The organism is Pedobacter frigiditerrae, from assembly GCF_032678705.1.
Lineage (GTDB): Bacteria > Bacteroidota > Bacteroidia > Sphingobacteriales > Sphingobacteriaceae > Pedobacter > Pedobacter frigiditerrae_A.
The window spans coordinates 922,746-1,038,088 of the sequence record NZ_JAVTSS010000002.1 but is presented as its reverse complement, the minus strand read 5'-3'; the positions used below and the strand labels follow the sequence as shown (position 1 = coordinate 1,038,088).

Genomic DNA, 115,343 nt, shown 5'->3' with positions numbered 1-115,343 from the left:
ATTAATCGCCAATAACCGTTCCTTCATTATTTCGGCCTTGCTTACACCGTGATTAATAGCTAAAGCCGGAAGCTGTCTATTTCTATTGGTTGGGTCAACTACATCACCATCAACAATAGTCATCTCTCCAATACCAGACCTACAAATAAATTCAGCGGCAAAAGACCCTACACCACCTAAACCTACAATTAAAACATGTTTACTTTGTAGTTTTTCTATTCCTTCATCCCCTAAAAGTAGCGCAGAGCGAGAAAGCCATTTAACATCAGACATATTAAGTTTTTTTAGATTCTTCGACAGGCTCAGAATGACAATTATACTAGTTTTAATTTTTTCCAGTTGGCAAAAATAAGTGCTTTAAGCTGATCAACCGAACATTTTTTTAGTTCCGCAACTGCGTGATAAATTTCTTCAATCGTTGTTTCCGAATCATCTGTTTCTAAATAGAAGTTATCAAGTTCTTCAATCAGCTTTGCTGCGCCAAAATTTTCTTTTAAGACTGCAGATCCAAAAGAAAGATGAAAACCTTTGACTACCAGTTGCTTTCCAAGTTCTTCGCTTTTATTAAAACCGTGGATAATCATTGGCACTTTAACTTTCAATCTGTCTTTGATAGCTATTAACTCATCAAAAGCTTTAACACAGTGCAAAATTATTGGCTTGTTTAATTCTTCTGCTACCTCAATCTGTCTTTCTAAAATTAGGATTTGATTTTCTATTCTTTCTCCATTCAGCTTGTCCAGCCCACATTCCCCAATTAGCTTAACATTCTCCTGCTTGGCTAAAACCGTTAAGTATTTCATCTGCAACTCCAATTTATCGATTGTTGCATACCAAGGGTGAAGCCCTATCGAAATGGGTTTTTTCTTCGGCATTGCCAAAAAAATATCGTTGGTTAACGATAGGCTTTGAATGCTAGTAATCCCCGTTTTTGTGGCCGTTTTATGGGTATGTATGTCTAAAAACTCAATCACCTTACAAAGATAAGCTTTTGTATATTTGTATAAGCTCTGTAAAGAATTAGTGAATAATCTATAAAAATAGTAGTCTTTATTATCTTTGCCCCTATAAATAAAAGAATATGAAAAAAGTCCTTTTTATTGTTGCTTTAGCCTTATTATCAACATCAGGTTTCGCACAAACCGCAGCTACAAAACCTGCTGTTACTATTTATAATCCAAAAGCAAATGCACAGGCAGACATAGATGCAGCTGTTGCAAAAGCTAAGAAGGAAAAGAAACACGTATTTATTCAAGTTGGTGGCAACTGGTGCATTTGGTGCATTCGTTTTCACGACTTAGTTGATGCGACACCTGCATTAAAAGAACTTCTTAATAAAAACTACGAGACTGTTTTGCTAAACTATAGCCCAGAAAACAAAAATGAAGCTGTACTTAAAAAATTAAGTTACCCTGGCCGTTTCGGCTTCCCTGTATTTCTTATTTTAGACGGAGATGGAAAATTAATTCACACGCAAAACTCAGCCTATTTAGAAGAAGGAAATGGTCACAGCGTGAAAAAGATTACTGAGTTTTTGAAAAACTGGAATTACGCAGCGTTGCAACCAGAGAACAATAAGTATTAGTCGAGAGTTGGGAGATTGGAGTTGGGAGTTAAAACAGCTCCACACTAAAAACTCCAATCTCCAAACTTCTTAAAGTCCATCTCCATATTTAAAAAATCCATTTACAGAAACCGGAAGTTTGCCTGTTGGGATTAATTGATTTTTAAAAACTGAGGCCGCCGATTTCTGCATAAACTCTTCTTTCTGATAGGCTACCAATAAAGCTTTTGCATTTTCTAATCCCGTTAATCCAGCTAAGTTATATGGATTTGCGAACAGGGCAAAAACAGCATCTTTTTTAGCCATATCAGCAATAAACATTTTTAAATCTGCACTTAATGGAATGTTATTTCCAGGACGAATACGAGTATCTACAATTGCGATAATCACTTGGTCATCAGGTTTAATTTCTGCTAAAACCTTTGCGATTGCATTGGCATTTGCATCCTTATTTAAATTGTAAACGATTGAATTTTTATAAGTTGTAGCTAATTCCTTTTGGAAAGTAGTAACATCGGGTGTTCCAAGATTTAAGATAACAGTTCTTTTATCCGGAGAAAGTGTTTTAATGTATTCTCTTCCCCTTAACAAAGTCATACTTGCATCTGCCAATTGCTGTAATAAAACCAAACTTTCTGGCCTATTCACATCAGCAGCAACATTACTTTCGTTAATAGTTTGAGGAATATTTAAGCCTGCCCAATACTTAGCAGTTAATATTTTCTTTACGCTTTCATCAATTCTCTCCATAGTTAAGCGCTCTTCTTTAATCGCCTTCCTCACCATTTTAACTGCTCTTTTACTATCCTCAGAAAGTTCTAAGATATCGTTTCCTGCAATTACGCCCATTACATCGGCCTCTCCATCTTTAAAGAATTTTACTACGCCTTTCATTCCCATGGCATCAGAAATAACAATTCCTTTAAAGCCAATTTGCTCTTTTAAGATCCCAGTAACAATTGGTTTTGATAAAGTTGAAGGCATATTTGGTGTTGCATCTAAAGCTGGAATATTCATGTGTGCAATCATAACCCCAGCTGCACCATTTTTTACCAATTCTTTAAAAGGATACATTTCTAAACTATCTAAACGCTCTTTTGTAAATTTAAGTTGAGGCAAATCATAGTGAGAATCTACATCTGTATCTCCGTGGCCAGGAAAATGTTTGATGCTAACCAGTAAGCCCCCATCTTGCATTCCTTTTAAATAAGCGGCACCTTTATCGGCAACATTATATTTGTTTTCGCCAAAAGAACGGTAGTTAATTACAGGATTTTTTGCGTTGTTATTTACATCAACATCTGGCGCCAAATTCATGTGCATACCAATTCGTTTGTAGTCTTTGGCAACTTCTAAACCCATTTGGTAAATCAATTCTTTATTCTGAATTGCACCTAAAGCCATTTGATAAGGATAAGCAATGGTACTATCCAATCGCATTCCTAAGCCCCATTCGCCATCAGAGGCAATTAATAATGGAACTCTTGCCAGTTTTTGGTATTGATTAGTTAAAGCAGCTTGTCTTCCAGGACCGCCCTGAAAGAACACCAAGCCCCCAATTTTTTCTTTTTTGATTACTTTACCAATAGAATCGGTAAAGGCCTTGCTTTTGTTTGTATACGCGGCCACAAAAAACATTTGAGCAATTTTTTGTTTCTTGTTTAGTTTTTTAAAAACCGAATCAACCCATTTAGGCTCTTGTTTTAAAAGGTCGATATAAGAAGTTTGTTGTGCTTTTATCGCAGTAGCGGAAATAGAAACTGCGATACTTAAACTATAAAAAAGGGATTTTTTCATTTTTTGAATTATAGGCAAGCCATAAAATTAGTAATTATTTATTTGTGTGAACGTAGGCAAATATCTAACCACGTTATCCAATTGTATTAAATTTAATACACTTTACATGGTATGTTTAGCATCCGCATTGCGAAAAGAATAAAAGTTTAAACAAGTATTAAATCGTTGTTTTTCAAGTCGTAAAGATAGTTTTTAATCATTCTCCATGTTTAGATTAAAATTCTTTGGCACATTTATTCCATAAGGGTAGAAAATCAATAATTGAAAACTCATGAAAAAAATAATTATCCTAGCAATTGGCTTGTTCATTACAGGCGTTGCAAATGCACAATCTACAGATCAAGCCATTAGATTTGGCGTAAAAGCAGGCGCAAACTACTCGAACATTATTAAAGATGATGGTAATAATGATTTTAAAACAGATTATTTATTTGGATACCACGCAGGTGTTACCTTAGATATTAAATTGTTAGAAAATCTAGCCTTTACTCCAGAGCTTTTATACTCTACTAAAGGCTATAAATTAGAAAGTGATTTCGGCAAGTTTACTCAAACTACTAAATTTATCGACTTACCAATTTTAGCAAGTATTAGAGTTGGTGGCGGATTAAACTTAGTTGCTGGTCCGCAGGTTTCATTCTTATTGTCTACTGATAATAAATTTGAAAATGGATTTGGTACTGCTCAACAAACAATTGTTGAAGACGAGTCTGACCGTTTTAAAAAGAGCTTAGTTGGTGGTGTTATTGGTTTTAGATATGATATCAATAGCCAATTCGGAATCAATGGTCGTTATGCTTTAGATTTCCAAAAAAATAACGAAAATGGAAGTACAACAACTCCAGAGTTTAAAAACCAGGTATTCCAATTAGGTTTAGGAATTAAATTCTAATCTACTAATTACTTAAAAAATTTTAAGACCGTCTTTATAAGATGGTCTTTTTTGTTTAGAGTGCGTCCCTTAGTCCTGATTTACTTCGGGAAATGGCCATGCTAACAAAATCTGTTAAAACAATATCCTCTTTCAAAAGGTTATAATAACATCGCTCTACATATTAATAACCTAAAACATATAGCTATGAAAGATGTAAGCACGCCAAAAAACAATCCAACTGTACAAGGAGGTTCAAAAGCCGATAGAGCTAACCATAACCCTAAATTGGATAAAAAGGAAAATGGTATAACTAATGGAGGAGGACAACGGTCGGACCAAACCTCAAATAAAGATAATCAACGAAAAAGAGGACAATAATCCTTAAAGACGTTCCGTCTCCCTGAATTCATTTCAGGGTCTTTACTGCAAGCCAGATGCTGAAATAAATTCAGCATGACGAAAATCGCATAGAACAACAGAGATAAAGCATCAGCAAAAAACTGATGCTTTTTATTTAACCTTCCTTAGCTAAGGCAATAATATCCTTCACCTCTAAAATCTTTCGTTGATTAACACCATTTGCGGTATTTATCATTGCCAAGCCCATTTCCTTTAAACTTACAAAGCTATTTGTGTTGATGGCCTTTAAAATTGGGAACAGCCACATGAATACTTTATAAAAACCATGGGTATATTTTAAACCTTTGGTTGGTTTTATTATTCCAGGACGAAAATTAAAAACTTGATTAAATGGCAGTTCCATTAAATCATTTTCAGTTTTACCTTTCACAATCGCCCAATTTATCCCTCCCTTTTCGCTACTATTTGTTCCCGCTCCAGATACATAACAAAACGTCATGTCGTTATTTAACTTGCTTAATGTTTCTGCAACATGCATAGTTAAAGTATAGGTCATTTTATAATATTCGTCTTTATCCTTGCCAACAGAAGTAACGCCCAAACAAAAATAACACGCATTATAATCTGTTAATTGATTTTCTATTGTAGAAAAGTCGAAAAAATCTTGATGAATAATTTCTTTTAATTTTGGATGACTATAACCACAGGGTTTTCTATTGATGACTAAAATAGCTTCAACTTTATCGCTGTTTAAACACTCATACAACACGCCTTCGCCAACCATACCAGTTACGCCAGTAATAATTGCTCTTATTTTCGATTCCATAATTTAAATTAGATTGATGCTAATTTAACCCTTAATATTTACTTTTGTTCCTTATGCCAGAATTACTATTGTTATGTGTGATGCTAATCCCTCAGACCGTTGCGGGCGTTTATGCACACAGCATGGGCAAAAGTTTTTGGTTTTGGTTTTTTATCTCCTTCTTAATACCAATTATTTCTCTAATCGTTTTGCTTTTTTTAGATAAGGATAAAAATGAAGAGAGAAAAGGTTATGAATTAGCAGACCATGTAAAGAAGAAAGACGACACGAAATAAAAAATCCCTACCATTTCTGATTGAGGATTTAATTTTATCTTTTCTTATTAATTTCTGGGTCTCTGTTGTGCACCACCCAATAAATAATCTTTTGGCGGCTCCATATTTAACAAATTCTGCACAAAATAGTCCCAACGTCTACGCATCATATAAGGTGAATAAGCACCAAAACCATGGGCGCTGTTAGGGAACACTAATAAATCGAAACTCTTATTTGCTTTAATTAATGCATCAACTACTAACATTGTATTTGATGGAGGTACGTTATTATCCATCATTCCATGCGCTAACATTAGCTTTCCTTTTAAGTTTTTCGCATAATTCTGATTGGCTTGTTTCTCATAATCAGAATTTTCTACTAAACCATTGTATCTTTCGCCCCAATCATCCTCGTAGTTACGGTTGTCATGGTTACCTGATTCTGCAATACCAACTTTAAAGAAATCTGGATAACGGAACATGGCAGCGGCTGTTGCAAAACCACCACCAGAATGACCCCAAATGCCTACTTTATTTGTATCAATTGGATAAGTCTTAGCTAAAGTTCTAATGGCTGCAATTTGATCTGGCAAAGTATTTTCGGCCATATTACCATAACTCATGTCATGAAATGCTTTTGAACGGAATGGATTACTTGTTCCTTCAATCATCACCACGATAAAACCTAATTCAGCTAAAGCTTGATGATCGCCTCTTGATGCAGAGAAAGACCAGCTTCCTACGCTCCCACCCTGCGGACCAGGATAAATATAATCGATAACAGGATATTTTTTATTTGGGTCCATTTTGGTTGGTGTAAATATCAAACCGTAAACATCGGTTTTACCATCGCCACCTTTTGTGCTAACAGCAATTGGTGCTTTCCAGCCTCTGGCAATTAGTCTCGAAACGTCTGTTTTTTCTAATGCTGTAACCAATTTGCCTTTAATATCTCTGTAAGCCATTGTTGCTGGCGTTTCTGGAGTAGAGTAAGTATCTAAAAAATAATTGCTCGTTGGCGATAAAGAAATGGTATGATTTCCAGCATCTGGCGTTAATAAAGTTAGCCCTTTACCATCAAATCCAATCTTATAGAAATAACCAAAATATGGATTACCTGGTTCACGACCACATCCCATAAAGTACAAAACACGGTTTTTCTCATCAACTTTTACTAATCTTGTTACCAACCAATCTCCTTTGGTAATTTGATTTTTTAATTTTCCCGTGGTTGCATCATACAGATACATATGGCCCCAATTATCTCGTTCAGAATACCAAAGAATTTCTTTAGTTGCTGGTAAATATCGCCAGTTAATCACTCCTCTACCAGATTCAAATTGTGTTTTCACTGTTTCCTCAAAAATTTCTCTAACAGCTCCTGTAGTTGCATCCGCAATGCGGAATTTTTCGTTTTTATGATCTCTTGAAGTTGATAGAAATGCCATTTCCGAACCATCAGCTTTCCAATCGATGTCATCGAAAGTTCCGCTGCTTGCAATATCATCACTCAAAGTTGCTCTGTGCGTATCTGGTGGAATATTTAAGCTGATTACTTTTGCATTTTCTACATCGATGATTACTCTTCTTATCGTCGCAATTACCTTATCACCTGGCAACGGGTATTTCCAAGCCTTTAAAACTGGAGCGCCAACATTTGTTGTTACTAAATACATGTCGCTTACGTTTCTTTGATCCTGCTGAAAAGTAGCAACCTTTTTTGAATCTGGCGACCAACGTACAATTGGACCATCACTCATTGTCCAACCAGCGTTATCAGTTGCATAACCGTAATCTTTTATCCCATCTGTAGTTAATTGGGTTTCCTTTTTGGTAGCAATATCACGTACCCATAAATTCCAATCTTTTATAAAAACTATTTTTTTGCCATCGGGCGATATAACTCCATTTGCACCACCTCCAAATCTCCTGCCTCCACCTTGCCCAGATGGAGTATCTTTATATTCGGTAGTTAAGGTTTTGGTTTTTTTGCTCGGATCTACCAAATAAGTTTCTGTACCATTTTGACTCCTAACAGTATACCAGAATTTATCTGTACCATCAATATAGTTTGGATTTATGCCTGAACGATCAATGTATTGTGCCGTATTATAAGCCATAAAGCCTTCTGCCCGCTCATAATCCTTAGCAGTAATAACGCCATGTTGGGCCTTTACAGCAAATGACAAAGCGGTAACTGTTACTGTAAGTAAATATTTATTCATATGCTTATTATTTAGTAGGGTATAAAAATAAATTATTTCAACTAATCGCCTTTAAAGTATTAGGAATAATACATTATTCAAATTGACTATACAAAAAATGCCCAAGCGTTAAGCAAGGGCACCTCATTATTATATTTGGTTAGATTTATTCTACAACAGTAACTTTAATCATATTCGTTTTGCCTTTGGCATGCAACGGAATTGAAGCCGAATTAATCACGATATCACCTTTTTTGATTAATTTATTTTTCTTCAAAACATCATTTACATCGGTAATAGTATCATCAGTAGTTTCAAATTTATCGTAGTAAAAACCTCTTACTCCCCAAATTAAACTCAATGTATTTAACATTCCTTCATTACTCGTAAAAATAAATATAGGCGCTTGTGGTCTGTGGCTCGAAAGCTCAAAAGCAGTATAACCGCTTGATGTCATTGAAACGATACCAACTGCATTGGTTTGTTTTGCCAAGAAACAGGCAGAATCGCAAACCGCATCGGCTAAAAAGCTTTTAGAATCCTTATTTAAATATTTCTCAACATGGAAAGAGTAATTATTATCTTCTATGTTAGAAATGATTTTCTGCATCGTTTCAATAACGATTAGCGGAAATTCTCCAACCGAAGTTTCTCCACTTAGCATTACTGCATCTGCACCATCTAGAACAGAGTTAGCTACGTCATTTACTTCTGCACGAGTTGGACGAGGAGTAGTAATCATACTCTCTAACATCTGCGTAGCAATAATAACTGGCTTAGAAGCTGCTCTACATTTTTTTACAATCATTTTTTGCAACAATGGCACTTCTTCCATTGGCATTTCAACTCCAAGGTCTCCACGTGCAACCATAATTGCATCAGATACTGCAATAATTTCATCGATATTTGCAATTGCCTCTGGCTTTTCAATTTTTGCAATTACTCTTGCTTTTTTACCACGAGCTTTAATAATATCTTTTAATTCGATGATGTCTTCTGCATTACGAACAAATGATAAACCGATCCATTCCACATCATTCTCAAGAACAAATTCTAGGTTTTTACGATCTTCAATAGTTAATGAAGGGATGGAAACCTTAGTATTTGGAAGGTTTACTCCTTTTCTCGAAGTTAAAATTCCTCCGTGAACTATTTCACAAACTACTTCATCCTTATAATTTGTTTCAATTACACGCATTTGTAATTTACCGTCATCTAAAAGGATAATTTCTCCTGCTTTCACATCTTGTGGAAAGTTTTCATAAGTGATGTAAATACGCTCCTCATTACCAACACATTCTTGAGTAGTAATAACTGTGCGTTTACCGTTAACTAAGTGAATACCACCGTCTTTTACCGTTCCAATTCTAATTTTTGGACCTTGTAAATCGGCAAGAATACCAACGTTATATTTATATTTTTTATTGATGCTACGAATGGTATCTAAAACTTCTTGGTGATCTGCTTGAGAACCATGTGAAAAATTTAAACGGCAAACATCTAATCCTGCATTAAACATGCTATACAAAACGTCTGGTTTAGCTGATGCTGGGCCTAAAGTGGCTACAATTTTTGTTCTTGAATGAAAAGGTTTCATTTATTTATTTCTATTAAATGATAAAACAAAAAGGCGTTATTGTAGAAATAAACGATGTTTTATCTAACTGTTTATGTTATATTTTGGTTTTATTTAGATTCAAATATAGTGTATTTAATACACTAACAATATAAAATTTACATTACCAAATTTTCTTTTGACTTTAATTTAAGTGGATTTATCTGTGCAGCCACCTGAATATCAGGCAGTTTGTTTAATCTAGTCAAAATAAAATTAAGATCTTCTTTATCTACATACTGTTGTATTATTATAAAAAAATCAACTTTGTTCATTTCAGGAATTAAAAACCCTTCTGGATTTCGATTGTTAACCAAATAATATTCAATTTCACCTTGTTCTACAAAATAATAAAACCTAGAAAATGAAAGTGGAGCTTCATCAATATTATAGTAAACTTCGTGATCCTCAGTCTTTTCGAACTCAAACTCTAGGCTTTTATTTATCTTATGGCAGAGGATATAATCTTTTACAGCTGCCGTTATGGCTATTAAAACAAAATCAAGGTCTAAAGACAGTTTTAAATAAGTTTTGTTCAAAACGTAATATTTTTTTAGAATTACGAAATTATAAAACTAATTTTACATTAAGTTTGAAATAAAAAGATTAAAATTGATTGAGAAATAAAAACATTTGAAAAGTGTTAGAATTTTATTTTTCTTTGCACAGAATTATTTAACCATTAAATTATAAAATTATGTCTGATATTGCTTCAAGAGTTAAGGCTATCATTGTAGAAAAACTAGGTGTTGATGAAAGCGAAGTTACGCCAGAAGCGTCTTTCACGAATGATCTAGGTGCAGATTCTTTGGATACTGTAGAATTGATTATGGAATTTGAAAAAGAATTCAATGTTGCAATTCCTGATGATCAGGCTGAAACTATCGGTACTGTAGGTCAAGCTGTTGCTTATTTAGAAAAAAACGTTAAGTAAAAATACGCTTTCCGTACAATACGTATAAATGGAATTAAAAAGAGTAGTAGTTACAGGTTTAGGTGCGCTCACTCCAATTGGCAATACTGTTCCAGAATTCTGGGATGGGTTGGTTAATGGTGTGAGCGGCGCTGGGCCAATTACAGGTTTTGATACAGAAAAGTTCAAAACAAAGTTTGCGTGCGAGTTAAAAAACTTCAATCCTGAAGATCATTTGGATAAAAAAGAAGCTCGCAAATTAGATCCATTTGTGCAATATGCCTTGGTATCTACAGCTGAAGCCGTAAAAGATGGTGGTTACGATTGGGAAAAAATCGACACCAACCGTGTAGGCGTTATCTGGGGATCGGGTATTGGCGGTTTTAAAACATTCCAAGAAGAGATGAAAACTTTCTTTTTGGGCGATGGTACTCCAAGGATCAATCCATTCTTTATTCCAAAAGTAATTATTGACATTGCTCCTGGTCACATTTCTATGAAATATGGCTTAAGAGGACCAAATTTCTCAACTGTTTCGGCTTGTGCATCTGCAACTAATGCCATGATTGATGCTTTCAACTACATCCGTTTGGATATTGCTGACATTATTATTAGTGGTGGTTCGGAAGCTATTATCAACGAAGCAGGAATTGGCGGTTTCAACGCGATGCATGCACTTTCTACTAGAAATGACGACCCTAAAACAGCCTCACGTCCTTTTGATAAGGATAGAGAAGGTTTTGTTGCTGGTGAAGGTGCCGGCACCATTATTTTAGAAGAATTAGAACATGCTAAAGCTCGTGGCGCTAAAATCTATGCAGAAATTGTAGGTGGTGGCATGAGTGCTGATGCAAATCACATTACAGCTCCACATCCACAAGGTTTAGGCGCTAAACTAGTAATGTCTAATGCTTTAAGAGATGCTAAATTGACAACCGCAGATATTGATTACATCAATGTCCATGGAACGTCTACTCCGCTTGGAGATGTTAGCGAAAGCAGAGCGATTGTAGATTTATTTGGAGAAGATGCTTATAATTTAAACATTAGCTCGACTAAATCTATGACAGGACACTTACTAGGTGCAGCAGGTGCTATTGAAGCAATTGCTACAATTCTAGCGGTTCAAAATGACATTGTTCCACCAACTATCAATCACTTTACTGATGATCCAGAGTTTGATCCAAAGTTAAATTTCACATTTAATAAGGCTCAAAAACGTACTATTCGTGCGGCTCAAAGTAATACTTTTGGATTTGGTGGTCATAATGCGTCTGTTATTTTCAAAAAATACGAAGGTTAACCTAATAAACTATCTTTGTTGATATTTGTATTGTATATTTATACATTACATAGCACCTTTTAATTTTTTGTTATAAGATTTAATGCCGTTTTTCAACTTATATAAACTTTACTTATCGCCCAACAAAGAGTTTGTAAAAAAACTTAAAAACATTTTAGGCTTTGTGCCTGGAAATGTGACTTTGTACAAAATGGCATTCAGACATCGCTCTGTGGCTAAAGTTTTAAAAAATGGTAGCAGAAGTAGCAACGAACGTTTAGAATTTTTAGGTGACGCTATTCTAGGTTCTGTTATTGCAGAATTACTCTTCAAAATCTATCCCTACAAAGAAGAAGGCTTTTTAACGGAGATGCGCTCCAAAATCGTTAATAGGGCAAATTTAAATCAACTTGCCCGTAAAATGGGTTTTGACCAATTAATCGTTTACGATCAAAAAACAGTTAGTGTTTCCAGCAAACATCATTCTATGTTAGGCGATGCTTTTGAGGCTTTAATTGGGGCGGTTTACCTAGATAAAGGTTATAACTTCACTAAAAATCTTTTACTTAAACGTATCGTTAAACCATATATTGATGTGCATACTTTAGAAATGACGGAAACTAATTTCAAGAGTAAACTAATTGAATGGTGCCAACGTCATAGCAAGGATATTTCTTTCGAAATGGTTGAAAATGGCGAGGGTGAAAGTGCTAAGTTATTTACCGTTCATGCTATAGTTGATGGAGAAAATCAAGGAATTGGAAGAGATTACAACAAGAAAAATGCAGAGAAATTAGCTGCAGAAAAAGCTTGTGAGTCTTTGGCGATTTAGTAAATGAGGCAACACATTCTTTATATACTCAAAGTTGCCCTTATTCTTTCATTATGCTTTTGTGTCTTTTTCCTGTTCATGGCTTTAGCAAGCGGGCATAAAGTTCCAATAAACACATATTTGTCTTTCTTTTTTTCTATTTTAATCATGGTCGGGTTATTAATCGCAATTAAAATTTATACCCGAAAGAGTCCTATTAATTAGGTTATCTACTTCTTCTTCAAAGTATCCGTATAATTCTTGAAAGAATCCTTAATCCACTTTGTGCTATCATAATAAGTCCAGTTTTTGGCTTTTTCGTAATCAGGACGATAATTAACCATAAAATCTTCTAGCTTTTTTCCTGTTAAGCCAGTTTCCTTATTAATGGTTGTTTTGTTGAAAAGCTGGTCTACGTGGCTATCTTGCAATTCAGAAACATACATTTTATTGAATCTCCTAGCGTTTTTGGGCGTGCGACCGAATAATTCGTAAATAGCAGTTAGCGGAGACAAAACGTATGAAAGTATTGGAGGCTTTCCTCCATAAAATGAGCCTTTATTTTTAAAATCTCTTTTTATGGCATCTAGCGTTTGTTTTTTTCCTTGACCATTAATCACAACTTCACTTAACATGGTTCCACCCCTATTTAATTGCAAAATAATATCCTTGGTAGAGCTAACTACAACTCTTATATCATTAAATCCTCTTTTTATAACAACTAGGGTATCGCCTATGGCAGATTTTATGGAAAACAAACCCATATCATTTGTGCCAACACTATAGCCATTACGTAAATTAGTAACCTCTGCTAAGGCAATACGGATTTTTGATCCATTTTCAAATACAACGCCACTTTGCATAAATTCTTGTTGTGCAAAAGCATTTATAAATGGGAAAGAAACTAAAAATAGAATGCCTAAAAAGAACAAACGGAAAGGCTTCATTGTGTCTTATTTATTTATTTTGTAAACTTAAGGATTGTTTGCGAACCCAATAAGTTAAAAAACGTTAATTAATGTCAAAAGTTTTATCAGGAATATATTTAATTTATGCAGGAATAATTTTTATTGCCTTGATGTTCATTGCATTACCTTTTGTATTATTGGCTTCGGCAATCTTATCAAAAACAAATGGCAAACGGATTATTCTATTTCTGTTAAGATGTTGGGCATGGGGATTTAGTGCCGCTTCCTTCTTTTGGATTAAAACAAAAAACACACATTTAATTAATCGAGATATTCCTCACATTTATGTGGGCAATCATGGTTCTTATTTAGATGCTATTGCCGTTTGTATTGGCATTCCTCAATATTTTAGTCCGCTTGGAAAAGTTGAAATGACTAAAATTCCAATTTTTGGTTTAATCTATAAAAGAATTGTTGTTTTAATTGACAGAAGTAGCAAGGAAAGTCGTGAAGAATCTGTTAACGCCTTAAAAGCAGACATCAACAACGGGCAGTCGATTCTCATTTTCCCAGAAGGAACGATGAATAAAACTGAAAAACCATTAAGCGAATTTTATGATGGCGCTTTTAGAATTGCGATTGAAACTCAAACACCATTGATGCCATTTGTAATGATAAATAATAGAGCATTATTGCCAAGGGTTAATCCGCTAAATGCTCGTCCTGGTTTGTTAACTACTGTTTTTATCACACCTGTGGATGTAAAAGGATTAACACAAGATGATATGCAAATGCTTAAACAGAAAGTTTACGACTTAATGGAAGAAGCTATTTTAAAGTATAGTTAGTTCTATTGTTAAAATGCTGGATTGCAAAATTGTTGCTTATTGCCTTACACCTTTAGCCTTTTAACCCTCTACCTTTTTTACTATCTTTGCACATGATAAAATCAATGACAGGCTTTGGCTTGGCAGCTACTGACATAGAAAATGTAAAGTTTGCTGTTGAGATAAAATCTCTGAACTCTAAGTTTTTGGAGTTAAATTTAAAATTACCAAGAGCATATTCAGATAAAGAGCTTTTATTGCGTAATACTTGCAGTAAAGATATTGAACGAGGAAAAGTTAATGTTTCTGTAAACATTGAACGTAGCGACGACAATCAGAAAGGAGCTACAATTAACACCACTCTACTAACTCGTTATTACAAACAACTAGAAGAAATTAATGCTTCTTTGGGTGCAAATTCAGCAAATCTATTGCAAACCGCCCTTAACTTTCCCGAAGTAATTACTTATACGGAAGAAGAGATTGGTGAAAATGATTGGGAAGTTTTACATCAAACATTTTTAAAAGCACTAGCCAATTTTAATCAGTTTAGAGAAGATGAAGGCAAAGTTTTAAGAGCAGATTTAGAACTTCGAATTCAAAACATTTTAGACTTTTTTGCTGAAATAGATAAGCTTGCTCCGTTAAGAGTTCCACAAGTAAAAGCCAGATTAACTCAATTTTTAGAAGAAACAGTTGGCAAGGTAAACATCGACCAAAATCGTTTAGAGCAAGAGTTGATTTACTATATTGATAAATTAGACATTACCGAAGAGAAAACCCGCTTAAAAAGCCACTGTGATTATTTCATGGCTACCCTAAAAGGTAAAGATGCCAATGGTAAAAAATTAGGGTTTATCTCTCAAGAAATCGGCAGAGAAATTAATACCATGGGTGCCAAAGCTAATGATGCGCATATACAGCAATTAGTTGTGGGAATGAAAGAAGAATTAGAAAAAATTAAAGAACAGTTATTGAACGTGTTATAAGAGCTAAAAGCTTAAAGCACAAAGTCTAAAGCTTTGGTCTTTTCGCTTTAGTCTTTAGGCTTATTAAAAATGAAACAAGGCAAACTCATTATATTTTCTGCACCATCAGGAGCTGGTAAAACAACCATTGTAAGACACTTACTAAAGAAATTTCCGCAATTAAGTTTCTCTATCTCTGCAACTACAAGAGAATCTCGTGGAACAGAAAAACATGAAAACGATTATTATTTCATCACTAAAGAAGATTTTTTGCATAAAGTTGCTCGTCAAGAATTTGTAGAATTTGAAGAGGTTTACAGCGGAACATTTTATGGCACCTTGCGTTCAGAAATTCAAAGGATTTGGGATTCTGGCAAACATGTAATTTTTGATATCGATGTTGAAGGTGGTTTACGCTTAAAAAGAAAATACGAAGATGATGCATTGGCTATTTTTGTTCAACCGCCATCTTTAGAAGTATTAAAAGAGCGTTTAACTGGAAGAGGAACTGATAGCCAAGAAAAACTTCAAGAACGTTTTATAAAAGCAGAAAAAGAACTTTTATACGCAGATAAGTTTGACATCATACTTAAGAACTACGATTTAGAGGTTGCTTGTGCTGAAGCGGAGAAAATAGTAGCTTCATTTCTAAAAAAATGATTTTTAGAAATCTAGCAAAAGCTTTATATTTACATTATGACTGATATTCAATTATATAGCCAAATATCTGCTTTGCCTTCTGATTTAAAGAAACAAGTGTCTGAGTTTGTTGCTTCATTGAAGAAAAAAACTAAATCAGGCAAACAAATTAAAGAAAGACAATTTGGATACGCCAAAGGCTTTTTTAAAATGGCTAATGATTTTGATGAGCCTTTAGAAGATTTTAAGGAATATATGTAATGTCTTATTTATTAGATACACATACATTTATTTGGTTTATAAATGGTGATTCTTCCTTACCCAAAAAGGTTATTGATGAAATCAAAGATTTAAATAATCAATGTTTTATAAGCATTGCAAGTATTTGGGAAATAGCAATAAAATCTAAATTAAATAAACTTTCACTTCTATCTGAATTTGATAAAATATTTGAATTTTTAGACCAGAATCAGATTGAAATTCTGCCCATAAGTTTCAATCATATTTTATCACTTAATCAATTAGAATTTCATCATCGCGACCCTTTTGATAGAATTTTAATTGCTCAGGCAATTACTGAAGAACTTGTTTTATTATCTAAAGACAAGAATTTTATTTTATATGATGTTAATGTTTTTTGGTAAAAGCTTTGTTAACCATGGATATCGAACCGAAAACTGAAAACCGAAAACTGCTCACGGGCCTTTTCTTCGGTTCATATAATCCCATCCATATCGGCCACTTAATTATTGCCAACTATATGGCAAGTTTTAGTGGTTTGAAAGAAGTTTGGTTAGTTGTTTCACCTCATAATCCACTAAAGCAAAAGAGCGGTTTGGCTAATATGTACGACCGTTTGGAAATGGCTAAATTGGCGACTGAAAATGCACCGCAAATTAAGGTAAGTGATATAGAATTTAAATTACCTCAGCCTTCCTATACGATAGATACACTTACCCATTTACAAGAGCGCTATCCAGAAAAAGAATTCGTTTTAATAATGGGAGCTGACAATTTGGTGTCCTTGAAAAAATGGAAGAATTACGAAATCTTGCTTAAAGATTATCATATCTATGTTTATCCACGCCCTGGTGCCGATGTAAGTGAATGGAAAAATCATCCCTCAATTACTTTTACGGATACGCCAGAAATGGAAATCTCCTCAACCTTTATTCGCAAAGCTTTAAAAGACAATAAAAACATTCAATTTTTTGTTCCAGATAATGTGCTAGAGTTTATCGAACAGAAAAGTATGTATAGATAGTTTTTCAATCCGTTGGCTGAAGCCAACGGCAGTGAATTAAGAAGCTTTATAAATCAAAAACACAGTTGGCTTTTTGTGCAAGTCTATTCTTTCGCTTTTCCAAGCACCAACTGTTAAGGTTTTAATGTATTCATCATCACCATTAATATTACAAGCTATGCAAAGCTGAGTACTGCCGCTACAGTTTTTCAGTACGTCTTCAAATAGATGGTTGTTCCTAAATGGAGTTTCCATGAACAATTGAGTTTGTTTGTTTTTTTGCGATAATGCTTCAAGCTCTTTTATGCGTTTAGCTCTCTCTACTTTATCAATTGGTAAATACCCATGAAAAGTAAAACTCTGTCCACTAAACCCAGATGACATTAAAGCTTGTATCATAGAATTTGGTCCAACCAAAGGCACAACCTTTATCCCACGTTTGTGTGCTTCTGCAACAATTTCTGCACCTGGGTCAGCAACACCTGGGCAACCAGCTTCGCTCATTAAACCAACATCGATACCCGACATTAATTGAGTAAAATAAGGCACTAAAGAGTTTCCACGTTTGTGTTTGCCAAAATCGTGAATAAGTAATTCACTTTGTGGAGTTTTTAAACCAGCTTCCTTTAAAAACTTACGAGCTGTTTTTTCATTTTCAACAATGTAGGTTTTAATTACATTAATTGTATCAATCAAAAATGGCGTGTAGGATTTATTTTGGGCATTTTCTGCCAATGGAACTGGGATTAAAAACAAGGTACCTCTTTGCATTGCTAAACTTTAAGCTACAAAAGTACAGTTTTAAGCCAATAACTAGCACTATTAAAATTTCTCAAAGGTTTGGCAAAACAGCTAACAGGCAATATTGTTTTGTTGAATTTTACAAAATGTAGCAAATTTAGTTCTGCCCGACTTATTTTTTACACATCCAAGGAGTTGCTTTTAGCCTACCTTAAAACACTTAATTGTAAAGAAAAGCGTTAAAATGAGACAATAACACAGTTTGTTAATGTTGGCTTAATCCTTTATTAAAAATGGTGTTCAAATTGATATACACAAAGCGTTAGGTTAATTATAAATTTTAAAACACACACAAAATGAAAAACATGATCAAATTACCAGCACTGCTGGTAGGTCTCATGCTCTTATTTGCTGGAACCACACAATCGGCAAAGGCTCAGCAAGAGGATGTTTCCTTACAATCGTTTTACGATGAACTTTCTCCTTATGGAACTTGGATTCAGGACCCGCAATACGGTTACGTTTGGCGTCCGGATGTAGACCAAGAAGATTTTAGGCCTTATTACAGTAATGGTCGTTGGGCAATGACCGAGTATGGAAATACTTGGGTAAGTAACTACGATTGGGGCTGGGCTCCGTTTCACTACGGACGTTGGATTTACAACCGTTACAACCAATGGGTTTGGTTACCAGATACAGTTTGGGGACCAGCTTGGGTAAGTTGGAGAAGTGGTGGCGGATATTATGGATGGGCTCCTTTAGGACCAAGCATTAGCATCGGTATAAATATTGGCAGGGGTGGATACAGAGTTCCAGATATGTGCTGGAACTTTATTCCTTACAACAATATTTACATCAACAGCTATCCTCGTTATAACTATGGTAGAAACAGGGTATACATTCAAAACACTGTAATTATCAACAATACTTATGTTCGCAATAACAGGACATATTATACTGGTCCTAGAGCTGAAGAAGTAAGACGTGCAACTAATCAAAATGTAACTGTTTATAATGTTAACAGAAGCAGCAGACCAGGTGCATCTAGAATTGATGATAGAAACGTAAATATTTACAGTCCACGTGCTAGCAGAGATAATGGAAACTCGGCTCCAAGAAATGCAGTTCAGGGTAGTATTAACCGCGGACCAGTTGGAAGAGAGAATAATGTAACCGCTAATCGTGGTGACAGGGGAAATAATAATGGCGGATTTGATAGAAACAATGGAAACGTAAATCAAGGTGCCGATAGGAATGCTGACAGGGGCTACAATGGTAGCACTTCAACTAGACCTTCTAGAAATGGAAATGAAGTAACTGCTCCTCAAGGAAGAGAAAACGGTAATCGAGGTAATGAGAATAATGGTGTTGCAAACCAAAGACCAAGTGTTTTTGACAGAAGAAGCGATGGTAACAATAACCAATCTCAACGAGTTGAACGTACTCAGCCTACACCACAATCTCAACCTCAAGAACAAAGGGTTGAACGTAGCCGAGAAATGCCACAGCAACAAAGAGTTGAGCGTCAGCAGCCCGTACAGCAGGCGCAACCTCAACAACAAAGAGTTGAGCGTAGTAGAGAAATGCCACAGCAACAAAGGATGGAGCGCCCTCAGCCTGTACAACAAGCGCAACCTCAGCAACAAAGAATGGAAAGACAACAATCACAACCTCAACGTGTAGAGCGTACACAATCAGCTCCACAACAAAGAAGTTCTGGCGGTGGTTCAGAAAGTCGTGGTGAGAGAGGTGGAGGCGGTGGCCGTCCAGGAAGAGGATAAAAATAATTTAGTATGAACAAGAAAGAGCCGGTTTTTTAATCGGCTTTTTTTATGTTAAATAATTTGAAAAGGTGCTGCCAACACTTTTTTGAAGGCTCAGCCCTGCTATCTATTGCAAGCCTCAATCGTTCCTCAATCGGGCTTTCCATTCCTATCAGGTTTAAGCAAATTGGTTTGTGCTACTATGTCTGGTTTCCCTGCACAAGCCACTGTTAAATAGCCCAGATTGAAGCGATATCCTTTTTAATGTCACCCTGAGCGTAGTCGAAGGGCAATTAAAAAGATTTAGCGTAAAGCTGGACTACCTTTAATCTTTGCCTTTAACCTTGCGCTTCATAAAATACCCTGTCTTTTTACTCGCAAATAACTACTTTATACTAGAAAGAAAATATTCTTACCTTTGCAGCGCAATGAAACAAGCCACAGCCATATTATTCCCCCTTCGCTTTTTATAAAGCCTTGCTGTATCTGCTATTTAATTAAGTTTCTGCCCACATTATCAATAAAAAATCCATGTTAAATCCTGAAATAGAAAAAAGAAAAACATTTGCAATTATTAGTCACCCCGATGCTGGTAAAACCACATTAACCGAAAAGTTCTTGCTTTTTGGTGGCGCAATTAATACTGCTGGTGCTGTAAAACGGAATAAAGCGAATCAAAGTAGCACATCCGATTTTATGGAAATTGAAAAGCAACGTGGTATTTCGGTAGCAACATCTGTAATGGGTTTCGAATATAATGGCAAGCGCATCAATATTTTAGATACACCTGGTCACAAGGATTTCGCTGAAGATACTTACCGTACTTTATCTGCAGTTGATAGTGTGATTTTGGTGGTAGATTGTGTGAAAGGTGTGGAAGAGCAGACCGAAAAATTAATGTCGGTTTGTAGAATGAGAAATACACCAGTAATCATTTTCGTTAACAAAATGGACCGTGAGGGTAAAGATGCCTTTGATTTATTAGATGAAATTGAAAACAAATTAAACATCAGTTTATGTCCGTTGAGTTGGCCAATTGGTCAAGGTCATACTTTTAAAGGAGTTTATAGCATTTACAACAACCACCTTAATTTATTTGAGCCAGACAAAAAGAAAATAAGCACTCCTGTTATTGAGGTGAACAGTTTAGATGACGAGAATTTAGCACAGTTTTTACCAGAAAAATCATTATCGACTTTAAAAGAAGAATTGGAATTAGTTGAAGGCGTTTATGGCGCAGTTGACAAAGAAATGTACCTAGAAGGTTTATTGGCCCCAGTATTTTTTGGCAGCGCTATTAATAACTTTGGGATTAAGGAATTATTGGACACGTTTGTAAACATTGCTCCTAGTCCGAAAAGTAGAGAAGCAGAAGAACGTACTGTTTTAGCAACTGAAAAGAATTTTAGTGGTTTTGTATTTAAAATACACGCCAACTTAGACCCGAACCATAGAGATAGAATTGCATTTTTAAGAATTTGCTCTGGTAAATTTGAGCGTAATAAGTTCTTCTATCATACCAGAAATAACAAGAAAATAAAATTCTCCAACCCGATGGATTTTATGGCCAACGAAAAAAGCATTGTTGAAGAAGCTTGGCCAGGTGATGTGGTGGGTTTATACGACAGTGGTACTTTTAAAATTGGCGATACTTTAACGGAAGGTGAGAAATTACAATTTAAAGGTATTCCGAGCTTCTCTCCGGAGATTTTCAAGGAAGTTGAGAATAGAGATCCATTAAAAACTAAACAGCTAGAAAAGGGCTTACAACAATTAACTGAAGAAGGTGTTGCACAATTATTTGTCATGCAGCCTGGTAATAGAAAAGTAATTGGTGCGGTTGGAGATTTACAGTTTGAGGTTATCGCTTTTAGATTGGAGCATGAGTATGGTGCAAAAGCGCATTTCAGGATGTTAAGTTATACTCGTTCTAACTGGGTAACATCAAAAGACCCTAAAAAATTAGAGGAGTTTTTAAAACGTAAACAACAGCATATTGGTGAAGATAAAGATGGTAATCCAGTTTATTTAGCGGATAATGAGTTCATGATTAACATGACGATGAGAGATTATCCAGATATTGAATTCCATAAAACGAGTGAGTTTAAGTAGTTCATTGGTTCAATTGTTCAGTAGGTTGAAGTTGGTCGAGATTTGTAATCTCGACTAACAAATTCATTGGTTCAATTGTTCATTGGGCATAGCAGGTTTTTCTTCATATTGTCTATTTGCATTTGCCAATCTTCGTTTTATTTTAGAGACTAATAACCTTGGTGCAAGCACTTTTACGCATTCGCCGAAGCCTAAAATTTCTCTTTCTAACTCATAATTTAAAACCACATCTATTCTAACAGTTGTGGTTTTTTCATTTTTAGTGAGTACGACTTGCGAATCATGCAGTGGTTTTGTAATGATATACGGCGCATGATAGTTTTCAAATTCCAATATTACCTTTTGGGCCCTATCTTTTTCACTTTTAGTTACGCCAATTACATCTTCGAAATATCTATCAAAATCAACTCCTTGATACGCTCTAAATTCTTCATTGGGTAACTCTTGAAACTCAACAATTCTGTCTAGAGCAAGTGTTAATAATTGTGGGCTTTTTTTCGATTTTGTAATCAGAAACCATCTATTTCTATATTCCTTTAGCAAATATGGATAATAAATTTGTTGTTGAGATTCTTTAGCCTTAAAAGATTTATACTCAATTAATAAGGGCACTTTATTTAATATAGCACGATATAAATCTGGAATACATTCCAAGCCTTTTACTAATTTGTTGCCCTCTAACTGAATATTATTTCCGGTTTGTTTGGTGCTTTTGTACAAGTTATTCTCTAAGCGAGCAATCATGTCGCTCATTTCATCGAAATAATTAAATGCATTAAATTGCTTTAACACGCCAACTATTTCTTTCATTTTATCTACATCAGCATTGTTTATTGGAGCTTTTGTAATGCTAAAATTAGAATCTTCATAGGCATAAAATCGTTTGTCTTGCACAACGATTGGCGCATTGTAACCTAACTTATCGCTTCGCATCAATTGTATATCTGCTTGAATAGTGCGTTTACTAACACCAGAGGTAATTCCTTCCATCTCGTAAAGAGTTTTTGCAACCTTCTCAATGATATCATTTAAAGTCCATTTACGGAAACGATTCCTTAAACAATCATCAATTGTTTTGTATCTAATGAGCGCTAATTTATTGATGGCCATACTTAAAGTTTTAATGCGTTTTTGCAAAAACCGTTAAAAATTAATTGATTAAATATAGCATTCTTCGATTTATCTACGCAACCTAACTGCGTAATTGAAACTTTATTTTCTAGATATTGTCTTATTTACAAAATTTTTATACTGATTATCAGATATTTAAATTATTTATTTAAAAAATTTTTTAGCTACGCAAATGTGCTGCGTAGTAGCTAAACAACTTTGTAATGTCGGAAGGATAACAAATATTTAAATCTGGCAAATGTTAAACAATAAAACTTAACTATTATGAAATTTAATTTTTTTAACACTAGAAAACAACTTGTTACAAACTTTGAAAGTGCAAAAGCATTTATCATGACACCAGAGTTGGAATTATATACTGCTGTAGTAACAACAGGATTAAATGATTCATTTTATGAGTCGGGCAGCTCTAGATTAAATAGAATTAAAGAGTTAATCGAAAAATGCAATCCAACATTCGTTGCAAAGCTTGCTATTTATGCACGTACTGAAATGAATTTAAGATCAATTCCAATAGTTTTGTCAGTAGAATTAGCTAATAAGATTTCTGGAGATTCAATTGTAAGTAAAACTGTAAATAAAATAGTTATTAGAGCAGATGAGATAACAGAATTACTTGCATATTATCAAATTGCTAACGGAAGAACTGAAACAAAAAAATTAAATAAGCTTTCTAAACAAATTCAAAAAGGCTTGGTTAATTCTTTCAATAGGTTTGATGAATATCAGTTTGCAAAATATAATAGAAACACTGATGTAAAACTGAAAGATGCTTTGTTCTTGGTTCACCCAAAGGCTAAAGATAATTTACAACAAGAAATTTTTAATAAGATTGCCTCAGATAATTTGGCTACTCCTTACACATGGGAAACTGAACTATCTGAATTAGGTAAAATCGATTTTGAAAATAGTAATGTAAAATCAATAGCATTTACCAAAAAATGGGAGGAACTAATCGAAAGCAAAAAAGTTGGCTATATGGCTTTGATGAGAAATCTTCGAAACATTTTAGAGGCAAATGTTTCTGCTAAACATATAGAAATGGTTTGTTCTTATTTGGCTAATGAAAAAGCAGTTTTAAACTCGAAACAACTTCCGTTTAGATTTCTTTCAGCTTACAGAGAGCTTAAATCAACCAAATCTAGTTTTACATCTATAATATTAGATGCATTGGAGAATGCTGTGATGTATAGCGCTAAGAATATAAAAGGTTTTGGATTTGACACTTCATTAGTAATTGCTTGTGACGTTTCAGGTTCAATGCAAAAAGCAGTTTCGGCAAGGAGTACTGTATTGCTATATGATATTGGTTTAATGTTAGCTATGTTATTACAATCGCAATGCAAAAATGTAACTACTGGAATGTTTGGTGATACCTATAAAGTAATTAATATGCCGAAACGAAATGTTTTAGCAAACGTTATGGAGTATTACAAACGTGAGGGAGAAGTTGGTTATGCCACAAATGGATATTTAGTAATTGATGACCTTATTAAACAAAGAAAAGTGGTAGATAAAGTAATGATATTTACTGATACTCAAATGTGGAATAATAATAATAATAACAGCAATTCATTTGCAGAATCATGGACTAATTACAAAAGAATGGCTCCAAATGCAAAGTTATATTTATTCGATTTGGCAGGCTACAATACGCAACCAATAGATGTTAAACAAAATGATGTTTATCTATTAGCTGGTTGGTCTGATAAAGTTTTCGATATGCTTTCAGGTATGGAAAATGCTGTTTCTGCACTCGAAAAAATTAGTAAAATTGAAATATAAACTCATCCCACAGCGAAATGGCTGTGGGATGTTATAAAACATTAATAAAATAAGCAAGTGTCGTAGAAAAGAGTTACTTCGCATTGATAACGCCCGTGTCGTAGGTTCGAATCCTACCTCTGTATTTAGAGTAGCTCAATGGTAGAGCAGGAACAGTCTTTTTTCGTTTTTAACCTTGCTTCAATAAAGAAAACATACAATATTAGATAAGTGCCGTAGAAAAGAGTTACTTCGCCTTCCACGCTACAGGTCGCAGGTTCGAGTCCTGCCTTCGTTTAAAATCGAAGTAGTTCAGTTGGTTAGAACAGTAAAAAGTCTCTTCTCGTTTTTTGCCTTATTTATTAAATAAACAGAATGCCGTAAGTAAGGGTTACTTCGACACCAATGAAGGGGAGGAATAGTGAAGTTGTAAAACCAGCAAGATTATCCGGTTCGATTCCGGCAAGACATGCCCCAAAACTCTTATTGCTTTTGCTTCTGTTAAAGAATTTAAGATGCCGTTGGCAAGTGTTACTTCGATTGGTTGAATATAGTGCAGGTTCGAATCCTGCAAGTAAATAAACCATTTGTCAGTTTTTGCTCTTAAAAAATGAGTGCCGTAGTTAAGTGTTACTTCGTCCAAAAAGTTTAGATACATTTTGCGTTTTTAGCCTCATTAATTAAAAATAAATTAAATTTAGATGCCCTCGGTCAGGTGAACGATGCCTGCCGAGGTTTAATTAGGAATAAAATGAAAACAGAAATAACAGGTAAAACCCTTAAAGCCTTGGGTTATACTGAAGGAAAAATATTAGGCTTGGCTTTAGAAATCTTGAGAGACAATTTTCAAGATATTGAAGTAAATGAAGTTCAAAAATTACTGAAGAAGGTAAAAAATTATCCAGAAAGTTTTTTGGATGATGAAGTAGTAGGTGTTTTGGCAACAGCAATTATAGAAGAAGCAAATCCTAAAGGCGATGGAACGATAGAGTTAATCGAAAATGCGAAAGCTTACACTGTATTTGGAGAAAACTATATCGAAGATGGTGCAAAAGACCAAATGAACATCGCTATGAAATTGCCAGTTACTCAAGCTGGTGCTTTAATGCCAGATGCGCACCAAGGTTATGGCTTGCCAATTGGCGGCGTTTTAGCTACTCGTAACGCCATAATTCCTTATGGTGTTGGAGTTGATATAGGTTGTAGAATGGCGTTGAGTATATTTGATATTCCTGAGAAATATTATTTTGGTAAGGATGCAATGTATAAGCGAGAATTGATAGCTCACACTAAATTTGGCGCTGGTCAGAATTTTAAAGGTGATGAGAGAGCAGACCATGAAGTTTTAGAAAATGAAGATTTCAACTCTACTCCTTTCTTAAAAAATTTACACGGCAAAGCTTGGGCTCAATTGGGTACTTCGGGTGGTGGAAATCACTTTGTGGAATGGGGAATTATAGATTTTGCAGAGCGAGATGAAGTTTTGAATATCGACAAAGGACGTTATGTAGCTTTATTAACCCACTCTGGCTCTCGTGGATTTGGAGCAACTATAGCTGGTCATTACACCAAGATAGCCAAGGAGATTTGCAAGTTGCCTAAAGAAGCCATTAACTTAGCTTATTTGGATATGAACAGTGCAGAAGGTCAAGAATATTGGATTGCAATGAATTTGGCTGGAGATTATGCTTCTGCGTGTCATGAGGTGATACATAAAAGATTAACCAAAGCCATTGGTGCTAAAGTTTTAGCGAAGGTAGAAAACCACCACAATTTTGCTTGGAAAGAGACCATAAATGGCGAAGAATTAATCGTTCACAGAAAAGGAGCTACTCCAGCTGGAAAAGGTGTGATGGGAATTATTCCAGGAAGTATGACAGCACCAGGATTTTTGGTTAGGGGAAAAGGCGAGACAAGCTCAATCAATTCTGCTTCTCATGGCGCAGGGCGATTAATGAGCCGTACAAAAGCGATACAATCTATTACAAAGTCTGATATGAAAGCAATTTTGAAAGACCACAACGTTACCTTAATTGGTGCGGGCTTAGATGAAGCGCCAATGGCTTATAAAGACATTAATAAGGTTATGGCAGCACAAACTGATTTAGTTGATGTGATTGCGAAGTTTGAACCAAAAATGGTGAGAATGGCTGATGATGGAAGTAGGGAGGATTAGTTGGGAGGCTGGGGTTTAAGATTATGATTTAATTTGAAATTAATGAAAGAGGAGTTAATTAAATTTGCTACAAAATGGCATAAGGGCCAAAAGCGTAAATATACATTTGAACCATACGTAAATCATTGTATAGAAGTGGCAGAAATGGCAGAAGCCCATAATATTCCTTTCGGTTACGAAATTGGTTTATTTCACGATTTACTTGAAGATACTTTATGCTCTATTGAATCTATACGCATTATTTTATTCCCAAAATACTCAGATAATGAAATTGATTTTATTATTAATGGAATCGTATCGCTAACTGACATTTATGTTCCTGTAAATTTCCCTCATTTAAATAGAGAAAAAAGAAAAGCTTTAGAAGCAGAAAGACTTGCGGACATATTACCAGCATATCAAAGCGTTAAATATTGTGATTTAATTAATAACACTAGTTCAATCGTTAATCATGACCCTAGGTTTGCAATGTATTATTTAGCTGAAAAGAAATATATGCTTAGTTTAATGAACAAAGGCAACACTAAGCTTTATAATGAAGCACTTAAAAATGTTGTTCTGTAAATCATTATAATCAATTCCGTGGTCTGTGGCACACAGAACACCGACATATAAATGTTCTGTGTGCCACAGACCACGGTTGAGGTTGCTGGAAACCAAAGAAATAGAATATTTTACTTTAAGCGATACTATACTCTATTTATAGTTTAAGATTGACTAAGTTTATCGCTAGTCAACCTTAAGCCACTAACCTTGACTAATATTTTCTTTAGTCAAGGTTTTATATTTTATTTCAACTTGCTTAATGCAGTCGCAATTCTAGGCAACATATCCTTAATGTCTTGTAAAGAACATCCACCTATTGAAGCTCTAAACCAAGGCATATTTTCATCATTACCAAAAGCAGAGAATGGAACGATTGCTGTTTGCGCCTCCTTAATTAAATAGAAATTTACGTCAGCACTGTTTTTTAATAAATCGCCACTTGGTGTGGTTTTCCCAATATAATCGATATTTAAAGTCAAGTAGATTGCACCCATCGGGATAACTGAATCAACAGCAAAACCTTCGTTTTTTAATTGTTGAAATCCATTGTGCAATTCATCTAGACTAGCTTGAACTTGTGCTTTGAAACTACTTAAAAATTCATCAACCAATGTTTTGTTTTTGAAATAATCTGCCACCGCAACTTGTTCTGCTTTAGGTGCCCAAGCACCAATGTGCCCTAACAAAGATTTCATTTTGCCAATCACATTTTCTGGTCCGAATGCCCAACCTACACGAACTCCAGTAGCGGCTAAACATTTAGAAATTCCATCAATATAAATTACATAATCTTTCAATTCTGGGCGTAAGCTCACTGGATTTACGTGTTCCTTATCAAAAGTTAACAACGAATAAATCTGGTCGTACATAATGTACAAAGGTTTTTCATCCGCTTTGCGTGATTTATTCTCTTCTATTACGATATCACAAATTTCTTCCAACTGTTGTTGCGTAAACATGGTACCAGTTGGATTTAAAGGCGAACATAAAGCCAGTAAAGTCGCTCCTTTTAGATGGGGCTTTAACTGGGCTGCAGTTGGCATAAAATTATTTTCCACTGTAGTTTCAATGGCAATACCTTTTGCTGCAGAAAGATGGCAATAATGATTATTATTCCAAGATGGCGCTGGATAAATCACCGTATCTCCTGGGTCTATCAGTGCCAAATAAGTAGCATAAATTAACGGTCGAGAACCACCAGCAATTAAGATTTCGTTTAAACCATAATCCAACTCATAACGGTCCTTTAAAATTTCAACAACCGTTTCACGTAAAGGTAAAATCCCATCTGCTGGCGGATAATTAGTATGGCCTTCGCGATAAGCTTTTACAATCGCCTCTTCCAATGGTTTTGGTATTGGGAAAATGGATGAATCAAAATCGCCAATAGTTAGGTTAGCAATTTGAGCACCCTTACGCTTCATGTCATTAACTTCGTTTCCAATTTTAATGATTTCTGAGCCAATAAGTGTGTTTGCTAATACTGATACATTCATTTTATGTGGGATTTGGTTTAAAAAACTTCGTCATTGCGAGGCACGAAGCAATCTCCTTTTTATATTTATAATTTCTTATCGTTTTTGAAAATGAAAGTCAGTGGCTTTTATCTGCTTCAGCCCTGCTATTCGTTTCAAGTTTTTGGACTTCGACTACGCTCAGCCTGACAAAAACTTTTCACTGCTATCAGGTTTAATTAACTTCTTTCAGTTTTTCAAACGGCGATTTCATTTCCATCGCTTTAGCAAAATAGCTTCTTACTTAACTAAACTGGCTATCGCTTTGTTTACTTTTTCAAATTTAAATTGAGCTAAGATTTCGTTCATCATTGCGGTAATTTCATTATTACAAAGATTTCCAATGCTTCCTTCGTGCGTATGCTTAACCGTTTTATTTGGAGCAAAAGTTCCATTCTCAATGGTTTCACCAACAATTTTATAGGCTTCTCTAAATGGAGTTCCACTTAAAGCCAATTCATTTACTACATCAACACTAAATAGATAATCATACTTTTTATCATCTAAAATATGGTCTTTAACGGTAATGTTTTGCAGCATAAAAGTGGTCATCTCTAAGCATTCATTTAAAGAAGTAATTGCTGGGAAAAGGTTCTCCTTTAGCAACTGCAAATCCCTATGGTAACCAGATGGCAAATTGGTAGTCATCATTGCAATTTCATTTGGCAAAGCCTGAATTTTATTACAACGGGAACGAATCAATTCAAAAACATCAGGATTTTTTTTGTGTGGCATAATGCTCGATCCAGTTGTTAGTTCATCTGGGAAAGTGATAAAACCAAAATTCTGATTAATGAACAAACAAACATCCATCGCCATTTTTGCTAAAGTAGCAGCCACAGAAGACATCGCCTGACCTAAAATTCTTTCTGTTTTTCCTCTGCCCATTTGTGCATAAACCACATTGTAGTTTAGCTTTTCGAAGCCTAACAATTCTGTCGTCATAGTCCTATTTAATGGAAAAGAAGAACCATATCCGGCAGCAGAACCAAGTGGATTTTTGTTGCAAACTTTGTAAGCAGCAAGCATCATCTCCATATCATCTGCCAAGCTTTCTGCGTAAGCACCAAACCATAATCCGAATGAAGATGGCATTGCAATTTGCAAGTGCGTATAACCAGGTAAAAGTTTGTCTTTATGTGTATTGCTCAACGAAATTAATTGATTAAACAAGGTTGATGTATTCTCCACCATTTCTTGTATGCAAGCTCTGAAATACAACTTCAAATCAACCAAAACTTGGTCGTTACGAGAGCGACCGCTGTGTATTTTTTTGCCTGCTTCGCCAATACGTTGCGTTAACAACCACTCTACTTGAGAATGTACATCTTCTACGCTGTCATCAATGGTAAATTTACCATCTTCAATTTCTTTGTAAATTAATTTAAGTGCAGTTTGAACTTCAGCCAATTCATCAGCTGTTAGCAAATTAATACTGGCCAACATTTCTACGTGAGCCAAAGAACCTAAAACATCAAAAGCTGCCATTTGTAAATCCAATTCTCTGTCTTTACCAACTGTAAATGTCTCAATGCCTTTGTTTACTTCAATATTTTTTTGCCAAATCTTCATTGTAATTTTTATGCGCTTAAAAATGCGTTACAAAAGTACGAATAAGTAGCAAGTATTTCGTATCAAGTATCTAAACGGATAATTTATTCCGCCTTGCTTTAAATTTATTTTAAAACACTATTTTCGTCTAAACAAACCCTTAATTATGAAGAATTTAAAATTTATTCTACTCGTTTTTGCAATATCCCTTGCAACAAACGGTTTTGCCCAACAACGACCGGCATTAACTTGGAAAGACATTTCAAAGTGGACTTACAACAGAGGAAATACGCTATCGCCTGACGGTCAGTGGATGGCCTGGGCAAGCGGACCAACAGAAGGAGATTTGAAATTAACTATTCGTAAAACATTCGACACGTTAAGTTACTCTTATCCAATTGGTGCAACTGCGAACGGAATGTTGTTTTCGAAAGATTCAAAGTTTGCCGCTTTTAGAGTTTCTGCAAAGGATGCGGATGTTAAAGCTGCCAGAAAAACAATGAAACCTTTGTATGATAAATTGACCATAGTTTCTCTGGCCGACAACAAACAAACCTCATTTGAAAGAGTAAGAAGTTTTAGCTTTTCTGGTGAAAATTCTTCGTGGATAGCAATTCAATTCTCTGCATTGGAAACTGCTCCTAAAGATAAAGATGCATCAAAAGGAACCGATGTTTTACTTTATAATTTGGTTACTAAAAAGAGTTTCAATATTGGTAATGTTTCAGAATTTGCATTTAATAAAGCTGGCGACCAGCTGGCTTATACTGTTGATGCAAATGGTCAAAACGGAAATGGTGTATTTTTAAGAGACGTGAAAACTGGTTTAACAACCGCATTGGACAACGACAAAGCTGTTTATAAAAGTATAAATTGGAATGAAGAGGGAACTGCTTTTGCTTTACTGAAATCTAACAAAAACGAAAAATATAAAGATGATATTTTTAGTGTGATTGGCATTAGTAAAATCAATGGTGATTTAACAAACAAAGTAATTTACACCAGTTTAGACGATGCAACTTTCCCGAAAGGAAAAGGTGTAAATACAAATGCAACACCATATTGGTCAGACGACCAGTCTACCTTGTTTTTCGGCATTAATACTTTAGAAAAAAAGGAAGACAAAAAAACAGATAGTGCAAAATCGAAAAAACCAGATGCAAAAGCTGATAGTTTAGCAAAACTGGTTAAACCTGAGCCTAAAAAGGAAGATATCGAAAAACCAGATATGATTATCTGGAACTGGCAAGATAAACGCCTTCAATCTGCGCAACAAACGCAAGAGATGAGAGACAAAAGTTTTAGTTATACAAGTTCTTATCGCATTGCGGATAAAAAATTCACGCAGTTAGCAGATAGCAATATGCGTTCAGTATTGGTTGCGCCAAAACAACTTTACGCTATTGGTTACGATAATTCTAACTACGAATTAGCAGGAAACTTAGACGGACAAAGTTATACTGACATCTATTTAATCGACCTTAAAACTGGCGCTAAAAAACGTTTATTCGAGAAAATGTATGCTTCAAATGGTGGTAGATTATCTGTTGCTCCAAACGGAAAAATTGCTAGTTATTATGTTGATGGTGTTTTCTATAGCATCAACTTAGAAACAGGCTCAACAGCTAACTTAACAGGAAATATAAAGTCTTCTTTCATTAATGAGTTAGATGACCATAATGTACTTAAACCGTCTACCCAAAATTTAGGTTGGTCTAGCGATTCTAAATATGCATTACTCATGGATAACTATGATTTATGGAAAATATCTGCAGATGGCAAAAGTGTAGTCTCACTTTCAGATAATTGGAAAAGCAAAAAAACTGAAGTAGCTGGCAGATACCGGATTTACGAAGATGAAAAAGGAACTGATTTAAGTAAAGACCAATATTTTGGTGTGTTCAATGTAAAAGATAAGAAATCAGGCATTGGAATTCTTCCTGTTGGTAAAAACAAAATCAACATCCTATTTATGGATGATAATTCTTACGGAGCTTTTGCAAAAGCAGAAAAAGGAAAAGTTTTTGCTTATTCGAAAAGTAACTATCAAGAATCTCCAACTTATTACGCCAGCGCAACTAGCGATTTAGCTGCTCCTAAAAAAGTAAATTCAAATACGCCAGACCAAGCTAAATATGCATGGACTTCTGGAGTGAAACTGATAGATTACGTAAGTGCCAATGGCGATAGTTTACAAGCTGCATTATACTTGCCAGCTAATTATATTGCGGGCAAATCTTACCCAACCATCACTTACATTTACGAGCGTTTAACTGATGGGTTAAACAACTATTCGATGCCAGGTTTTCCTGGTGGTGGATTTAACAAAGCTGTATATTTAAGCAATGGTTACGCCGTTTTAGAACCAGATATTAAATACAAGTTAAACGACCCAGGTATGTCAGCCGTTGCTTGCGTGGTACCTGCTGTTAAAGCTGCAATTGCTACAGGTGTTGTTGATGAAAAAAATGTTGCCATTCACGGTCACTCTTGGGGTGGTTATCAAACTTCGTTCTTAATTACACAAACCAATATTTTTAAAGCTGCAGCTGCTGGTGCTCCACTAACCAATATGATTAGCATGTACAGTTTAATTTATTGGAATAGTGGCGGTACAAATCAAGCCATTTTTGAAGCTAGTCAAGGTCGCCTAACGCCAGGTTATTGGGATAACTGGGATGCTTTTGCACGTAACTCTCCAGTTTATCACATCAAAAAAGTACAAACGCCGTTATTGCTTTTACACAACGATAAAGATGGTGCAGTAGATTTTACGCAAGGAATTGAATATTACAACGGTTTAAGAAGACTGAATAAACCAGTGGTGATGATTACTTATCGTGGAGAAAATCACGGTATAGCTAAATTACCAAATCGTAAAGATTATGCAGTCCGTATGATGGAATATTTCGATTATATGCTAAAAGGAAAACCTGCACCCGAATGGTGGAGTAAAGGAGTTAACCGTTTAGATATGGAAAAACATCTTGAAACTAGAGCTTTTGATGGAGGTGAAGGGAACTAAGCTCATTTTGTCATTCTGAGCATCGCGAAGAATCTATTACAATAAATTTTCATATAGATTCCTTCCCGAAAATTCGGGACAGGCTATTCCTCGGAATGACAAATATTTTTAGCCGCTGATTCGCAGATTTTGTCATCCTGAGCGAACCTGTTCCGACTTCTTCGGGAGTCGAAGGAAATCTGCGAATCAGCGGCTTTTTTATTAGTTTATTTTCCGTTAATAACTGGCTTTAGCATATTTACATAACCTGCAACACCTTCAGCAACTTCACGAACGTATAAAAATTCATCAGCCATGTGCGAGCGGCCAGAAAAACCTGGACCACATTTTACCGATGGGATATCCAATAAAGCTTGGTCTGATGTTGTTGGCGAACCGTAAGTTGTTCTTCCTAAATTTACACCAGCCAATACCACAGGATGATTTTTATCAATCGAAGATGGTTTTAAGCGAATTGAACGTGGCGTAACATCACAATCTACATTTGCTCTGATAATCTCTAAAACTTCTTCGTTGGTGTAAGAATCCGTTACACGAACATCAACTGTAAAAGTACAATTTGCAGGAACCACATTATGTTGCGAGCCAGCATTGATGATGGTAACCGTCATTTTCAGCGGACCAAAAACTTCAGAAACTTTCGGGAATTGGTAGTTTCTAAACCACTCAATATCTTTTAAAGCTTTGTAAATTGCATTTTCTCCTTCTTCTCTAGCCGCGTGACCAGCTTTTCCGTGAGAGGTGCAATCTAAAACCAACAAACCACGCTCAGCAATTGCCAAATTCATTTCGGTTGGCTCGCCCACAATACCGAATTCTAATTCGCCTAAATCTGGTAAAACCAATTCTAATCCGTTATTACCAGAAATCTCTTCTTCCGCCGTTGCGGCTAAACAAATGTTATATTTTAAATCTTCTTGAGGATAGAAATAAAGGAAAGTTCCAATCAACGAAACCAAACAACCGCCTGCATCATTACTACCCAAACCGAACAGTTTATCGCCTTCAATGGCAGCATCATAAGGATCGCGAGTGTAACCAGAATTTGGCTTAACTGTATCGTGATGAGAGTTTAAAAGTAATGTTGGTTTTGAAGCATCAAAGTGTTGATTGTATGCCCAAACATTATTCATTTTGCGGTAGGTTTTTACACCTCGTTCTTCTAAAAACTGTGCAATTAAATTCGCCGTTCTATCTTCTTCCTTACTAAAAGATTGGATGCGAATTAATTGTCGCAATAAATCCAGACTTTCCTTTTGTATGTTTTCTAACATCGTATTGAGTAATGCGTATTGAGTATTGAGCTTGGATTTTCACCTTCCGCCTTCTTACATTCAACCTTTTTTAACCTTCTTTTGTATATAAATTCCCTGCTTTTAAAGCCGAAAGTTTTATGCCTTTAATTAGCGACGAACTAAAGCCATTGTGCTCCATTTCGTTAAGGCCAGCAATGGTACAACCTTTTGGCGAAGTTACTTTATCTATTTCTGATTCCGGATGTGTTCCATGTAATAAAAGTAAATCTGCAGCGCCTTTTGCAGTCTGAACAGCCATTTTTAAAGCTTCATCTGCATGAAATCCAATCTCCACTCCACCTTGCGACGCCGCTCTAATTGCCCTTAAAAAGAACGCAATACCACAAGCGCAAAGCGCAGTCGCCGAGGTCATTAAGTCTTCATTAATCTTAACAACTGAACCAACCGTTTCAAACATTTTCGTAACGTCCATTAGGTTTTCTGCCGATGCATTATCACTTGCAATACAAGTCATCGATTGACCGATGGCGATAGCTGTGTTTGGCATTGCTCTAATCACTTCCACATCATTCCCCAATTTCTCTTTAACCGCAGCACAACTTACCCCAGAAATTACAGAAATTACCAAATGTTTAGCTGGGTCTATGGCAACAGCAATCTCATCTAAAACAGTATTTAATTGTTGAGGCAAAACTGCTAAAATTACCACATCAGCATTTGCAACTGTTGCTTTATTATCATTGCTAACGTTAAATCCTGCTACTGCAAAGGGTTTTAGATGGTCTAAACTTCTACGTGTTAAAGTAATTTGAGCAGCCGATGTATAATCAGCTTTTACTAATCCTTTTGCTAAAGAAATCCCGATATTTCCAGAACCTATAATTGCTATTTTTTTCATTTGATTTAATATTTATTAGAAAAGCAAGTTAGTATAACTATTAATGTTAGTCCTGCTATCCGCTACAAGTCCCGTTTTGTCTTCGCCTACCTGCCTACGGCAGGCAGGCGCTCAGACTGACAACGGGAGCTTTTCGCTGCTATCAGGTTTAGTTTGCAAGGGCAGTGGTTAATTGGTTCCTTTTTCCTGCAATGGTCAAGACCTTTCAACTTTCCTTCCCTCTACCCTAGCGCAACATTTTTGTTCCAAAGCTCCCACTCTCCAATTCTCCCAACTCATCCGCTTTGCCAATGTAAACAGCCGCAACGCCTTTGTTAATTGCTTCAAAAGCATTATGCAATTTGGGTATCATTCCGCCTGCAACCGTACCATCAGCTTTTAAACCTTCAAACTCACTCGATTTAATTTCCCGAACAACAGTTGCATCATCGTTAACATCTTTCAGCACCCCCTTTTTCTCGAAGCAATATACCAATCGTGTTTCATATAATGATGACATTGCAACCGCCACGGCTGATGCAATTGTATCGGCATTTGTATTTAGCAATTGTGTATCTCCATCATGTGTTATTGCACATAGTACTGGCGTCAATCCAGCTTTTAGCAAACTATCTATCGTGCTTGAGGAGATAGAGTTTTCATCTAAATCGCCAACAAAACCATAATCTATTTCTTTTACAGGACGTTTTTTAGCTTTGATGACATTTCCATCTGCACCAGTTAAACCAATTGCATTATTACCTTTTGCCTGCAACTGTGCTACCATATTTTTATTAATCAATCCGGCGTAAACCATCGTTACAATTCGTAAAGTTTCGATATCTGTAATCCGTCTCCCATCAACCATTTTAGCTTCAACACCTAAACTTTCGCCAAGTTCTGTAGCTATTTTCCCACCACCGTGCACCAAAATCTTATCGCCAGGCAAAGCCGTAAAATCTAATAGAAATTGATGTAGATTCTCAGAATTGTCAATTACGTTTCCGCCTATTTTTATGATGGTTAGTTGTTTCATAGCCTCTTGTTAACCACCACAGATAAACAGATTATTTTTAATATCTGTGTCAATCCTTTTTATCTGTGGTTAAATATTTTTATAACTCCTCCAACATTGCTTTTAGCACAGCCTGTGCCGACCAAAGTCTGTTACCAGCTTCGTGAATAACCAGTGAATTTGGTCCATCTAAAATCTCAGAAGATAATTCTAAATCGCGACGAACAGGTAAACAATGCATCACTTTCGCATCGTTTGTGAATTTCAATTTATCGTTATTCATCATCCAGCCATCTGGATAAGTTAAAACTTTACCATATTCTTTATAGCTGCTCCAGTTTTTAACATACACATAATCAGCACCGGCTAATGCTTCTTCTAAGTTATATTCAATTTTAGCACCAGGTGTAAAATCTTCAGCAAGTTCATATCCTTCTGGTTGTGCAATGGTAAAATCTATCATTCCTTCTGCCTGCGCCTTACACATCCATTCTGCAAATGAATTTGGAACTGCTTGTGGTAAAGCTTTTACGTGTGGGGCCCAAGCCAAAACAACTTTTGGTTTAGCATTAGCTCCAACTCTTAGTGGGTTCCAAGTCTCGTGAATGGTGATGATATCTGCAAAACTTTGTAAAGGGTGGCGAGTTGCACTTTCTAAACTTACAACCGGAACAGCACAATATTTCACAAATTTATTGAAGAAATCTTCACTATAATCTTCTTCACGGTTATTTAATTTTGGGAAAGAACGTAAGCCTAAAATATCGCAATATTGACCCATTACAGCCGCAGCCTCACGAATGTGTTCAACAGTAGAACCATTCATTACAACGCCATCTTGAGTTTCTAAAGCCCAGCCTTCTTTGTCCAAGTTCATCACCATTACGTTCATACCCAAGTTTAGCGCAGCTTTTTGAGTGCTTAAACGAGTACGCAAACTAGGGTTCATAAAAACTAAACCTAATGTTTTGTTTTTACCCAAATGTTGGTGCGCATAAGGATTTGCCTTCAATGCAAGTGCATCCTTTACAAATTGTTTGATGCTCGGAACATCGTGTACGGAAGTGAATAACTTCATATTTTTTATGCTTTTGTTTGTCATGCTGAGCCTGTCGAAGCATCTTATGTAGAGATCCTTCCTTCGTCAGGATGACAAATTGTTATTTAACTAGTTTGCTGAATGCCGCCAAAAATTCATCAGCGTGAGCTTTGGTTAAGTTTAAAGCTGGTAATAAACGAATTACGTTTGGTTTAGCTTCGCCAGTAAAAATGAAATGTTTAAACAACAAATCCTTTTTAACGTGAGCCAATTCTTCTGGTAATTCTATACCAATCATTAAACCACGACCTCTAACTTCTTTTACTTGCTCAAATTTATTCAATTCTTCAATTAAATAGCTTCCAATTTCTTCAGCATTTTGCATCAAGTTATCTTTTTCCATCACTTCTAAAACCGCTAATGCTGCCGCACAAGCTAAGTGATTGCCACCGAAGGTTGTTCCTAATTCTCCGTGCCAAGGTTTAAATTTTGGTGCTATTGAAATTCCCGCCACAGGAAATCCGTTACCCATTCCTTTAGCCATTGTATAAACATCAGCTTCTACACCAGCATAATCGTGCGAATAGAATAAACCTGTTCTTCCATAACCGCATTGAACTGAATCTGCAATGTAAACTGCGTTATATTCATCACAAAGTGAACGGATTTTTTGCAAGAAACTTTTTGAAGCTTCTTTAATTCCGCCAACACCTTGAATACCTTCTATAATTACAGCGCAAATTTCATCGCCCTGCGCTTTAAAAGTTTCTTCTAATGCAACTTCATTATTGTGAGGTAAAAAAATTACATTTTCAGTTTGGTTAACTGGTGCAACAATTTTCGGATTATCAGTAACCGCTACGGCCAAAGAAGTACGTCCGTGGAATGCGCCAGAAAAAGCAATTACCTTTTTTCTTCCATTGTAAAACGATGCCAATTTTAAAGCATTTTCATTTGCTTCGGCACCAGAGTTACATAAGAATAATTGGAAATCTTTTTTGCCAGAAACTTCGCCCAATTTCTCTGCCAATTGAACCTGCAAAGGAATTTTAACTGAGTTAGAATAAAAGCCAACTTTGTTTAACTGGTCTGTTAAACGAGTTACATAATGTGGGTTGGTATGCCCAATAGATATTACAGCGTGACCGCCATATAAATCTAAGTATTTTTGATTATTAGCATCCCAAACATTGCTGCCAGCTGCTTTTGTAATTTCTATATCGTTAAGTGGGTATACGTCGAATAAATTCATTTTTTTAAAGGTTAAAGACCAAAGACTAAAGACCAAAGCTCCTGTAATATTTTATATAGCAGGGCCCAAACCTATAGCGTTTAATCAATTCATAATTATGGTCGTAAATGTTTAATTAATCCTATCAACATAGCTTTAACTTCACCAGCCATTTTACATATTTCTAAATATTTGCTTTCATCGATATATTCTAAATCTTTCGCTAGCAAACAAGCGTATTCCATTTCTTGAACCGAACCTAAGGCATTATCCAAAAAATGAGCAAAATCCTTTTCAGTCCGCCGCCCTGCTCCCTCAACAATATTTAGTGGAACTGAATACGCAGCTCTTTTGACTTGACTATGCAAATCATACTTTTCGTGAGCCGGAAAACACGGTAAAACAGCCTTATAAATATGCAAAACCATCAAATGTGATTTCTTCCAAACATCTAGTTTCTGATAATCTCTCATTTTTTTAAAATTGTCTCTAATCGATTTTTTTTTGCAGTTCGCTACCTTCGCTTTGGTCTTTAGTCTTTCAGCTTTGGTCTTAAAAATAGGCTGCCTTCAACTTCAAACCACTATTTTCTTCCAAACCATACATTAAATTCATATTCTGAACTGCTTGTCCGCTTGCGCCTTTTAATAGGTTGTCGATTGCACTGATGATAAATAATTTATTGCCGTGTTTTTCGATATGAACCAACGCTTTATTGGTATTCACAACCTGTTTCAAATCTATGTTTTTCCGACTTACGTGTGTAAATGGATGTGCGCTATAATAATCTTCGTAAATAGCTTGAGCTTCTTCTAAAGTCAAATCGCTTTCTAAATATATCGAAGCTAAAATCCCTCTGGTAAATGCGCCACGTTGTGGGATGAAATTAATCCCCACCCCAGCCCTCCCCGAAGGAGGGGGAGCAGCAAGTGCACTATCTTGCAATCTGTTTAAACTTTCTCCAATTTCATTTAAATGTTGATGGTCAAAAGCTTTGTAGATAGAAAGATTGTTATTTCTCCAGCTAAAGTGCGAAGTGGTTGATAAGCTTTGTCCTGCACCAGTTGAGCCAGTTGTAGCGTTAATATGAACTTCATTTTTAATTAATCCTTTTGCAGCTAAAGGCAATAAACCCAATTGTATGCAAGTTGCAAAACAACCTGGATTTGCAATGTTTTTTGCATTCTTAATCGCATCACGATTTAGTTCAGGCAAACCGTAAATGAAGTCACGAGTTGAGAGTTGAGAGTTTTGAGATAACCTAAAATCCTGTGATAAATCGATGATTTTAATGTTTTCATTAATTGGATTTACTGCTAAAAATTTCTTTGCATCTCCATGTCCAACACATAAAAAAAGCACATCGATATCCTGAGGAATATCGCTTGTAAATTTCAAATCGGTATCACCAATTAAATCAGTGTGTACGTCAGAAATTAAATTTCCAGCATTGCTTGTGCTATTAACAAATGTGATTTCTACGTTAGGGTGATTAACCAAAATACGCAACATTTCGCCACCAGTATAACCTGCACCTCCAATAATTCCTGCTTTAATCTTATTCATTTTTTTAAATTACATTTATTCTATAAAGAAAAAACTCATTATCTGGTTCTTGTTTTTTGAAACCAATTGTTTCATACAGTCTTTGTGCTGTAAGATTGTCAATAGCTGTTTCCAATTGTAAAAATGTAGAACCTTGTCCTTTTGCGAAACTCATTGCAGTTTTAATAAGCTCTTCTCCAATGCCTTGTTTACGATAATCACTATCAACAAACAAATCATTTAATATCCAATTTTTAGAAAGCCTAGCCGACGAATAAGTAGGATAAAGCTGTGTAAATCCTACTGGTTTATCAGCATCCATCGCTACAAAAATAACAGATTCATTATTCTCCAATCGAGCATCTATAAACGCCTTGGCCATTCCCAAATCAGAGAACTTTCCGTAAAATATTCTGTATTGATTAAATAGGCCAACAACTAAATTAGCCTCAATCAAGTTAATACGTTTAATTTCTATTTTACTCACAGTCTGTTCTGTCATTTTGGGTTGATGGATAGGAGAAAAGTATAAATTCTAAATCTTGATTTGTTTCATTCGAAATTTTATGCTTGTCGCCCGCCTTTATTTGCAAGCCTGTATTTGCGTTGACTAAAACGGTTTCACCTTCAATTAAAAATGTTGCCTCTCCTTTTAATATGAAGAAAAATTGCTCTGCATAAGTATGAAAATGTAATTTCTCAGCAGTTTGAGCTGGCATTAATTCTAGTTTAATGGCTGCATCAGGTTTGCTTACAAAATTCCACCCATCACAATTATCTCCCCATTTGTAATGGTTTAAACAATTTTCTTTTGAAAGGATTTCTATCATATTTTACCTATTGTCCTTCGACAAGCTCAGGATGACAATGCGAAAAAAAGCTTTCTGCTTTAGTCTTTTAGCTTTCGGCTTCTTCGCTATTTACTTTATGCCAAATCATTACTTGGTTACCGAAAATCTTAGAGAAACCTTTAACATCATCTCCGCTCCAAGCATTATTCATTTCGCCGTAGCTACCAAATTTATTGCTCATTAAATCGTGGTTAGATTCTATCCCAATTATTTGGAAACGATAAGGTAATAATTCAACAAATACTTTACCGCTAACTACTTTTTGCGTGTCGGTTAAAAATGCTTCAATATTCCGCATGATTGGGTCGTGGAATTGACCTTCATGCAACCAGTTTCCGTAGAACGATGACAATTGTTCTTTCCAGCTTAATTGCCATTTAGTTAAAGTATGTTTTTCTAAAGTATGATGTGCCTTGATAATGATGATTGGTGCCGCAGCCTCAAAACCTACACGACCTTTAATTCCAATAATCGTATCACCAACGTGAATATCCCTACCAATTCCAAAAGGTTGAGCAATTGCTTGTAATTTTTGAATAGCTGCTACTGGATGTAATTTCTCTCCATCAATCGCAACCAATTCACCTTTTTCGAAAGTTAATTCAATTCTTTTAGCTTCGGTTTCTGAAACTTGAGTTGGCCAAGCGCTTTCAGGTAAAGTCTCGTTAGAAGTTAAAGTTTCCTTTCCTCCTACAGATGTTCCCCATAAACCTTTATTAATAGAATATCTAGCTTTTTCTGCGCTATACTCTACACCGTGTTTAGCTAAATATTCTATTTCCGCTTCGCGGGATAATTTTAAATCTCTAATTGGTGTGATGATTTCAACTTCAGGGATAAGAATGTTGAAAATCATGTCAAAACGTACTTGGTCGTTACCTGCTCCAGTACTTCCGTGAGCAACATAATCTGCACCAATTTTCTTTACATAATTTGCAATTGCAGTAGCCTGACTAACACGTTCAGCACTTACAGAAAGTGGGTAAGTAGCATTTTTTAATACATTACCAAAAATTAAATATTTAATGCAGCCATCATAATAGCTGTCAGTCTCATCTACCACAGCGTGAGATGCCACACCTAATGCATAAGCACGTTTTTCAATTTCTTGCAATTCTTCATCAGAAAATCCGCCAGTATTAACAATAACTGAATGAACCTCTAAATTACGGTCTTCTGCCAAATGAATGCAGCAAAATGAGGTATCTAATCCTCCACTAAACGCTAAAACAACTTTCTTCTTCATTATTTATTAAATAAAAGGGTAAACAATACTAAAATGGATTTTAATCCAGATTTTGGCTTAATAACCAATCTCGATTTAATACGCATAAAGCGTTCATATAATCCAGGTTTTTTCTGCAATTCTTCTGCAAAAAGTTTGGCTGCTTCATGTTTCTTTTCTGCAGGATCATAAAGCATAGCTGTACACATACAGTTTTTGCGATCCTTCATTTTTAGAATCTCGAAATTCACACAGCTTTGACAGCCTTTCCAAAAATCTTCATCTTGTGTTAACTCAGAATATGTAACAGGTTCGTAGCCTAAATCAGAATTGATTTTCATCACGGCTAATCCGGTAGTTAAACCAAATATTTTTGCTTTTGGATATAATGCTCTCGAAAGATTAAAGATTTCTTGTTTTATGGCGTGAGCCAAGCCGCCTTTTCTATACTTTGGGCTAACAATTAAACCAGAGTTTGCAACAAACTGACCGTGACTCCAAGTTTCTATGTAGCAAAAGCCAGCCCATGAGCCATCTTTATGAAAAGCAATCACCGACTTGCCTTCTTTCATTTTGCTAGCAATATATTCTGGCGAACGTTTTGCAATGCCTGTGCCTCTAGCTTTCGCAGATTCAGCCATTTCTGTTACAATCTCTTCAGCAAAAACATGATGTTCAGCGATAGCGACTTGTACTATAAATTCATTAATATTCATTCGTTTTCTAACGAAAAATTTAAGGTATTCTTGTTAATTGGGTTTTTAGAGAGGATCAATTCCTCGTTGGTATTAGTAAGATATACTAAATACGCGGCGTATAATTTTGCCGATTGGTCGTGATATAAAATACGGGGTGTAAGCGCTCAATAAACAAGCTTTTAGCCGCAATATTTTTTGCTTCTAAAATTGAAAGTTTATGGATAATATTCTTGCTCATTATTTTGTTTGCTAATCCGTATTAAATTAGTTGAGGCGCAAAGGTTTAAATAAAAAATGAGTTACGCAATAATATTCTGATTTTTTTACACTTTTAAGTTGATTTTAAATGATTCGAAATGAAACATTTTCTCATTTAACAAAGTTTAACATCATTTTGTTAAGATAAAACACAATATTTGTAGTAATTAAAATATCAGTATAAGATGATAAAAAACATCTTACCCCTATTTGATTTGATCATGACAAAAATTTTTACTTCTTTAACATTCAAGAATTCATTTCTAAATAAATTCTGCCTAGCCATTGCATTTAGTGCAGTTTTCCTTGGTTCTTGTAAAAAAGAGACTCCTGTGGAAACAGCTTTTACTGCGGTATCAGTATTTAATGCATCTCCTACATTTTCAACTTATGATGTTTATTTGAATGAATCAAAGGCAAATGCGGCTGCTTTACCATTTGGTGGAGGATTAAATTATACTAAAATTGCTCCAGGCTCATATAACATTAAATTTACTACTTCAGGCAGACCAGAAAGTCTTTTAACAAAAAGCATAACTTTACTTCAAAACACTTACTTTTCTTATTTTCTAATTAATAGATCAAGTGGTTTGGATGGATTATTATTAACAGACGATTTAAGCGCAACATCAACCACAAATGCATTTGTTCGTTTCATTAACTTATCTCCAGATGCTCCTGCACTTGATTTGGTAATTAATGGCGGTGCAACAGTTACTACTAATAAGCTTTTTAAAGAAGCCAGTACATATACTTCTCTAACAGCAGGAACTTTTACATTTGATGTTAAAGATAAAGCAACCGGAAACGTTATAGCTTCTCTGCCTGGCTCTGTGCTTGCGGCTGGCTTTCATTATACCATTATTGCTAGAGGATTAATTGCCCCTGCAAACTCAAACGAGCATCCAATTACTGCTCAATTGTATAAGCAACAATAGATTTTTTTAAAAGAATTTAAAAGGGCACCATGATTATGGTGCCTTTTTTTTTGCGTCCATAGCTCATTTGTTTCTTATTTAGAATTATTCAAAATAATTTGGATAGTTAATTTTTTCGTTGTTTATTTGCATCTCTTTAGAATTAATCCAAATAAGAATAACGATGAGAATACAGTTACGAAACGCGATCCTACTTTTTTTTACAACATTATCCATCTCGGCCTTTGGGCAACAAAATGCTACCATTAAAGGAAAGATTACCACTGCCGATGGTAAACCAGCACAATTTGTTAGCATCGGTTTAAAAAATAAAAACCAAGGTACAACTACCAATGATAATGGCGAATACACTTTACAAAGAGTTAAACCTGGAAGCTATACACTTAAAATTAGCTCTGTTGGTGTAAACGCACAAGAAAAAGAAATAACAGCAACTGCTGGACAAACATTGATTTTAGATTTCGTGCTAACAGAAAATAGCCAAGCATTAAACGAAGTAACAATAGCTGGAATAAAAAACAAATACAAGGTTAGCTTACCATCTGCTTCATTAAGGTTAAATGAACCCATTTTAGAAGCTCCACAGAATATTCAAACCATAAGTGATCAAGTTATAAAAGATCAGCAAATTATTAGCATGAGCGACGGCTTGATTAGAAATGTAAGTGGCGCAACACGTTTAGAACATTGGGGTGATATGTATACCAACATCACCATGCGTGGTTCTCAAATTCAGGCTATGCGTAATGGCTTCAACTTTGTTTCTTCTTATTGGGGTCCACTAACAGAAGACATGAGTATTGTTGACCATATCGAATTTGTAAAAGGCCCAGCTGGTTTTATGCTTGGAAATGGCGATCCAAGTGGAATGTATAATGTAGTTACCAAAAAACCTTCTGGTTTTAACAAGGGCGAAGTTTCTTTTACGCTGGGCAGCTATGATTTATACAGAACAACTGTTGATTTTGATAGAAGATTGACCACAGATGGAAAATTATTATTTAGGCTAAATGCGGCTATTCAAACCAAAGGTTCTTTTAGGCCTTTTGAAAAAAACGACAGGTATACATTTGCTCCATCATTGAGTTACCAAATAACAAACAACACCAAATTTACAGCAGAATATACATTGCAAAATGCAAAAATGACTGAAGTTGGTTCTTATTATATTTTTAAACCAGATGGAGGTTATGCTTCCTTGCCACGAGATTTTACGCTTACACAACCAGGCGTACAACCTACAAGAATTAACGACCATAGTGTTTTCTTAAATTTACAGCACAATTTTAGCACTGATTGGAAATTAACAGCTCAAGTTGCCTATTCAAAATATTTACAAAATGGAAGTAGCTCATGGCCATCGGTAATTAATGCAGACAATACTGTAATTAGAAATGTTGGTATTTGGGATGCAGAAAGTACAATGAAATTAGCTCAATTATTTATCAACGGACAAGCAAAAACAGGTGGCATAAACCACAGAATTATTGCAGGTTTTGATGGTGGCAAAAAAGATTATTTAGCAGACTGGGGCCAGTCTCATGATTTAGATTTACCATCTTCTCCTTTTGACCTAAACAATCCTAATTATGGTTTTCCGTCTAATGGTTATCCAAATTTTGACAGAGAAACTCCATTATTGCAAAGAGCGATTGCTGCAGGTGGTTTAATGGATCAGAAATATTTAAGTGGTTACGTACAAGATGAGCTTGGGTTTTTTAACAATAAAGCTCGTTTAACCTTAGCAGGAAGATATACTTATGTGAGTCAATCTGCTTGGGGTGGCGCATCTGATAAAGCAAAACATTTTACCCCTAGAATTGGCTTAAGTGTTTCTCTTGATAAAAACACAGCTGTATATGCTGTGTATGATGCAGCATTTATACCACAAACAGGAAATTTACGCAGCGGCGGAACACCTAACCCAATTACTGGAACAAACTATGAAGTAGGTTTTAAAAAAGATTGGTTTGACGGAAAATGGAATACTACACTTTCTGCCTATAGAATACTTAAACAAAATGAGCTTACTTCAGACCCAGACAATGATCTTATTAACCCATCTGATCCAAGTTCAGGAAGAGAGAATTTCAGTATTATTATTGGAGAAAAAAGAGCTCAAGGAATTGAATTTGATTTAAGAGGAGAAATTACTGCCGGATTAAGATTAATTGCCAACTATGCTTATACAGACGGCAAAGTAACTAAAGTTGCCGAAGGTGTAACAAGTATTGTAGTTGGAGAAATTGTCCCAGGCTTCTCAAAACATACTACCAACGCTTGGTTAACTTATACCTTACAAGGTGGTGTTTTAAAAGGAACTGGTATTTCTGGAGGATTTACTTACCTAGCTGGTAGAGCAACTGGAACTTACGATGGCTCTAACGCAAATAAAAACTTACCAAACTATTTCAAATTAGATGGTGGTTTGTTCTGGGAAAACAAAGCAGTAAAAGTTACCGCAAATGCATTTAACATTTTAGATAAGTATTTATTCTCTGGTGCCTATTATACCGATTATTGGAATGCTCCAGATTATACGCAACCTGCCTATTCATGGCAAGCAGAAGCTCCAAGAAATTATCGTTTAAGCATTGCTTATAAATTTTAATATCATTTATGCCAGTAAAGAAAAAGACCAACAGGTTTAAATATTGGACAGGCAAAATACACTTATGGCTCGGATTAACATCTGGGCTATTTGTATTTTTCTTAGGTATAACGGGTTGCATTTTGGCCTTTGAATTAGAGATTGAAAATGCGATACAATCCTATCGTTTTACAGAGGTTCAAAATAAGCCAATATTACCTCCAACTAAGTTAAAAAAAATTGCAGACAAGGCACTTCCTAATAAACATGCCCATAGTGTTAATTACCAACCAGGAAAAACCACACAGGTAGTTTATTACAACGCAGATCCCGAATATTATTTCATAGTTTTTGTAAATCAATACACCGGAGAAGTATTAAAGGTTAAAGACATGAGCGAGGATTTCTTCAGGATTGTAATTAACGGACATTATTATTTGTGGTTACAGCCCGAGATTGGTCAGCCAATTTTAACAACCGCCACAATGATTTTTGTTTTCCTTTTAATTTCTGGATTAATATTATGGTGGCCAAAAAGCAAGGCTGCCAGAAAGCAACGTTTCAGTGTAAAATTAAAATCAAAATGGCGTAGGTTAAATTACGATTTACATAACGTGTTAGGTTTCTATATGACTTTCATTGTCATTTTTATTGCCTTATCTGGAATGGTAATGGGCTTTCAATGGTTCGCAAAATCTGTTTATTGGATAAGTTCTGGTGGACAATCAATGACTGTTTTTGAAGAAACCTTTTCAGACACTACAAGAACAGCCAAATTAAATGTAAATGCAGCAGCGGCTGATGTACTTTGGGCAAAATTTGTAAAAGAAGACCCAACATTTAAGGGCAGCTATGATGTTCACATTCCAGAAAATGAAAAAGCATCTGTAGAAATCGCCAAAAACCCAGACCCAAGCACTTATTGGAAAGCAGATTACAGATACTTCGACCAACATACCTTAAAGGAAATTGAAGTAAAACACATGTATGGTAAATTTTCAAATACGAGCACAGCTGATAAAATTTCGAGGATGAATTATGATATCCATGTTGGATCAGTGTTAGGTTTACCTGGAAAAATAATGGCTTTTATAACTAGCCTTGTTGCAGCGAGTATGCCTGTAACCGGAGTAATTATTTGGCTAGGTAGAAAGAAGAAAAAAACAAAAACTCTTAAATCAATATAACATGAAAAAACTACACTTACTATTCGCTTTACTATTTCCATTGTTGAGCGTTAACGCACAAAACAAAATAGATCAAGATCGAGAAGCCATTAAATCTCTAGCAGGCTTTTATAAAGTAACATTTAATTATGCAGAAACATTTTCTCCTGAAGATGATTACAAATTCCACGAAAGACATCGTTCTTCTGCAAAAGAAATTGCTATTCTGGTAGAAGATTCGCCAAAGAAAATTGTTATCCAGCATTTATTGGTCATGAGAGGCGATAGTATGATCATTAAACACTGGAGAGAAGATTGGACTTACGAGGATCAAACCATTTTAGCTTACGATAAAGATAACGCTTGGAAAAAAGTTACCCTTTCTGCAAATGATGTAAAAGGAAAATGGACACAAAAAGTTTTTCAAGTTGATGATAGTCCACGTTACCAAGCTATAGGAACTTGGGTACACGTAGATGGCAAACACCAATGGCAAAGCAATACAGACTCTCCACTTCCACGTAGAGAAAGCACTGAACGTAATGATTATAATGTTTTAAATCGTGGCAACAACCTTTACTTAACGGCTAATGGTTGGATGTTCGAACAAGACAACAAAAAAATTGTTCGTGCCGATGGTAAAGACAAACTAATTGCAATGGAAAAAGGGATGGAAGAGTTTATTAAAACTGACACAAAATCTTTCGGTTATGCACAAACTTGGTGGAAACAACAAGAAGGTTTCTGGAAAGACGCTCGTGCTAGTTGGGATGCGGTATTTGCAGAAACAAACTACCTTAAATTAAACCTTAAAGTTGATAACAAGTTATTGTATGAGCAATTTTTTGCTTTGGGAGATCTGTCTGCAAAAGAAAAATGGTCGTCAGAAAAAAACAAGGAAAACATTAAAAAAGTTATCGAAGCTTATTTAGTAAAAGCTAGTTAGAAGAAGCTTACCATATTTTAAGCCACAGATTTACAGATTTTTCATTGGATAATCTGCGAATCTGTGGCTTTCTCATTTAGCATTTATTATATTGCTTCTCCAATCAATCTTTATGAGAAGAGCATTAATTATTTTAATCTTATTTACTAGTTTAACTGGGTTTGCCCAAGATTTAAAGTATGCCCAAAAAACTTTAAACACACTTACTTCGAAAGAGTTTTGGGGAAGAGGTTATACCAAAAATGGAATGAGCAAAGCAGCTGGTTTTATAGAAGCTCAGTTTAAATCTTTTGGCTTACAGCCGATGGTTGGAAAAGATTTTAAACAACCTTTTATGTTCTCTGTAAATACTTTTCCTGGGGAAATGGATTTAAATATCAATGGCAAAAAATTAATTCCTGGCAAAGATTTTATTGTTGGCCAAGCAAGTATTGGCATTGTGGCAAAATCAGAGCTGGAGCAAAAAGATAGTTTGACTTTTTTAGATGCGAAAAATAGAATAATACTTGTTCTACAGGATAAACTAACTTGGTCTGTTTCACAAAGAGTTAATGATTACACAGAAATTTTCATCAAAAAATCTTCGCTTAGCGAAACACCAAAATCTTTAGCTATTAATATTGAAAATCAATTTATTCCAGATTTTAGTGCATCAAATATTTGCGCTGTGGTTAAAGGGACAACAAAACCAGATTCTGTTATTCTAATTACTGCTCATTACGACCATTTAGGTGGAATGGGAAAAGACACTTATTTTCCTGGTGCAAACGACAATGGTAGCGGGGTTTCATTTTTATTAAGTTTAGCAAAATATTATGCAACCCACCCGCAGAAATACACCATTGCTTTTATCTGCTTTGCTGGAGAAGAAGCAGGAATTTTAGGCTCAAAGTATTTTACAGAACATCCAATTATCCCATTGGCTAAAATTAGGTTTCTAATTAACGTAGATATGGTTGGAACAGGCGAAACAGGAGCAACGGTTGTAAATGCAACTCAATATCCTAAAGAATTTGCAGCTTTAAATAAAGTTAATGATGAAGGTAAATTCTTAGTTAAAATTAATCCGAGAGGGAAAGCTGCAAATAGCGACCATTATTTTTTTACTGAAAAAGGAGTGCCTGCTTTTTTCCTTTACACACAAGGTGGAATTGCGGCTTACCACGATGTTTTCGACAAACCTGAAACACTTCCGTTTACCGTTTATGAAAATCTATTTAAGCTATTTGTTGGTTTTAACAAAACTTTGATGAACTAATAAGATGGAAACGAGAAGGCAACTCACTTTATTTGTAGAAAACGAAACCATCGAAGAAATAAGGGCTAAATTTAACCCGATACAACAAGCTTTAATTGCTGCTCATGTAACACTTTGTAGAGAAGATGAACTTAAAGACCTTGAAAAAGTTGTATCGAATATTCAAGCCCTAAAAATTGATAAGCCTATTGAAATTTCATTTAATAAAGTGATACGATTTGAAAACGGGAAGGGTGTATTAATCCCTGCGAAAGAAAATAACAATGATTTTCATAATTTAAGGAATGCCATTCTTATCTCTCCTAGAAAACATTTCCCACATATCACATTGATGCATCCTAGAAACTCAACTTGTACTGATTCCATTTTTGAAGAAATTAAATCTTATCAATTACCAACAACATTATTCTTTAACAGAATCAATCTAATAGAACAAATAGATGGTGGGAAATGGAAAGTTTTGGATGAGTTCACCATCTAATAAATTTAAATTTTAGGTAACCGGAGGCTATCTAAGCAACAATATAACCATTCATCAATCTACAATTTATTACTTGTCATTACATTGTTTGGATATTTAAACGATAGAAACAAATCCATTTCCTTGTTGTTAATTTGCCAAAAAAATTTAGAATATGTCGTTACTTTTCTCTCCTCTCAAAATAAAAAACATAGAAGTAAAAAATAGAATTGTGGTTTCGCCAATGTGCGAATATTCTGCAGTTGATGGTTTCCCTAACAATTGGCATTTGGTCCATTTAGGTAGTCGTGCTGTTGGCGGTGCTGGCTTAATTATTTTTGAGGCAACTGGCGTTTCTCCAGAAGCTAGAATCTCTGTTGGCGACCTAGGCATTTGGAAAGATGAACATATCGAAAAATTTAAAGAAATCGTAGGTTTCATCCATCAAAATGGTTCTATAGCTGGTATTCAATTAGCTCATGCTGGGCGAAAAGCAAGTTTTGATATCCCATGGGAAAACCCATTACAGTTGGACAAAGCAAACGGCGGTTGGGATACTTTATCTGCAAGTGCAGAGGTGTTTAATCCGACAGATAAAATACCAATTGCCTTAGATATTGAAGGCATTGAAAAAGTAAAGGCAGATTTTAAAGCCGCAACAGTTAGAGCAATTAAAGCAGGATTTAAAGTAATAGAAATTCACGCTGCCCATGGTTATTTGCAGCATCAATTTTTATCGCCAATTAGCAATAAAAGGACTGATAATTATGGCGGTAGTTTCGAGAATAGAATTCGTTTATTAATGGAAACCGTAGAAGCTGTACAAGAAGTTTGGCCAGTAGAAAATCCATTGTTCGTTCGTATTTCGGCTACAGACTGGGCAGAAGGTGGTTGGAGTTTGGAGGAATCAATTCGTTTATCGGCTCTGCTAAAAGAAAAAGGAGTTGATGTAATTGATACTTCTTCTGGCGGTTTAACGTTAGCACAACAAATACCTTTAAAACCTGGTTATCAAGTTGAGTTTGCAGCAGCTATTAAAAAGGAAACAGCTATAACGACAGGGGCAGTTGGTCTAATTACCAATGCTAAGCAAGCTGAAGAAATTTTACAAAATGGTCAAGCGGATTTAATATTTTTAGCTAGGGAATTTTTGAGAGACCCTTACTTCCCCTTACATGCTGCCTTTGAATTGGATGATGATGTAAAGTGGCCATCGCAATATGAAAGAGCAAAGCCGAGAAAATAAATTCTTATAGGTTGTAAATCCGTAAGTTGTAAAAGTTCGTATCTGCATTTAGATAAGAACTAAAAAATTAAAATCATGAAAAACTTTAACTTAAAACCATTACTAATCGGTAAATACTTGTTCGCCTTAATGTTTACCATTGCGATAATTTCTTGCAAAAAAGAAAAAACGATTATCACTTTACCTTTGGTAGGCCCAGATGTGGAGTTCTACGTACTTTCTAACAATACCATCAAATTATTTAATGGTAAAAGCGTAAAAACTCAAATCAGCTCAGTAGCTATTACTGGCTTAACAGGTACTGAAAAAATGTTAAGTGTAGACTTTAGGCCAGCTACAGGAGAATTATACGGTGTAAGTGATGCCAGCAAACTTTATGTAATTAATGTTACCACAGGAGCGGCAAGAGCAGTTTCTACCACAGCTTTTACACCAGCAATTGCAGGTACCGCGGTTAGTTTAAACTTCAACCCAACAGTAGATAGAATTAGATTGGTTTCTAATACGGGGCAGAACTTACGCTTAAATCCAGAAACAGGTTTAGTCGCTGCTACAGATGGTTCAATCAACGGTGCCGCTGGTGCAATTATTTCTGGCGTAGCTTATACCAATAGCGAAGCTGGCGCAACAAGCACGGTACTTTTTGATATAGATTTAACCACCAAAAAATTATACAAACAAGACCCACCTAACAATGGAACATTGGTTGAGGTTGGAAGCCTAATGGCAGAATTAGGAACTTCGGTAAGTTTTGATATTTCTCCAAAAAATACAAACGCAATTGCCACCGGATTAATCGGTGGGATTTATAAATTGTTCACTATTGATGTTAACACAGGCAAAGCAACCTTAGCCGGTGAATTTGCCAACGGCTTAACAATCCAAGGTATTGCAATTTCTAGCAATGCTGCAGCTTATGCTACTACTAGCGCAAATAACTTATTAATTTTTAATCCCAAAAATACAGAAGCCCCAATAGTTAAAGCAATTACTGGCTTACAAGCTGGAGAGACTATTGTTGGTATGGATTTTAGGCCTATAAATGGACAAATTTTTGCTTTAGGCAGTACGAGCCGTTTATATGCAGTTAATATCGGAACAGGTGCGTTTACACAAGTAGGCTCGGGCACACTTTCAACGCTGTTACTAGGTACTAGTTTTGGATTTGACTTTAACCCAACAGTAGATAAAATTCGTGTGGTTAGTAACACTGGTCAGAATTTAAGAATAAATACAGATGGTTCAGTATTTATGGTAGACGGGATTTTAGCACCAGGTACACCATCGGTTAGTGCAGCGGCATACACTAGCAATTTTTCTGGCGCAACAAGTACCAAACTCTATGTAATAGACCACAATACTGATAAACTTTATACTCAAGATGCAAATGTAGGCACTTTAACAGAAGTTGGCGCTTTAGGCATTAATGTAGAAAGTACCTCGGGCTTTGATATTGTAAGTTCTGGCGCAACAGATACAGCTTATGCTATTTTAACTGTTGGTACAGCTACTAAATTATATACCATCAACTTAACAACCGGTGCAGCAACTGCTGGAAGAGAGATTCCAAACGCTGTAACAAGTTTTACTTTAGGCCTTAGACTTTAAGATATTATCTCTATGTTTTGAAGCTGTATTCCAATGGGATGCAGCTTTTTTTGTTCCTAAGGATATTTTTAAAACAATTTTCTACTATTTTCGATTATAAATAAAAACAAAATAGCATGTTCGATAAATTAATGGCTGCCCAAAAGCAGGCAGAAGAAATTAAAAAAAGATTAGACACCGTTTCTGTATTTGGTGAAGTTGAAGGCGGTGCAATAAAAGTTACAGCAACTGCAAATAAAGCTATTACTGCCATAGAGATTGAAGAAGGCTTTTTCGCAGCTGCAGATAGAGAAGAATTAGAAGAACTTTTATTAACTGCCGTAAACAAAGCCTTGGCACAGGCCGAACAAGTTAGCGCAACCGAAATGCAAGCCGCAACTCAAAGTATGCTTGGTGGTTTAGGCGGAATGTTTGGCTCTTAAAGGTTGAAGGCGGAGGGTAGAAGGCTGAAGGTTTTCATGCATTCTTCAATATTCATTTCTATAAAACTGGTTCAAGGCTAACAAAACTTGTCTCATATCGCACATCTCAATGCTCAAATCTCAAAAAGAATGAAATACACATATTACGGTCAATCTAGTTTTTTAATAGAAACTGAGACTACAAAATTATTATTTGACCCATTTATTAGTCAAAACCCATTGGCTAAAGATATTGATATTAGCAAAATTGAAGCAGATTATATTCTGGTAAGCCACGGTCATGGCGATCATGTTGGCGATTTAATTGAACTAGCTAAACAAACCAAAGCTCAAGTTATTGCTATGCCAGAAGTTATTGGCTGGGTAATGAAACAAGGTGTAGAAAATGTACATCCAATGAATTACGGAAAATATACTTTCGATTTTGGAACCGTAAGAATGGTTTGGGCAACACACTCTGCAGGTTTACCCGATGGCAGCTATGGAGGTAATCCAGCTGGCTTTGTTTTAGAGCTAGAAGGAAAACAAATTTATTTTGCTGGCGATACCGGCTTAACTGTTGAAATGAAATTGTTAGCCGAGCTTTATAAATTAAACTATGCCATTTTACCTATCGGTGGTAATTATACAATGGATACTGATGATGCTGTCATCGCTTCAAATTATGTGAATTGCGATAAAGTAATAGGCGTACATTATGATACCTTTCCGGTAATTGAAATAGATAGTAAAGTTGCTATAGAAAGTTTTAAAAGAGCGCAAAAGACACTATTGTTACCAGCCATAGGCGAAACTATAATTTTATAAAAAAAGCCTTTCAGAAATTTTCTGAAAGGCTTTTACTTAACAACTAGTTATGACTTAGTTTTTCTTTGCTGCTTTATTTACTTTATAGCGCATATCGGCAGTACCGTCCTTTTTCTTAGGACCAGCCACTACAACTTTTGTTTCTTTGTTAACTTTGTAACGCATGTCTGCTGTGCCATCTTTTTTAGTCGGCGTAGTAACCGTTACTTTTTTCACTACTTTATTTGCCACAACAGGCACTGTAGGCTTTACGGCAACTACCTTTTTAACTGTTACTGGTGTTTTGGCAGTAACTTTTACCTGAGCAGGTGTTTGTTTTACTGTTGCAGAAACAGAGGTTTGAGCGAAAGTAGTACTAATCCCTAGTACTGCAATGGCGAGAATGCTTAATAATTTTTTCATGGTTGGTTTTAATTTTGATGTAAACTTCATTAATACTAATGAAGATTAAATGAAGTTAATCTTTATCTCAAAGAAAACCTAATTGGAATCGTATACCTAATTTTTACAGGCTCACCTAATTCTTTTGCGGGTAACCAATTCATCGAAGTTCTAAAAACACGTAATGCTTCACTACTTAAATCAGCATCAGGACTTTCTTTTACCTTAACATCTTCCAATTTACCATCTTTCATTACTGTAAATTCTAGTTTTACAGTTCCTTCAATTTTATTTTTTTGAGCATTTGCTGGATACCTGATTTCTCTACCCAAAAACTGATAAAACGCCTGCATTCCGCCTGGATAACTTGGTAATTCGAACAAAATGTTTCTTTTTACACTATTACCCTCTTGGTCAAAATAAATCCCATCAACTACCTTCCCTTTTTCATCATACTCTTCGTTGGCCGCCAGCTTTTTGCCTTTGTAAAACATTTTCCAATTTCCAGTTTTAGTACCCATTACATAATCGCCTTCTTTTTTTAAATCGCCATTATCCCAATAGGCCTTAAAATCTCCATTATATTTATCGTAAGTATAGTTTACGTTTTCAAACAATTGCTGATTTGGATAATAGTAATGCCATTCGCCGTTTTTATATCCTTTTTCATAATTACCTTCTTCTTTTATTACTCCATTTTCATAGAAAGTATAAGGTCCTTTTCTCACTTCCAATTTTTTATCAGCAAAGCTGATTTTTTCTCTCAGAACTCCCTTTTTATCTGTTAAGCTTAATACCCAAAACTCTCCCTTTTGCTCAACATTACTAATCCATTTTGAGCGCATTGGATCTTTGTTATAACCTGGATTTGCGTATACGGTTGTGGTATCTTGTCTTGCTTGTGCAAAAGCAAGAGATGAAGTAAAAATTGAAACAATAAGCAGGATATATCTTTTCATTTTATGATAAATTAATGTGCCGCTAACCAATTATTACCTTCGCCAATTTCAATTTCTATTGGCACTTCTGTTTTTATAGCGGTCTTCATTCTATGCGTAATAATAGCTTTCATTTGCTCGACTTCCGTTTTTAGAACGTCGAAAACAAGCTCATCATGCACCTGCATAGTCATTTTTGATTCCAGCTTTTGCTCTTGCATGTCTTTATGGATATTAATCATCGCAATCTTGATTAAATCTGCCGCTGAACCTTGTATTGGCGCATTAATCGCATTTCGCTCTGCGTAACCTCTTACAGTCATATTTGCAGAATTAATGTCCCTTAAATATCTTCTCCTGCCCATTATCGTTTCTACAAATCCATTCTCACGAGCAAAATTCATCGTATCGCTCATGTATCTTTTTATACCTGGATATTGTGTAAAATATTGCTCTATAATTTCTGCCGCTTCTTTCCGAGGAATATTTAAATTCTGAGATAAACCGAACGCCGACTGACCATAAATAATACCGAAGTTAACCGCTTTTGCATTTCTACGTTGATTTGAATCTACTTCTTCAATACTAATTCCATAAACTTTTGCAGCTGTTGCTGTATGAATGTCAATGCCCTTACTAAAAGCATCTAACATATTCTCTTCTTTACTAATCTCTGCAATTATGCGCAATTCAATTTGTGAATAATCGGCAGATAACAAAACGTGGTCTTCGTCTCTTGGAATAAATGCCTTACGAACCTCTCTACCTCTTTCTGTTCTAATCGGTATATTTTGTAAGTTTGGGTTGTTAGAACTTAATCTTCCCGTTGCGGCAACTGCCTGATTAAAACTGGTGTGAACTCTACCTGTTTTTGGGTTTACCAATAATGGCAAAGCATCAACATAGGTTGACTTTAGTTTTTGTAACTGGCGGAAATCTAAAATATCTTGTACGATATCACTTTTTGAAGCTAATAAAGTCAACACATCTTCTCCAGTTTGATATTGACCTGTTTTTGTTTTTTTAGCCTTCGGGTCTAACTTTAAATGGTCAAATAAAACTTCACCCAGTTGTTTTGGAGAAGCCAAATTAAACTTCAGCCCTGCTTTTTCATATACACTTTGCTCTGCTTTTGTAATTTCTGTTTGCAGTTCAATTGAGTAAGCATTTAAAGTCTCGATATCTATTTTAACGCCTTCTTTTTCAATATCGGCCAAAACATAAATCAGCGGATTTTCTATTTCCTCGGCCAATTTAATGGCATTTTTCTCTTTAAGCAAAGGCTCGAAAACATTTGCCAATTGTAAGGTTACATCAGCATCTTCCGCAGCATAATCTACTACATTTTCTACTGGCACATCACGCATTGTTCCTTGCGCTTTACCTTTTGCACCAATTAAAGTGGTGATAGAAATTGGGGTATAGCCTAAATAATTTTCAGACAAAACATCCATGTTATGTCGAGTATCTGGGTCGATTAAATAGTGAGCCAACATGGTATCAAAAAGCTTTCCTTTTACTTGAACATCATACCATTTAAACACCAACATATCATACTTAATATTTTGGCCAATCTTGGCGATATTTTCATTTTCGAGGACAACCCTAAATTCATCAACAATGCTTTGCGCTCCCGCCCTGTCTTGTGGAACTGGAATATAATATCCTTCGCCAGGCTTAATAGAGAATGATAATCCCACCAAATCGGCCAAATTAGCATCAGTTCCAGTGGTTTCAGTATCAAAAGAAACACTTGGTTGAGTTAACAACAAATCGATTAATTCTTTTCTTTTTTCTGGGGTATCAATTAAAAAATATTCGTGTGGTGTATTGCTGATGTTTTTTGCATCAATTGGCGTATCAAATAAGGATGGTTGTTCCGAGAAATCTTTCCTTTTTACTTCAACATTGTTGCCAAATAAATCTTGTTGTTGTGTACCACTTTTTGCATCATTTACACTGAATTCTTCTCCAAAAACTCTCTTCCCGATGGTACGGAATTCTAGTTCTGCGAATAGTGGTTCTAATAATTCCCTACTTGGTTCTTCCAATATTAATTTGGTTTCATCAAATTCAACAGGAACATTTAAAATTATTGTTGCTAGTTTTTTAGAGATTAATCCTTGCTCTGCAAAATTCTCTACATTTTCTCTTTGTTTTCCTTTTAATTCGTGGCTATTGGCGATGATGTTTTCCATACTGCCATATTGTTTGATTAACAATTTCGCCGTTTTTTCTCCAATACCAGGGATTCCAGGAATATTATCTACCGCATCACCCCATAGCCCTAAAATATCTATTACTTGCAATACGTTTTCTATTTCCCATTTAGCTAGAATTTCAGGCACACCTAAAATTTCCATTTCATTACCCATACGAGCAGGTTTGTAAATGAAAATATTTTCTGAAACCAACTGAGCAAAATCCTTATCAGGAGTCATACAATAGACTTGAAATCCCTGACGCTCTCCTTCTTTTGCCAAGGTGCCGATGATATCATCTGCCTCAAAACCATCTTTAGTTATTACAGGGATTTTAAAGCCTTCTATTAGCTTAAAAATGTATGGCAATGCTTTTGATAAATCTTCAGGCATTGCTTCTCGATGTGCTTTATAAGCAACGAAATCTGTGTGTCTTTCTGTTGGAGCTTCAGTATCAAAAACAACAGCGATATGACTTGGTTTTTCTTTCTTCAAGACTTCCAAAAGTGTATTTGCAAAACCCATAACTGCCGATGTATTAACGCCAGTAGAAGTAAAACGAGGATTTTTACTCAATGCAAAATGCGCTCTATAAATTAGCGCCATCCCATCTAAAAGAAAAAGTTTTTTATTGCTCATGTGATTATAAAATCGTGAACTTGTAAAGTTATTATTTATTTTTAATTCACCTTATCTTTAATCTTTGTTCCTTATTCTTTATTCACCTATGTACAACTAGACCAAATATTTCCGTTATTTGTTATGATGAAAGCATTTAAAATTCTATCTGTATTTTTTCTTTTAAGCGCCAAGCTTTTTGCTCAAGACGCGGTATTAATTAGTGAAGGAAATTTTGTACGTGGTGTAATTAAAGGCACCAATTTTAGTTCGGTTGCCATCATGGAAGATGACCAAACGATTAAGGAATTTCAGGCCAAGGACATCCAATCTTTTATTTGGAATGGTGAAACTTATGCGAGCAAGCCTATTGTGGTGAAGAAGAAAATGGAATATCGGTTTTTTAAATTGATAGAATCAGGCACGGTTAACTTATATTCTTATGGTGATAAAGCAGAAACGCCACAAGCACCACAGCCAAGAGTAAAAGTTAGGCCACAAGTAGGAATTGGTATGGGAACAGGAGGATTTGGAGGGGGATTAGGTGGTGGAGTAAGCATTGACCTTGGTGGTAGAAGAAGAAATGAGGAACAGACTAGCGGCGGTCAGAAAGCAAAGATTTCTTACTTTATAGAAAAACCTGGAACCGGACCAATGCAAGAAGTGTCCATTGAAAATACAAATGCTGTAAAAACTATTTTGTTGGCAAAACTAAATAATGATGAAGATTTAGCTGAAAGTATAAAAGCTACCGAAAGTTTCGATGCAAAAAACTTAGCCGCTTACGTAAAGGCTTATAATTCATCGGGAAAGAAATAGCCTAGCATTGAGCGATAATCGTTTGTCGTTCTTCGTCGACCGTTTTTAAAACGAACAACGCTCAACGAACAACCAAAATTACCTAGCAACACAACCAATCACATGGTCGTTAACCATTCCTGTTGCTTGCATAAATGCATAACAGATAGTTGTGCCAAAAAACTTAAATCCACGCTTTTTCATATCCTTTGCAATGGCATCTGAAATTTCAGTTCTTGCTGGGATGCCTCCATTTTTAAAGTCATTAACTAGAGGTCTTTTATTTGGTAGATAGGCCCAAATAAAATCAGCAAATGAGCCAAACTCTTTTTGAATTTCTATAAAAAGTTTAGCGTTATTGATAGCAGAATTAATTTTTAATCGATTACGAATGATGGTTTCGTCTTGCATCAAACGTTCTACAGCTTTTTCTGAAAAAGCCGCAACTTTATGAACATCAAAACCTGCAAAAGCTTTTCTGTAACCTTCTCTTCTCCGCAAGATGGTAATCCAACTTAAACCTGCTTGTGCACCTTCCAACACTAAAAACTCAAATAAAATTTTATCATCATAAACAGGTTTACCCCATTCTTTATCATGATATTTAATGTATAATGGATCATTTCCGCACCAGTGGCAACGTTTTGAGTTTGGAGTTGGGAGCTGGGAGTTGGGAGTTGGGAGTTTGCATAATGCCAGAATATCTAGTTAAAAAGTTATGAACTAGCCTTAATTAAGAACTTTTCAGAATTATTCATCATATAAACCAAAAGTTTGGCAACCTCTTCAGCACAATCATTTAATATTTTATGCTCATCATATGTAATATATTCACATGATAAGGCAAAATCTAACCAAGTTTGGGTCTCACCATTTTCCATATCAGCATCTGATAGTTTACTGATAAAATGATTTGGATATCTTCTCTTTCTATATGCCTCTGCCATATTTGCACAAACACTTCTAGACGACCTTCTGATTTGGTCTGTTAAACTATATCTCTCTTCTGAAGGAAATCTTTTTGAAACTTTAAAAATTTCCATTGCCAAGCTAAAACCTTTTTGATAAGCAAGTAAGTCTTTTATTGTACCCATTCTTAAATATATATTCTTCAGAACGATTTACGAAATCCGTTGACAAACTCCAAACTCTATTCTCCCAACTCAGAACTATTTAACTCATCCCAAAACTCAACAGCTCTTCTATAGTGAGGAATAACAATTGAACCGCCAACTAAATTAGCAATCATAAATACTTCATTAATTTCAGCATTATTTACGCCTTCGTTGAAGCATTTTTCCAAGTGATATTTAATGCAATCATCGCAACGTAAAACCATTGAAGCTACCAAGCCAAGCATCTCTTTAGTTTTTACATTTAAAGCACCATCTGCATAAGTAGTGGTATCTAAGGCAAAAAATCTTTTGATGTTGGTATTGGATGTTTCCATTATTCTATCGTTCATTTTAGTACGATAGCTATTAAATTCTTCTACTAATTTTCCCATAATTTTATGCTGAATTGTTAACTGTAAATTGAGAACTAATTATAGCTCTTCTAAAGGATTCCAGAACACCTTTTTAAAATCTTTTACTTTATCATTTTCAACCTTTATTCCTTCTTGCTCCAACAATTGTTGCATTAATTCTGGTGGCGAGAAATGAAACTTTCCAGTAAGTAATCCACTGCTATTTACTATTCTATGAGCAGGTACTTTGGGATGTGCAATGCCAGCATTACTCATGGCATAACCAACCATTCGGGCAGAACCGCCAGCACCCAAAGCTTTTGCAATTGCACCATAAGAAGTTACCCTTCCTTTTGGAACTAGTCTTGCCACTTCAAAAACCTGCTCGTAGAATGAATTTTCCATTAGCTAAATGAAAATTGAATATAATTGATGTTTTTATCGTGTTTCAAATAGATTCTCTCGTAATGAGTTTTGATGGATAAAACTTCATCAGCAAATTCCGATTGATATAAATGATTAGTGTTTTTATGGGTAATTAGGTTTAACTCTTCTACCTTTTCTACTGTATAATTGTACAACCCATCATTGTCGGTTTTTAAATTCATCCTTCCTCCTGCTTTCAGCAGAATTCTGTACTTTTCTAAAAATCCAGGAAAAGTTAAACGTTTCTTTTCTCTACTCTCTTGTGGTTGTGGGTCGGCAAAGGTAATCCAGATTTCATCAATCTCTCCTGGAGCAAAATATTCTAAAATATCTTCGATTTGTATTCTTAAAAAAGCTAAGTTTTGTATGCCTTCATCAACCCCTGTTCTTGCGCCTCTCCAAATTCGATTTCCTTTTAAATCAACCCCAACAAAGTTTTTTTCTGGAAAAAGCTTGGCTAAATTAACAGCATATTCACCCTTACCACATGCTAACTCTAAAACTACTGGATTGTTGTTTTTAAAATGCGCTTCTGCCCATTTTCCCTTCATCACTTTACCCAAATGCAATTGATAGACGTTTGGAAAAGTATCTATCTCTGCAAACTTTCTTAATTTATCTTTACCCACTTTAAAATTTTTAAAGCACAAAAGTAAGATTTAATTGCCATCTAATAATGATAAGCTGTTCTGAAAATTAGGGAGTAACTTTGTTTTCTCAAAAATATTTGATGACCTAGATACTGCATAAACAATTTTATCTGCCGAGATTTGGTAACCAACAGAAACAACATACACAAGCTTTTCTAAGATTATGCCTGTCTTATTGTCGACTAAGTAAGTTCCATTACTATTGCTATTGATTAATTTACCGATGCTTGAGCTTGTAAATTTTAAAACAATATTAGTTTCATTTATATTTTCAATCCAAAATTTTGTGGTGATTTTTTCATTAGCAGTAGTTGATACATCAGTCCAGTTATGTCCTTTCAATAAGTTTTTGGTGTAAGTAATGTCTGCAACAAGATCAAATAATTTTCCTTTTTGAAAAACCTCTGGTTGTATTCCTGCAAAAGCAAGTAATGTATCCGTTGCAAACTCAACCTGTTCATTATCAAACGACTCTATAATTCCATATTTGTTTACCTTTAAATCAACAGACTTATTAACCATATAATCTAAAGCACTTTTTATAGTAGATCCATCTAAACCCGAAGCAGAATTATAATGCAATTTTTTACCCATTCCATCAATTAGGTTATCCATACCTTTAATTTTTATATTAAAAGTATAACCCTTATCGCCTATAGCGATAACTTTTGAAGTTTTAGAAACATTTGAAGTTGAGTTTATATGAAGAACTTGCTTACCTCTTTGTATTATGGACCTAGAGTTTACAGTTATATCCGTTTGGTATTCTGCATTAGTCTTAAAACTAAAAGTTCGATGTCCATCTTGTGCAAATGAAACAAAAGGGAGTAACATAAATGCAAAAAAGAAATAGATCTTCAAGTTTTTACCTTTTTTATTGTATAACATTTCTTATGCGTTAGAGATTATAAAATCTTAAATTTTTGCGGAAATTTAATATAGAGCAAGCCTCACTTGGGGGTTGGGTGGAATGGAAGCCAATGGAGGTAGTTTTATGGTTTTAGGATAATTAGATTTTGTGACCTCACCCTGCAAAGATTGAAGCATATTAGATTCAGGAGCTCTTGGCATTAATGGAGCTGAAGGAATTTGAGGTAAATAACTTGCTGTTATTAAACTAGGCGTTATGACTGCTGGTACATTAATAGGGGGCATTGCGGGCACAACCATATTAAAACCAAAATCTGGATTTAATGGCGGCGCTACAACTGGCAGTGGAACTTTAAAATCAGAGTTATTATTTCTCCCATTTTGAGCCATTGCATCGTTGAAACCTATTAAAGTAAACGAGAGTAAGAAAATAAAAATTAGCTTTTTCATAGTTTTTATTTGTTTTTTGATAAAGAGAATGGGTATCCAATGGTTCCTATCATCGAGACCCTATCACCAGAATTTTTAGTGAGATTATAAACTCCTAAACCAATTATTAGTGGAGATTTTTTTAATGGTTGAACGCCTGTTGAAAACCCAAGGTTTAAACCAGACCATTCTGCATTGATATTTACATTTTTCAAAACTTCATAAGATATATTTGCAAAAACTCCAGTTCCATATTTACCTTTCCCCGAAGCAATATCCCAAGGACTTTTATACAAAAACCTTCCATTGCCAATACCAATTGTATAAATTAATCCTGAATAACCCGCTTCAATTGATCTTACAGTTTGTACTGCATGACTAAATGAAATGTAATAAGTTCCATCTGGGGCGTCTGAAACTTTTGGGTTTGCAAAAAGCTGAATACCGCCTATTGCAATGCTGCTAGCTTTAAATATCTTTCGGCTTAATATAATATTTCCAGAAAAGTCCTTTAATTCTGTTACCCTGGTTATATTAACACTTGCAGAAACACTAAAATATTTATCAGAATTTCCAAATGCGATACCAAAGGCACCTATTAAGTCGCCTTTAGTTTTCACATATTCTGCAGGAAAAACACCACCTAATATTGCAAAGATATATGTAGAATTGCCAACCCATCCAGTAGGCGTCATTATACTATGAGTACTGTTATTGGGCAATAAGGTTACATCTGCAATAGAAAATATTGCCCTTTCTGAAATCAATGAATCTACCTTTAATTTCAAGCTATGCTCAAAAGCATCTTGAGCCTTTGAAATTTTAAAAAGGAGAATAGAAAACAAAACAGTCATTATTACAATGCTGAGTATAATGTTCTTTTTCATAAATATGTGGATAATTCCTTATCCAAAGTTTGAGGTCGTTAACTTATTGATATATAAAGTTATAACTTTTTATTAATTAGCCAACATTTGAAGAAATTTAATCTATCTGGACAGTTATAAGGTCGATGAAATACGGAAAATAAAGGTCGAATCAAACTATAAGATTTTTTCGACCTCAATTTCCTTTGAATTCAGCATATTGAAATTAGATTAATCATAGTTAAAATTTATATATTTATAAGTATTAATAAATTTTAACTATATGACACTAGTTCAACTGGAATATATTGTGGCAGTAGACACTTATAGAAGCTTTGTAAGTGCAGCAGATAAATGCTTTGTAACGCAGCCAACATTAAGTATGCAAGTTCAAAAGCTAGAAGAGTTTTTAAATGTTAAAATATTCGATAGAAGCAAACAACCAATCGTTCCAACTGAGATTGGGGCACAAATTATAGCTCAAGCCCGCATAGTTTTACAAGAGAATAAAAAAATAAAGGAAATCATTAGCAGTCAACAACAAGATGTTATTGGTGAATTAAAAATTGGAATCATACCTACAATTGCTCCCTATTTATTACCCAAGGTTATTGCATCTATGTTAGAAAAGTACCCAGATTTAAAATTATTGATATGGGAATACACAACCGAAGATATTATTCACCATTTAAAAACTGGTGTAATTGATTGTGGGATTTTAGCTACCCCATTATTGGACGCAAACATTTCTGAAACCCCAATGTATTACGAAAACTTTGTAAGTTATATCAGTAAAAACAGTAAGCTCTTTAAAAAGAAAGCCATTGATGCTGATGATTTAGAAGACGAAAACATTTGGTTGTTAAACGAAGGGCATTGTATGAGGTCTCAAGTATTAAACATTTGTAGATCTACAAAAAACAACCGTCTACAATCGTTAACTTACAACACTGGAAGCGTGGAAACTTTAATAAGAATGGTGGATGTAAACGATGGAGCAACCTTATTACCTGAATTAGCATTGGCTGATTTAAATGCCAAACAGCTTAATAAAGTGCGATATTTTAAATCTCCTGAGCCAGTAAGAGAGATTAGCTTGGTAACACACAAAAACTTCATTAAAAAAAGGATGCTAAATGCACTAAAAGAAGAAATTTTGGCCATTATCCCTAAGACAATGAAGAATAGGAAAAAGAAAGACGTAATTGGGATTTAGTTATTCCCTACAGATTTTAATCCTTCGATACCAACCACTTTTTCTTCCTCTTCACCTTTTTTAAGTTTTTTCTTTTTCTTATTAGGATCTACGCCGCTTAATCGCTCTTCGGTAAGTTTATTATACTCTATTACTTGATCGGGTTTCAAAAGACTTTTGATATTGTTATTCGTTTCATTGTTTAATTTAAAGAAATTGGTTTCGTCTTCTGGCTTAAAAGTACCTGCCTGTTGTTTTTTATAAAGAGCTAATTGCTGTTTAGACAAATCAAAAATATAATTATAGATTACACCTCTTTGAGTTGGCGTTAGCTTTAATCTTTTATCAATCTCCTCTATGTTCTTCTTTGCAAGCTCTTCTGCTGTAGGAATTTTCTGTGCCCAACTAGAAAAAAACCCACCCAACATCAACATCGTAATTAAAATCAATCTTCTCATGACACAAATTTAAAGAAATTATTTCAAAAAATAAGGCTTGTGAATTTGTGTTCACAAGCCTTAAAATATTAGCATTTTGTGTATTATAATGCTTTTTTGTAACGTTCGGCTACAGCATCCCAATTCACGACATTCCAAATTGCTGCTAAGTAAGCTGGACGTTGGTTTTGATATTTTAAGTAATAAGCGTGTTCCCAAACATCAACACCAAAAATTGGAGTACCTTTTACTTCTGCAACGTCCATTAACGGATTATCTTGGTTTGGAGTTGATGAGATAACTAATTTTTTATCTGCACCTACAGAAAGCCAAGCCCAACCAGAACCAAAGCGAGTTGCTCCAGCATCTTGGATTTTAGTTTTGAAGTCTGCAAATGAACCAAAAGCTTCATTAATTGCTTTTGCTAAATCGCCAGTTGGCTCGCCACCTTTGTTTGGGCCTAAAACTGTCCAAAATAAAGAGTGATTGAAATGACCACCGCCATTATTACGAACAGCAGCAGGAAATTTTGAAATATTCTTAATGATGTCTTCGATGCTTGAACTTGCCTCAGGTTTACCTTCTAAAGCTTTATTTAAGTTGGTAACGTAAGCTTGGTGGTGTTTGCCATGGTGAATTTCCATAGTCAATTTATCGATATGTGGTTCTAATGCGTCTGTTGCGTAAGCTAACGCAGGTAATTCAAAAGCCATAATGTTTATTATTTAAGTTTTTAAAATGTTAATGTACAAATATAATCTTCAAAGGTTAAGTTTTACACCTTTATTTGTCAAATTTCTTTACGTTTATTGTGAAAAAATGTAGTCATCAACCTACCGCATTCTTCAGCCAAAACGCCACCTTTTAAAACCGTTTTTGGGTGCAAAAGGTTTTGATTTATTCTAGTAAATCCTCGTTTATCTTCATTCGCCCCATAAACAATTCTAGATATTTGTGTCCAAAAACTAGCGCCAGCACACATTACACAAGGCTCTATGGTTACATATAAAGTACAATCTTTAAGGTATTTACCACCCAATGTTTGTGCCGCAGCTGTAAAAGCTTGCATCTCTGCATGGGCCGTTACATCGTTTAATTGTTCTGTTAAGTTATAACCACGACCAATAATTTTGCCCTGACAAACGACAATAGCACCTATCGGAATTTCATCGTTATCAAATGCTTTTTTTGCCTCGTTTAAAGCGAGTTTCATAAAATGCTCATCAGCACCTGCTGGATTTTCTTTCTCTTCGAAATTGTAGAAACTCATAGCCTAATTATTGTTGAATTGATTCATTGCTATATTGTTGTATTTTCATAGAGGAGATCAGTCAAATTAACTTACTTCCATTTGGCACTCTTTTATCAACGGATGTTAAAACGATATCGCCGTTTTCATCTGTTAAACCTGTAACTAAAAACTCACTCATGAACTTGCCAATTTGCTTTTTAGGGAAGTTGACTACCCCAATGATTTGTTTTCCTATTAATTCTTCCTTGGTGTAATGTTTAGTGATTTGTGCGCTGCTCATTTTTATTCCAAACTCACCAAAATCAACTTTTACCTTATACGCTGGCTTTCTGGCCTCAGGGAAATCGAAAGCTTCGAGTATTGTTCCTGCTCTTAGTTCTACCTTTTCAAAATCATTCCAAGTAATTTCTTCCATTCGGTAAAATTACAAAAGTATTGAGTATTGCGATGTGAGATTTGAGATTGGTTTCAAAAACCTTCCACTCTCAACCCTCGAGCCCTCAACCTTATTTTTATTACCTTTGCACTATGGTAGAGATTAAGTTAAAAAAAGGAAAAGAAAAAGCAGTTTTGCAACGTCATCCTTGGGTGTTTTCTGGTGCGCTTGAAAAAATAAAAGGTTCTCCAGAAAATGGAGATGTTGTTAAAGTTTGCAGTGCGAATAATGATTTTTTAGCTTATGGGTATTTTAATGCTCAATCTCGTGTTGCTGTTCGTTTATTAGAATGGGATGAAAATCAAATGATTGATGAAGCTTGGTATGCTCAAAAAATCAATCAAGCCATTGCTTCAAGATCTCATTTATTAAAAAATAAAAACACTAATACCTATCGTTTAATCTTTAGCGAAGCTGATTTTTTACCTGGTTTAATTGTAGATAAATATGATGACTTTTTATCTGTTCAAATTTTAAGTTCGGGCATTGAAAAGGCAAAACCTATCATTATCGATTTATTAGTTAAAGCCTTACAGCCAAAAGGGATTTTTGATAGAAGTGATGCTACTGCTCGTACACATGAAGGAATTACTGCAGAAAACGGCCTGCTTTGGGGAGAAGCTCCTGCTACTTTCATCGCTGTTAAGGAAAATGGAATTACTTACCATATTAATATTGCCGAAGGACAGAAATCCGGTTTTTACTGCGACCAACGTGATAACCGTAAGCTTTTAGCTGATTATGCAGAAGGTAAAACCGTATTAGATTGCTTTAGCTACAGTGGTGGCTTTAGTTTAAATGCTTTTAAAAATGGAGCAAATGCTGTAACAAGTGTTGATAGTTCTGCCTTAGCAATTGAAACCTTGAAGCAAAATATAGAACTGAACAAATTCGATTCAAAAAACCATATCGCTATCCAATCTGATGTAAATAAGCAGTTAAGAGCTTTTAAAGAAGAAGGAAAAAAGTTCGATATCGTTGTGTTAGACCCACCAAAATATGCACCATCTCGCTCTGCTTTAGATAGAGCTGCTCGTGCTTACAAAGATTTAAATAGATTAGGATTATTGTTACTAGAAAGTGGTGGTCTGTTGGCTACTTTTTCTTGTTCTGGCGCAGTAGATATTGAAACCTTTAAACAAATTATTGCTTGGGCTGCTTTAGATGCTGGCAAAGAAGTTCAGGTAATTAGACAATTTTCTCAGCCTGAAGACCATCCTGTACGTTTGTCTTTCCCAGAAGGAGAATATTTAAAAGGATTATTAGTTCGAGTTTTATAAAAGATAATTATGCTAATTGTACAAAATATTAGGCTGAGTAGAGTATTAATTGATACTTGGAAAGTTGATGTAATTATGATTATTTCTTGTACAGCTGCATATTTTGTAAGAGAATATTTAATTGCACATCACTTTCAAATTTCTACCATTATCCCTACGGTATTGGGTACTGCAATTGCATTTTTTATTGGTTTTAATAACAACCAGGCTTACGATAGATGGTGGGAAGCTCGTAAAATTTGGGGAGCAATAGTTAATGACTCAAGGAGTTTAACTAGAAATTTAATCAACTTTGTTGAGGATGAAGAAACTGCCCATAGAATGGTTTGCAGACATATTTCTTTTATTTACGCTTTAAAAGCTAATCTTCGCAACACAGTAGATGAAATTTATACAAAATACTTAACTGAATTTGATAAGTTAGAAGTAGAAAGGCATACCAATAAGCATAATGCAATCTTAAACATTCAGGCAATGGAATTGCAAAAGCTATATAAAGAGAATAAAATTGATGGGTTTAAGTTTATGGAAATCAACGAAATGTTGGTAAAATTAACTGATAGTATGGGCGGATGTGAGCGTATAAAAAACACCATATTTCCAACTACATATAGCTATTTAACTAAAGTTTTTATATGGTTATTTGTAGTAACTTTTACTTTGGTAATTAGTCAGGATATGGGTTATTGGAGTATTTTTATGGGCTGGTTAATAGGTTTTGTTTTTGTATCTACTCAAATAAATGGGATGAGATTAGTTAATCCGTTCGACAACAAATCATCTGGTTTACCGCTTAATCATATCTCTAGAACTATAGAAATTAATTTACTACAAATGATGGGTGGGCAAGACATTCCAGAGCCAATCAAACCAATTAATGATGAGTACATCTTATAGGTAATTGTACGTCTAATATTTTCAATTTACCTAATAACACAAAAGGAAGCTCTCTTGAGAAAGCTTCCTTTTGTGTTATAGCAATTATGTTAATTATATCTCCTCAGAGCTCTCTGGCAATTTTTCATATTCACCTGCTAAGGCATATTTACCAAAAATCACTAAGCCAATTGCTATCGGAATAAAGATGAGCAAGATAATTCCCCATTGCAAGGCAGTATTAGTCTGCTCTACACCTGCGTTAGCTTTGCTAATTTTATCCCAGGCTTGCCATGACATAAAAACCATTGCTGCTGGACCAAGAATAATCCATACTAATCCTAATATTTTTTTTATTGATTTCATGTTTTCTAAGTTTTGTCATCCAGAGCAAAGCGAAGGATCTATTTTACTTACAGATTTCTCCTAACGTCGAAATGACGAGTTTATTAATCGTTAACGTTTTCGTCTTTTTTATTTGATAAATATACAGCTCCAATAATGAAACTTAGTGCGGCAATCCCGATAGGATACCATAAACCAGAAAGTGGTGTTGAACCTGCAAAACTTGCAATCAGCGTTGCCACAAAAGGCACCAATCCTCCAAAAACACCATTACCCACATGGTAAGGTAATGACATTGAAGTATATCTGATTTTTGTTGGGAAAAGTTCCACTAAAAATGCTGCAATTGGTCCATAAACCATTGTCACTAACAAAATCTGGAAGAAAACCAATCCTACAAAAATCCAAAATGTTGATGTTTCTAGTATTTTATCTTTATAAATTGCTGCGGAATGACCAATTGTTTTGCTCGCATCTGCATAAACTGTATCAACCAAAACTTTGTTATATGAAGCACCACTTAACAAACTTATTTTAGTACTAGTGGTTATTAAGCTATCTCCTTTATCATGTAAAGGAACTCTTGTAATTACAGGCGCTGCAGTAGACGCAATTGCCGATACTTCAGTTTTACTTACATCACTCTTATCTAAAAACATCTGATAAATTGGGCGATAGAAAATAATTCCCAGCAACATTCCCGTTAGCATAATCCACTTTCGACCAACCTTATCACTCCACGCTCCAAAGACCACAAAGAAAGGTGTCGCAAAAGCGATACCCCAAAGCAGAATATATCGTGAATCATTAAAATCTATCTTACAAGTATTTTCTATAAATGATTGGGCGTAAAACTGACCAGTATACCAAATTACACCTTGCCCCATTGTTGCACCAAACAAGGCTAACAATACCATTTTGAAGTTTCCTTTTTTACTAAAACTTTCTTTCAAAGGGTTTTTAGAGATATTGCCTTCTGTTTTTAGTTTAGTAAACATTGGCGATTCATGCATTTTTAAGCGGATGTAAATAGAAACACCTACTAATAAAATAGAAAGCAAGAATGGAATTCTCCAACCCCAATCTGCAAATGCTTCAGCGCCAATAATATTTTTCGAAAGTACGATTATCCCTAGTGAAAGGAATAGACCCAAGGTTGCTGTAGTTTGAATCCAACTTGTAAAAAAACCTCTTTTGCCTTTTGGAGCATGTTCTGCAACGTAAGTAGCTGCACCACCATATTCTCCCCCTAAAGCTAAACCTTGTACTAGACGCAAGATTAACACTAAAATTGGGGCAAAATAACCAATGCTAGAATAAGAAGGGATTAGGCCAATTAGAAACGTAGAGCCTCCCATTAAAACCAAGGTTAAAAGGAAGGTATATTTTCTTCCAATTAAATCTCCTAACCGACCAAAAACCAAGGCCCCAAAAGGCCTAACAATAAAACCTGCTGCAAAAATTGCCAAGGTATTAATTAGTGCAGAAGCTCCTGCATCTGCAGGAAATAGCTGTGCGCCAATAATAGTGGCCAAACTGCCGAAGATGTAAAAATCATACCATTCGATAAGGGTTCCGAGGGAGGATGCACCAATTACTTTAAAGATGCTATTTGGTTTAGTTTCGTGGTTCATAATTTTTAAAACTAATGGTTTAAAAATTAAAATACAACTACTTCAATGAAAAGCTGTTAACAAAACCGTTGAATTAACGTTTATATTTCAAATAAAGCGTTTAAACATTAAAGAATTAGGAAAATCGCTACCCTAATCCTTTAATGTTTATTTTAAACAAAGCCCAAAACTGCTTTATTTTAAACAATGGTTATATGAATTGACCACCAGAAACTTCTAGCCTTTGGGCATTTACCCAACGTCCTTCTTCCGAACATAAAAAAGCAACCACTCCCCCGATATCATCTGGCAAACCCACTCTACCAAGCGCAGTATTTGAAGCGATTACTGCGTTTAGCTGTTCGTTATCGCGAACTACACCACCACCAAAATCAGTTTCAATGGCTCCTGGCGCAACAACATTTGCAGCAATTCCCCTTGGACCTAGTTCTTTTGCCAAATATTTTGTGAAAACTTCAATTGCTCCCTTCATTGAAGCATAAGCACTGTAACCAGGCAAGGCAAAACGAGTTAAACCAGTTGCTAAGTTTATTATTCTTCCTCCATCGGCGATGATTGGCATTGATTTTTGAGTTAAAAAATAAACTCCCTTGAATTGAATGTTATTTAATAAATCGAAATCTTCTTCTGTTGTATCTGCAAAGTTTTTATGAATTCCTATACCCGCATTGTTGATTAGGAAATCGAAACTAACTCTATTCCAATTTTCGTTTAAGGCATTTTTTACTTGAGCAATAAAACCATCAAACGATTTTACATTACCTGCATCAAATTGAAGTGCAACTGCATTTTGACCTAAACTTTCTATTGAAGAAACAACTTCATCAGCCTCTACTTGTTTGCTGTTATAGGTTAGAATTACATCGATTCCTTTTTTGGCCAAGGCTAAAGCCATATTTTTTCCTAGTCCGCGGCTACCGCCTGTTACTAGTGCTATTTTTTGTATTTGCATATTCTTTTTCGTTTAAATTATATACAAATATCTGCCTAAATAGTGTTTATAAAATGGTGCTAGTTTCCGAATTAATGGTGTTAATTTCCGATTCTATAATTTTGTTTCGGTATTGTTTAGGTGTCATTCCTTCAAACGACTTAAAAAACTTAGTGAAATTTGTTGGTTCATTAAAAGTAAGTTTGTAACTAATTTCTGCGATTGACATTGGAGTTTCGCTCAGCATTTTACGAGCTTCATCCATTGTTCTTTCCTCTGCAAAATGACAGGGAGAATGACCTGTTGTTAATTTAATGGTATTGCTAAAGTGTGTTGGGTGGATAAATAATAATGCGGCAAAATCTTTAATGTGATACATTTTATCGACCTTACCAGCCATGATTTCTGCGATATGCTTTTCTAATAGCTCAAAAAACTTGGCTGTTATTTCATCTTTACGAGTAAGAATTTTAATAGGGATGGCCATTTAGCTAAAATACTAAAGTAAAAGCTATTGTTAAATTGTTTGATTGTCAAATTGTTATTAGACCATCTCAAAAAACAATAAAACAATTCAGCAATGAAGCAATTTTCTTATTGTTCGTCTCTAAAATACACTTTGTAATAATTCATAGAGCGGTCATCATCAAAACCTTTTTCTATTAAATCTTTATTGCCATGGATATAGATATGGAAGTTCTTGTCTAACTTTAAGATGTTTTTGTAATTCTTCGCCTGTTTTTTAACTGCGGCATCAGAAATATCAAAGTTATCTGCAATCGGACTATCAAATTCTTCTTCGTAGTTCTTTTTGTAACTTTTAAAAGATTCTATTCCTTCTTTGTTGGCAATCACTTCATTTGCAAACTCATCCATATCAAAGGTTTCTTTTTCCTTAAAATACTTCATTGATTTATTCAGCAAATCGATTTTATCAGTTCTAGATATCTCAAAATCTTCATCAAGTCTTTCGGTGACAAAGCTTTTGTAAACACCTAAAACATTTTGGGTTTGACTGTAATTATCGTTACGAACCTTCAGCTTTAAAAATTCATCTTTCCAATAAACGGCTTCCGCACTACGATTGGTTTGGTCTATTACTGCAACCTTGTAGCCTTCCATAACATCGGTATTAAAGATGAGGCAACCTTTATCTAACTTGTTAATGTTAATAGCTTCCTGCTCATATTTTAAGCCAAAGCCACCTTGCTCAGGATAAACCGTTAAGTAACTTTCTTTAGTTTCAGATTTGAAAATACCAATAGCATCATGCAAATCGCCTTCAATCTGTACGTTCTCAAAGTAGGCAACATACAATTCACCAGACTTAATTTTTGGGTGATTAGAAATCTCAAATAAATAGGTAGCCAGCTTTTTAGTGTTGTCATGGAAAGTTGCTCCATCAGCAAAGATTTCTGCAGCAAAATGGTAAACCTCATTTAAATTAAGGTCGTTATTTGGATGCATGAAACGATAAATTTCATTTACTTTTTCATAAGGCGATAAGAAATATTGCAACAACAATTGTTTCAACATTTCATCTTCTAAATGCATAGATTGGTCTGAAAGGACGTAAAATTCATCTTGAAGTTTATTGCCTATTCTATGTATAGAAAGTTCGGCTAGTGTTGCTTGAGAAAAAGTAATCATATTTTAAAAATGTGACCGCAAAGAAACGAAGATTTTATGGAACACTAGTAAAAAGAAAAACTTCTATTAAAACTCATCATTTACCAATTCCTTATTTAACATAGCGCCTACCATATTCCCTCCTGCTACTGAATCTGAAACAGATCTCATCATAGTAGTGCAATCTCCTGCTGCATAAACACCATGTACATTTGTTTGTCTAAAGCTATTTACATCAACATAGCCTTGTTCATTTAATTGAATATTTAAATCTGTTATGATTTTTGTATTGTGCTCCATTCCAACTCTAGCATAAATAGCTTCAAGGATTTGAGTGCTTCCGTCTTTAAATTTTATATGCTTTACAAGCCCATTTTCATGAACTATTTCTTCTATTTCTTTTTCAACAATGTTGATGTTTTTAGCGAGTAATTTAGCTTGATTGCTTTGATCAATATCAGCTATTCCATTTGTAAATAGCGTAAGATTTTTTGTCCAGTTGCTGATTAATTTCGAGAATTCGAATCCAATTTCTCCATTCGCAATTACACCAGTAGTTTTACCTTTAACCTCGTAACCATGGCAATAAGGACAGTGTAAAACAGAAATACCCCAACATTCTGCAAAGCCTTTTATAGCCGGAAAAACATCTTTAACTCCTGCAGCAATAACCAACTTCTTAGCAGAAAATGTTTGTTTGTCTGATGTTGATACCGTAAACCCATTTTCAGTTTTTGATGCAGTTTCTGCAAAACCCTCTAAAAATTTTACTGTTGGATAAGCCAAGACCTGAGCCTTTGCAATTGCTGCTAAAGTTGCTGGAGTTTCTCCGTCTCGAGTTAAGAAATTATGTGAATGTGGTGTTTGTCGATTACATGGTTTACCACCGTCTATAATTAAAACGTTTCGTAAAGAACGACCTAAAGCCATACCAGCAGCCAAACCTGCGTAACTACCTCCAATAATAATTACATCGAATAGTTCTTCTTTTTTCATAATCCTGTTTTGTGGCTAAAATAGCTGATAAGTTATAAATGCAGTAATTTAGGCGTAACGGTTTTGTCAAAAGAACTACTGCCTTTATAATATAAACCCTGCCTGTCCGGCAGGCAGGCTTATTGAAGTGAGCACGGAGCGCAGCGCAGTAAAATGAAAAGAAGGGCTACCGTTTCCGACGCCCTTCTTCCATTGTTTTTCTAAAAACCTTATTTTTTTTCCTTTTCGTGAGGTGTATTCCTTAAAGAAATAGGCTTTTTATTATTCTTTTTCATTTTAAGATTTAGCATCTCTACCAAAACAGAAAATGCCATTGCAAAATAAACGTATCCTTTTGGTATGTGCTGGTCTAGTCCCTCAGCTAATAACGAAACCCCAATTAGCAATAAAAACGATAATGCCAACATTTTAACTGTTGGATGTTTGTTTACGAAATTACTAATGGCACTTGCCGAGAACATCATAACGATAACAGCAATAACGACCGCAGCTATCATAATTTCTATGTGTTCTGCCATACCTACAGCGGTAATAACCGAATCTAAAGAGAAAACGATGTCTAAAATCAATATCTGAACGATAGTTCCCGCAAAAGAATGAACCTTGGCTTTAACGCCATCTTCTTCATCACCTTCTAATTTATTGTGTATTTCATGGGTGCTTTTGTAGATTAAAAACAAACCTCCAGATAATAGGATTAAATCTCTACCAGAAATGGCTAATTTGTCTAACCACTCTTTATTTGTAATGCCAATCCAATCGCCAATGTTAAACAATGATGCAGTTAAACCCATTACCCAACTTAATGAAAGCAATAGCAAAACACGAGTAATCATTGCTAATCCCAATCCTAATTGGCGAGCTTTTTTCTGTTGGTTTTGTGGCAGTTTACCAGACAAGATTGAGATGAATACAATATTATCTATTCCTAAAACAATTTCTAATACTGTTAGGGTTAAAAGAGAAATCCAGGCTTCTGGCGTGGCTAAAAATTCCATAGTTTAAATATATGAGGCGAATATAAAAAAAGCCTGTCGATTTACATCAACAGGCTTGGCTATTATTTGTTTGGTTTTATTTATTTGAAAGTAACACTATTATACTGAGCCTTTACAATCACTCTAACGCTACCTCCTTTGCCTATTTGCCCATTATAATTTTTGTCTTGACTATAACTTCTATCGTCGCCACCTTCTCTTTTAGCAGTTACGTTGCTACCATATTTAAACCCTGCATAACTTGTTTTTACATCAAAATTAGCGTTATAATTTGTTGCAAAACCTAAATTTACGGAAGCATATTGCGCATCTACATCTACATCTTTACCTGCTTCAATTCCATCAATATTAACACTTCCATATTGAGCTCTGCTTGTTAAGTTTCCATTTAGAGAACCCACCTTAACACTGGTGTATTGCGTGTTCACATTCATTGCGCCACTAACACTGCCAATTTTTATTCCACCACCATACTGATGCTTAATACTTGCCGCTCCTTTTACACTTGTAATGTTAACTGCTGAGTATTGAACATCGATATCTAATGTTCCAACTGTACCTATGGTAACTCCAGAACCATATTGGTGCTTAATTTTTAATGAGTTGGCTTCCTTAATATTTGCGGCACCATATTGAACATTAACGTAATTATTTCCATTATTTAAATCGCCTGCAACAAAATTACCGTATTGAACTTTTATAGAGGTTGGCCCAGAAAAATCGCCCATAGTGATATTGCCATATTGCTGCGATGCAGATAATGAATTATTAGCTGGCATATAAACCGTGTAATGAACCTTTACCTCTCTACGCCAAATTGTTTTTCCATTCTTAATACTGCTTCCCCAGTTACCATTGCGGCTGCCCATTTCAGTTTTATAGCTCACTAAATCTCCGCTTTTAGTGGCTTCTATCGAAACGTCGTCCAACAGTTTTTGTGCTTCCTCCTCGGTTTTTGCATAAGATTTAATATCTGCATCAACCTTTATTTCATTTTTATCCCAAGTTTTAATAACGATACTACCGAACTGGTTAGACAAATTGATTTTATCGTTTTTATCGATACTGAAAGATTTTGTAAAAGTTTTTGCCTTCATCGGGCTATCGTCTTGCACATCCTGGCTATCAGCGTTGCTGTTGTATTTTACATTTACATTGTTTTTTACGTCATTTACTGTGTAAGAATAAGTTGATGAAGTAGAAACTGTGGTGTTAACTTTCGGATTAACATTTACAGAAATACTGGGCTGTTGTTGGGCATTTACCTGCGTTGCGAGTAACAGCACACTCGACAAGCTTAAGATTGTTAATTTCATATTGAATTCTCCTTTTTATTATATTGATTGACTTGATTGATTATCATTAACTGCTGTTTTAGAACTTGAAGTTGCATTTCGCGGTTTTTTACCATTTCCTTAACCACAAAAATTTGATTCGGACTTTCTGGCAATTCTGCTTTTAACCTATCATATTCTGCATCAAGATTTTTTAAATCTTCAGTAAACCTTTTATATAAATCTGGGTTTTCTGATGCGTAAATAGCTAAACTGTCTTTTTTCTCCTCAATTTGGCTTACAAAGCTTACTTCTCTTTTGCCAAATTCCGGGTTAATATCTGCCACATCGATGTTTTTAGCTTGGTTATAGTTATAGGTAAAATATAAACCTAAACTCACCACCAATGTTGCGGCAATACTCATCCACTGGTACATTTTAATCGACTTTTTTGGCTGTTTTTTTTTATCTAATTCTGCCTCAATTTTTGCCCACAATTGGTCTGATGGACCTTTTACTTCAAACTCTCTTTTGTTGTCTTTTACAAACCCCTCTAATTTATCGTTCATCTTGCTACCCCTTTCATTTCTAATAAACTATTCAACTTTCTTTTTGCTCGCAAATACTGCGAACGCGATGTATTTTCTGTTATTTTTAATATATGTGCTATCTCTTCGTGGTCATAACCTTCAAATAAATAAAGGGTTAAAACTACTCTGTAACCATCTGGCAACTCATTCATTGCTGCTTTTATAGCTTCTACTTTTAAGGTAGTTTCTTCGTAATCTGTCGCCGGTTCATCTGCTACTTCAACTTCATCTAAGCTTACTAGCTCTAACTTTCTTTTTCGCAAGTAATTAATTGCCCTGTTAATTACAATTTGTTTTAACCACAAACCGAACGTTGTTTCTTGTCTAAAATCTGCAATTCGATTGAAGGCATCTAAAAAAGCTTCCTGCAAAACATCTTCCGCCTCGGCATCGTCGTTTACAATTCTTAGCGCAACATTGTACATCGCATTAGCATACAATTTGTATAATTCAAATTGTGCTTTACGGCTACCAGCTCGGCAATCATTTACCAGCTCTACGTGCTTATCTATGTATACTGTTTCCAAATTCAAAAGCGTTCTGATTAAAAGACAGGTTATTTTTTAAAACGTTGCATCAAGGTAGAAATATTTTTTAGGTAGAAGAGATTGTTGCATTGCGCAATTGCTAAATTGTTAGCTATACTGGGCTAAATTAAGATGTTTTGAAAAGCAGAGACAGAAGATTTTATTAATGAAAGCCCCGCTATACTTTCTGCCATAAAAAATGGCATTCATCCTATCGGGTTTAGAAAACGAAGGTTTGTGCAAGAAAGAAAAGACCATGAAGCACAGAATAAAGATGATTATTAGCTCGGTTGTCAGGTTTTTCTAATCAACAAAAAATCTCAATACACAATACTCTTATCTAAACTTTAAAACAAAATCGGTATTTTTGCGGCTCAAAATTTAATTTAAAGATGTTAAGAACAACAACTTGCGGTGCTTTAACACTGCAAAATTTAGGCGAAAATGTAACACTCTGCGGTTGGATGCAGAATTCTAGAGATTTAGGCGGGATGACTTTTATAGATATCCGCGACCGTTACGGCATCACTCAGTTGGTTTTTAACATGAATGATAATGCAGATTTATGCGCTGGCGCTCGTAGCCTTGGTCGTGAGTTTGTAATTAAAGTTAGCGGAACCGTTGTAGAACGTTCAAATAAAAACAAAGAAATTCCAACTGGCGAGGTTGAAATTAAAGTAACCGAATTAGAGATTTTAAATGCGGCAAAATTACCTCCATTTTTAATTGAAGATAAAACCGATGGCGGTGATGATTTACGAATGAAATATCGTTACCTAGATTTACGTCGTAATCCGATTAGAAATAATATGATTTTACGTCATAGAATGGCTCAATCTGTTCGTCGTTATTTAGATGCCTTGGATTTTATTGAAGTAGAAACGCCAGTTTTAATTAAATCTACGCCAGAAGGTGCAAGAGATTTCGTAGTGCCAAGCCGCATGAATGGCGGCGAGTTTTATGCTTTACCACAATCGCCACAAACATTTAAACAGTTATTAATGGTTTCTGGTTTCGACCGTTATTTTCAGATTGTAAAATGCTTTAGGGACGAAGATTTACGTGCAGATAGACAACCAGAATTTACACAGATAGACTGTGAAATGTCTTTCATCGAGCAAGAAGATATTCTAAATACTTTTGAAGGTTTAATCAGAACTTTATTTAAAGAAGTTCGTAATTACGACTTGCCAGAAGTGCCTCGAATGCAATACGCAGATGCGATGAAGTTCTATGGCTCTGATAAACCAGATACTCGTTTTGATATGAAATTTATTGAAATGAATGATATTGTTAAAGGACAAGGCTTCCCTGTTTTTGATAATGCAGAATTGGTTATCGCCATTAATGCTAAAGGTTGTGCATATTATACACGTAAACAATTAGACGAATTAACAGACTTTATTAAACGTCCGCAAATTGGTGCTACAGGTTTAATTTACCTTCGTCATAATGAAGATGGTTCGTTAAAATCATCTGTTGATAAATTCTATAACGAAGAAGAATTGGCAAAATGGTCGGCAGCTTGCCAAACCGAGGCTGGTGATTTAGTTTTAGTAATGGCAGGCGGAACTGATAAAGTTCGCAAGCAACTAAGCGAATTGCGTTTAGAAATGGGTAACCGTTTGGGCTTACGTGATAAAGATAAGTTCTCAGCGCTTTGGGTGTTAGATTTCCCCCTTTTAGAATGGGATGAAGAGACTGAGCGTTACCACGCTATGCACCATCCATTTACTTCTCCAAAACCAGAAGATATTGCCATGTTAGATACCGACCCTAAAAACGTTCGTGCTAACGCTTATGATATGGTAGTAAACGGAACTGAAATTGGTGGGGGTTCTATTCGTATTCACGATAGAGCATTGCAATCGCTAATGTTTAAACATTTAGGTTTTAGCCCAGAAGAAGCTCAAAAACAATTTGGTTTCTTATTAGATGCGTTTGAGTTTGGCGCACCTCCACACGGTGGTATCGCCTTCGGATTTGATAGGTTATGTTCAATTTTCGCTGGTTTAGACTCAATTAGAGACGTTATCGCATTCCCTAAAAACAATTCAGGTAGAGATGTGATGATTGATAGTCCAAGTACAATAGACGATAAACAATTAAAAGAATTGAAGATTAAGACGGATTTGTAGTTCACTAGCTCATTGGTTCATTAGTATCATTGGGCAAATAGCATAAGCATACTCCGTCATGCTGAATTTATTTCAGCATCTGTCTTGCAGGAAAGACCCTGAAATAAATTCAGGGTGACGAATAAGCAAAAAAGGTCTTGGAAAATTTCCAAGACCTTTTTTTACGCTTAGTAGTTCGTTTCGCAAACCAATGAACTAATGACACCAATGAACCGATGATTAATAAGTTTCACTATCCGGCGGAATGCCATAATCTACAAAGGCAGTGTCTTTCTTTTTACCTTTTTTGCTAAAAAAAGATTTAACCATATTAAAAATTCCAGATAAGTTTTCTGCGTCTAAAGATTTACCAACTTTACCCGAAACCAAAGCTCCTAAAGCCTTTGTAATTACACCAGAGCCTCTAAAAATAGTGCTGTTTAATATCATCGGCAAAGCAATAGACATTATTTTACTGCTGATGTTAGTTTTCTCATCAAACTTTAAAAAGCCACTTGGTGTTGCAAATTTTTTGATCAAATTGCCAATTGAAAACTGACTGATATATGCTTTAGAATCTTCTTTTAACATTACACCACGATGTTTGTAATCGGCTTTTAATCGCTGTACTTCGTTGTGTAAATCATCTAAAGAATTAATGTTGTTATAATTTCTCTTCATCGTCATCGTCTTTATCGGCCACCTTATCAAAGTATTTTCTGATGAATAAATTCACCAATACTTTTTCAATGTATTTATCCTTGGTTAAATAAACAATAACAGATAACAGCAAGTAAATGCCAGCAACACAACCAAAACCTCTTGCGTAGCTTCCTAAAACATCAGAAAGATACAGGGCCAAGGTAAACGATGCGAATAAAAACGCCAGCACGAATGAAATTACTACGGCACCACTTGTAATTAAATCTGCAAAAATCTTCGAGCCTTTTTCTACAGCCGAAAGTTTCGTATATTCTATACGAGTATCGATGTATTCTTTTGCATCTAAAAAAATATCTTCCAAATCTTTTTCTTTCTTTTCTTCCATTATCTGTTAAGATTAAATAGCTCAGATATTTTCTACTTCAGTTGAATATTCATCTTCAACATCACGTAATTTACTTTTGATAGAGCTTACCACTTTATCTTTTAAGCTGCTAAGGTTATTAATTTCATCTGCTGCTTTATCTTTAATTGAATCACCCAAATCTTTTAAAGATTGACTTAGTTTATCTCTTGTATCACTTCCTTTTTCTGGGGCAAATAATAAACCTAATGCTGCTCCTGCAGCTAAACCAGCTAATAATGCTACTAGTACTTTCGAATTATCGTTCATAATAATTAATTTTTATTGTTAAACATAAGTTATTTCAAATATAGCAATGCTGATGTTATGCTACTGTTAATCTTAAATTATAACTCTTCTTGTTCATGATTTGTTTTAATTCTTTCTAATCTTTCTGTTGCCATGGCACTCGTTTCATAAATTTTGATCAGCAAAAAGAAGTAAGATAATAACAATGGTCCAAACACCAGCCCCAATATACCAAATAAAGGAATACCAATAACTACGCCAATTACAGTAATTATTGGATGAATATTGCCAATTTTTTTTGCAATCATGAATCTCAACACATTATCGATATTAATGATGACCACAAAACCGAAAATTAACATGGCCCAACCAGCAAAATTATTTCCCTCAGCCAGTTGTAATAATGCACCAGGCACAAAGATTACTGGCGGTCCTAATATGGGAACCAACGAAATAAATGCTGTAATAACCCCCCAAAAAAGTGGGTCGTTATACCCTAATACATAAAATGCTAAACTTACCAATGAACCTTGAACAATGGCAATAAAGCCTTGTCCAACAACATTTGCATAAGTTGTGTTTCGCATTTCTTCAGCAAAGCGATGTGCATTTTGTTCTCTAAATGGTGCATATTTAATTAGGGCATTTTCAAATGTTCCCCTTTCTACCAACATAAAATAGAGTAAAAAATACATTAGCAACAAGCCAAGCACTACATTAAATACTCCAGAAATTAAAGATGGAAATAAACCTGTTGCCCAGCTTCCTGCACTTTTCAATCCATCCTCTATTATTTTACCAATGTTTCCATTAACAGGTAAAAGATGCTGAATTTTATAGAGCAAGTTTTTAAAATAAATTTGATCGTTATTTAGCTCAGTAATTTTCTCAATTACCATACTGCTAAGTGCATAAAATGGAAGCACCAGTACTATAATGGAGATAAACAAAAGTAACACTGCAGTAAAACGCCTATTCCAATTTTTTACTTCTGTTAAATGAATGTATCCTGGGCGCAAAATGGTGTACAGTACGAGTGTACTTAACAAAGAGCCAAAAATTCCCATTAGAGAATAAGCAATTAAACAACCTAATGCTATAATAATAACAAGGTTGATATAGTTACGCTGTTTGTAAGTAAAAATAGACATAGGGAGCTTTAGATGTACATCTCATTAAATAACAAAAGCCTCCAAATTGTTTTAGAGGCTTCCATTTTTTTAATAAATTTTTAATTATCTAAATCGATAGCTTTCATTTTATTATAAAGTGTCTTTCTATCGATATTTAAAATTTTAGCAGCTTTTGTTTTATTAAAGTTTACCTCTTTAAGCACATTTAATATCGCTTCATATTCTGCTTCTAAGGCTGCGTTTTTTAAATCACGTGGTTTATTGGTAAGGGCAGAACGGACAATAGAATTTTCAACTGCGTTTTCAATTGCCGTTGCTTTTGCGTAAGTTGAAATTTCTAATGGCAACGCCTTTAATTGAATCTCCTCTCCCTCGGTTAATAATGTTGCTCTCCTTACAACATTTTTAAGTTCGCGAACATTTCCAGGCCAATTATAGGTTAAGAAACATTCTTCAACTTCTTCAGAAAAACCCTGAACATTCCGGCTCAACTCTTCATTTGCAATTCCCAAAAAAGTGTTTGCAAAAACCATGATATCCCTTCCTCTTTGGCTTATTGGTGGCAAGTGAATAGAGAACTCATTAAACCTATGGAATAAATCTTCTCTAAATCTTCCCTTTTGAATTGAATCTCCAAGGTTCTCATTGGTTGCCACGATAATTCTTACGTCTAAGTCCAGCTCCTTTGTGCTACCGATACGCTTTATCTTTCTCTCTTGTACTGTTCGCAACAAAGCAGCCTGAATTTCGTAAGATAAATTCCCAACCTCATCCAAAAACAATGTTCCTCCATTTGCCATCTCGAAGTGACCAATTTTGGTATACAGGGCCCCTGTAAAAGAGCCCTTTTCATGGCCAAAAAATTCACTTCCTGCTAATTCTTTTGTTAAAGAACCGCAGTCCATCGCCACAAAAGGTTTATCTTTCCTTGGACTGTTTAAGTGGATTGTTTTAGCAACAGATTCTTTCCCGGTTCCACTTTCGCCAGTTAAAATAACGCTATAGGATGTAGGGGCAACAAGCATTATTTGTTTCATCAAATCCCTTGACGCAATACTTTGTCCAACAACAAATTCGCCAGTATCTGCTTCAACTTTCTTGTTTAATTTTTCTTTCTTAGTTGCAGATGTGGCTATTTCATCGACCGAGTTAAGGGCAATCTGCGTTTCAATTGCTTTATTAATCGTATTTAAAATTTCGTCAGGATAAAGAGGTTTAGTAATATAATCGTAAGCCCCTAGTTTTATCAATTCAACAGCGAGTTTTATATCAGAATAACCCGTGATGATAATTACACCGGTACTAGGATAATTATCTTTGATTTTAATTAACATTTCCTTACCGTCTGTATCTTCCAAACGGTAATCACATAGCACCAAATCAAACTTCTGCTTAGACATATGATCCATAGCAGAATTACCATTTGTAGCCGTTTCTACACTAAAGGAATTTCTCGTTAAAAATTTTGATAACAAGAGCCCGATATTTATTTCATCATCAACGATTAATATTTTCTTCATATAAATAACTAAATAATAGCTAAATATAAATAAATATTTAGTTTGGGAAATATTTTCTACACTAAATTTGTTGAAAAAACACATAAAAAAAGCACCTGTTAAAAAACAGATGCTTTTAAATTAAATTATTTTCTTATTGGTTAAAACGTAAAGCCTAATCTTAATCCCATAAATCCTGCGCCGTCTAATCCTTCATATCTCACGCCAACATCAAAGCCTCCAAACTTAGCACCTACACCGGGCGCATAAGTAAAACTTGTACTACTTACCGAGGTAACATTTCCGCCAGCAGCAGAGGGTAAATAAGTTTTAGCAATAGTTACACCTGCTTCTGCCATACCGTAAAAGTTTTCGGAGAACATGTAACGACCACCTGCTTTGATTGGGATCCAGATTGCAGCTTTAGTATCAAGGTTTGCGTTTGCCAAATCTTTAGGAATAAATGCAATTGCACCTGTAGTTAAGGTTGCGTCAAAATTTTCTGCAATACCTTGACTAAATCTTAAGGTTAAACCGGCGCCAACATCATAAGAGGCTTTTAAACCACTTAGGGGTAAAGCGCCTTCAAGCCCAATACCAAATTTGAAACCATTAACGCCTGCATTTTGTGCTTTTAGATTTGAACCAGCCAACAACATTGCGCCAGCTAATAAAGTAAATACTAGTTTTTTCATGTTTGATCGAGTTAATTTGATTAATTTTTATTTATCAAATATTGGAACAAACCCTGGTAAAACATATACCCATAAATAGGTATATTATAATACCCAATAACACGTACAAATAGTTAAACCTGCTGATTTTCAATTGAATAAATAAGTTTTCCTTAGCCCAAAAAAACACTATCTACCTTTAAAAATCGCCTTACGTTTCTCTATGAAGGCGGTAACACCTTCTTTAAAATCTTCCGTTTGAAAACAGTTAGCAAATTCTTCTATTTCAACCTCAAATCCGTTTATATTTTCTTTTAGAGAAGCATTAACGGCTTTTATAGCATTGGCAATTGCCAAAGGCGCTCTGGTTTTAATTTTATTCAAAATTTCTTCCGCCTTTGCGATTAATTCTACCTGTGGCACAACTTCGTTTACCAATCCAGTTCTATAGGCTTTTTCAGCAGTAATCATATCGGCAGTTGTAATCATTTCAATAGCTCTACCTTTTCCAACTAATTGCGTTAATCTTTGCGTACCGCCATAACCAGGTATTAAACCTAATGTAACTTCTGGCAAACCCAGTTTTGCATTATCACTTGCTACTCGTATATGGCAAGCCATGGCTAATTCTAACCCTCCGCCAAGGGCGAAACCATTTATTGCAGCTACAACTGGTTTCGGACAATTTTCAATAGCGTCGAAAACATTTTGGTGACCGCTTCTTGCCAGCTCTTTTCCTTCAGCCAATGAATAATTTTGAAACTCAGAAATATCTGCCCCTGCAACAAATGCTTTTTCACCGGCTCCTGTAATTAAAACTCCTCTCACTTCTTCACTTTTTGAAGCAAACGCAATTGCATCAGCCAGTTCAGTTAGCACTTCCTTATTTAAGGCATTCAGTTTTTGCTCTCTATTTATGGTGATGTAAAAAATCTGGTCTTTTACTTCAGCTATGATTTGTTGATATGCCATACCTTAAAAATTTCTGTTCTTAACAACCCAATTCTCTATATAAGTTACTATGCTTGCCATCGGTGTTCCTGGAGGAAAAAGTTCTCCAACACCAATTTCCTGAAGCTTTTTCATATCTCTTTCGGGAATAATTCCTCCGCCAGTTAATAAAACATCAGTTAATTGCTTTTCTTTCATGACGGCTACAATTTTTGGAAAAACCGTCATGTGCGCACCTGAAAGAATGGAAATGCCGATGGCATCAACGTCTTCTTGCAAAGCTGCATTTACAACCATTTCTGGTGTTTGACGCAAGCCTGTATAAATAACCTCCATACCAGCATCTCTCAAGGATGTTGCGATCACTTTTGCACCGCGATCATGTCCATCTAAGCCCACTTTTGCTACTAAAACCCGAATAGGTCTGTTCAATGTTTTGTTCATATTTGATACTGAGTAGAGTGTAAATGTAAATAAATTAGCTGTTTTATTAATCAATGCGTTAAAAACAGCCTTAATTTACCCTAATCTTGTTAACTTTGAGGTCTATAATCTATAATTTTTATGAGTGAAGAAAAATCATTGAACTTTATTGAAGAGCTAATAGAGAATGATTTAAGTAGTGGAAAAACGAAAACCTTGGTAACTCGTTTTCCGCCAGAGCCTAACGGATACTTACACATTGGACATGCTAAAGCAATTTGCCTTAATTTTGGTTTAACCCAAAAATATGGTGGTTACACTAATCTACGTTTTGACGACACTAATCCAGTAACTGAAAAAACAGAATACGTAGACAGCCAACAGGCAGACATTCAATGGTTAGGCTTTCAATGGAAAAATGAATTATATGCCTCAGATTATTTTGATCAGCTACATTCTTTCGCCGTAAAACTGATTGAAGATGGCTTAGCTTATGTAGACCATAGCACAGCTGAAGAAATTGCAACTCAAAAAGGAACACCAACAGAACCAGGTACGCCAAGTGCTTACAGAGAACGTACTGTCGATGAAAACCTAGCTTTGTTTGCCAGCATGAAGAATGGCGAATTTGCTGATGGAACTTGTACATTAAGAGCTAAAATTGATTTGTCTAGTTCGAATATGTTGATGCGAGATCCGATTATATATCGTATTAAACACGCTCATCATCACCGTACTGGAGATGCTTGGTGCATTTATCCAATGTATGATTTTGCACATGGACAAAGTGATAGCATCGAAAACATCACACACTCTATTTGTACTTTAGAATATGTTTCTCACAGAGAATTGTACGATTGGTTTATTGAGAAATTAGGAATTTTTCCGTCTAAACAATATGAATTTGCTCGTTTAAATCTTACTTATACAGTAATGAGCAAACGTAAGTTAATGCAATTGGTTAACGAAAACATGGTTAGCGGTTGGGATGATCCACGAATGCCAACTATTAGTGGTTTGCGCAGAAGAGGTTATACACCAGAAAGCATTAAAGAGTTTTGTGAGCGCATAGGCATTGCCAAAAGAGAAAATCTAATTGAGTTAAGCTTATTAGAGTTTTGCATTCGCGAAGATTTAAATAAAAGAGCTACTCGTGTAATGGCTGTTTTAGATCCTATCAAATTAATCATTACCAATTATACCAAAGGTGAAGAAATTTTAATAGGAGAAAACAATCCAGAAGCTGAAGATAAAGGTGGAACTCGTGAAATTCCTTTCAGCAATGAACTTTGGATAGAGCGTGAAGATTTCATGGAAGAGCCAGCAAAAAAATGGTTCAGATTGGCGCCAGGTGCAACAGTAAGATTAAAACATGCTTACATTGTTAAATGTGAAGATTTCAAAAAAGATCAAAACGGGAACATAACAGAAATTCATTGTACTTATATTCCAGAATCTAAAAGTGGTGAAGATACAAGTGGCATAAATGTAAAAGGAACCATCCATTGGGTTAGTGCCAAACACGCAGAAACTGCGGAGGTTCGTTTATACGACCGATTATTCACCGTAGAATCTCCAGATAGTGAAGAAGGCGACTTTAAGGAATATTTAAATCCAGATAGTATGCAAGTGATTAAACAAGCATATATTGAACCTTATTTGGCTAATGCAGAACAAGGTATAGGTTATCAATTTATACGCAAAGGATACTTTAGCGTAGATAAAGATTCTAAGCCTGGAAACATTATTTTCAACAGGACTGTTGGTTTAAAAGAAGCTTGGAAACCGAAAGCTTAATGTAAAAGGGAAAATGTAAGATGGAAAATGGTCTCATTACATCTTACATTTCCGTCTTACGTTTTACATATATTTCTTGTATAAATTATACAGAATCAACTTATCTGGGTCTGTTAAGGTTGGCGTTAAATCATTACCCACAAAATGACGTTTGAAAGCTGTAACGGCTGCACCTAAATTTTTTACATCGTAACCAATAATGCGCAAGGCGGAAGTGGTATCAAAATCTGCAGGTGGCATTTGCAAAACATCATCAAACCACAATCCAAATCCTTTTTTAGCCAAAGTTTTCCAAGGGAAATTATTTGGGTCGGGTTTGCGTGTTGGGGCAAAATCAGCATGGCCAATAAAGTTAGCAGTTGGAATGCTGTATTTCTTTTTCAAGGTAGCCAATAAAGCGCAAAGGCTATTGATCTGTGCATCAGTCCAAACATCGGTTGTACCATTATTATCCATTTCTATACCAATAGAGCAAGAATTCATATCGGTAACACTTCCCCATTTACCAGCTCCGGCATGTTGCGCCCTTAAATAATCATTTACCATTTGCACCACTTTTCCATCTCTACTCACCACATAATGAGAACTAACTGCCGTTCTTGCAATAGTAAATGTTTTTATAGTTTGAGCTAAAGAATCTTGTGCGGTGTGATGGATGATTACAAAATTAGGTTTCCTAATTCCCATATTAACCGTACCCACAAAATACTGTTGGTTGTTAAGAGAATCTATGGTTTGTCCTTCTGGTGGAGTTGCTCTAATGGTTTTAGAGAAACCCTTCGCCATATTTTTATAAATTTTATCTGTTGCGGCATATTTATTGGTGCTACAGTTGGTTAAAAATAAACCGAATCCTAATAAAATGGCACTACTTAAAATTGACTTTTTTAACGGCATGGCTTTTGTTTAGTAATGATAATCAATAAAAATTTGCTTGTATTTTTTGCTAATTTAGTGCATTGAAATAAAATAAAATCAATTTCGTAACCAAATGAAGAATAATAACAAAACTGTTGCTTTACTTGTAGGCCTTTCTATAACGGCTAGCCTATTTTCTTGCAATAACGCAGAGCAAAAAACAGCTAATAACGACAAGAAAGATAAAGACAGTTTAATAGAATATGTTGCCCAACGATTACCAATTTACGAAAGGGTTCGGTTAAGTACAGATTTAAATGCACTTACCGTAAGCGAAAGAAAAGTGCTTCCTTTGTTAATTGAGGCTGCCAAAATAATGGACGAATTATTCTGGAAACAAGCCTATCCACAACGTGATAGCCTTTTAAGCACCATTAAGGACGAAAAAACGAAACAGTTTGTAATGATTAATTACGGTCCTTGGGATAGGTTAAATGGCGACAAACCCTTTGTAACTGGAATCGGTCCAAAACCTGAAAATGGAACTTTTTATCCTGCTGGGATGAAAAAAGAAGACCTTGAAAAGTCTGATGTAAAAGATAAATTTGGTTTGTATTCTGTGATTAGAACCGAGCAAGGCAAATTAATTTCAGTTCCTTATCACGTTATTTACGCTACTGAATTACAAAAAGCTAGCAGTTTGTTAAAACAAGCAGCATTAGTTGCTGACGATGCTGGTCTAAAAAAATACCTAAATCTTCGTGCCGATGCTTTGGTAAGCGATAACTATACCGCTAGTGATTATGCTTGGCTTGACATGAAAAACAATGGACTTGACATTATCATTGGTCCGATTGAAAACTACGACGATAAGTTATTCAATGCCCGTGCATCGTTTGAATCTTACGTTTTAGTTAAGGATAAAGTATGGAGCAAACGTTTGGCAAAATATGTTGCCATGCTACCTGAATTACAAAAAGGCTTACCAGTTGATGCGAAATATAAAAAAGAAACGCCTGGCACCGACTCTGAATTAAATGCTTACGATGTTGTTTATTATGCTGGAGATTGCAATGCTGGCTCGAAAACAATAGCGGTTAACTTACCTAACGATGAAGTTATTCAGCAGAAAAAAGGTACTCGCCGTTCGCAATTGAAAAATGCAATGCAAGCTAAGTTTGATAAAATCTTAGTGCCAATTGCAAATGAGTTAATTGATAAAGACCAAATTAAATACATCAAGTTTGATGCGTTCTTTGCCAATGTGATGTTCCACGAAGTAGCCCATGGTTTAGGCATTAAAAACACCATTACAGGAAAAGGAACTGTTCGCTCTGCGTTGAAGGAACAATACTCTTGGTTAGAAGAAGGCAAGGCCGATATTTTAGGTTTGTATATGGTAACTGGCTTGCTTAAAAAAGGCGAACTTACAGGCGACATTAAAGACTATTACACCACATTTATGGCTGGCTTGTTACGTTCGGTACGTTTTGGTGCAGCAGAATCTCATGGTAAAGCAAACATGCAATGCTTTAATTTCTTTAAAGAAAAAGGTGCATTTCAAAGGTCTGCTAATGGAACTTACAAAGTTGATTTCGACAAATTTGCAGTAGCAATGAATGAGCTAACCAACTTTATCATTACGCTTCAGGGCAATGGTGATAAAATCGCTGTAGAAAAAGCACAAAAAACCAATGGAATTATTGCAGCAGAATTGCAGGGCGACTTAGATAGGCTATCCAAAAAAGGTATCCCAGTTGATATTGTTTTTGACCAAGGTGTTGATGTTTTGGGAATGAAATAGATTAAAGAGGGAATAGTTAAGGGGCAATATGGAATAGACTATTACCTTAAAAATAAACAAAAGCCTGTATAAATTATACAGGCTTTTCATTTTAATAAATTATAAAATTTCTCTTAAACACTATTTTTAATTAACCACTAGTGTAATTGGCTTATCCCCACCAGATCTATCAGTTCTTAACAATACATCATTAACCCAAACCTTTCCATTTGTTGAGTTTACTCCAGCTTTTAAAAGCTCAACCTCTACTTTAAATGTACCCTTATTTTTAATGGTTAGGTAAGATGTAGCCTTTAAAGTAGTTTGATCAGCAGTAATATTTGGCTCGAAATTAACAGTTTTTCCATCAAAAATATTTGGATTATAATAATTGCTTATGCTTACTGGAACATAAGGTTCATCTAACTGGATACGAGGATCTATTGACGGAACCAGTCTTTTACCATCAATTAAATATTCTAAAATCAAATCTTCGGTTAGAACAGGGTTTAATGGACCATTAATCAAATCTACCCCATTGTTATTCACCAATTTAAAGTTAATAACCTCTCGTGGGGTGCTATTTATTTCTACTTCTTTCTTTTTACAACTAATTATACCAATTGAACAAAGAATAATTATTAATAATTTTTTCATGACTGTAATTTTAATGTACTACAATCTAGAATATTAAAATCCAAAAAAACAATTTAATTACAGAATTAAACCTTTAGTTAAAGAAATTAATTTTAAACATAAAACATTAACAATAAGTCAATTACAAAAAATTATAACATCGATTTTTAATTAACTTATTTAGGGAGTCCCGATTAAACTATTCAAGAATTGAACCCGAAAACTTGTATGTTATCAGCTATTTATAAATTTTTTCTTATACTAATAATCCCCTTCTTCAAAAAAAGATAAAAAACCTTGTAACCTTTTCTTGATTATGCTCGTCTATAAGACACAAACTATTGAAGAGGTGAGCAACCTTTTAAACTAAACTTAAATTTTAGGAAATGAAAAAAATTTGCGTGCAAGCGTAGTGGAATTTTTATGCCCTATTTTTAAACCTAAAACAAATAAAATGAGACCTATTTACTTTTTATTATTAGCACTATTACTTGGAAACATTGCATCAGCCAATGAACAAGCCAAACAAGGAACCGTAAATGGAACCATATTAGATGAACAAAACAAACCTGTAGATTTTGTGACCGTTGGACTATTTAAATCAACAGATTCATCTTTGGTAAAAACTGCCTTGACTACGGCAGATGGAAAGTTTGAATTTGCCAACATTAACACTGGCTCCTATTATATCAAAGCCAATAATATGGGCTACGAAAATTATAAAGGAAAAGCTTTTGTTTTAAACGAGCAGAATTTAACTCTTGCTTTAGGTGAGATTAAACTTAAACCTACCAGCAAAACCTTAAATACGGTAAGTGTTACAGCGATTAAACCTTTAATTGAACGCAAAACAGATAAGGTGGTTATGAATGTAGAAAACAGCAGCATCGCAATTGGTTCTACAGCGTTAGAGGTTTTGCAAAAGGCACCAGGTGTAACTGTAGACCAAAACGACAATATCTCTATGCAAGGCAAACAAGGTGTAATGGTCATGATAGATGGCAAACAAACTTACATGAGCAATGCTGATGTTGCCAACTTATTGCGAAACATGCAAAGCTCGCAGTTAGAAACAATAGAATTAATTACCAATCCATCTTCTAAATATCCTGCCGCTGGGAATGCAGGAATCATCAACATCAAGACAAAAAAGAGCAAAAGTGCGGGTACAAATGGTAGCGTTAATGCATCAGCTGGTTATGGTAAAAATTTCAGGGGAAGTGCAGGAATCAATCTAAACCATAGAACAGCAAAGGTGAATATTTTTGGAAATTACAACTATAACAATATCGAGCGAGACAACTTTATTGCTATTGATAGAATCTCAAACGGTACTCCAAACACTTATTTTTCTCAAGCTGGAGACATGAACAGAAAGATGAATAACAATAATTACAAAGCTGGTCTGGACTTCTTTATTGATAAGAAAAATACAATTGGTGTTTTGGTAAATGGTTATTCGAACAGTGGAACCGAACACTCTTTAACTAACACAAAAATTGGCCCGAGCTTTTCTGTTATAGACTCTTCTTTAGTTGCTAATAACTTACAAACCAATAAGTACAATAACATGGCCTACAACATTAACTATAAATCTGTGTTAGATACCGCTGGTTCAGAAATATCGGTCGATTTAGATTATTCTAAGTACAAAGGAAATGATGGTACTGCCTTTGAAAACGCTTTTTTACTAGCTAACGGCATTATAAAAAAGCCAACAGAATATACACGTAATGGTACGCCTTCGGAAATTAATATCAAGGCTTTTAAAGTTGACTATAATGTGTCTTTAAGTAAAACTTTGAAGTTAGAAGCTGGGCTAAAAAGTAGTTGGGTTAAAACAGATAACAACTTAAGGGCAGAACAACTTCTTGCTACTGTTTGGCAAAACGATGCACGCCGCAGCAATCAATTTGTTTACGACGAGAATGTAAATGCAGCCTATACAAATCTTAACAAACAGTTTAAAAATACAAGTATACAACTAGGCTTAAGGGTTGAGCAGACTTCGTCGAAAGGAAACTTAATTACCACTAAAAACGTTGTAGAAAGAAATTACTGGGACTTTTTCCCTACTTTCTTTGTGCAGCAAACCTTGTCTAAAAATAATCAGGTTGGCTTTTCTTACAGCCGAAGGATTGATAGACCAGGCTACGATGCCTTAAATCCTTTTCTTTATTACTTAGACCAATATACTTATAGCAAGGGAAATCCTTTCTTAAATCCGCAGTATACCAACAGCTTTGAAGTAAGCTATACGCTATTGCAGAAATACAATTTATCCGTAAACTATAGTAGAACAAATGATGCGATTACGGAAGTTATATTACCTGATGCAGCACAAAAAGCTTTATATCAAACCAATGCAAACCTTGCTAAAAACACATCTTATGGTGCAAATTTAAACATCCCTGTTAAAATTGGTAAATGGTGGGATATTAATAATAATTTAAACGTTTTCCACTTGAGTTTTGAATCCCCGAACTTAGCTGGACAGGCATTAAACACTGGAAAAACCGCCTACCAATTTAGAATGCAAAACACCTTTTTAATCGCTAAAGGTTTAACAGCCGAGCTAAGTGGAAGTTACGAATCGCCATTAGATTATGGTACACTTAGCCTTAGGTCGCGTTATTCAGTAGATGCAGGGATAAGCAAGTCTTTATTTAACAAAAAAGCAAGTTTAAAATTGGCGCTGAGCGATGTGTTTAACACCAATGACAGCGAGTTGACAAGTGCCTATCCAGGGTTGAAATACGATTTGTACCAGAAAAACGAAACTCAGATTGGTAGAATTAGTTTCTCTTATCGTTTTGGTAAAAATGAAATCAAACCTGCTCGTCGTCGTTCTACCGGAACAGAATCTGAGCAAGGAAGAATGAAAAATTAAAATTAAAAGCGGGAATAATATTAGAAAAGGCAAACCTGTGTTTCATTTCAATGTTAGTCCCGCTTTTACTTCAAGTCCTCTCCCGATGAAGAAATCGGGATGTGGGCTTTTCGTGCAATCGGGTTTAGTACACTTGATCTGCTGCTATTAGGCACGGTTTCCCTGCACTGGTTTAAGTTAAATAGCCCAGATTGAAGCGTAATCCTTTTTGTCATCCTGAGCTTGTCGAAGGACAAAAAGATTGAGCGGAAAGCTGGACTAACTTTAATCATTGCATCTCAACTTGCGCTTCAAAAGAAATTATTTCTCTATGTGTGCGCTTACAATTTCTTCCAAGGCGTGTATGTCAAAAGGCTTCGCTAAAAAGCTATCAGCGCCTGCTTTTTTTGCTAGTGTACTTACATCGTTATTAGCCGAAAAATAAATAACAGGAATGTTTTTTAAATCTGGATGAGATTTTAGCTCTTGCGTAGCTTCAATGCCACCAACATCGGGTAACCAGTTATCCATAAAGATTAAATCTGGCATGTAGGCCGATACTTGGTCTACGATATTGTTTGAGGTTGCAGAAGTTTTAATTTCGTAACCAGCATCTTCTAAAATCAGCGTACAAAGTTCTAGAATATCATTATTATCATCAAAAATAAATACTTTTTTAGGCATTTCTTGAGCGTTTAATTTAGTTTGTTTATATAATCTGCCATTTGTTCTATGTCTAATATTTCATCAACATTAACCCTTAAAATTGCTTGATTTGGCATATAATCTACTTGGGCTGTTTTTGGGTTTTGCACGGCTACTTCTCCACCGAATTCTTTAACCATAGTTAATCCATTTACACCATCGGCATTAGAGCCAGACAATAGTAAACAAACTAGTTTATCTTTATATACTTCTGCCGCAGACTGAAAGGTTACATCTATAGATGGTCTAGAATAATTAACTTTCTCTGAATAGTCTAGGGAAAAGGTAAAATCTTTTTCGAATAGAAGGTGATAATCTGAAGGGACAATGTATATCGTTTTAGCAAGTATATTCTCTTTTTCTTCTGCTTCTTTAACTTTTAATTTTGTTTTTGTAGACAATAAATCTGAAAGCAAAGAATCGGTTCCTTTTTTACGATGAAGCACAATTATGATTGGGAATTTAATATCCAAATTGATGCTAGGAAGCACTTTTATTAATACATCCAAGCTTCCTGCAGAACCTCCAATTACTAATGCTTCACAATTTTTCATTTACTGTTTTCCTCCAAATTTTCTCCATTTCCAATCTTTTATACCTTTTACTGATTGGTGAAAAATCTGTTGTTTCTTTAGTACCCAAAGCCAAGAAACCCAAGTTTTCTAAACTATTATCAAACAATTGTAACACTTTAAACTGCAAGTCCCTGTCGAAATAAATAAGTACGTTTCTGCATAAAATTAGCTGAAATTCATTAAAAGAGTGATCTGAGACTAAGTTATGAGTTGAAAAAATCATTTTTTCTTTTAGGTCTACATCAAATTTTGCCAATGAATAGTTTGCGCTATAATACGATGAAAAATCTGCTTTTCCGCCAGATGCGATATAATTCTCAGAGTATTGTTTCATTTGGCTTAGTGGAAACATGCCTAGGGCAGCTTTTTCTAAAACAGTTGGGTTAATGTCTGTGGCATAAATTAGCGATTTATGCAGCAAATTAAGCTCTTTTAAAACAATTGCCATAGAATAAGCCTCCTCGCCAGTTGAGCAACCTGCCAACCAAATTCTGATGAAAGGATAAGTTGCCAAAGTTGGCAAAACGCGCTCCCTTAAAGCTTTGTAGAAATTAGGGTCGCGAAACATTTCTGTAACATTAACTGTAATTTGTTCTACAAAACGTTTAAAATAAAGATTGTCACTTCCTATTTTATACCTAAACTCAGCAAAACTTACTTGCTTATCCAAACTATATAACCTACTTAGCCTTCGTTTTAATGATGCTCTAGAGTAACCAGTAAAATCATAGCCATATTGCTCTAAAACATCATCAATCAATGTTTCTACCTGTTCGTCATTTATAGGAGGTAAATTAGACACTAGCAATATTTATTTAAAAGCAATACCAACTCATCTACATTTACAGGTTTTGAAATATAACCAACTGCACCAGCATTTAAGCAACGTTCTTTATCGCCTAGCATTGCTTGAGCAGTTACCGCAATAACAGGAATATCCTTCATTAACGGTTCTGTTTTCATTTTTTTCATTGCTTGGTAACCGTCCATATCGGGCATCATCATATCCATTAACACCACGCTAACATCTTTATCTTGCTGTAAAATATCAAACCCTTCTTTTGCACTTTGAGCTGATAGGCAATTATATTTTTTTGCTTTTAAAACCGCAGTTAAAGCAAATATATTTCTGCTATCGTCGTCTATTATTAATATTTTCTTTGTTTTAACTTCCATAAATCTTTAAAACAACTGGTGTTAAACTCTATCATATAACCAAACCCTTAACAGCGAAACCAACTGGTCTATATCTACAGGTTTTGAGATATAATCTGAAGCACCCGCGGAGATGCATTTTTCTCTATCTCCCATCATGGCCTTAGCAGTAACAGCTAAAATTGGCAAATGTTTGTAGGCTGGCATTTCTCTTATTAGGGTTGTAGTTTGGTAACCATCCAGCTCTGGCATCATCATGTCCATTAACACGACATCTACTTTCGGGTTCTCTTCTAAAACCTTCAAGGCCTCCTTACCATCAACAGCTGGCAAAATTTTCATTTGATGTTGCTCTAAGGCTTTAGTAAGCGAGAAAATGTTACGAACATCATCATCTGCTATTAATACAACTTTATCCTTTAAAACCTCATTCAATCCACCCAAATTATTTCTTAATAAAGGTTTGGTTTGTTTGTCTTTTTCCTCTACCAAATGTAAGAACAAGCCCGCCTCGTCTAAAATACGTTGATAAGAATGAGCTGTTTTTACCACAATGGAATCTGCATATTGCTTAATCCTAGTTTCTTCTCCTTTAGAAATGCTTTTGCCTGTAAAGATAATGATAGGCAAATTCTCTAATCCATCACTTTTTTTAATGGTTTCTAGGGTTTCATAAGCATTCTTGTCAGGTATTCCCATATCTAGGATAACACATTCAACTTCTTTCTTTTTCAGGGCCTCAATACTTTGGCTAACGTTCTCTACAACCAAAGTTTGAATGTTAGAACTGCTTAAGAAGTAACTTAGCGCCTTTGCATGTTGTTGGTTCTCTTCTACGATGAGCACCTTTTTCGGATGCCTGCTTAATGCGTCTTCAAGCTTCTCAAAAATTTGCTTCATGTGGTCTAGCGCCACAGGTTTATCAATAAAATCCACTGCACCTTTTAACAAACTCTCTCTTTTAACTGAAAGCGATGACATGATATGAACCGGAATTGGTCTTGTTTTAGGATTAGATTTTAGTTCTTCCATCACTTGCCAACCGTCTTTAATTGGCAATTGAATGTCTAACAAAATTGCAAGGGGATTATATTGATTGGCCATTTCTATACCCACATCTCCTCTAACGGCAACAATGCCTTTGTAATTTCTTTTACGAGTAAAACCGAGCAATGTTTTTGCAAACATCGTGTCGTCTTCTATAATTAAAATAACCTTATCATTAGGGTTAATGTCATTCCTATCATCTTCAATGTCTCCAGGAATGTGGTCAACAGTATAGCGCTCTATTTGTTCTGTTACAAAGTCAATTTGGTTTTTTATTTCTTCCTCTTTATTACTTGCCTGTTCCTCTAAAAAAGCCTCATTGTCAGAAAAGTTGGTCGGTAACGTAAGCGTAAACTCACTTCCAACATTTTCTTCACTTACCAACTGTATTTCTCCTCCAAGTAATTTCGCTAGTTCCCTGCTAATAGATAGACCCAAACCAGTACCACCAAACCTGCGTCGGGTAGAGCCATCTGCTTGTTGAAAGGCTTCAAAAATCACATTTTGTTTATCCTTTGCTATTCCTATCCCAGTATCTTTAACTTTGAATATTAATGTTTTATAATGTAAGTCTGTATTTAATGAAAGTAAAACCTTGCCTTGTGCGGTAAATTTAAAAGCATTAGACAACAGGTTCTTTAAAATCTGCTCCAGCCTCATTTTATCAGTGTTCATCAGTTTTGGAACATCGCTATTTACAAAAACCTCCAAATCCAATTTTTTATCTTTTGCTATTGGATTAAATAAGGATTGCATATCCGTAACAACTTCTTCTATGGCTACGTCTGCAACTTCCAAACTCATCTTTCCAGCTTCAATCTTAGATAAATCTAAAATCTCGTCTATTAAACTCAACAAGCCTTGACCCGAACTCTGAATTACAGCGGCATACTCTGTATATTCTTGCTCCAAATCCTCGTTATCTGCCATTAATTTAGACAATAATAAAATTGAATTTAAAGGTGTTCTTAGCTCGTGAGACATATTAGCCAAAAACTCAGATTTATACTTCGTGCTCTGCTCCAGCTGTTCTGCTTTTTGTTGAATTTCTAGATTCCGTTCTTGAATTAATTGGTTCTTTTCTTCTAGCAAACCTGTGCGTTCTTCTAATTCTTGATTGCTCTGCAAAAGCTCTTCTTGCTGTACTCGTAACTCTTCCTCTGATGCTTGTATTTTTTGAGATTGGGCTTCCAATTCTGAGTTTAAACCTTCCAATTCACTGTGTTGAGCTTGTAGCTCTTCAGCTTGCGCTTGCGTTTCTTCTAAAAAGTCTTGAAGTCTCTTCCGGTTTTGTGCCACGTGTATAGCAATACCGATGTTTCCAGAAATAGAATTTAAAAAGTCGAGCTTTCTCGGTGTATATTCATTTAATGACGCCAGTTCTATAACACCGATAACAAATCCATCCCTATGTAATGGAAAAGCTATAACGTTTTTTGGCTGTGTTTGTCCGGTAGCATAGCTGATGGTTATTTCACCAGCAGGAATATCTTGCAATAAAATTAACTTTTGCGATTGCAAACATTGCCCAATTAAGCCTTGTCCTGAGGCAATTTTATCTTTTACGCTGTCTGAATTAAGCGCATAGGAGCCAGTTAGGTAGAGATTTTTATCATCATCTAAAATGTAAAGCGCCGCAACATGGCTTTTGGTATGCACTACAATTTCAGTTAACATATCATTGGCTAAAGTTTTTAAATCTTTTTCGCCAACCATCTGGTCGTTAAGCTTGGCAATGCCAGATTGCAACCACTCTTTATCTTCTAGCAAACCAAAAGAATATTGTAGTGATTCGGCCATTGCATTTAAAGAGCCAGATAAACTTCCTAAACCATCTTTGGTATCATCGTCTAACCTAACTTTATAATCTCCACTAGATATTTGACGAGCAATACCTTGTATTACGTTTATTCTCTTTTCAGTTTCTCTATTAAGAACTTCTAACTCCTGTTGCAGTTTAACTCTTACATCAAAATCTGAAGCCACCTTTCTATAAAAGAAAATGGTAATTAATAATGATAAGATTGCTGCGAGAACAATTAATAAAGGCGTATAATTAGATAGCTTGGTTAAATCGGCATTACGTATGGCCAGCAATCTATTTTCTTCCTGCTGCATATTATTAATGATGCTCCTCGCCTCATCCATATACACTTTTCCAGCCAACAAACTTGCTTCGGAGACGGTACCTTTATTCTGCTTAAAAATTATGGTTTCATCAATAACTTCAAATCTGTTATCGATTATCTTTTTTAATTCTCCAATTTTCTTTTGTTGATAAGGATTATCAAGTGTTGCAGATTTAACATTATCAAAGGTTGAAATAATTTTTTCTTTTGCGCCATTATATGGTTCTAAAAAAACTTTATTGCCAGTAAGTAAATATCCTCTTTGGCCAGTTTCTGCATCCTTTAAAAAAGAAATAATTTGATTTACGTTATTGAGAACACCATTTGTATGTGAAACAAGCTCAGCGTTTTTGATTAAATTTTTAATGCTAACATAAGAAGCTAGTGAGCTAATGATCAATAAGAGCAAAGATAAACCTAAGCCAAGGCGAAGGTTACTTTTGAAAGATAGTTTCATTTTATATAGTAAATTTTAATCATTAAAATCGCTATTTGAATTTGTAGGCATTAGGAAGTAAAACTCCGATCCTTTACCATAGGTGCTATTTACACCAACCTGACCACCGTGCCTTTTTATAATTTCTGAGGAAATATATAATCCGATTCCTAAACCTTGAAAACGCTGAGAAGTTTCCTCAACTCGGTAAAATTTATCAAATACATGGGCTAACTGTTCTGGCAACATTCCGATACCATAATCTTTAACTGCCACATATAATTGTTCGTCTTTGACATTTATGGTGAGTTCAATTTCAGATGTTCCAGGAGAATATTTTATGGCATTGGTTAAAAAGTTAACAATAACTTGTTCAACACGCATTTCATCTCCAAAAATTTCGCAATTTGCAATCCCTTTTTTATGAATTTTAAACTCTGGATTAGATTGATGCATTACTTCGATTACATTATCTAATAACTGATCAATAGAAAAGTTTTGTTTATTAAATTTAAGCTTTCCACTTTCAATTTTAGAAATATCTAACAAATCGGCAATTAAACTGTTTAATTTTTCTAACTGGATCTGCGCTTTAGCCAAATGCTTTTTAACAGTTTCCGTATCGCCCTTGTTTACACTTCTTTCTAACAACTGAACATATCCTTTAACGCTAGTTAATGGCGTTTTTAGTTCATGGCTAGCAATGCTGATGAATTCGTCTTTTTTACGTTCAGCTTCTTTTCGGAATTCAATTTCTTCTATCAGTGTTTTCTGCATTTCATTAAGCTTTCTATTTTGCTCATAAATGCGATAAAAAGTTTTCACTTTTAGTAGAAGAATATTTATATCAACTGGTTTTGTGATATAATCTAAACCACCAGACGAATAGCCTTTAGCAATAAATTTAAATTCGGTATTGGCAGCTGATAAGAAAATGATAGCTGTTTCTTTGGCTTTACTGTATCCAGAAATTGCTTCTGCAACTTCAAAGCCATCCATTCCTGGCATTTGAACATCAAGAATAATTAAGACGTAAGAGTTCCTTAAAACCTTCTTTAAAGCCTCTTCACCAGAGGATGCCGTATCTACCTCAAAATTATTTTTTTCGAGAACTTTTTTTAATGAAATTAAATTCTCTGGTGTATCATCTACGATTAGAATCATTTAAAACTTGGCGCTATTTTATCATTCTTTAATTTGGTAATTCTAGGTAGAGAACCAATATAAGAATACAAAACAAATGTTTTAATGAATTGTTTTGAAAAACTTTAAAAATATTTTAAAGGAAAGCCACAGATTCCTAGATTAATAACCAGATTAATAATAAATCAATCTGCGGCTGAAAAATTTTATGCTACAATCGTGACGCATTAAAAGTATCGCCTTGTTTAATATCGCCGCTTTCAAAACCTTTTTTAAACCAGTACATTCTTTGTGCAGAAGTACCGTGAGTAAAAGCATCGGGAACAACTTCGCCTTGCGACTGTTTTTGCAATTTGTCATCGCCTATGGCATTGGCTGCATTTAAGGCTTCGTCTATATCTCCAGCATCAAGCCTGAAATCTTTTAAGTTTTGAGCGTGATGCGCCCAAAGACCTGCATAAAAATCTGCTTGTAATTCTAATTTAACAGATAGTTTGTTGTATTCTACTTCGCTTAATCTACCTCTAGCTTCTTCCATTTTAGCAGATGTGCCTAACAAATTCTGTACATGGTGACCAACCTCATGTGCTATCACATACGCTTGTGCAAAATCTCCAGCAGCACCGAAACGATTTTTTAATTCGTCATAAAACGATAAATCTATATATACTTTATGGTCGCCTGGACAGTAAAAAGGACCAACAGCAGAACTTGCGCTACCACAAGCAGATTGAACTCCGTCTCTAAACAGTCTTAAAACAGGTTCTTCGTAGGTCCCGCCCAAAGCCTGAAACTGTTCTTGCCAAACCTGTTCGGTTGATTCTAGAATTCCTGCAACAAACTTACCTTGTTCATCTTGAGGCGTTCCTTTTTTTACTTCCCCCTGCTCGGTTGCTGGTATTTGACTTACCAGGCCTGTAAAGTCTTGACCAAATATTAGACCCAAAATGACAACAATAACACCAACTCCACCACCTAAGGCTATTTTTCCGCCACTACTACTTCTGCCGTCTTCTACATTGCTACTTCCTTTTCCGAACCATTGCATAATTTTATGATTTAATTTGGAAATTGATTGACAATTTTAATACCAATATTTAGTTAAAGGCAGCAATTCCTTTTTCTATTCTGCTTTCTGTTTCAGCTTTGCCTAAAAGTTTTGCGATATCAAAAACACCTGGCCCGAATTTTCCGCCAACAAGCATGATGCGTAGCGGTAACATTAATTCTCCTGGTTTAAATCCTTTGGCCTCTGCTAATGCTTTAAATTCTAACTCCGATTCTTGAGCTGTAGCCGTTTCATTTATATTCTGACCAAATTCTTTAAAAAATGCAGCTTTTTCTGGACTCCATTTTGGTTTAACCGCAGCCGAATCATATTCAGTTGGAGCGGTAAAAAAGTAGACACTTTGAGCAACAAAATCGCCCAATAAATTACAACGGTCCTTAACTGTATCAATTACTTTTAATAAAAATTCCTCATCATTAGCTTTAATTCCATTTTCAGTTAAAGCATTTTTTACTGGCAACTGTAAACTGTTCGCTGAAGACTGCTTAATCCACTCATGATTATACCATTTCGCTTTTTCGAAATCGAATTTGGCTCCTGCTTTGCTAATGCGTTCAATTGAGAATAATTCTATCAACTCTGCTAAAGTGAAAATTTCTTTATCAGTTCCATCGTTCCAACCTAACATAGCCAAAAGATTAACAAAAGCTTCAGGCATAAAACCTAATTCTTTAAATCCTTTGGTTACATCGCCAGTTTTTGGGTCGTTCCAATTCATTGCATAAACTGGGAAACCTAATCTATCACCATCACGTTTACTTAATTTCCCATTGCCATCAGGTTTTAAAATCAATGGTAAATGTGCCCATTTTGGCATCGAGTCTTCCCATCCCAAATATTTCCAAAGTAAAATATGGATTGGCGCAGAAGGCAACCATTCTTCTCCCCTAAAAGCGTGACTAATTTCCATTGCTTTATCATCAGCAACTACCGCTAAGTGATACGTTGGCATTCCATCAGCTTTTAGCAATACTTTATCATCAACTAAGTTAGTATCAAAACTAACCAGGCCTCTAATCATATCTAAAAAAGAAACTTGTTCGTTTTCTGGAATTTTTATTCTTACAACGTGAGGTGTATTTTCTGCCAATAATTTATCAACTTCTTCTTGAGCTAAAGTCAAAGAATTTTTCATCTCCATACGGCTTTTTTGTCCGTATAAAAAATTAGGTTCAACTGCTCTTTTTGCACTTAGCTCTTCTGGAGTGTCGAAAGCATAATAAGCATAACCATCAGCAATTAGCTGCTCTGCGTATTGCTTATAGCTAGCTTTACGCTCACTCTGGCGGTAAGGACCATAAGCTCCTGGGTTTTGCGGACTTTCATCAGGAGTAATTCCACACCAATTTAAACAGTCGACAATGTATTCTTCTGCACCTTCAACAAAACGAGTTTGGTCAGTATCTTCTACACGTAAAACAAAGGTTCCATTGTGCTTTTTAGCAAACAAATAGTTAAAAAGGGCGGTTCTAACGCCACCTAAATGTAGGCCTCCTGTTGGGCTTGGGGCAAATCTTACTCTGATATTCTTTTCCATTACAGCGCAAAGATAAGATTTCAACGCAAGATGAGAGATGAAAATGGAAAACGCTGAACGTAAAACACTAAATAGACTTAATCTCAGTTGTTGTTATGATATATTTTCCATCTTAAATTTTACATTTTTTCGTAATTTGCCCTAATCGTTATGAATCCATACCAAAAAAAACGCCGCTGGAAAATATTCTTACTTGTATTTGCAATCGTAATTGGTGGTGCATCTGTATTCTATTCTGACTTTTTTGTTAAAAAGATGGAACGGGAAGAAGCCGCTCAATTTCAACTTAGGATTAAAGTATTAGAGCAGCAGATGAGAATGATGGAAAACCAACAGCTAACTGAAGTTTTTGAAACCATCAAAAAAAACAACAAGATGGATATGATTATCACCAAACCTGATGGTTCCATTTATCTATGGTATGGGCTTGATTCTACAAAAACGTTTTATAATGTAGATGATAAAAATCAAAAGCAACAATATGATTCATTATACTTTGTTCATCAATTACGCAAGATGAAAGCTCAGCATAAGCCAGCAATTATGCGAGGTATTTATGATGAAAAGCTAATTGTTTACTACAAAGATTCTTTCATTTTAACACAGTTGAGGTTTTTTCCCTATATCCAATTAGGCGTAATTGGTCTATTTCTAATTACCGCTTATGTAGCATTTAGCTCGGCCCGAAGAGCAGAACAAGACCAAGTTTGGGTGGGTATGGCAAAGGAAACTGCGCACCAATTGGGTACGCCAATTTCATCGCTCATGGCATGGACAGAGTTAATGAAATCTAAGTTTGATGCCGAAGATGACCCATTGATTGCAGAAATGGAGAATGACATTCATCGGTTGGAAATTATAACAGACCGTTTTTCAAAAATTGGGTCTAAACCAATATTAGAAGACCATGTTGTGTTTATTGTGGTTAAAAATTTTGTAGATTATTTTAAAGTTAGAACATCAGATAAAGTCACTTTTATAATACAAGGCGATAACCAAGTTAGGGCGATGTTAAGTATTCCATTATTCGATTGGGTAATAGAAAATTTATTAAAAAATGCGGCTAATGCAATTGAAAATGAAGGTACGATTACCATTAATATCATCGAACACTTAACCAAAGAAGAGGTATTTATTGATGTTAGCGACACTGGAAAAGGTATTGCTCGTTCTAAGTTCGATACAGTTTTTCAGCCAGGATATACTACCAGAAAACGTGGCTGGGGTTTAGGCTTATCATTAACTAAAAGGATTGTAGAAAATTACCACAGTGGGCAAATTTTTGTGAAAGACTCAGAGCTAGGTAAAGGAACAACATTCAGAATCATATTAAAAAGTAGTATAACGTATGAACCCACCACAAACACAGGAGTACCCAGAATGGGGTAAAACTTACATCAAACTTGTAGAAGGGGATGTAATTGAATTATTGACAAAACAAGCTGGCGATTTTCCAAATTTCATTAACAACTTAATTGAAAAAGGCGATTATGCTTATGCACCAGGAAAATGGACCATTAAAGAACTAATTGGGCATATTATTGATACGGAGCGTATTTTGGTTTATCGATTATTGTGCATTGCCAGAGGTGAAAAAGCTGCTTTACCTGGTTTTGAAGAGGATGATTATGTAAATAGTGCTCATTTTAAAGATAGAAGCTTATTTAGTTTTTCTGATGAATTTGCCTTGATGAGAAAATCAAATATGTATTTAATTAACTCTTTAAATGAAGAGGAATTAAGTAAAGTTGGGAATGCGAATGGAAAAGATATGACTGCAAGGTCTTTAGTTTTTGTACTGGCTGGGCATATTCTTCATCATATTAATGTGATTAATGAACGTTATTTATGATTTGGTTTAAGGAGTTTACTCCAGCAATGCTGAATGATAGACCAAAAAATCATATAGGTGCCTTATTGGGGATTGAGTTTACCGAAATCGGTGATGACTATATTTGCGCCACAATGCCTGTTGATGAAAGAACACATCAGCCTGCCGGGATTTTACACGGTGGTGCCTCTGTAGTTTTAGCAGAAACCTTGGGCAGTATCGCATCTTATATGTGCATCGACCCAAATAAACATATTGCTGTCGGATTGGAAGTTAACGCGAACCATATTCGCCCAGTAAGTTCGGGTTTTGTGAAAGGAATTTGTAAACCATTACACATTGGTGGAAAAACCCAAATCTGGGAGATTAAAATGTACAACGATAAAGGAAAGATGAATTGCGTGAGCAGGTTAACGGTTGCCATTTTGCCAAAACCAATTTGAGTCAGAAAAAGTCCGGAAGACCGAAGATATAGAATCAGAAAAGTCCGAGAGCCAATTAACTCTCGGACTTTTCTGTCATTCCGACTTTCGGACTAATTTTGTTTATCTAACCAAGCTTTTTCGATGATATAAGATACGATTAAACCTATTCCGCCAAATACGCCAAGACAACCAAAGTAAATTGCTACAGACTGTCCTTCTTCAGCATCTGTCATCTCGCCGCCAAACACTCCTCTTACAGTAAATAAGGCAACTAACAGCCCAATGCCTAGGCCAACTAATAACAAACCAAATTTTAAGCTCAAAAATGGTTGTGGTGTAGATTTACGAACGCCAGGATCTATACCGCGTTCTATCATTGCCATTTTTTCTTTGTTGTTAAAATATCTTATTCCGAATATCATTGCGAATGTGCAAATGAAAAATGTGATTGGTACTAATATTCCTTCCATGATTTTATTTTTTTAATGTTAAATATTTCTTTTTCGTTTATGAACCGTGTTCTGAATACTATGACAACAAGAAAAAAAATTAGGTTACACCCTGTGAGAAAAAAAGAAAGAATAAAGGTGAAAGACTAAAGACCAAAGCGAAGATAAACACAGAGAGCACAAGAGAAACTTAGGGATAAATTAGTTCTAGCTTTTAATTTTCTGTGTGCAAATCTCAATGCTGTCTATGTTAAATTAACTATAACTAAACGCAGATAGGGAGCGCAAATTGGTGCAAAGATTAAAGCATTGTCCCGCCATCCACTTCAATTCCCAATGAAGAATCGGCAAATTTTCGTTTCTGTCGGGGCTATATAATTAGGCTTGTGGCACAGAAACCCTTCATAGCTGAACAGGCCTTGCATTCTAAACCCGATAGCAGTGAACACGTAGGGGCTTGCCCCAAAGTAAAACGCCTGCCTGCCGGCAGGCAGGGATAGCGGGGCAGAACCTTTACTATATGTACTGATGTTGCTTTTCTAATCATAAGACTAAAATTTGTTGTAATTTGGTGTAACCTCTTTTAAAACATAGGCGTCTTAGTTATATCTTATGCAGCAAAAGGAAACAGATTTAGATTTAATTACAGCAGTGCTGAACGGCGATACCGCACAATATGCGGTGTTAGTTAAACGCCATCAGCGCTTTGTATTTACGTTGGCCATCCGTTTCGCAAAAAACAGGGAAGATGCCGAGGAAGTTGCACAAGATGTTTTTGTTAAGGCTTATAGAGCGTTAGGAACGTTTAAACAAACGTCTAAATTTTCTACTTGGCTTTATACCATAACTTATACCACGGCAATGACTTTTCTTCGCAAGAAGAGATTGGATACGCAATCTATAAATGATGATGAAAATGTATTGCAGATTGCCAATAGCGGAAATGATTTCGACGCCAGTAATTCGGCCGAAAAGAAATCAAGCTATGCTTATTTAAGTCAGGCAATTGATATGCTTTTACCAGATGATGCAGCGATTATAACCTTGTTTTACAAGGGTGAACAAAGTTTGGAAGAAATTGGGGAAGCCTTAAGTATGGAGCCCAATACAGTTAAAGTAAAATTGCACAGGGCAAGACAACGGTTAAAAGAAAAATTACAATATTTGTTAAAGGATGAAGTTAAGGAATTGATATGAACACGATAGAAGAACAACTTTGGAACTACATCGACGGTATTTGTACTGCCGAAGAAAAAATTGATATTGAACATAAGATAGCTGTCAATATTCAATATCATACTACTTATCAAGAATTATTAGCTGTTCATAACGAGCTTAATAAAATTGATTTTGAAGAACCTTCTATGTCCTTTACTCGTAATGTAATGGAAAAGGTAAATTTAGAATTGAAACCTGTTGCCTTAAAAACGAAGATAGATAATCGAATTATCTATAGTATTGGTGCATTTTTTGCCCTATCAATAATTGGCATATTTATTTATGCAATAGCAAAAAGCAATGCAACTTTTGATTTTAAAATGCCAACAATAAATTTTGATGCAGGTAAATATGTAAACGCTACCACTATTCAGGTTTTTGTGCTAGTTGATGTAGCACTAGGTTTATTATATTTGGATAGTTTCTTGAGGAAAAGAAATTTAAAGGCACAAAAAAAGGAAAGTTAACCATATAAGGCATTTAAGTAAATATAAGGCTATTACGAACTTAAATGCACTTATATTTCTTTTATGGCTCTCCTCGCATCTTACTCTTTTAAAAATGAACGCACAAAAAAAGGGAAGTTAAAACTTCCCTTTTTTATTATCCCAAAAATCACTTTGTGTTCTTAGTGCCTTTGTGGTTAAAAATTATTTCTTAAACTGAATTGGCAATATAGCTTGTGTAGTATCCCACGCCATCACTAAATTAGCCTCATCAGCAGCTTCTGTAAATGTCATAGAAAAAGCTTCTAATACTTTTTCAAACCTTGTTATAGGAACATCAACTCTCACTACATCTTTTGCTTGATCGTAGTTAAAAGCTCCCCACCTATCTGTTTGTTTATTTACAATAATGGTCCATTTATCTTTGTTAGGAATGGCAAATAAGCTATAAGTACCCGCTTTTATCCTTTTACCACCAATAGTTACCGATTTTGCAAAAGAAATCTCAGTATTCTCATTTGCACCTAAGCGCCAAACTTTATCAAATTGTTCCAATACACCAAAAATCTCTCTCCCTTTTTTCATCGGACGAGAATAAACAACCTTGATAATTGGCATAGAAGTATCTTCCTTTTTAACTTTTACAGCATTCAAAGGATAATAAACCGCATCCATAGGACTTGGGTCGATAGCTGGAAATTTAATCGGAGTTGTTTGCGCATTTACTGCAAAACCAAACAATGCCAACATAAGGCATAAACTTAATTTCTTCATGGCAGAAAAGAATAAACTATCTAAAAGCCTAGTATTCGCGGCCTTTTACAATTTTATTTAAAAATACAGCTGCGAAGATTAGACCTAAAATACCGCCTAAAACTACATAACCAAAACTTGTGGTAACGGCTAAAACTGCTAACATACCAGTTAAAAGACCAATAACGTACCACACCCACTCAAAACTGTTTTTATTTTCACCTGTATTCATAATTTTTTCTGTTGTGAAGCTATCATTAACATCAGCATTATTTGTAAGTGGTATGTTAATGATGGTTTCTTCTGTACTCATTTTTGTATATGATTTGTGCCCAAAGGTAAATATTTATTTTAAAAATAATTAAGTCTTTAACGCTCGGTTTTTAATAATTCGTTGATTTTGACCAGTTCATAGCCTTCTTTTTTCAAATATTTTATCAATTCTGGCAATTTCTCATAAAACTTATCTTTTCTTCGAGGGTCGGTTCCAATATGTAGCAAAAGAATAAAGCCGTTTAAGCCGTTCGGTTTACTTTTATCGTAATCAATTATCGATTTGTAAATTTCTTCGCTACTGCGATAAGATTTTCCCAATTCTGGATAGGTGTAATCTGCATTTGAACGTGTACCCGAAGTAAAATTTATGAGTTGTAAATCCATTTGACTTGTCCAATCTGCAATTTGCTGGTTATACCATTCATACGGAGGAAGAAAATATTTTGCACTATCCATTTTTATCTCAAATCTCTCCATTGCACCATAATTCGCAATTAAGTCACTTTTAAATTGAAGTTCTGAAACCAAGAGACTATCTCTTTTATTCCAATCATTATATAACAAATGTGTGTTTGAATGAGCGCCTAGATAATTTCCATTTGTCTTTAACGTTTGAATAAGCTTTGCATTTTTAAGCTTGCCATAAAACCTTCCTGTTAAAAAGAAAGATGCTTTTACATCTTCATCAACCAATGCTTTATTAATATTATTTCCGCCATCGGCAAATTCATCTCCTGTAAAAACTAAGGCGATTTTCTTTTCTGTCTTATTTCCTCTGGTTATTGCACCTAATTCTGCTTGAAATTCTTTCGGCAAAGTTTTTACTCTGCTATCAAAAGCCGCCAGCAAATAAATAAGTGATGCCGTTCCATCCATTGTTGGTTCATTGGTACTGTAATCTCCATAATCATCGTGGTAAACCGCTAAATCGCTTTGAAATTCTGCGTAAGCATCTGGTTTGGTTAACTGAATGCCAATTAAATTTTTGTAAATGCTGGTGTAAACTGGACCATCAACCAAACCGCCATCAATTGGATATTGTTTTAAATGCGTAAACGCAGAATGGGGGTCAACAGGTGTATCGCCCCAAATTGGCAAGCCATAAACCATACTCGTTCCCCAAGGATTACAACCAAAAAGCCAATCGAAATTTGCCTGCTCTAGTTCCGAAAAAGTATCTTCACAACTTAACGTTTTATACCAAAAACATTGTTGTGCAAATGCTACCGTTAAATTATTACTACACCATATAAATGGGATGCCCCGATAAAAAGCATTCTTCTGTGCCCTAGCCCAAACTTGCTCAATTCCTTTTTTGTAAAATTCGATTAGTTGTGCTTTAGTTTTTCCTGAAGATTTCTTCGCCAATTCATAATGCCCAATATTTACAAAGGGATAATATTGATAATGATTAGCAGTATCTTTTGTTAGCCAAGGCGTTACTGGTTCTAGTTTGGCATAATAAAAAGCCGAATCTAATTCGTTATCCTTTTTTTTAGACGGATTGATTAAGTCATTAATTGTTGGCGGGAATTCCACATTTGCTAGCGCCAACTCCATATCATCAACCCAATTATCTTCAGCGTAGATGTAAGGAGATTTTACAGAAACTGTTTGTGTTACTCCCTTTTTAATTAATGCATAATTATATGCTGTTCTTGATTTGTCAAAGAGTTTTTCAGAAAAATTTATATCTATCCCTATAAAAGATTGACTTCCCAAAGCAAAAGCGCTTGCAAATTTGGCGGCGGTAGAGCTTGTGCCTTTGGTATTGTTCATGAACTTGCCACGTTGTTGCGGCTCACCATCTATATAGTATAATGGTCGCTCAAAACCTTTTCCATACTGACTATCTTCTTTCGGAATCCTCATCGAAATATGGTCTCTATCATCCGCTAGTTGATTGAACATCACATTATCCTTTGGATGCATTTTCAACAACCAATCCAATCCCCATTTTGCTTCATCCAAAACATCGGCAATGCCATTTTTACCATCCAATCCGTTGGCTTTTTTACTATCAGTAAATGCCTGAGGGAAATCTCGATATGCCATTAATAAATGATAGGTAGTATTGGCTGATGTGGTAGAATATTGTAAATAATCGCTGGCATCGTGCCATCCGCCAGATGCGTCGAAATGGGTGCTATCTTTTATTCCAGCTTTTGCACCGTATAGAACAAAGCCATCGTGGGTATGACAACTGTCTTGTAAATAAGGATTAAATCCACTTCGTTGTTGGCGCATGTAACGCAGGGCGAAATCTGCCGCGTGTCGATAAACTTCATCATCTATAATTATTTCTGGAGATTTGATTTCCGCAATGCGGATGAAATATTTTCCTGGTGTTTTAAAATCCGAGAAGTTTAATCGAGCAGTTGCTGTAAACGGACCATAGGCACCAAAAGATTTAACGTTACTTGAAGTGTAAACCACCTTTCCGCTTTGGTCAATTAAGTCAAATTTATCTGGAACCTGATTGGTTTTACTTGCCCAAATGGCAACCTTTACTGATTTAGGCTGATAGCCTAACAAGTTTATCCTTACCCAACTGTTGGTAGAGTCTATAGTTGGTTTTGGAGTGAAAGAGGTTAGTGTTAGAATTAGTAAAAGGAGAAATTTATTCATCAAAGTTTGATTTTTATAACCAATGAATAAATATACTTATTGTTAACTAAATAGTTTAAAGCTCTTCGAGATGTTCTGAAAGGCATCTCGAAGTTCTAATAGTGCGGATTTGAAATCCGCTTTTATCGTTTAGTTCGAAATGCACTTCGCTAACATTTCGAACAGCTTATATAACATTTGAAAGTTAAGCAGGAAGTTCATAATCTTCAAAAAGCGAATTCAGAAATTCAAAAGCGTCTGGAAAACTTTCGAACAGAAGTCTTTTCCCTTCCTCAAAATTATTTTTTATGTAAGTTTTACCCAGTTCGGTAATATCATATAAGTACATTATTCCTGTTTCTTGCCTGTTCATAAGACCTTTTTCCATCATTTCTTTTTTTAGTTTCTCAACTGGAAATACCTGAAACTTCCATTCAAGTACTCTGTTTAAAGAATAGCTGTTTTTAAAATTATCATTCCTATTTAAAAGTATAAGCGTTATAAATTCATGTAAACTATTTATATCCATCACTAAATCTACTTATTTATCATCCAATTGTAAAACAGACTCAAATAAATTTGGAAGTTAATCAATCGATTGATTAACTTTGTCCTGTCAAAAAATAACAATGGAAAAAACTGATAAAAGAACTGACATCATCACCGCCGCTTTAAAGCTTTTTGCTGAACTCGGTTTTGAAGGAACTTCAACTCGGCAAATCGCAAAAGAGTCTGGCGCCAATATGGCGATGATTAATTATTACTTCGGTAGTAAAGAGGGTGTTTTTTTAGAAATCATGGAAGATAAAATCTGTGGTTTCAAATCACAATTGAACCAAATTAAAGATGAGCAAATTCCTGCTAAGGAAAAACTCCTAAAAGTAGTTGAGCAATACGTTACTCGGATTTTCTCAAACATTACTTTTCATAAAATGATGCATAGAGAGCTTTCACTAGCTCAAAGACCAGAAATGTTTAGCCAAATTAAAGATGCATTAGCTAATAACAGATTGGTAATTGAAAAAATCATAGAAGATGGTATTGAAGAAGGCCATTTCAGAAAAGTAGATGTAAGGATGAGCATCGTAACCATAATGGGAACAATAAGCATGGTTGCAATAACTCCAACAAAAGCAGAAGACAACATTGACATGAACGACGAAAAACAAAAAGAAGCTTTAAGGCTACGGTTAATTGCTCACCTACAAGACTTCATCATTACTCATTTAACAAAACCAACAAAATGATAAATAATAAATTAAAACTCCTATTATCAATTTTCCTACTTCCGGCAGTTTTACAAGCGCAAACTGTTAAAAAACTAACTTTACAAGAAGCCATAGATTTAGGTGTTGCCAATAGCAAAAACTTAAAACTTTCTCAAAATAAAATTGATGAAGCCATTGCAAGATTAGCGGTGGTTAAAGACAATGTTTTGCCAACTGCATCTGCTAGTTTTTTATATAATCACGCAGAAATTCCAACCAATACTTTATCCATTGGTGGTGGTAATCCCATCCATTTACCAAACAGAGCTGATGCTTTTGTAGGTACTGCAGCTATTCAAGAAGTAATTTATGGTGGCGGAAAATACAGATACGCACAAGAAAGCACCAAATTACTAACTGATGTTGTTCGTTTAGATGCTGATAAAAACAAAGAGGAAGTTAGCTATGCAGTTATCAATACTTATTTCTCTTTATTTAAGGTAATGCAAAGCAAAAAAGTAGTTGCTCAAAATTTAGAAGCAATTGCTAGTCAGCTAAAACAAGCGCAAAGATTTTTTGAGCAAGGCATTGTTACCAAAAATGATGTGTTGAGATTTCAATTGCAACAAGCAAATGTTTCTTTAACAGATTTGGAAATAGAGAACAATCGTAAAATCATCAATTATAACTTAAACATCCTTTTAGGTTTACCTGAAGATACGGAACTCACTATTGCAGAAAGCGATTTGCCTTTGCAACCTGTACAGCCATTGAGCAATTACATCAGCAGTGCTTTTGCTAACCGCCAAGAATTACAGCAATTAGATTTACAAAACAAGGTAGCCGATTTCAACATCAAAAGCATTAAAGCAAATACTAGACCTACAGTTGGTGTGGGTGCAAATTTATACTACATCAATCCAAGTGGCAGTTTTATCCCTCCTTCTGAGCAATTTATTATGCCTATAACTATTGGTGCAACCGTTTCTTGGAATGTAGCCTCTTTATGGAATAACAAGAACAAAGTTGCTGAAGCTAAAATTCAACAAAAAGAAATCGGTTTGCACAAAGATGTTTTATCTGATAATGTAAAAACAGAGTTGAATAGAAACTATCAGAACTATCAATTAGCAGTTAAACGTATCAATGTTTTAGAAACTTCTATCGCCCAAGCAACTGAAAATGATAGATTATTAGAATCGAAATACAAAAACAACATCGCATCAGCTACAGATAGAATTGATGCAGAAACACTTTTATATCAAGCTAAAATCAACTTAGAATTGGCAAAGGCCGATGCGAAACTAGCTTACTATACACTATTAAAATCAACAGGAAAAATTTCTCAATAATATAACCATAACAACATAAAGACAATGACAACGAAACC

117 protein-coding genes (2 of these 117 cut by a window edge) are annotated in these 115,343 nt (G+C 35.1%); 45 read left to right on the top strand and 72 right to left on the bottom strand.

Translation table 11 applies throughout. From position 1 onward, the window contains the following. Both R2Q59_RS15235 and R2Q59_RS15230 read right to left on the bottom strand, forming a co-directional pair. On the bottom strand, window positions 1-273 hold the beginning of the coding sequence (locus tag R2Q59_RS15235) for a tRNA threonylcarbamoyladenosine dehydratase (RefSeq protein WP_316786095.1). Its footprint begins 522 nt before the window's first position; the window shows 273 of its 795 coding nt (coding positions 1-273); it begins with the start codon at window positions 271-273; the stop codon falls past the left edge of the window. 41 nt (window positions 274-314) lie between these two features. Then, on the bottom strand, window positions 315-974 hold the full coding sequence (locus R2Q59_RS15230; RefSeq protein WP_316786094.1) for a TatD family hydrolase: 660 nt from the start codon (window positions 972-974) through the stop codon (window positions 315-317). A 107-nt stretch (window positions 975-1,081) separates the two neighbouring features. On the opposite strand from R2Q59_RS15230, the gene R2Q59_RS15225 reads away from it, so the two are divergent. After that, the gene (locus R2Q59_RS15225; RefSeq protein ID WP_316786093.1) at window positions 1,082-1,585 is read left to right on the top strand and encodes a thioredoxin family protein; all 504 of its coding nucleotides are present in this window, start codon (window positions 1,082-1,084) and stop codon (window positions 1,583-1,585) included. A 69-nt stretch (window positions 1,586-1,654) separates the two neighbouring features. Here R2Q59_RS15225 and R2Q59_RS15220 read toward each other — a convergent pair whose 3' ends face one another. Further along, window positions 1,655-3,361 carry a glycoside hydrolase family 3 protein gene (locus tag R2Q59_RS15220; protein WP_316786092.1) on the bottom strand — a complete coding sequence of 569 codons (1,707 nt, stop codon included), beginning with the start codon at window positions 3,359-3,361 and terminating at the stop codon, window positions 1,655-1,657. 271 nt (window positions 3,362-3,632) lie between these two features. Here R2Q59_RS15220 and R2Q59_RS15215 point away from each other — a divergent pair, with 271 nt between their 5' ends. Continuing rightward, on the top strand, window positions 3,633-4,253 hold the full coding sequence (locus R2Q59_RS15215) for a porin family protein (protein WP_316770558.1): 621 nt from the start codon (window positions 3,633-3,635) through the stop codon (window positions 4,251-4,253). Window positions 4,254-4,439: 186 nt separating this feature from the next. Further along, window positions 4,440-4,613 (top strand): hypothetical protein, encoded by a 174-nt coding sequence (locus tag R2Q59_RS15210; RefSeq protein WP_316786091.1) that lies wholly within the window; start codon window positions 4,440-4,442, stop codon window positions 4,611-4,613. Between the two features lie 136 nt (window positions 4,614-4,749). On the opposite strand, the gene R2Q59_RS15205 is transcribed toward R2Q59_RS15210, so the two are convergent. Continuing rightward, entirely contained in the window at window positions 4,750-5,421 is a 672-nt protein-coding gene (locus R2Q59_RS15205) for an NAD-dependent epimerase/dehydratase family protein (protein WP_316770553.1), read from the bottom strand. A gap of 53 nt (window positions 5,422-5,474) precedes the next feature. Here R2Q59_RS15205 and R2Q59_RS15200 point away from each other — a divergent pair, with 53 nt between their 5' ends. Then, window positions 5,475-5,696: a hypothetical protein gene (locus R2Q59_RS15200; protein ID WP_316770552.1), complete on the top strand. Its 222-nt coding sequence runs from the start codon at window positions 5,475-5,477 to the stop codon at window positions 5,694-5,696. Between the two features lie 47 nt (window positions 5,697-5,743). On the opposite strand, the gene R2Q59_RS15195 is transcribed toward R2Q59_RS15200, so the two are convergent. From R2Q59_RS15195 to R2Q59_RS15185, 3 genes are all read right to left on the bottom strand, one after another. Beyond that, window positions 5,744-7,900 carry a S9 family peptidase gene (locus R2Q59_RS15195; RefSeq protein ID WP_316786089.1) on the bottom strand — a complete coding sequence of 719 codons (2,157 nt, stop codon included), beginning with the start codon at window positions 7,898-7,900 and terminating at the stop codon, window positions 5,744-5,746. 145 nt (window positions 7,901-8,045) lie between these two features. Then, window positions 8,046-9,476, bottom strand: coding sequence for a pyruvate kinase (pyk, locus tag R2Q59_RS15190; protein ID WP_316770549.1), 1,431 nt, complete (start codon window positions 9,474-9,476; stop codon window positions 8,046-8,048). Window positions 9,477-9,613: 137 nt separating this feature from the next. Continuing rightward, a complete protein-coding gene (locus R2Q59_RS15185; protein WP_316770547.1) occupies window positions 9,614-10,033 on the bottom strand; it encodes an IPExxxVDY family protein in 420 nt (139 codons plus the stop codon). A 158-nt stretch (window positions 10,034-10,191) separates the two neighbouring features. Between R2Q59_RS15185 and R2Q59_RS15180 the strand changes: the two genes are divergently transcribed. The 3 genes from R2Q59_RS15180 to rnc all read left to right on the top strand — a co-directional run bounded on the left by R2Q59_RS15180 (window position 10,192) and on the right by rnc (window position 12,521). After that, complete coding sequence (locus tag R2Q59_RS15180; protein WP_031266521.1) at window positions 10,192-10,428, top strand: acyl carrier protein; 237 nt, start codon at window positions 10,192-10,194, stop codon at window positions 10,426-10,428. 28 nt (window positions 10,429-10,456) lie between these two features. After that, the gene (fabF, locus tag R2Q59_RS15175; RefSeq protein WP_316770516.1) at window positions 10,457-11,710 is read left to right on the top strand and encodes a beta-ketoacyl-ACP synthase II; all 1,254 of its coding nucleotides are present in this window, start codon (window positions 10,457-10,459) and stop codon (window positions 11,708-11,710) included. Between the two features lie 82 nt (window positions 11,711-11,792). Then, the gene (gene rnc / locus R2Q59_RS15170) at window positions 11,793-12,521 is read left to right on the top strand and encodes a ribonuclease III (protein WP_316770513.1); all 729 of its coding nucleotides are present in this window, start codon (window positions 11,793-11,795) and stop codon (window positions 12,519-12,521) included. Between the two features lie 209 nt (window positions 12,522-12,730). Here rnc and R2Q59_RS15165 read toward each other — a convergent pair whose 3' ends face one another. Then, the gene (locus R2Q59_RS15165; RefSeq protein WP_316786088.1) at window positions 12,731-13,447 is read right to left on the bottom strand and encodes a hypothetical protein; all 717 of its coding nucleotides are present in this window, start codon (window positions 13,445-13,447) and stop codon (window positions 12,731-12,733) included. 71 nt (window positions 13,448-13,518) lie between these two features. Here R2Q59_RS15165 and R2Q59_RS15160 point away from each other — a divergent pair, with 71 nt between their 5' ends. The 6 genes from R2Q59_RS15160 to nadD all read left to right on the top strand — a co-directional run bounded on the left by R2Q59_RS15160 (window position 13,519) and on the right by nadD (window position 17,106). Beyond that, complete coding sequence (locus R2Q59_RS15160; RefSeq protein WP_316770509.1) at window positions 13,519-14,256, top strand: lysophospholipid acyltransferase family protein; 738 nt, start codon at window positions 13,519-13,521, stop codon at window positions 14,254-14,256. A 104-nt stretch (window positions 14,257-14,360) separates the two neighbouring features. Next, on the top strand, window positions 14,361-15,224 hold the full coding sequence (locus R2Q59_RS15155) for a YicC/YloC family endoribonuclease (RefSeq protein ID WP_316772570.1): 864 nt from the start codon (window positions 14,361-14,363) through the stop codon (window positions 15,222-15,224). A 69-nt stretch (window positions 15,225-15,293) separates the two neighbouring features. After that, on the top strand, window positions 15,294-15,863 hold the full coding sequence (gmk, locus tag R2Q59_RS15150; protein ID WP_316770507.1) for a guanylate kinase: 570 nt from the start codon (window positions 15,294-15,296) through the stop codon (window positions 15,861-15,863). A 36-nt stretch (window positions 15,864-15,899) separates the two neighbouring features. Next, a complete protein-coding gene (locus tag R2Q59_RS15145; protein WP_316770505.1) occupies window positions 15,900-16,103 on the top strand; it encodes a DUF2281 domain-containing protein in 204 nt (67 codons plus the stop codon). Then, entirely contained in the window at window positions 16,103-16,486 is a 384-nt protein-coding gene (locus R2Q59_RS15140) for a type II toxin-antitoxin system VapC family toxin (protein ID WP_316770502.1), read from the top strand. Before R2Q59_RS15145 ends, R2Q59_RS15140 begins: the two co-directional genes overlap by 1 nt. A gap of 14 nt (window positions 16,487-16,500) precedes the next feature. Continuing rightward, window positions 16,501-17,106 (top strand): nicotinate (nicotinamide) nucleotide adenylyltransferase, encoded by a 606-nt coding sequence (nadD, locus tag R2Q59_RS15135; protein WP_316786087.1) that lies wholly within the window; start codon window positions 16,501-16,503, stop codon window positions 17,104-17,106. Between the two features lie 36 nt (window positions 17,107-17,142). Here the strand turns inward: nadD and R2Q59_RS15130 are convergent, their stop codons facing one another. Further along, window positions 17,143-17,856 (bottom strand): SAM-dependent methyltransferase, encoded by a 714-nt coding sequence (locus R2Q59_RS15130; protein WP_316786086.1) that lies wholly within the window; start codon window positions 17,854-17,856, stop codon window positions 17,143-17,145. A gap of 326 nt (window positions 17,857-18,182) precedes the next feature. Here R2Q59_RS15130 and R2Q59_RS15125 point away from each other — a divergent pair, with 326 nt between their 5' ends. Both R2Q59_RS15125 and R2Q59_RS15120 read left to right on the top strand, forming a co-directional pair. Next, window positions 18,183-19,607 (top strand): DUF6600 domain-containing protein, encoded by a 1,425-nt coding sequence (locus R2Q59_RS15125; protein ID WP_316786085.1) that lies wholly within the window; start codon window positions 18,183-18,185, stop codon window positions 19,605-19,607. 513 nt (window positions 19,608-20,120) lie between these two features. Continuing rightward, on the top strand, window positions 20,121-21,701 hold the full coding sequence (locus R2Q59_RS15120; RefSeq protein ID WP_316786084.1) for a peptide chain release factor 3: 1,581 nt from the start codon (window positions 20,121-20,123) through the stop codon (window positions 21,699-21,701). A 63-nt stretch (window positions 21,702-21,764) separates the two neighbouring features. Here R2Q59_RS15120 and R2Q59_RS15115 read toward each other — a convergent pair whose 3' ends face one another. Then, a complete protein-coding gene (locus tag R2Q59_RS15115) occupies window positions 21,765-22,811 on the bottom strand; it encodes a WYL domain-containing protein (protein ID WP_316786083.1) in 1,047 nt (348 codons plus the stop codon). A gap of 285 nt (window positions 22,812-23,096) precedes the next feature. Between R2Q59_RS15115 and R2Q59_RS15110 the strand changes: the two genes are divergently transcribed. Next, complete coding sequence (locus tag R2Q59_RS15110) at window positions 23,097-24,617, top strand: TROVE domain-containing protein (protein ID WP_316786081.1); 1,521 nt, start codon at window positions 23,097-23,099, stop codon at window positions 24,615-24,617. A gap of 370 nt (window positions 24,618-24,987) precedes the next feature. On the opposite strand, the gene R2Q59_RS15105 is transcribed toward R2Q59_RS15110, so the two are convergent. Continuing rightward, window positions 24,988-25,239, bottom strand: a complete 252-nt coding sequence (locus R2Q59_RS15105) for a hypothetical protein (protein WP_316786080.1) — start codon at window positions 25,237-25,239, stop codon at window positions 24,988-24,990. A gap of 108 nt (window positions 25,240-25,347) precedes the next feature. On the opposite strand from R2Q59_RS15105, the gene R2Q59_RS15100 reads away from it, so the two are divergent. Further along, a complete protein-coding gene (locus R2Q59_RS15100) occupies window positions 25,348-26,772 on the top strand; it encodes an RtcB family protein (protein ID WP_316786079.1) in 1,425 nt (474 codons plus the stop codon). 42 nt (window positions 26,773-26,814) lie between these two features. Next, entirely contained in the window at window positions 26,815-27,336 is a 522-nt protein-coding gene (locus tag R2Q59_RS15095) for a hypothetical protein (protein WP_316786078.1), read from the top strand. Between the two features lie 224 nt (window positions 27,337-27,560). Here the strand turns inward: R2Q59_RS15095 and R2Q59_RS15090 are convergent, their stop codons facing one another. Both R2Q59_RS15090 and argH read right to left on the bottom strand, forming a co-directional pair. Then, window positions 27,561-28,814 carry a pyridoxal phosphate-dependent aminotransferase gene (locus R2Q59_RS15090; protein WP_316786077.1) on the bottom strand — a complete coding sequence of 418 codons (1,254 nt, stop codon included), beginning with the start codon at window positions 28,812-28,814 and terminating at the stop codon, window positions 27,561-27,563. Between the two features lie 258 nt (window positions 28,815-29,072). Continuing rightward, window positions 29,073-30,404: an argininosuccinate lyase gene (gene argH / locus R2Q59_RS15085; RefSeq protein WP_316786076.1), complete on the bottom strand. Its 1,332-nt coding sequence runs from the start codon at window positions 30,402-30,404 to the stop codon at window positions 29,073-29,075. A 145-nt stretch (window positions 30,405-30,549) separates the two neighbouring features. On the opposite strand from argH, the gene R2Q59_RS15080 reads away from it, so the two are divergent. Further along, window positions 30,550-33,408: an alpha/beta hydrolase family protein gene (locus tag R2Q59_RS15080; RefSeq protein WP_316786075.1), complete on the top strand. Its 2,859-nt coding sequence runs from the start codon at window positions 30,550-30,552 to the stop codon at window positions 33,406-33,408. Between the two features lie 206 nt (window positions 33,409-33,614). Here R2Q59_RS15080 and R2Q59_RS15075 read toward each other — a convergent pair whose 3' ends face one another. From R2Q59_RS15075 to R2Q59_RS15025, 11 genes are all read right to left on the bottom strand, one after another. Next, window positions 33,615-34,682 (bottom strand): M20 family metallo-hydrolase, encoded by a 1,068-nt coding sequence (locus tag R2Q59_RS15075; RefSeq protein WP_316786074.1) that lies wholly within the window; start codon window positions 34,680-34,682, stop codon window positions 33,615-33,617. Window positions 34,683-34,752: 70 nt separating this feature from the next. Then, window positions 34,753-35,562, bottom strand: a complete 810-nt coding sequence (gene proC, locus R2Q59_RS15070; RefSeq protein WP_316786073.1) for a pyrroline-5-carboxylate reductase — start codon at window positions 35,560-35,562, stop codon at window positions 34,753-34,755. Between the two features lie 226 nt (window positions 35,563-35,788). Next, on the bottom strand, window positions 35,789-36,577 hold the full coding sequence (gene argB / locus R2Q59_RS15065) for an acetylglutamate kinase (RefSeq protein WP_316786072.1): 789 nt from the start codon (window positions 36,575-36,577) through the stop codon (window positions 35,789-35,791). Between the two features lie 79 nt (window positions 36,578-36,656). Beyond that, window positions 36,657-37,634 carry an acetylornithine carbamoyltransferase gene (locus R2Q59_RS15060; protein ID WP_316786071.1) on the bottom strand — a complete coding sequence of 326 codons (978 nt, stop codon included), beginning with the start codon at window positions 37,632-37,634 and terminating at the stop codon, window positions 36,657-36,659. 82 nt (window positions 37,635-37,716) lie between these two features. Continuing rightward, window positions 37,717-38,847, bottom strand: coding sequence for an aspartate aminotransferase family protein (locus tag R2Q59_RS15055; protein WP_316786070.1), 1,131 nt, complete (start codon window positions 38,845-38,847; stop codon window positions 37,717-37,719). Window positions 38,848-38,942: 95 nt separating this feature from the next. Continuing rightward, a complete protein-coding gene (locus tag R2Q59_RS15050; protein ID WP_316786069.1) occupies window positions 38,943-39,299 on the bottom strand; it encodes a four helix bundle protein in 357 nt (118 codons plus the stop codon). Window positions 39,300-39,378: 79 nt separating this feature from the next. Next, a complete protein-coding gene (argC, locus tag R2Q59_RS15045; protein ID WP_316786068.1) occupies window positions 39,379-40,392 on the bottom strand; it encodes an N-acetyl-gamma-glutamyl-phosphate reductase in 1,014 nt (337 codons plus the stop codon). Between the two features lie 4 nt (window positions 40,393-40,396). After that, window positions 40,397-40,873: a GNAT family N-acetyltransferase gene (locus tag R2Q59_RS15040; RefSeq protein WP_316786066.1), complete on the bottom strand. Its 477-nt coding sequence runs from the start codon at window positions 40,871-40,873 to the stop codon at window positions 40,397-40,399. Then, window positions 40,851-41,201, bottom strand: coding sequence for a cupin domain-containing protein (locus tag R2Q59_RS15035; protein WP_316770452.1), 351 nt, complete (start codon window positions 41,199-41,201; stop codon window positions 40,851-40,853). The genes R2Q59_RS15040 and R2Q59_RS15035 overlap by 23 nt, the downstream gene beginning before the upstream one ends. Before the next feature lie 67 nt (window positions 41,202-41,268). Next, window positions 41,269-42,468 (bottom strand): argininosuccinate synthase, encoded by a 1,200-nt coding sequence (argG, locus tag R2Q59_RS15030; RefSeq protein WP_316786065.1) that lies wholly within the window; start codon window positions 42,466-42,468, stop codon window positions 41,269-41,271. Next, complete coding sequence (locus tag R2Q59_RS15025; RefSeq protein ID WP_316786064.1) at window positions 42,468-43,163, bottom strand: GNAT family N-acetyltransferase; 696 nt, start codon at window positions 43,161-43,163, stop codon at window positions 42,468-42,470. Before R2Q59_RS15025 ends, argG begins: the two co-directional genes overlap by 1 nt. Window positions 43,164-43,624: 461 nt before the next feature. On the opposite strand from R2Q59_RS15025, the gene R2Q59_RS15020 reads away from it, so the two are divergent. The 10 genes from R2Q59_RS15020 (at window position 43,625) to R2Q59_RS14975 (ending at window position 54,844) form a co-directional block, all read left to right on the top strand. Further along, window positions 43,625-44,341: a DUF4397 domain-containing protein gene (locus R2Q59_RS15020; RefSeq protein WP_316770445.1), complete on the top strand. Its 717-nt coding sequence runs from the start codon at window positions 43,625-43,627 to the stop codon at window positions 44,339-44,341. A gap of 163 nt (window positions 44,342-44,504) precedes the next feature. Next, window positions 44,505-46,952, top strand: coding sequence for a TonB-dependent receptor (locus tag R2Q59_RS15015; RefSeq protein WP_316786062.1), 2,448 nt, complete (start codon window positions 44,505-44,507; stop codon window positions 46,950-46,952). An 8-nt stretch (window positions 46,953-46,960) separates the two neighbouring features. Beyond that, on the top strand, window positions 46,961-48,118 hold the full coding sequence (locus tag R2Q59_RS15010) for a PepSY-associated TM helix domain-containing protein (RefSeq protein WP_316786061.1): 1,158 nt from the start codon (window positions 46,961-46,963) through the stop codon (window positions 48,116-48,118). Between the two features lies 1 nt (window position 48,119). Further along, window positions 48,120-49,043, top strand: a complete 924-nt coding sequence (locus R2Q59_RS15005; RefSeq protein WP_316786060.1) for a DUF6607 family protein — start codon at window positions 48,120-48,122, stop codon at window positions 49,041-49,043. A gap of 112 nt (window positions 49,044-49,155) precedes the next feature. Then, window positions 49,156-50,301: a M28 family metallopeptidase gene (locus tag R2Q59_RS15000; protein WP_316770437.1), complete on the top strand. Its 1,146-nt coding sequence runs from the start codon at window positions 49,156-49,158 to the stop codon at window positions 50,299-50,301. A gap of 4 nt (window positions 50,302-50,305) precedes the next feature. Further along, the gene (locus R2Q59_RS14995; protein ID WP_316786059.1) at window positions 50,306-50,782 is read left to right on the top strand and encodes a 2'-5' RNA ligase family protein; all 477 of its coding nucleotides are present in this window, start codon (window positions 50,306-50,308) and stop codon (window positions 50,780-50,782) included. A gap of 154 nt (window positions 50,783-50,936) precedes the next feature. After that, window positions 50,937-52,007, top strand: a complete 1,071-nt coding sequence (locus tag R2Q59_RS14990) for an NADH:flavin oxidoreductase/NADH oxidase (protein WP_316786058.1) — start codon at window positions 50,937-50,939, stop codon at window positions 52,005-52,007. Window positions 52,008-52,082: 75 nt separating this feature from the next. Then, window positions 52,083-53,615 carry a DUF4394 domain-containing protein gene (locus tag R2Q59_RS14985; protein WP_316786057.1) on the top strand — a complete coding sequence of 511 codons (1,533 nt, stop codon included), beginning with the start codon at window positions 52,083-52,085 and terminating at the stop codon, window positions 53,613-53,615. 116 nt (window positions 53,616-53,731) lie between these two features. Continuing rightward, a complete protein-coding gene (locus tag R2Q59_RS14980) occupies window positions 53,732-54,037 on the top strand; it encodes a YbaB/EbfC family nucleoid-associated protein (protein WP_316770427.1) in 306 nt (101 codons plus the stop codon). 129 nt (window positions 54,038-54,166) lie between these two features. Beyond that, entirely contained in the window at window positions 54,167-54,844 is a 678-nt protein-coding gene (locus R2Q59_RS14975) for a metal-dependent hydrolase (RefSeq protein ID WP_316770424.1), read from the top strand. A 54-nt stretch (window positions 54,845-54,898) separates the two neighbouring features. Here the strand turns inward: R2Q59_RS14975 and R2Q59_RS14970 are convergent, their stop codons facing one another. The 3 genes from R2Q59_RS14970 to polA all read right to left on the bottom strand — a co-directional run bounded on the left by R2Q59_RS14970 (window position 54,899) and on the right by polA (window position 59,003). Next, entirely contained in the window at window positions 54,899-55,246 is a 348-nt protein-coding gene (locus R2Q59_RS14970; RefSeq protein ID WP_316786056.1) for a hypothetical protein, read from the bottom strand. Window positions 55,247-55,308: 62 nt separating this feature from the next. Continuing rightward, on the bottom strand, window positions 55,309-56,184 hold the full coding sequence (locus R2Q59_RS14965) for a TonB family protein (RefSeq protein WP_316786055.1): 876 nt from the start codon (window positions 56,182-56,184) through the stop codon (window positions 55,309-55,311). A gap of 11 nt (window positions 56,185-56,195) precedes the next feature. Continuing rightward, the gene (gene polA / locus R2Q59_RS14960; RefSeq protein ID WP_316770417.1) at window positions 56,196-59,003 is read right to left on the bottom strand and encodes a DNA polymerase I; all 2,808 of its coding nucleotides are present in this window, start codon (window positions 59,001-59,003) and stop codon (window positions 56,196-56,198) included. A gap of 123 nt (window positions 59,004-59,126) precedes the next feature. Between polA and R2Q59_RS14955 the strand changes: the two genes are divergently transcribed. Then, the gene (locus tag R2Q59_RS14955) at window positions 59,127-59,801 is read left to right on the top strand and encodes a hypothetical protein (RefSeq protein WP_316770415.1); all 675 of its coding nucleotides are present in this window, start codon (window positions 59,127-59,129) and stop codon (window positions 59,799-59,801) included. A gap of 78 nt (window positions 59,802-59,879) precedes the next feature. Here R2Q59_RS14955 and R2Q59_RS14950 read toward each other — a convergent pair whose 3' ends face one another. From R2Q59_RS14950 to R2Q59_RS14915, 8 genes are read right to left on the bottom strand one after another with little or no spacing between them, the layout of a single operon-like run. After that, entirely contained in the window at window positions 59,880-60,479 is a 600-nt protein-coding gene (locus R2Q59_RS14950) for a DNA-3-methyladenine glycosylase I (protein WP_316787309.1), read from the bottom strand. A 17-nt stretch (window positions 60,480-60,496) separates the two neighbouring features. Continuing rightward, window positions 60,497-60,874 (bottom strand): four helix bundle protein, encoded by a 378-nt coding sequence (locus R2Q59_RS14945; protein WP_316786054.1) that lies wholly within the window; start codon window positions 60,872-60,874, stop codon window positions 60,497-60,499. Window positions 60,875-60,930: 56 nt separating this feature from the next. Further along, on the bottom strand, window positions 60,931-61,287 hold the full coding sequence (locus tag R2Q59_RS14940; protein ID WP_316770408.1) for a carboxymuconolactone decarboxylase family protein: 357 nt from the start codon (window positions 61,285-61,287) through the stop codon (window positions 60,931-60,933). 39 nt (window positions 61,288-61,326) lie between these two features. Then, window positions 61,327-61,653: an MGMT family protein gene (locus R2Q59_RS14935; RefSeq protein ID WP_316770405.1), complete on the bottom strand. Its 327-nt coding sequence runs from the start codon at window positions 61,651-61,653 to the stop codon at window positions 61,327-61,329. Next, window positions 61,653-62,303, bottom strand: a complete 651-nt coding sequence (gene trmB, locus R2Q59_RS14930) for a tRNA (guanosine(46)-N7)-methyltransferase TrmB (protein WP_316770403.1) — start codon at window positions 62,301-62,303, stop codon at window positions 61,653-61,655. Before trmB ends, R2Q59_RS14935 begins: the two co-directional genes overlap by 1 nt. Window positions 62,304-62,333: 30 nt before the next feature. Beyond that, complete coding sequence (locus R2Q59_RS14925; protein ID WP_316770400.1) at window positions 62,334-63,212, bottom strand: hypothetical protein; 879 nt, start codon at window positions 63,210-63,212, stop codon at window positions 62,334-62,336. A gap of 45 nt (window positions 63,213-63,257) precedes the next feature. Further along, window positions 63,258-63,644: a hypothetical protein gene (locus tag R2Q59_RS14920; protein ID WP_316770398.1), complete on the bottom strand. Its 387-nt coding sequence runs from the start codon at window positions 63,642-63,644 to the stop codon at window positions 63,258-63,260. A 5-nt stretch (window positions 63,645-63,649) separates the two neighbouring features. After that, window positions 63,650-64,510 carry a hypothetical protein gene (locus R2Q59_RS14915; protein ID WP_316770396.1) on the bottom strand — a complete coding sequence of 287 codons (861 nt, stop codon included), beginning with the start codon at window positions 64,508-64,510 and terminating at the stop codon, window positions 63,650-63,652. Between the two features lie 262 nt (window positions 64,511-64,772). On the opposite strand from R2Q59_RS14915, the gene R2Q59_RS14910 reads away from it, so the two are divergent. Next, on the top strand, window positions 64,773-65,705 hold the full coding sequence (locus R2Q59_RS14910) for a hydrogen peroxide-inducible genes activator (RefSeq protein WP_316770394.1): 933 nt from the start codon (window positions 64,773-64,775) through the stop codon (window positions 65,703-65,705). Here the strand turns inward: R2Q59_RS14910 and R2Q59_RS14905 are convergent. The 4 genes from R2Q59_RS14905 to R2Q59_RS14890 all read right to left on the bottom strand — a co-directional run bounded on the left by R2Q59_RS14905 (window position 65,702) and on the right by R2Q59_RS14890 (window position 67,788). Beyond that, window positions 65,702-66,142, bottom strand: coding sequence for a hypothetical protein (locus R2Q59_RS14905; RefSeq protein WP_316770391.1), 441 nt, complete (start codon window positions 66,140-66,142; stop codon window positions 65,702-65,704). The two genes, R2Q59_RS14910 and R2Q59_RS14905, sit on opposite strands and share 4 nt — an antisense overlap. Before the next feature lie 83 nt (window positions 66,143-66,225). Continuing rightward, window positions 66,226-66,834, bottom strand: coding sequence for a superoxide dismutase (locus R2Q59_RS14900; RefSeq protein WP_316786053.1), 609 nt, complete (start codon window positions 66,832-66,834; stop codon window positions 66,226-66,228). A gap of 77 nt (window positions 66,835-66,911) precedes the next feature. After that, the gene (locus tag R2Q59_RS14895) at window positions 66,912-67,391 is read right to left on the bottom strand and encodes a nucleoside deaminase (protein ID WP_316786052.1); all 480 of its coding nucleotides are present in this window, start codon (window positions 67,389-67,391) and stop codon (window positions 66,912-66,914) included. A 61-nt stretch (window positions 67,392-67,452) separates the two neighbouring features. Further along, window positions 67,453-67,788 (bottom strand): tRNA-binding protein, encoded by a 336-nt coding sequence (locus R2Q59_RS14890; protein ID WP_316770383.1) that lies wholly within the window; start codon window positions 67,786-67,788, stop codon window positions 67,453-67,455. A gap of 113 nt (window positions 67,789-67,901) precedes the next feature. Between R2Q59_RS14890 and R2Q59_RS14885 the strand changes: the two genes are divergently transcribed. Together R2Q59_RS14885 and R2Q59_RS14880 are read left to right on the top strand one after the other, a co-directional pair. Continuing rightward, a complete protein-coding gene (locus R2Q59_RS14885; RefSeq protein ID WP_316770381.1) occupies window positions 67,902-69,089 on the top strand; it encodes a class I SAM-dependent rRNA methyltransferase in 1,188 nt (395 codons plus the stop codon). 9 nt (window positions 69,090-69,098) lie between these two features. Next, entirely contained in the window at window positions 69,099-69,986 is an 888-nt protein-coding gene (locus R2Q59_RS14880; RefSeq protein ID WP_316770379.1) for a bestrophin family protein, read from the top strand. A gap of 93 nt (window positions 69,987-70,079) precedes the next feature. On the opposite strand, the gene R2Q59_RS14875 is transcribed toward R2Q59_RS14880, so the two are convergent. The 10 genes from R2Q59_RS14875 to R2Q59_RS14830 form a co-directional block, all read right to left on the bottom strand. Continuing rightward, window positions 70,080-70,331 (bottom strand): DUF6814 family protein, encoded by a 252-nt coding sequence (locus R2Q59_RS14875; RefSeq protein ID WP_316770376.1) that lies wholly within the window; start codon window positions 70,329-70,331, stop codon window positions 70,080-70,082. Window positions 70,332-70,414: 83 nt separating this feature from the next. Beyond that, complete coding sequence (locus tag R2Q59_RS14870) at window positions 70,415-71,944, bottom strand: MFS transporter (RefSeq protein WP_316770374.1); 1,530 nt, start codon at window positions 71,942-71,944, stop codon at window positions 70,415-70,417. A 190-nt stretch (window positions 71,945-72,134) separates the two neighbouring features. After that, window positions 72,135-72,896, bottom strand: a complete 762-nt coding sequence (locus tag R2Q59_RS14865; RefSeq protein WP_316770372.1) for an SDR family NAD(P)-dependent oxidoreductase — start codon at window positions 72,894-72,896, stop codon at window positions 72,135-72,137. A gap of 46 nt (window positions 72,897-72,942) precedes the next feature. Continuing rightward, window positions 72,943-73,362 (bottom strand): AraC family transcriptional regulator, encoded by a 420-nt coding sequence (locus tag R2Q59_RS14860; RefSeq protein ID WP_316786051.1) that lies wholly within the window; start codon window positions 73,360-73,362, stop codon window positions 72,943-72,945. Between the two features lie 107 nt (window positions 73,363-73,469). Continuing rightward, window positions 73,470-74,525: a nucleoid-associated protein gene (locus R2Q59_RS14855; RefSeq protein ID WP_316770368.1), complete on the bottom strand. Its 1,056-nt coding sequence runs from the start codon at window positions 74,523-74,525 to the stop codon at window positions 73,470-73,472. A gap of 66 nt (window positions 74,526-74,591) precedes the next feature. After that, window positions 74,592-75,500 (bottom strand): NAD(P)/FAD-dependent oxidoreductase, encoded by a 909-nt coding sequence (locus R2Q59_RS14850; RefSeq protein WP_316770365.1) that lies wholly within the window; start codon window positions 75,498-75,500, stop codon window positions 74,592-74,594. Between the two features lie 209 nt (window positions 75,501-75,709). Next, on the bottom strand, window positions 75,710-76,498 hold the full coding sequence (locus tag R2Q59_RS14845; RefSeq protein WP_316770362.1) for a TerC family protein: 789 nt from the start codon (window positions 76,496-76,498) through the stop codon (window positions 75,710-75,712). 80 nt (window positions 76,499-76,578) lie between these two features. Beyond that, a complete protein-coding gene (locus tag R2Q59_RS14840; protein WP_316786050.1) occupies window positions 76,579-77,814 on the bottom strand; it encodes a hypothetical protein in 1,236 nt (411 codons plus the stop codon). Further along, on the bottom strand, window positions 77,811-78,341 hold the full coding sequence (locus R2Q59_RS14835; RefSeq protein WP_316786049.1) for a hypothetical protein: 531 nt from the start codon (window positions 78,339-78,341) through the stop codon (window positions 77,811-77,813). Before R2Q59_RS14835 ends, R2Q59_RS14840 begins: the two co-directional genes overlap by 4 nt. Continuing rightward, complete coding sequence (locus tag R2Q59_RS14830) at window positions 78,338-78,889, bottom strand: sigma-70 family RNA polymerase sigma factor (protein ID WP_316786048.1); 552 nt, start codon at window positions 78,887-78,889, stop codon at window positions 78,338-78,340. Before R2Q59_RS14830 ends, R2Q59_RS14835 begins: the two co-directional genes overlap by 4 nt. 392 nt (window positions 78,890-79,281) lie before the next feature. Here R2Q59_RS14830 and aspS point away from each other — a divergent pair, with 392 nt between their 5' ends. Then, window positions 79,282-81,027, top strand: a complete 1,746-nt coding sequence (gene aspS, locus R2Q59_RS14825) for an aspartate--tRNA ligase (RefSeq protein WP_316786047.1) — start codon at window positions 79,282-79,284, stop codon at window positions 81,025-81,027. Window positions 81,028-81,246: 219 nt separating this feature from the next. Here aspS and R2Q59_RS14820 read toward each other — a convergent pair whose 3' ends face one another. From R2Q59_RS14820 to R2Q59_RS14785, 8 genes are all read right to left on the bottom strand, one after another. Further along, window positions 81,247-81,687, bottom strand: coding sequence for a hypothetical protein (locus tag R2Q59_RS14820; RefSeq protein ID WP_316786046.1), 441 nt, complete (start codon window positions 81,685-81,687; stop codon window positions 81,247-81,249). Further along, window positions 81,671-82,054, bottom strand: a complete 384-nt coding sequence (locus tag R2Q59_RS14815; RefSeq protein WP_316786045.1) for a phage holin family protein — start codon at window positions 82,052-82,054, stop codon at window positions 81,671-81,673. Before R2Q59_RS14815 ends, R2Q59_RS14820 begins: the two co-directional genes overlap by 17 nt. Before the next feature lie 21 nt (window positions 82,055-82,075). Continuing rightward, window positions 82,076-82,342, bottom strand: coding sequence for a YtxH domain-containing protein (locus R2Q59_RS14810; RefSeq protein ID WP_316770341.1), 267 nt, complete (start codon window positions 82,340-82,342; stop codon window positions 82,076-82,078). Between the two features lie 77 nt (window positions 82,343-82,419). Beyond that, entirely contained in the window at window positions 82,420-83,472 is a 1,053-nt protein-coding gene (locus tag R2Q59_RS14805; RefSeq protein ID WP_316770340.1) for an AI-2E family transporter, read from the bottom strand. An 80-nt stretch (window positions 83,473-83,552) separates the two neighbouring features. Continuing rightward, on the bottom strand, window positions 83,553-84,974 hold the full coding sequence (locus tag R2Q59_RS14800) for a sigma-54 dependent transcriptional regulator (protein ID WP_316770337.1): 1,422 nt from the start codon (window positions 84,972-84,974) through the stop codon (window positions 83,553-83,555). 140 nt (window positions 84,975-85,114) lie between these two features. Beyond that, the gene (locus R2Q59_RS14795; RefSeq protein ID WP_316786044.1) at window positions 85,115-85,648 is read right to left on the bottom strand and encodes a hypothetical protein; all 534 of its coding nucleotides are present in this window, start codon (window positions 85,646-85,648) and stop codon (window positions 85,115-85,117) included. A gap of 168 nt (window positions 85,649-85,816) precedes the next feature. Next, a complete protein-coding gene (locus tag R2Q59_RS14790) occupies window positions 85,817-86,599 on the bottom strand; it encodes an enoyl-CoA hydratase/isomerase family protein (protein ID WP_316786042.1) in 783 nt (260 codons plus the stop codon). Window positions 86,600-86,602: 3 nt separating this feature from the next. Then, window positions 86,603-87,022: a cobalamin B12-binding domain-containing protein gene (locus R2Q59_RS14785; protein WP_316770331.1), complete on the bottom strand. Its 420-nt coding sequence runs from the start codon at window positions 87,020-87,022 to the stop codon at window positions 86,603-86,605. A gap of 120 nt (window positions 87,023-87,142) precedes the next feature. Here R2Q59_RS14785 and R2Q59_RS14780 point away from each other — a divergent pair, with 120 nt between their 5' ends. Continuing rightward, entirely contained in the window at window positions 87,143-88,798 is a 1,656-nt protein-coding gene (locus R2Q59_RS14780; protein WP_316786041.1) for a glutamine--tRNA ligase/YqeY domain fusion protein, read from the top strand. A 63-nt stretch (window positions 88,799-88,861) separates the two neighbouring features. Here the strand turns inward: R2Q59_RS14780 and R2Q59_RS14775 are convergent, their stop codons facing one another. Further along, on the bottom strand, window positions 88,862-89,695 hold the full coding sequence (locus R2Q59_RS14775; protein WP_316770326.1) for an N-acetylmuramoyl-L-alanine amidase: 834 nt from the start codon (window positions 89,693-89,695) through the stop codon (window positions 88,862-88,864). A gap of 94 nt (window positions 89,696-89,789) precedes the next feature. Between R2Q59_RS14775 and R2Q59_RS14770 the strand changes: the two genes are divergently transcribed. After that, entirely contained in the window at window positions 89,790-91,460 is a 1,671-nt protein-coding gene (locus R2Q59_RS14770) for a dipeptidyl-peptidase 3 family protein (protein WP_316786040.1), read from the top strand. Window positions 91,461-91,586: 126 nt separating this feature from the next. Here the strand turns inward: R2Q59_RS14770 and R2Q59_RS14765 are convergent, their stop codons facing one another. Then, window positions 91,587-92,096, bottom strand: a complete 510-nt coding sequence (locus R2Q59_RS14765; protein ID WP_316786039.1) for a hypothetical protein — start codon at window positions 92,094-92,096, stop codon at window positions 91,587-91,589. A 433-nt stretch (window positions 92,097-92,529) separates the two neighbouring features. On the opposite strand from R2Q59_RS14765, the gene R2Q59_RS14760 reads away from it, so the two are divergent. Further along, a complete protein-coding gene (locus R2Q59_RS14760) occupies window positions 92,530-94,965 on the top strand; it encodes an outer membrane beta-barrel protein (RefSeq protein WP_316786038.1) in 2,436 nt (811 codons plus the stop codon). A gap of 300 nt (window positions 94,966-95,265) precedes the next feature. On the opposite strand, the gene R2Q59_RS14755 is transcribed toward R2Q59_RS14760, so the two are convergent. The 8 genes from R2Q59_RS14755 to gltX form a co-directional block, all read right to left on the bottom strand. Continuing rightward, window positions 95,266-95,628: a response regulator gene (locus R2Q59_RS14755; RefSeq protein ID WP_316770317.1), complete on the bottom strand. Its 363-nt coding sequence runs from the start codon at window positions 95,626-95,628 to the stop codon at window positions 95,266-95,268. Window positions 95,629-95,639: 11 nt separating this feature from the next. Further along, window positions 95,640-96,203, bottom strand: a complete 564-nt coding sequence (locus R2Q59_RS14750) for a chemotaxis protein CheB (protein WP_316770315.1) — start codon at window positions 96,201-96,203, stop codon at window positions 95,640-95,642. Then, on the bottom strand, window positions 96,190-97,032 hold the full coding sequence (locus R2Q59_RS14745) for a protein-glutamate O-methyltransferase CheR (protein ID WP_316770312.1): 843 nt from the start codon (window positions 97,030-97,032) through the stop codon (window positions 96,190-96,192). The genes R2Q59_RS14750 and R2Q59_RS14745 overlap by 14 nt, the downstream gene beginning before the upstream one ends. Then, window positions 97,026-97,400, bottom strand: coding sequence for a two-component system response regulator (locus R2Q59_RS14740; RefSeq protein ID WP_316770310.1), 375 nt, complete (start codon window positions 97,398-97,400; stop codon window positions 97,026-97,028). The genes R2Q59_RS14745 and R2Q59_RS14740 overlap by 7 nt, the downstream gene beginning before the upstream one ends. A 21-nt stretch (window positions 97,401-97,421) precedes the next feature. Next, window positions 97,422-101,012: a response regulator gene (locus R2Q59_RS14735; RefSeq protein WP_316786037.1), complete on the bottom strand. Its 3,591-nt coding sequence runs from the start codon at window positions 101,010-101,012 to the stop codon at window positions 97,422-97,424. A 15-nt stretch (window positions 101,013-101,027) separates the two neighbouring features. Further along, window positions 101,028-102,155, bottom strand: a complete 1,128-nt coding sequence (locus R2Q59_RS14730; protein WP_316770306.1) for a hybrid sensor histidine kinase/response regulator — start codon at window positions 102,153-102,155, stop codon at window positions 101,028-101,030. Window positions 102,156-102,345: 190 nt separating this feature from the next. Then, the gene (locus tag R2Q59_RS14725; protein ID WP_316786036.1) at window positions 102,346-103,182 is read right to left on the bottom strand and encodes a neutral zinc metallopeptidase; all 837 of its coding nucleotides are present in this window, start codon (window positions 103,180-103,182) and stop codon (window positions 102,346-102,348) included. Window positions 103,183-103,231: 49 nt separating this feature from the next. Then, entirely contained in the window at window positions 103,232-104,740 is a 1,509-nt protein-coding gene (gene gltX, locus R2Q59_RS14720; RefSeq protein ID WP_316786035.1) for a glutamate--tRNA ligase, read from the bottom strand. Window positions 104,741-104,890: 150 nt separating this feature from the next. Between gltX and R2Q59_RS14715 the strand changes: the two genes are divergently transcribed. The 3 genes from R2Q59_RS14715 to R2Q59_RS14705 are packed head-to-tail and all read left to right on the top strand — an operon-like array spanning window position 104,891 to window position 107,014. Further along, window positions 104,891-106,129, top strand: a complete 1,239-nt coding sequence (locus tag R2Q59_RS14715; protein ID WP_316770301.1) for a HAMP domain-containing sensor histidine kinase — start codon at window positions 104,891-104,893, stop codon at window positions 106,127-106,129. Further along, window positions 106,089-106,592, top strand: coding sequence for a DinB family protein (locus tag R2Q59_RS14710; RefSeq protein WP_316786034.1), 504 nt, complete (start codon window positions 106,089-106,091; stop codon window positions 106,590-106,592). The genes R2Q59_RS14715 and R2Q59_RS14710 overlap by 41 nt, the downstream gene beginning before the upstream one ends. Beyond that, a complete protein-coding gene (locus tag R2Q59_RS14705; protein ID WP_316770296.1) occupies window positions 106,589-107,014 on the top strand; it encodes a hotdog fold thioesterase in 426 nt (141 codons plus the stop codon). Before R2Q59_RS14710 ends, R2Q59_RS14705 begins: the two co-directional genes overlap by 4 nt. A 92-nt stretch (window positions 107,015-107,106) precedes the next feature. Here R2Q59_RS14705 and R2Q59_RS14700 read toward each other — a convergent pair whose 3' ends face one another. Beyond that, on the bottom strand, window positions 107,107-107,466 hold the full coding sequence (locus tag R2Q59_RS14700; RefSeq protein WP_316786033.1) for a DUF6249 domain-containing protein: 360 nt from the start codon (window positions 107,464-107,466) through the stop codon (window positions 107,107-107,109). A 591-nt stretch (window positions 107,467-108,057) separates the two neighbouring features. Here R2Q59_RS14700 and R2Q59_RS14695 point away from each other — a divergent pair. Together R2Q59_RS14695 and R2Q59_RS14690 are read left to right on the top strand one after the other, a co-directional pair. Beyond that, window positions 108,058-108,642, top strand: coding sequence for an RNA polymerase sigma factor (locus R2Q59_RS14695; RefSeq protein WP_316786032.1), 585 nt, complete (start codon window positions 108,058-108,060; stop codon window positions 108,640-108,642). Next, on the top strand, window positions 108,639-109,130 hold the full coding sequence (locus tag R2Q59_RS14690) for a hypothetical protein (RefSeq protein WP_316786031.1): 492 nt from the start codon (window positions 108,639-108,641) through the stop codon (window positions 109,128-109,130). The genes R2Q59_RS14695 and R2Q59_RS14690 overlap by 4 nt, the downstream gene beginning before the upstream one ends. Before the next feature lie 183 nt (window positions 109,131-109,313). Here the strand turns inward: R2Q59_RS14690 and R2Q59_RS14685 are convergent, their stop codons facing one another. From R2Q59_RS14685 to R2Q59_RS14670, 4 genes are all read right to left on the bottom strand, one after another. Next, window positions 109,314-109,883 carry a DUF2911 domain-containing protein gene (locus R2Q59_RS14685; protein ID WP_316786030.1) on the bottom strand — a complete coding sequence of 190 codons (570 nt, stop codon included), beginning with the start codon at window positions 109,881-109,883 and terminating at the stop codon, window positions 109,314-109,316. 28 nt (window positions 109,884-109,911) lie between these two features. Further along, window positions 109,912-110,175: a hypothetical protein gene (locus tag R2Q59_RS14680; RefSeq protein WP_316786029.1), complete on the bottom strand. Its 264-nt coding sequence runs from the start codon at window positions 110,173-110,175 to the stop codon at window positions 109,912-109,914. A gap of 56 nt (window positions 110,176-110,231) precedes the next feature. After that, a complete protein-coding gene (locus R2Q59_RS14675) occupies window positions 110,232-112,766 on the bottom strand; it encodes a glycoside hydrolase family 9 protein (protein ID WP_316786028.1) in 2,535 nt (844 codons plus the stop codon). Window positions 112,767-112,950: 184 nt separating this feature from the next. Then, complete coding sequence (locus R2Q59_RS14670) at window positions 112,951-113,274, bottom strand: hypothetical protein (RefSeq protein WP_316786027.1); 324 nt, start codon at window positions 113,272-113,274, stop codon at window positions 112,951-112,953. Window positions 113,275-113,374: 100 nt separating this feature from the next. On the opposite strand from R2Q59_RS14670, the gene R2Q59_RS14665 reads away from it, so the two are divergent. The 3 genes in view from R2Q59_RS14665 to R2Q59_RS14655 are tightly spaced (at most 24 nt apart) and all read left to right on the top strand, a layout consistent with a single transcriptional unit that may run on beyond the window. Next, a complete protein-coding gene (locus tag R2Q59_RS14665; protein WP_316786026.1) occupies window positions 113,375-113,992 on the top strand; it encodes a TetR family transcriptional regulator in 618 nt (205 codons plus the stop codon). Next, window positions 113,989-115,305 (top strand): TolC family protein, encoded by a 1,317-nt coding sequence (locus R2Q59_RS14660; RefSeq protein ID WP_316786025.1) that lies wholly within the window; start codon window positions 113,989-113,991, stop codon window positions 115,303-115,305. The genes R2Q59_RS14665 and R2Q59_RS14660 overlap by 4 nt, the downstream gene beginning before the upstream one ends. Window positions 115,306-115,329: 24 nt before the next feature. Continuing rightward, on the top strand, window positions 115,330-115,343 hold the beginning of the coding sequence (locus tag R2Q59_RS14655; RefSeq protein ID WP_316786024.1) for an HlyD family secretion protein. Its footprint extends 1,072 nt past the window's final position; 14 of the gene's 1,086 nt are visible here — the first part of the coding sequence; its start codon is at window positions 115,330-115,332; its stop codon lies beyond the right edge, outside the window.

Excerpts from the sequence above, each read along its gene's own strand:
- R2Q59_RS15025 (WP_316786064.1), bottom strand. The coding sequence starts at position 43,163 with ATGAATATTAATGAATTTATAGTACAAGTCGCTATCGCTGAACATCAT.
- R2Q59_RS14945 (WP_316786054.1), bottom strand. The coding sequence starts at position 60,874 with ATGGGTACAATAAAAGACTTACTTGCTTATCAAAAAGGTTTTAGCTTG.
- gltX (WP_316786035.1), bottom strand. The coding sequence starts at position 104,740 with ATGGAAAAGAATATCAGAGTAAGATTTGCCCCAAGCCCAACAGGAGGC.
- R2Q59_RS14780 (WP_316786041.1), top strand. The coding sequence starts at position 87,143 with ATGAGTGAAGAAAAATCATTGAACTTTATTGAAGAGCTAATAGAGAAT.
- R2Q59_RS14975 (WP_316770424.1), top strand. The coding sequence starts at position 54,167 with ATGAAATACACATATTACGGTCAATCTAGTTTTTTAATAGAAACTGAG.
- R2Q59_RS14900 (WP_316786053.1), bottom strand. The coding sequence starts at position 66,834 with ATGGCTTTTGAATTACCTGCGTTAGCTTACGCAACAGACGCATTAGAA.
- R2Q59_RS15205 (WP_316770553.1), bottom strand. The coding sequence starts at position 5,421 with ATGGAATCGAAAATAAGAGCAATTATTACTGGCGTAACTGGTATGGTT.
- R2Q59_RS14870 (WP_316770374.1), bottom strand. The coding sequence starts at position 71,944 with ATGAACCACGAAACTAAACCAAATAGCATCTTTAAAGTAATTGGTGCA.
- R2Q59_RS14670 (WP_316786027.1), bottom strand. The coding sequence starts at position 113,274 with ATGGATATAAATAGTTTACATGAATTTATAACGCTTATACTTTTAAAT.
- R2Q59_RS14865 (WP_316770372.1), bottom strand. The coding sequence starts at position 72,896 with ATGCAAATACAAAAAATAGCACTAGTAACAGGCGGTAGCCGCGGACTA.
- fabF (WP_316770516.1), top strand. The coding sequence starts at position 10,457 with ATGGAATTAAAAAGAGTAGTAGTTACAGGTTTAGGTGCGCTCACTCCA.
- R2Q59_RS14935 (WP_316770405.1), bottom strand. The coding sequence starts at position 61,653 with ATGGAAAATTCATTCTACGAGCAGGTTTTTGAAGTGGCAAGACTAGTT.
- R2Q59_RS14820 (WP_316786046.1), bottom strand. The coding sequence starts at position 81,687 with ATGAAGAGAAATTATAACAACATTAATTCTTTAGATGATTTACACAAC.
- R2Q59_RS14875 (WP_316770376.1), bottom strand. The coding sequence starts at position 70,331 with ATGAAATCAATAAAAAAAATATTAGGATTAGTATGGATTATTCTTGGT.
- R2Q59_RS14910 (WP_316770394.1), top strand. The coding sequence starts at position 64,773 with ATGACACTAGTTCAACTGGAATATATTGTGGCAGTAGACACTTATAGA.
- R2Q59_RS15165 (WP_316786088.1), bottom strand. The coding sequence starts at position 13,447 with ATGAAGCCTTTCCGTTTGTTCTTTTTAGGCATTCTATTTTTAGTTTCT.
- R2Q59_RS14685 (WP_316786030.1), bottom strand. The coding sequence starts at position 109,883 with ATGAAGAAATTAAGTTTATGCCTTATGTTGGCATTGTTTGGTTTTGCA.
- R2Q59_RS15130 (WP_316786086.1), bottom strand. The coding sequence starts at position 17,856 with ATGCAAAGAGGTACCTTGTTTTTAATCCCAGTTCCATTGGCAGAAAAT.
- R2Q59_RS14680 (WP_316786029.1), bottom strand. The coding sequence starts at position 110,175 with ATGAGTACAGAAGAAACCATCATTAACATACCACTTACAAATAATGCT.
- R2Q59_RS14710 (WP_316786034.1), top strand. The coding sequence starts at position 106,089 with ATGAACCCACCACAAACACAGGAGTACCCAGAATGGGGTAAAACTTAC.
- R2Q59_RS14835 (WP_316786049.1), bottom strand. The coding sequence starts at position 78,341 with ATGAACGATAAATTAGAGGGGTTTGTAAAAGACAACAAAAGAGAGTTT.
- R2Q59_RS14800 (WP_316770337.1), bottom strand. The coding sequence starts at position 84,974 with ATGAAGAAAATATTAATCGTTGATGATGAAATAAATATCGGGCTCTTG.
- R2Q59_RS14890 (WP_316770383.1), bottom strand. The coding sequence starts at position 67,788 with ATGGAAGAAATTACTTGGAATGATTTTGAAAAGGTAGAACTAAGAGCA.
- R2Q59_RS15015 (WP_316786062.1), top strand. The coding sequence starts at position 44,505 with ATGAGAATACAGTTACGAAACGCGATCCTACTTTTTTTTACAACATTA.
- R2Q59_RS14765 (WP_316786039.1), bottom strand. The coding sequence starts at position 92,096 with ATGAAAAAATTATTAATAATTATTCTTTGTTCAATTGGTATAATTAGT.
- R2Q59_RS14895 (WP_316786052.1), bottom strand. The coding sequence starts at position 67,391 with ATGAGTTTCTACAATTTCGAAGAGAAAGAAAATCCAGCAGGTGCTGAT.
- R2Q59_RS15050 (WP_316786069.1), bottom strand. The coding sequence starts at position 39,299 with ATGAGAGATTATCAGAAACTAGATGTTTGGAAGAAATCACATTTGATG.
- R2Q59_RS14920 (WP_316770398.1), bottom strand. The coding sequence starts at position 63,644 with ATGAAAAAGCTAATTTTTATTTTCTTACTCTCGTTTACTTTAATAGGT.
- argB (WP_316786072.1), bottom strand. The coding sequence starts at position 36,577 with ATGAAACAACTAACCATCATAAAAATAGGCGGAAACGTAATTGACAAT.
- R2Q59_RS15115 (WP_316786083.1), bottom strand. The coding sequence starts at position 22,811 with ATGGCCATCAATAAATTAGCGCTCATTAGATACAAAACAATTGATGAT.
- R2Q59_RS14735 (WP_316786037.1), bottom strand. The coding sequence starts at position 101,012 with ATGAAACTATCTTTCAAAAGTAACCTTCGCCTTGGCTTAGGTTTATCT.
- R2Q59_RS14700 (WP_316786033.1), bottom strand. The coding sequence starts at position 107,466 with ATGGAAGGAATATTAGTACCAATCACATTTTTCATTTGCACATTCGCA.
- R2Q59_RS15195 (WP_316786089.1), bottom strand. The coding sequence starts at position 7,900 with ATGAATAAATATTTACTTACAGTAACAGTTACCGCTTTGTCATTTGCT.
- R2Q59_RS15110 (WP_316786081.1), top strand. The coding sequence starts at position 23,097 with ATGAAATTTAATTTTTTTAACACTAGAAAACAACTTGTTACAAACTTT.
- R2Q59_RS14925 (WP_316770400.1), bottom strand. The coding sequence starts at position 63,212 with ATGTTATACAATAAAAAAGGTAAAAACTTGAAGATCTATTTCTTTTTT.
- argH (WP_316786076.1), bottom strand. The coding sequence starts at position 30,404 with ATGAAGATTTGGCAAAAAAATATTGAAGTAAACAAAGGCATTGAGACA.
- polA (WP_316770417.1), bottom strand. The coding sequence starts at position 59,003 with ATGAGCAATAAAAAACTTTTTCTTTTAGATGGGATGGCGCTAATTTAT.
- R2Q59_RS15100 (WP_316786079.1), top strand. The coding sequence starts at position 25,348 with ATGAAAACAGAAATAACAGGTAAAACCCTTAAAGCCTTGGGTTATACT.
- R2Q59_RS14795 (WP_316786044.1), bottom strand. The coding sequence starts at position 85,648 with ATGAAAAAACTAGTATTTACTTTATTAGCTGGCGCAATGTTGTTGGCT.
- R2Q59_RS15160 (WP_316770509.1), top strand. The coding sequence starts at position 13,519 with ATGTCAAAAGTTTTATCAGGAATATATTTAATTTATGCAGGAATAATT.
- R2Q59_RS14850 (WP_316770365.1), bottom strand. The coding sequence starts at position 75,500 with ATGAAAAAAGAAGAACTATTCGATGTAATTATTATTGGAGGTAGTTAC.
- R2Q59_RS14690 (WP_316786031.1), top strand. The coding sequence starts at position 108,639 with ATGAACACGATAGAAGAACAACTTTGGAACTACATCGACGGTATTTGT.
- R2Q59_RS15060 (WP_316786071.1), bottom strand. The coding sequence starts at position 37,634 with ATGAAGTTATTCACTTCCGTACACGATGTTCCGAGCATCAAACAATTT.
- R2Q59_RS14790 (WP_316786042.1), bottom strand. The coding sequence starts at position 86,599 with ATGGCATATCAACAAATCATAGCTGAAGTAAAAGACCAGATTTTTTAC.
- pyk (WP_316770549.1), bottom strand. The coding sequence starts at position 9,476 with ATGAAACCTTTTCATTCAAGAACAAAAATTGTAGCCACTTTAGGCCCA.
- R2Q59_RS14965 (WP_316786055.1), bottom strand. The coding sequence starts at position 56,184 with ATGAAAAGATATATCCTGCTTATTGTTTCAATTTTTACTTCATCTCTT.
- R2Q59_RS15010 (WP_316786061.1), top strand. The coding sequence starts at position 46,961 with ATGCCAGTAAAGAAAAAGACCAACAGGTTTAAATATTGGACAGGCAAA.
- R2Q59_RS15020 (WP_316770445.1), top strand. The coding sequence starts at position 43,625 with ATGACAAAAATTTTTACTTCTTTAACATTCAAGAATTCATTTCTAAAT.
- R2Q59_RS15080 (WP_316786075.1), top strand. The coding sequence starts at position 30,550 with ATGAAGAATTTAAAATTTATTCTACTCGTTTTTGCAATATCCCTTGCA.
- R2Q59_RS15180 (WP_031266521.1), top strand. The coding sequence starts at position 10,192 with ATGTCTGATATTGCTTCAAGAGTTAAGGCTATCATTGTAGAAAAACTA.
- R2Q59_RS14760 (WP_316786038.1), top strand. The coding sequence starts at position 92,530 with ATGAGACCTATTTACTTTTTATTATTAGCACTATTACTTGGAAACATT.
- R2Q59_RS14660 (WP_316786025.1), top strand. The coding sequence starts at position 113,989 with ATGATAAATAATAAATTAAAACTCCTATTATCAATTTTCCTACTTCCG.
- R2Q59_RS15145 (WP_316770505.1), top strand. The coding sequence starts at position 15,900 with ATGACTGATATTCAATTATATAGCCAAATATCTGCTTTGCCTTCTGAT.
- R2Q59_RS14990 (WP_316786058.1), top strand. The coding sequence starts at position 50,937 with ATGTCGTTACTTTTCTCTCCTCTCAAAATAAAAAACATAGAAGTAAAA.
- R2Q59_RS14985 (WP_316786057.1), top strand. The coding sequence starts at position 52,083 with ATGAAAAACTTTAACTTAAAACCATTACTAATCGGTAAATACTTGTTC.
- R2Q59_RS14980 (WP_316770427.1), top strand. The coding sequence starts at position 53,732 with ATGTTCGATAAATTAATGGCTGCCCAAAAGCAGGCAGAAGAAATTAAA.
- R2Q59_RS15040 (WP_316786066.1), bottom strand. The coding sequence starts at position 40,873 with ATGACAGAACAGACTGTGAGTAAAATAGAAATTAAACGTATTAACTTG.
- R2Q59_RS14815 (WP_316786045.1), bottom strand. The coding sequence starts at position 82,054 with ATGGAAGAAAAGAAAGAAAAAGATTTGGAAGATATTTTTTTAGATGCA.
- R2Q59_RS14725 (WP_316786036.1), bottom strand. The coding sequence starts at position 103,182 with ATGCAATGGTTCGGAAAAGGAAGTAGCAATGTAGAAGACGGCAGAAGT.
- R2Q59_RS14970 (WP_316786056.1), bottom strand. The coding sequence starts at position 55,246 with ATGAAAAAATTATTAAGCATTCTCGCCATTGCAGTACTAGGGATTAGT.
- R2Q59_RS14715 (WP_316770301.1), top strand. The coding sequence starts at position 104,891 with ATGAATCCATACCAAAAAAAACGCCGCTGGAAAATATTCTTACTTGTA.
- R2Q59_RS15035 (WP_316770452.1), bottom strand. The coding sequence starts at position 41,201 with ATGATAGAAATCCTTTCAAAAGAAAATTGTTTAAACCATTACAAATGG.
- R2Q59_RS14695 (WP_316786032.1), top strand. The coding sequence starts at position 108,058 with ATGCAGCAAAAGGAAACAGATTTAGATTTAATTACAGCAGTGCTGAAC.
- argG (WP_316786065.1), bottom strand. The coding sequence starts at position 42,468 with ATGAAGAAGAAAGTTGTTTTAGCGTTTAGTGGAGGATTAGATACCTCA.
- R2Q59_RS15090 (WP_316786077.1), bottom strand. The coding sequence starts at position 28,814 with ATGAATGTATCAGTATTAGCAAACACACTTATTGGCTCAGAAATCATT.
- R2Q59_RS15140 (WP_316770502.1), top strand. The coding sequence starts at position 16,103 with ATGTCTTATTTATTAGATACACATACATTTATTTGGTTTATAAATGGT.
- R2Q59_RS15005 (WP_316786060.1), top strand. The coding sequence starts at position 48,120 with ATGAAAAAACTACACTTACTATTCGCTTTACTATTTCCATTGTTGAGC.
- R2Q59_RS15155 (WP_316772570.1), top strand. The coding sequence starts at position 14,361 with ATGACAGGCTTTGGCTTGGCAGCTACTGACATAGAAAATGTAAAGTTT.
- R2Q59_RS14880 (WP_316770379.1), top strand. The coding sequence starts at position 69,099 with ATGCTAATTGTACAAAATATTAGGCTGAGTAGAGTATTAATTGATACT.
- R2Q59_RS14705 (WP_316770296.1), top strand. The coding sequence starts at position 106,589 with ATGATTTGGTTTAAGGAGTTTACTCCAGCAATGCTGAATGATAGACCA.
- rnc (WP_316770513.1), top strand. The coding sequence starts at position 11,793 with ATGCCGTTTTTCAACTTATATAAACTTTACTTATCGCCCAACAAAGAG.
- R2Q59_RS15225 (WP_316786093.1), top strand. The coding sequence starts at position 1,082 with ATGAAAAAAGTCCTTTTTATTGTTGCTTTAGCCTTATTATCAACATCA.
- R2Q59_RS15210 (WP_316786091.1), top strand. The coding sequence starts at position 4,440 with ATGAAAGATGTAAGCACGCCAAAAAACAATCCAACTGTACAAGGAGGT.
- R2Q59_RS14805 (WP_316770340.1), bottom strand. The coding sequence starts at position 83,472 with ATGTCTATTTTTACTTACAAACAGCGTAACTATATCAACCTTGTTATT.
- R2Q59_RS14905 (WP_316770391.1), bottom strand. The coding sequence starts at position 66,142 with ATGAGAAGATTGATTTTAATTACGATGTTGATGTTGGGTGGGTTTTTT.
- aspS (WP_316786047.1), top strand. The coding sequence starts at position 79,282 with ATGTTAAGAACAACAACTTGCGGTGCTTTAACACTGCAAAATTTAGGC.
- R2Q59_RS15220 (WP_316786092.1), bottom strand. The coding sequence starts at position 3,361 with ATGAAAAAATCCCTTTTTTATAGTTTAAGTATCGCAGTTTCTATTTCC.
- R2Q59_RS14665 (WP_316786026.1), top strand. The coding sequence starts at position 113,375 with ATGGAAAAAACTGATAAAAGAACTGACATCATCACCGCCGCTTTAAAG.
- R2Q59_RS15200 (WP_316770552.1), top strand. The coding sequence starts at position 5,475 with ATGCCAGAATTACTATTGTTATGTGTGATGCTAATCCCTCAGACCGTT.
- R2Q59_RS14940 (WP_316770408.1), bottom strand. The coding sequence starts at position 61,287 with ATGGGAAAATTAGTAGAAGAATTTAATAGCTATCGTACTAAAATGAAC.
- R2Q59_RS14810 (WP_316770341.1), bottom strand. The coding sequence starts at position 82,342 with ATGAACGATAATTCGAAAGTACTAGTAGCATTATTAGCTGGTTTAGCT.
- R2Q59_RS14840 (WP_316786050.1), bottom strand. The coding sequence starts at position 77,814 with ATGAAATTAACAATCTTAAGCTTGTCGAGTGTGCTGTTACTCGCAACG.
- R2Q59_RS15120 (WP_316786084.1), top strand. The coding sequence starts at position 20,121 with ATGTTAAATCCTGAAATAGAAAAAAGAAAAACATTTGCAATTATTAGT.
- R2Q59_RS15215 (WP_316770558.1), top strand. The coding sequence starts at position 3,633 with ATGAAAAAAATAATTATCCTAGCAATTGGCTTGTTCATTACAGGCGTT.
- R2Q59_RS15075 (WP_316786074.1), bottom strand. The coding sequence starts at position 34,682 with ATGTTAGAAAACATACAAAAGGAAAGTCTGGATTTATTGCGACAATTA.
- R2Q59_RS15125 (WP_316786085.1), top strand. The coding sequence starts at position 18,183 with ATGAAAAACATGATCAAATTACCAGCACTGCTGGTAGGTCTCATGCTC.
- argC (WP_316786068.1), bottom strand. The coding sequence starts at position 40,392 with ATGAATAAGATTAAAGCAGGAATTATTGGAGGTGCAGGTTATACTGGT.
- R2Q59_RS15000 (WP_316770437.1), top strand. The coding sequence starts at position 49,156 with ATGAGAAGAGCATTAATTATTTTAATCTTATTTACTAGTTTAACTGGG.
- proC (WP_316786073.1), bottom strand. The coding sequence starts at position 35,562 with ATGAAAAAAATAGCAATTATAGGTTCTGGAAATATCGGGATTTCTTTA.
- R2Q59_RS14755 (WP_316770317.1), bottom strand. The coding sequence starts at position 95,628 with ATGCCTAAAAAAGTATTTATTTTTGATGATAATAATGATATTCTAGAA.
- R2Q59_RS14955 (WP_316770415.1), top strand. The coding sequence starts at position 59,127 with ATGATGAAAGCATTTAAAATTCTATCTGTATTTTTTCTTTTAAGCGCC.
- R2Q59_RS14915 (WP_316770396.1), bottom strand. The coding sequence starts at position 64,510 with ATGAAAAAGAACATTATACTCAGCATTGTAATAATGACTGTTTTGTTT.
- gmk (WP_316770507.1), top strand. The coding sequence starts at position 15,294 with ATGAAACAAGGCAAACTCATTATATTTTCTGCACCATCAGGAGCTGGT.
- R2Q59_RS14845 (WP_316770362.1), bottom strand. The coding sequence starts at position 76,498 with ATGGAATTTTTAGCCACGCCAGAAGCCTGGATTTCTCTTTTAACCCTA.
- R2Q59_RS14885 (WP_316770381.1), top strand. The coding sequence starts at position 67,902 with ATGGTAGAGATTAAGTTAAAAAAAGGAAAAGAAAAAGCAGTTTTGCAA.
- R2Q59_RS14855 (WP_316770368.1), bottom strand. The coding sequence starts at position 74,525 with ATGATTACTTTTTCTCAAGCAACACTAGCCGAACTTTCTATACATAGA.
- R2Q59_RS14995 (WP_316786059.1), top strand. The coding sequence starts at position 50,306 with ATGGAAACGAGAAGGCAACTCACTTTATTTGTAGAAAACGAAACCATC.
- R2Q59_RS14740 (WP_316770310.1), bottom strand. The coding sequence starts at position 97,400 with ATGGAAGTTAAAACAAAGAAAATATTAATAATAGACGACGATAGCAGA.
- R2Q59_RS15095 (WP_316786078.1), top strand. The coding sequence starts at position 26,815 with ATGAAAGAGGAGTTAATTAAATTTGCTACAAAATGGCATAAGGGCCAA.
- R2Q59_RS14675 (WP_316786028.1), bottom strand. The coding sequence starts at position 112,766 with ATGAATAAATTTCTCCTTTTACTAATTCTAACACTAACCTCTTTCACT.
- R2Q59_RS14730 (WP_316770306.1), bottom strand. The coding sequence starts at position 102,155 with ATGATTCTAATCGTAGATGATACACCAGAGAATTTAATTTCATTAAAA.
- R2Q59_RS14860 (WP_316786051.1), bottom strand. The coding sequence starts at position 73,362 with ATGGCCATCCCTATTAAAATTCTTACTCGTAAAGATGAAATAACAGCC.
- R2Q59_RS14750 (WP_316770315.1), bottom strand. The coding sequence starts at position 96,203 with ATGAAAAATTGTGAAGCATTAGTAATTGGAGGTTCTGCAGGAAGCTTG.
- R2Q59_RS14770 (WP_316786040.1), top strand. The coding sequence starts at position 89,790 with ATGAAGAATAATAACAAAACTGTTGCTTTACTTGTAGGCCTTTCTATA.
- R2Q59_RS14775 (WP_316770326.1), bottom strand. The coding sequence starts at position 89,695 with ATGCCGTTAAAAAAGTCAATTTTAAGTAGTGCCATTTTATTAGGATTC.
- R2Q59_RS14785 (WP_316770331.1), bottom strand. The coding sequence starts at position 87,022 with ATGAACAAAACATTGAACAGACCTATTCGGGTTTTAGTAGCAAAAGTG.
- nadD (WP_316786087.1), top strand. The coding sequence starts at position 16,501 with ATGGATATCGAACCGAAAACTGAAAACCGAAAACTGCTCACGGGCCTT.
- R2Q59_RS15055 (WP_316786070.1), bottom strand. The coding sequence starts at position 38,847 with ATGAATTTATTCGACGTATACCCACTTAACGATATAGAAATTACAAAA.